Consider the following 115,343-nt stretch of genomic DNA (forward strand, 5'->3'; position numbering starts at 1 on the left):
CAATAAAGGTACCGTTGACCGTATGAGAACTGTAGTAGGCAACAATTGCTTGATAATGGCTTACTCTCATATCGCTCACGATTGTATTGTGGGGGACAACTGTATTTTCTCTAATGGTACTACTCTTGCAGGACACGTAACTGTAGGTGATTGTGCTGTGATGGCAGGAATGACTGCTGTTTATCAGTTTTGTTCTATTGGGAGTTATGCTTTTGTAACAGGAGGTTCGCTCGTAGGTAAAGATGTTCCTCCTTATGTAAAGGCCGCACGCAATCCACTTTCTTATGTAGGAGTGAATTCTATAGGGTTACATCGTCGTGGATTTACTACTGAGAAAATACGTGAGATACAAGATATTTACCGTGTACTTTTCCAAAAGAAACTCAGTACTTCTCACGCTTTGGACTATATAGAAGCTGAAATGGAAGCCACTGTAGAACGCGATGAGATATTGCAATTCGTGCGTCGCTCACAGCACGGTATTATGAAAGGCTATCACGGTGAATTAATAAAAGAGTAAGAACTTAAAACTAAAAACAAATAATTAAAATAGAATAAATGGCAACAACCGCAGACATTAAAAAAGGATTGTGCATTCGCTTCAATCACGATATCTACAAAATTATTGAATTTCTACACGTAAAACCAGGGAAAGGTCCTGCTTTTGTACGTACTAAACTCAAAAGTGTTACCACAGGTAAAATACTCGACAATACTTTCTCTGCTGGTCACAAAATTGAAGATGTACGTGTCGAAACTCGTTCTTTCCAATATTTGTATGCCGAAGGCGATGAGTTCGTATTTATGAACAATGACGACTTCAACCAAGTACACATCCGTAAAGATATGCTCGATTACCCCGATTTACTTAAAGAAGGTGAAACCGTGATGGTAATCTTCAATGCCGAAGACGAAACACCGCTTTCAGTTGAAATGCCTGCTAACGTTATCCTTACTGTTACACACGTAGAACCAGGAGTAAAAGGTAATACAGCTACTAATGCTACTAAACCTGCTACTGTAGAAACAGGAGCTATTGTGAATGTACCTCTTTTCATCAACGAAGGTGACCGCATTAAGGTAGAAACTGAAAAAGGTACTTATGTCGAAAGAATGAAAGACTAATTATGCGTTTCTCACAGCCTTATACCCTTAAACAAATAGCTACTATCATCAATGCGAAATACGTAGGTGCAGAAGGTTTTCCAGTACTTGGAATGAACGAAATTCACGTCGTACAAGCTGGTGATATAGTTTTTGTAGATCATCCTAAGTATTACGAAAAAGCATTACATTCTAAGGCTACTATTGTACTGATTAATAAAGAAGTCGAGTGCCCTGAAGGGAAAGCCCTTTTAATATCCGAAGACCCCTTTCGCGATTTCAATAAACTTACTGACTTTTTTAAACCTTTTCAAAAAGCAACTGCACTTATAGCCCCTTCAGCTCGTATAGGTGAAAATACAGTAGTGCAACCAGGTACTTTTTTGGGTAACAATGTAGTAATAGGTAACAACTGCCGGATTCATTCTAATGTGAGTATCTACGACGATTGTGTGATAGGTGATAACGTAACTATTCACGCCGGCACAGTGCTCGGAGCAGATGCTTTTTATTACAAAAAACGTCCCGGAGTTTTTGATAAACTCAAGTCAGGCGGTCGTGTAGTAATTGAGGATAATGTGGATTTGGGTGCCCTTTGTACCATTGATAGAGGAGTAACAGGTGATACCACTATCAAAAAAGGAACTAAGATAGACAATCAAGTGCATATAGGTCACGATACAGTAGTGGGAGAGAAGTGCCTCATTGCTTCACAAACAGGAATTGCTGGTTGTGTGGTAATAGAAAATGAAGTAACTATTTGGGGACAAGTAGGAATAACCAGCGGTATCACCATAGGTGAAAAAGCAGTGATTTTAGCTCAAAGTGGTATTTCTAAATCGTTGGAGGGCGGACAAACTTATTTTGGTTATCCTGCTGGGGAAGCCCGTGAGAAATATAAAGAAATGAGTGCACTCAAACAGCTTATCAATTGTAAATAAGTAATTTTATAGTTATACAATTAAGGAACTGCCTTTTTAGGTAGTTCCTTTCGTTTTTTATCACTTTACCTTCGCTCAGGCCTCTTTTTTCTCTTAGTTCTTAACTACTAATTTTCAACTTTTTATATAGCTATTGTATACCAATCGTCCAAGATTCGTTCAAGCTTCCTATAAGCTTTGTATAAGCTAACTATATTCCTCCAGAAGCTATTTTTTAATTTTGGACTAAAAAACATCTTCCGAATCTTTTTGTTTCCTTCCGAATTCTCAGCTCTCTTCATTAGTTAATTGAAGAATTTGCTAATTTGTTAATTACTCACTACCTTTGCCCCCAATTATGATAGTACGCAGATTCATCTCTTTCCTATATTCTACCAGGCTGATGGCAATTCTCTTCATTGCTTTTGCTATAGCTATGGCAATAGGAACTCTTGTAGAAAACGACTGCGATACCGATACCGCCTGTATTTGGGTGTATAACACTTGGTGGTTTGAGGCGATAATGGTACTTTTTGTTGTGAATTTTATAGGGAATATCTCCCGCTACCGATTACTCAAAAAAGAGAATTGGGCAGTGCTTGTACTGCACCTTTCGTGGGTGTTTATCATCATAGGGGCTGGGGTTACGCGCTACTTTGGTAATGAGGGTATGATTTCTCTACGCGAAGGAGAAACTACAAATACTTACCTCTCCGACCGCACTTATATCACCGCAATGGTAGATGGCAACTATCAAGGAGCTCCCTTGCGCAAAAAGAAACAAAAAGAGGTGCTTTTCTCACCTTATACCTCTAATCATTACAAGTGGTTGTCCGATTTTAAAGGCAAACCTTTTAGTATTACCTATAAATCGTTTAAACGTATAGGTGAGGGAATGAATGCCTTGGTATTGGAAGTTGTTTCAGGTAATCAGCGCAAAGAAGTAACAGTAATGGGCAAACGCGGTGTGCAACACCCTCCTACCACTATAGATTTGAACGGCTTGCAGTTTCACCTAAGCTATGGAGCACGCGAAGAAAAATTGCCTTTTAGTCTTACCCTCAACGATTTTATAGCCGAAAAATACCCTGGTACCGAGAATAGTTATGCTTCCTTTAAAAGTAAAGTAACCGTGAGTGAGGGAGGAAAGACTTTTCCTTATGATATTGAGATGAACCATATTCTCAATTATCAAGGTTATCGTTTATTCCAATCTTCTTTTCACCCCGATGAACAAGGTACTATACTATCGGTAAACTACGACTTTTGGGGTACCCTCATCACTTACATAGGTTATATACTGCTCTTCGGTAGTATGTTGGCATTTATGTTTGTAGGCAAATCCCGATTTAGGAAACTCAATCAGCAACTTAAAGACCTCCAAGCCAAAAGGGTTGCAATAGTTTTAGCATTATGTTTTGGCTCTTTGGCTACTGCCCAAACTCCTATGGTAGTACCCAACAAAGCGCACGCTGAAAAATTTGGTGCTATGCTCATTCAAGATGATGGGCGCTTTAAACCTGTGAATACCTTCTCTTCAGAACTCTTGCGCAAACTTAGTAAACACGATACTTATAAAGGGCTCACTTCCGATCAAGTCTTGCTTTCTATGCTCCTCAGTCCACAAGCGTGGTATGAGTCGGACATTATCTATTTGAAGAAAGCTAATGACAGTTTACATCGTTTTTTGGGAGTCCCCAAAGGAACCAAATGGGTAAAACCCAAAGTTTTTTTTGATGCAAATGGACAGTATAAGCTCGCCCCTTTATTGAAAGATATTTACAACACAAATACTCCTAACCAATTTCAAAAAGATTTTAAGGAAGTAGACCAACGTATTGGCTTGCTCAACAGAGCGCTACAAGGTGATATTTTTAAGGTCTTCCCTGTGCCTAATGACCCTAATCATAAGTGGATTTCGCACTTAGATTACGTAAACGACACCCTCCAAATCACCGACCCACTGTATAAACAATTTGTAAAAAACGCACTGCCTGCTTACCTTATTTTGCTACAACAAGCCACTGAAACAGGCGATTATAGCAAAGCCGACAAGGTGCTCAACAATATCAAGCTACAACAAGAATTTTACTCGGCTGAGGTATTGCCCTCACCTGCCAAAGTACAAACTGAATTGTGGTACAACCGCATCAATATTTTTGAACAACTCTTTCAAGCGTATTTGTATCTTGGTACAGTGCTATTTATAGTGCTATTATGGCATATTTTTATACCAAAACAAATTTTTAGAAGACTTACCCAAATAGGTATAGCCTTGCTGTGGCTCTGTTTTATCCTGCATACTGTAGGACTTGTTGTACGTTGGTATCTTTCAGGTCACGCACCTTTTAGCGATGCTTATGAGAGTATGATATATGTAGGATGGTCGGCTATTGGGGTAGGACTTTTCTTTTCGCGACGTTCCCCCCTCACGGTTGCTGCCACCGCTTTTGTAACCGCTATGATACTGATGATCGCTCACTGGAATTGGATGGATCCTGCTATTGGTACCCTCCAACCCGTGCTCAATAGCTATTGGCTGATGCTACACGTTGCCGTGATTGTAGGTAGTTATGGACCTTTTGCCTTAGGAATGCTCTTAGGTGTAATCAACCTCCTACTGATGATAGTTACTACTCGCAAGAACGCTTATAAAATCAATCTCATACAACAAGAACTCACTATTGTAAACGAATTAGCTCTTACAGTGGGGCTCGTAATGCTCACCATAGGCAACTTTTTGGGTGGTATGTGGGCAAACGAAAGCTGGGGACGTTATTGGGGATGGGATCCTAAAGAAACTTGGGCATTGATTAGCATTATGGTTTACGCCTTGGTGATACACCTGCGCTTGATACCCCATTGGCGCGGACGATGGGCGTTCAACTTTATGAGCATTGTTGCCTTTGGCAGTATCCTAATGACTTATTTTGGTGTGAATTTCTACCTTACAGGTATGCACAGCTATGCCACAGGCGATAAAATTATCACCCCTGCTTTTGTGTATTATGCTGTGGGTATAGTACTGTTGTTAGGACTGGTATCGTATTTGAGAGTGAAAAATACATCACAAGTTTTACCAAAGTCTAATACTAATTCCTAATATCTAACTCCTAAATCGTTATTATTAATTGTTAATTGTTAATTGAATGAAGTCTTATATCAACGGAATAGCCTGCATATCGGTTCAACCTACTTTCTTAACACCTTATTTCCTCGATGAAGCCCTAAAGGTTACTCCAGAGGAAGTGTGTTACGCTCAAGAACCTTCTTATAAAGAATATATTGCCCCTAATGCCAGTCGTCGTATGGCTAAAGGCGTAAAAATGGGTATAGCGACTGCTACCGAAGCCTTAAAAGAAGCGCATATCACTACCCCTGATGCTATTTTGGTGGGTACGGGTATGGGGTGCCTGCAAGATTCTGAAAAATTCCTTACAGCGCTTATCAATGATAACGAGGAGCACCTCACTCCCACGGCTTTTATACAATCTACCCACAATACTGTTGCAGGGCAGATAGCTCTTTTGTTGCAGTGCAAAGGAGAAAACTTTACCTATGTAAATGGGGCTGTATCATTTGAATCGGCTTTGTTAGATGCTAAAATGCAAATGGAGCAAGACGCTATCAATACTGCTTTGGTAGGAGGTGTAGATGAACACAGTCCGCACACTTTGTATTTATATGATTTAGTAGGACTTGATCAAAAAGGGGAAGGAGCGAGTTTTTTTGCTTTATCATCAGAGGCTACCCCCAATACCTATGGAGAACTTGTAGATGTGGCTTTGTACAATGAACTCACCCCCGAGCAACAACAAACAGCCCTAAACGACTTTCTTTCTCGCCACCATCTTACCCTCTCTAATATAGATTTGATACTTACTGGAGAAGCAGAAAATCGTTCTTGGCGACTCCCTACCTTGCACTACAAAAACCTGAGTAGTGAGTATTACACAGCCTCAGCTTTTGGATTTTGGTTGGCTTGCCAAGTACTACAAAAGCAAACCCTTCCCGCCATTTGTAAACTTACTCTTTCCACTCCCATACAACATATTTTATTAGTAAATTCATATAGAGGCAAAGATTTTAGTTTTGTACTCTTGAAGAAATAAAAAAGCGACTTTTTGGGTCGCTTTTACTTAACTAAAGTTTTGAAATTTGTTAAAATATCTCACAATCAACTAATTGTGTTTTTTTTCTGTGGATTTTTCTAGCTTATATGAGTTAATTTATTTGCTTTATTTTGTTTTGATTTCACTAAGTCTTCAAAGAATTTTAGGATATTTTCAAAAGTCATAGTAAAAAAATCTTCGGATAGTCTAACAATATGTGTATTACCTTTTTCATCTTTATGTAAAGTGATTTTTGAGGTAGATGCTATTCTTCTTATATTTTTGTAATTATTCATATTATTAGCAATACTATTATGATGAACTATACAGTTTCTTAAGTCTTTTACAATGTTTAAGAAGTACCAATAAGGAGTATTGAATGTTAATTCTTCTTTTTTAAGATAGTCTTTCATATAATCAATATTTTTTAGTTCTTCTACTTTTGCACCCAAATTTATACACAAAGTTTTTAGATAGAATTCAAAAATACTATATACTAATATAAGAGTAGCTTTGCTACTATATTGTTCAAACATTGCAGTAAAATTACTCTCAGAAAACTCATAATAGTTGTTGTATATATGTGTAGTAATTTCAGTTTCAGAATAACCATTTTCTAAGTGTTCTAACTCACAAGTTAAACAGTCAATTTGAAAGTTAATTTCAAAGTCAAAGTTATTAATTAGGTCGTTTTCTTTAAAATATTGATCTAAAAGTTTCTTTTTTTCTTTTATTTCCTTTTGTTGTTCGCTATTAGGTTGATAGCCCTCAGCCTCCTTTTTAGCATGTACTATTTCTTTAGCAACACTTTTCCTAGCTAATTGATTAAAGCGTTTTTCTTCTTCTTTAATAAATTCTCTTTGTGATTTTATATAGTTTCTAAATATCTCTATGTGCTTCTTTAAGCTGTCTAAAAATAGTTCTAAATTCATAAGTGTTTTTTTATTTGGTGCAAAAATAAAAAGTATAGGCATACTTGCTTTTCTATGCCTATACTTTGTTTTTACTATTAGTTCTAAGGTTTTGCTTTTATATTGTTTCCGAATTCACCTGAATTACTCCAAAAACTTCTTTTGTAACTATCAAGAGATTCAGCAGGAACAAAAAGTGTTTTATTAGTGGGAGTGTTTTTAAATACCGATTTGGAACTAGAGCCTCCATAATTTCCTATCGTATTTATCATAGGAGGATTTATAGCCTCACATATAACTATTGTCAAATTTGTACACTCAGCAAAAGATTCTCTAGCAAAAGATCCTACATTTTTTGATATAGTTAAAGAAGTCAAACGTTTACAGCTATAGAAAGTTTTTTCTTCAACGAAAGTCAACTTTTCAGGTAGGGTAATAGAAGTTAAGCCACTTTTTTCAAAAGCATATTTTTCTAAAGTTGTTATATTATTTGGAAGAGAAATAGTTTTTAATGATTCACAACTATCAAAAGCCATCCAACCAATACTTGTAATACTATTAGGTAGATACACTTTATATAAAGATTCACACCCTTCAAAAGTACAAGTTTGAATACTCGTTACTCCTTCAGGAATGCGAATAGAATGTAAAGTTTTACAATTTTTAAAAGCATATTCCCCTATATTTGTTATTGTAATAGGAAGAGTAATAGAAGTTAAAGAGGTACAACCATAAAAAGCATCTTCTCCAATAGTTTTTACTTTATTTCCTAAAATGACTGAAACGATTTTTTCTTTTAGTGAAAAAGCGCCCTTTCCTATGTGTTCTATCTCTCTTAAATCTTCATTGTTATTCATGTCAATATGAGTGATAATTTTGCTATTCCAGCTTACAAGAGTTTTTTTATCAGGACTTAATGTATAGTCGTCTTTCTCAATAGGTATGGAAGGTGCAGTGCTACTACTTCCTCCTAATTCTACATAGTTATTGCTCCAACCAGTATCGGTTTTAGGTCCATAAAGACGTTTGCTAAGAGTGTCAATATACCAATCACCTGCTTTACCTACACTGTTAGCAGGTGCTGTAGTGCCTGCATATATTTTAGAACCGTCTTGACCAACAACACCTTTTTCCCCTCGATCGCCTTTGTCTCCTTTTTGACCAGTAGCACCAGTATCACCCTTTTCACCTTTCTCACCTTTTTGTCCAGTAGTTCCAGTATCACCTTTATCTCCTTTTTCACCTTTGTCTCCTTGTATGCCTTTTAGGTTAATAGGGCTTCCCCACCCTTGTATGGTTTTTGCTCCATAAAGATTAGTGTTGGAAAGGTCGAGGTAATAATCTCCTACATTTCCAAGAGTTTCAGCTGGAGCGCCTATTCCTGAAAGAATTTGATTGCCTTTTTGCACCTCAACTCTTTCAATAATTTTTTCTGTTTCCTTTCTACAACTGCTTACAGTTAGTACTACTAGCACTATTACTGTCATTAAAATTACTTTTCTCATTTGTTAAATAAAAAATTTAGTTTATTATTCCTACTCTTTTACAGGCTTTTCGGGTTCCGCCTTTATCGTTCACATAAGTACATAAAAAAAACGCGGGCACATTCCTTACTACTTTCCTTATAGAGCCCGACCAAAGGCTTTGTACTAAAGTAAAAGGAATGCCCACGCTTATAACGCAGGCATTTCCACTTCACTTTTCCTAGTACTAAAAAATGGTCGTTTTCTATAAGGAGGAAAATTGTAAAGCGAAACGCTAATTTATGTCTTTATGTAATTGTTTTTTCTAGTTTCTTTTAAAAAGTGTTTAAACAATTTTTAAATTCGCGACAAATGTACAACTTATTTTCAAACGAAGAAAATTTTGCATCAAAAAAAGCAAGAATAATTCTCTTAGTAAAAACTGAATTCCTACGCTTAGAGAAAAAAGTAATTGAAATATTTGTAAGGAAGAAAAATGTATGTTACTTTTGCCGTACTAAAACAACTTTTATTGTAGAAAAACTAAAGTATTTGCCGTTAGATGAAAATTTGTAAAATAATATAATACAAAAAGTTTTTTTAGTCTTAATTTCGTGTAAATCCGTGAAATCCGTGTGAGGTTTTCCTTAACAAAGTATCAACTCTATATCATTTAAACATTGAACAAATATCTTTTTACAATCGCAATATTTATCAGCGCTCTTGTAACAGCATTTATACAAAATGCCCCTTGGTGGGTATATGTGTTATTAATAGTGCTGTTTTTAGGCATTACCTCTTGGGGCGTATTCGATATTCGCCTCTCTTATTTTGTTAAAACACAATACTTCTTAAAGGGGCGTCCAGCAAAAACAGTAGCACTAACTTTTGATGATGGTCCCTCAGAACTTACACCACAATTTTTAGACCTTTTACAGAAATACAACGCAAAAGCAGTCTTTTTTTGTGTAGGCAAACAAATAAAAAAGTATCCAGAGGTCATCAAACGTATGCAAGCTGAAGGTCATTTAGTGGCAAATCATACCTTTACTCATCAACCTAAAAATATTCTGCACGCAAAAGCACTTGCTGATGAAATCCGCCATACCGATGAAGTCTTAGCTCGTTTGGGAATTATAACCCCATATTTCCGACCACCTTATGGCATTACTAGTCCGCAAGTAGCCAAAGCCATTCGTACCACAAGTAAGAAAGCCATAGGTTGGGATGTACGCTCATTAGACACCGTAATACACAACGAAGACAAGCTCTTTCACCGTATCGTACGCAAGCTCACCAATGGCAATATCATACTGATGCACGACCGCCTGCCTCATACCCTCACCGTTTTGGAACGCTTATTGCAGTACCTCAAAGAAAATAATTATACGATTACAAACAATTTAGAATGAAAAAGCTCTTAATATTCCTTATTTGTGTTGCACCTTTAACAATTAGTGCCCAAGCTCTTACTGAAGCCCAAATACGCGACTTCAAAACACAAACTATAGCTAAAAACAAGGCAATTCAAACAATGCAAGCCGATTTTACTCAGAAAAAACATTTGGATTTTATGAGTAAGGATATTGAGACATTAGGTAAAATGGCATTTGCTAAACCCGATAAACTGAATTGGCAATACACAAAACCTTATCAGTATCGCATTATTTTTCAGAAAGATAAAATTACGGTGAACGATGCAGGTAATGTCTCACAGATGAAAGCCGATAATAAAGTCTTCAAAAAAATAAATAACCTCATTGTGAGTTCTATCAGTGGTGATATGTTCAATGAGAAAGAATTCGCTATGACCTTTACCAAATCGGGCAAAAGTACATTGGTAAAACTATTGCCTAAGGATAAGACTCTCTTAAAATATGTGAGTGAAATTCATCTGTATTTTGATGTTGATAGTGTCGTGGAACGTGTAAAACTCATTGAGCCTTCTAAAGACTACACCGAAATCTTATTTAGCAATAAAAAACTAAATACAAAAATTGATGAAGCAAATTTTAAAATGTAGTTTGTTTGCTATATTGCTTAGCCTTAGCAGCTGCTCACCTTCTTATAAACTCCCTACCAAATACCAATCAGTGGCTACAACGCCAACAACGATGGTCAATCCTCACGTAAGAGTAGGGGAGGAGTATCTATATCGAGCTACTATTACTGCTTATGGTCACACTTTCAACGGACTCTTAGTAGCTAAAATTACCGCAGATAATACGTGGCGAGTAGCCCTTACTACCGACTTTGGTAATACGCTTTTTGATTTTGAAAACCAAAACGGAAAGATAAAGACCAACTATATAACCCCCGACCTCAATAAGAAAATAATCATCCGCACCCTCACCTCCGACTTTAAGCACCTTCTTAAAACCCATTGGCAGGTTACTCAAAAATACGCCAATGGCGCTATCGAAGTGCAACAGAGCAAAGATGGGAATGATGCTGTTTATTTGTTTACTTCAGGAACCAACCTCTTCAAACAGCTCAATATGCAAGGTAAGAAGCTATACACTACTTTTACCTATAATACCAACAACATAACCATAGAACATCACACTTTTACTATTAAAATAGTTTTAGAACCCTTAATTATAAATCATTAATTGCTTATTCTCAAAGATGTTAAAAGAATTTTATACCCTCAATAGCTTAGAAAAGCAAGACGCAGAAAACTATCTCTGCACTCTTACCCTCAACCCTCAACACGCTATCTTCAAAGGGCATTTTCCTGGTAATCCTATTACACCAGGGGTGTGTATGATGCAAATAATCAAGAATCTTATCGAGGAAATTACAGGGCATAAACTCTTTTTAGCCAAAACTACCAATGTGAAGTTTATGGCGCTTATCAACCCCATTACTCACCCTATTTTGCAACTTACACTTGCCATTCAGCATAAAGATGCCGATATACAAGTAAAAAATACCACTTCCTTTGATGAAACGGTAGCACTAAAACTTACGAATTTGTATAAAATAGTATCTTAAAAAGTTCGTTTCTTTATTCATTATCTGAAATGAAAAAAAATAGCTCAAAAATTACGCTATGTAAAATAAAATAGTTACTTTTGCAGACATTTTGAAAAAATCATTAAAAGCAAATAGAACTAAAACATCAATATTTTATAGTGGAAAAGGAACTAAAAAACTTTACAGAGAAGAGTTACGAGAAGTTGAAAAATGCAATTCAAGAAATTGCAAATGAAGAGGATAAAAAAGAAGTCTACGTACTGTCTTTTTGTTGTACGTGTGACGATGATGACTTGCGATTTCCTAAAATTACACTGGGCTATAATACCCTTTCAAATGTAAAAGAAGAGAGTTACAACGCCACTTCGAAAGAAGATGCCAAGTGGAATTTTGATTATTGGTTACAAACAGAAGTAGAAACCGTAGGAGGTAAAAAAGACAAATTGCTCAAGCAGTGGTTCGCCAAAACTCCTTATTTCTATTCTGATGAGGAAAACGACCGCGCCATAGAAGAAGACGAAGACCTTTACGACAAGCTCCTCAAAAAAGGTGATAAGTTTGGTAAAGACTTTATCAAAGAGGTGATAGTCCTCGCCAAACGATTGTTGGACGACGGAGAGGTGGAAAAGGTATTTGGGCGTAATATTCCTATCATTATTCACCAGCGAGATTTTGAAGATACGCCTATTTCTTGGACAAAGAAAGCCAATCCCGCCAAGCTCATAAAGGAGTTTCTGGAATACTGGGATGGAGAAGAAGAAGATTAAAATTAGTTTATAAATTATTATAATAAAAATATAAGGGCTGTTCAATGTACATTGAACAGCCCTTTGTTATTTATGAATTACAAAAAACTTTAAGAAGTATATTGGTGTCTGTTGGCTATCAGTTGTAAGCTGATACGGTTGAACCTATACAAGAGGCAGACAGTAGCGACGGTGAGACCGGTAAGCAAGCCAATCCAGATGCCCATAGTACCTAAATTGGTATAAACGCCTAACACATAAAGAATAGGGAAGGCAATTAGCCAATAGGCTACAAAAGTGATGTACATAGGCACTTTAGCATCTTGTACTCCACGTAAGGCACCAAGAGCTGTTACTTGCATTCCATCGGATATTTGGAAAATAGCTGCAATGAGCAAGAGATTGGCAGCTTCGCCTATTACTAGAGTATTATTAGCTAATTTTTCTATGTTATCCATCTCTAAGTACAATGACGGTAACCAAGTGCGAAATACCGCTAAAAGAAGGGCAAAAAATATTTGTGTGCAGAGTACTAACAGAAATACCGAAATAGCTACTCTACGCAAATTAGCATAGTTTCTCGCTCCTAATTGATTCCCTACACGTATCATAGCGGTAATTCCTAAGCCATTAGCGACCATAAAAGTCATACTCGATAAGTTGAGCGCAATTTGGTTTGCTGATAAATGATTTTCGCCCAGCATACCGCTTATCCAAATAGCTGCGGTAAATATACCTGTTTCAAAAATCATTTGCATAGCGGTAGGGAGTCCGAGAGCCGTTATCTTTTTGTACATTGCTTGTTGCATATTCTTAAAACTGATACTCATAACGTATTCACGCGACTTCTCTAAGTTTTTCAACATAAAGAAAAGCATTATAGGCATTACAATTCGTGATACTAAGGTACCAATACCAGCACCTAACACTCCTAATTTTGGGCAACCCCAATTACCATAAATAAAAAGATAGTTTAGAAAAACGTTTAGCAAGTTTGCTAAGATAGTAACATACATAGCATATTTGGTCATTGATAAGCCATCGGCAAACTGCTTGAAGGTAGTGAAGACACCCAACGGAATAAGCGAAAAAGCTACCAAATGGGTGTAGGGTACTGCTAACTCTATTACTTTTTCGCTTTGTCCTGTATAGCGCATCACAGGTTCTACAAAAAACAATAAAAGGAAGAGTACTACTCCTAATATTACATTGAGTACCATTCCGTGATTGAGAATAGACTGAGCAGTAGGTTTATCACCTGCTTCGTCAGCCATTGCTACTAAGGAAGTACTAGCAACAGAAAAACCAATGGCAAACGACATTGCAATGAATATAGCGGTATTACCCAGAGCAGCTGCTCCGAGTTCGGTAATACCTACTTTACCTACCATTACATTATCTACGAACCCAACAAGGGTGTGCCCGAGCATTCCTAATATGATGGGGTAAGCAATTTTAAAGTTGTATTTGAATTCTTTTGTATAACTTGATAGGCTCATTCTATTTTAGGAGTTAGGAATTAGCTTATATGCTAACTCCTAACTCTTTTTTCTACTGTACTGTTTCTATTTCATTTATAATATTCTTGGCTCCGGCATAAATATCGATTACCCAGAGGACGTAGCGAATATCTACGTTGATAGTGCGTTGTAGTTGTTTGTCGAAGATTACATCGCCTGCCATTGCTTCGATATTGCCGTCGAAAGCAAGCCCTATGAGTTCTCCTTTACCATTCATTACAGGCGAACCTGAGTTACCACCTGTGATATCGTTATTAGTAAGGAAGTTTACGTGCATAGAACCGTCTTTGTCTATATACCTTCCAAATTCTTTCTTCTTATAAAGGTCGAGCATACGCTGTGGCATATCAAATTCGGCATCGCCTTTTTTGTACTTTGCCATTAGGGTATTAAAGGTAGTATAGTAGTTCTTTTTTACATCGGGGTTGCGTTTATCGGCAGCCAATGGAATGACCGTACCATAGGTAAGGCGCAGAGTAGAATTGGCATCGGGATACAAAATAGTACTGATTTTAGAATCGCGCATACCTTTTACGAACTTGCGGAAGGCTTTGGCATAGCTGTCTTCTAAGTTTATAAGTTCTTGAGAAGGGTTGCGGTAACTGTTGAAAAGCACTTCGGAGAGTTGCAAAATAGGGTCTTGTGCTAATTGTATGATATCTTGTTGAGTACCTGTTTTCGCTGTTTCTTTGCTTCGGTAAATGCTATTAGCCAAAAGTTCCTCTACATATTTATGGAAGTTACCATTATATTTTGTTTTGATATCTTTCAACTGAGAAGGAACTTCGTTACCTTTGTTAGCATAGAGCTGTAACATATCGGCAAGGATAGCCTTTTCGACTTCTAAATTCACTTTGTCATAATCGGCTAACAAGTCATCAACTCTTTTTTGCAATTCTTCAGCGGGCATACCTCCGCGTTTAGCCCCATCTACAATACTGATGTAACGTACAGGCATCTTTATAAAGAAAGAAGCACGCCATAGCATACCCAAATAATTCTCATCGGCTGATTTAGCATTGGTTTTTTCAAAGAAATTAGATAAAGTGTTCAGTACGTCGCCATATTCAGCCTTATTTTCAGCTTTATTAGCCCATTTGGCGAAAATAGCTTCGGTTTTGCGCTTAGTAGCTGCTGTTTTATGAGCCGTAAGTGCATCAATCATACCTTGGCGGTTTTTCCAATAATTGGCAATGCTTGAATATTGTGAAGCATATTGCAAGCGTACGGCATCGTCTTTATCCATAAAGTGTTTCATAGCATCCATAGCTGTTTTAGAGGCTTCTACCCACGCAGGATAGGCATATTTTACGTTTTGGTCTACCCAATAAGAGCTTTCCCAACGGTTGGTACGCCCTGGGTATCCCATAATCATTGCAAAATCTTTATCTTGCACTCCTTTAAGGCTCACTTTAAGATAGCGTTTTGCTTTAAGAGGTACGTTATTAGGTGAATAGTCGGCGGCATTACCGTCTTTATCAGTGTATACGCGGAAAAGCGAGAAGTCGCCTGTTTGGCGAGGCCATTCCCAATTATCAGTATCACCACCGAATTTTCCAATGCTTTCAGGAGGCGTACCCACAAGTCGTACATCTTTAAAATCTTGGTATACGAAGTAATAATATTCATTACCTTGGAAGAATGGACGTACTGAAACTACATATTTACCCCCTTCACTGTTCTCTTTTTGTATTTTAGCCATTTCTTGGTTGAGAGCAGCTTCGCGTTCTTTTTCGTTCATTGAAGGTTTTACCACTGATAGCATACGGTCGGTTACATTGTCCATACGCACAAAGAAACGCACGAACGATTGCTTAGGTGAAAGTTCTTCGGCGTGAGAGCGTGCCCAGAATCCATTTTTTAGATGGTTGTTTTCAGGTGTGGAGAGCTGAGCGATATTGCCATAGCCACAATGGTGGTTAGTGAGCACTAAGCCATCTTTGGAGATGATACTCGCAGTACAACCTCCATTAAATTGTACGATAGCATCTTTGAGACTGTTATTATTGATGCTATAAATTTCTTGAGCAGTGAGTTGTAAGCCTAACTTCTGCATATCTCTTTGGTTGAGACGTTCGATGAACATCAAAAACCACATTCCTTCGTCGGCTTTTGCTATGGGAGTGAGCAATAAAAAAGCCAACAGTATAAGACTGATTTTCTTCATAAAAAATGATATAATGATTTATTAGGGTGCAAAGATAGGGAATAATTGGCAAATTAGCAAATGTGCGAGCCGTGTACGCAGATTAATTAGAAAATGAGAGAATTAGTAAAAAGGACAAACAAAAGACGAACAATGAACGAACAATGAACGAACAAAAGACGAACAAAAGACGAACAAAAGACGAACAAAAGACGAAGAAAGGACGAAGAAAAGACAAACCAAGAACGACGATAAGGTGGAACTAAAGAGGGGATAAGATGAAGGTAAGGCAGATGTAGCACAAATTTGCAATATGATTTTTTTTTGTACTTTTGCACCCTAAATGAATTTATTATGACCGAACACGAGCTACTAAAAGCCCGTTGGGAAGAGGTGGTACAACGTCTTTCCAATACTTTTACCGAAGGAGAGACATTGGGGGTAGATGGGATTATCTACCTCATTGGGGTACAAGAATTGGGACAATTGGGACGCACTTACGTCAAAGATGAGAAAGTAGACTTGATGCATATTGGCATTTGTAAGCTCTTAGAACCCTTTGGCTATTACCAATACGAATTTACAGACCCTGACGGCTGGCCTCATTACCGTTTGCTACAAAACCTCCCTGATCTAAAACCTGGAGAACAAACTATACTGATGAAAAAAGCCATTGTACAATATTTTTTAGAGAGAGAATTTTTTAACAATTAACAATTGACAATTGATAATTGACAATTAATAATGAAGAAAGTAGCATTTTATACTTTGGGTTGCAAACTGAACTTCTCGGAGACTTCAACCATTGCGCGGAGTTTTGAAGAAGAAGGCTACCAGCGCGTAGATTTTGACGACCCTGCTGATATATATGTCATCAACACTTGTTCAGTAACTGAAAATGCTGACAAGCAATTCAAACAAATCGTACGTAAAGCACTGAAAACAAACCCTAAGGCATTCTTGGCGGCAGTGGGTTGTTATGCCCAGCTGAAACCCGAAGAACTCGCTTCGGTAGATGGGGTAGATTTGGTGTTGGGAGCAAAAGAAAAGTTCAACATTACCCAATATATCGACGACCTTACCAAAAATAATGAGGGTGTGGTACACTCCTGCGAGATTTCGGAAACTGATTTCTATGTGGGGAGCTACTCTATTGGAGACCGTACGAGGGCTTTCCTAAAAGTGCAGGACGGTTGCGACTACAAGTGCACTTACTGTACCATACCGATGGCACGTGGTATTTCGCGCAGTGATACTATTGAGAATATCATTGCTAATGCTAAGAAAATCTCGGATAAAGGTATCAAAGAAATTGTGCTTACGGGCGTGAATATAGGTGATTACGGCAAGGGAGAATTTGGCAACAAAAAGCACGAGCATACCTTTTTGGAACTTGTGCAAGCCCTTGATAAGGTTGAAGGCATAGAACGCCTGCGCATCTCATCGATTGAGCCGAATCTCATTAAGGACGAAACAATCGACTTTATAGCGCAATCTAACAGCTTTGTGCCTCACTTTCACATTCCGTTACAAAGTGGAAGTAATGAAATTCTCAAAAAGATGAAACGCCGGTACCTGCGTGAGCTTTATGTGAGTAGAGTAGCCAAAATACGCGAAGTGATGCTCGATGCTTGCATAGGGGTAGATGTGATTGTAGGCTTTCCGGGGGAGACTGATGAGCACTTCTTGGAAACGTATTACTTCCTGAATGATTTGGACATCTCGTATCTGCACGTATTTACTTATTCCGAGCGCGACAATACTGAGGCGGTGCTAATGGACGGGGTAGTGCCCGATACTGTACGCGCTAAACGCAGTAAGATGTTACGTGGACTCTCGGCAAAGAAACGCAATGCCTTTTATACGAGTCAGCTGGGGAAAGAGAAGACGGTGCTTTTTGAGAGCGACAACAAACAGGGTTACATTCACGGATTTACTGAAAACTATGTAAAGGTAAAAGCCCCGTGGGATCCTTCCTTAGTGAATACATTGCACAAAGTAAAGCTCACTAAGATAGATACAGACGGAATGGTACGTTTTGAATTTGTTTAAGGTAAAAGGTGAGATATAAAATGAAATTTCTTTTAACAATACCCCTTTCACTACTGGTTTTAGCTTGTGACAACCCTGTTATTAGCTTTAAAAAGAGCTGTAATGCCGAGACCGCTAAACAAACGGTTGCTGAATTAGCAGAAGTAAAAGGGAAAATACAACAGATAGAAAGTCTTGCGGGTAGTAATCGCACCTATTGGGTGCAAGATAGCCTGCAACAAGATAGTAAAGCGTATTACCGTTATCAGTTAATGAGCCAATTGCCTTATACCGATATACATTTGTACACCTTTTGTGTAGCTAAAGATGATTGCAAACAGGTATTCTTACAGCAAAAGGACGGTAGCTTATTACCTTATGCCGAAATGGAAAAGCAAACTAAACAGCTGGTAGACCAGCAAAAGCAGTTCCCTACTTTCTTCAAGCAATTCACTACTGATATGGCGTTTAGACAACAGCATTTGGCAGAGCCTTTAATGCGTTTGTTGGTACAGAAAGACGGCAGTGTACTTCTTACCGAAGAAGAGTTACTCACCGATGATATCAACGCCCTGCAAACCTATACTTTTAGTTATTATCCCGATGGGGTATGTTGTAAAAATACGGAAAAAGCTATTGCGTTTGTGTTTGTGCCAGTAGGGGACACTTGGCGACTTTTGGAGATTTGGCATTAATGCTAAGAGAAGTGTGGCAAGTCACAGAAATTAAAATAAAACTTAGAATGGAAGATTTTATCAATGTACTATCGCAGATAGACCAGATTTATCTCTGGGACTTAATAGGAACGGCTGTATTTGGTATTTCGGGCGTGTTAGTGGGGTTAGAACGCCGTATGGACATATTTGGAATGCTCATTTTAGCCTTTGTAACAGGAGTAGGAGGGGGGACGCTTCGCGATATTATGATAGGCAGTGTACCGGTATTCTGGATGAACAATCTTACGTATATATTGATGATAGTCATTAGTGTAGTGATTACCGTTGTTTTCAAAAAGCAATTCTCTGAGCATTGGAGCAAATCGCTGATGGTGTTTGATACTATAGGGCTGGGGGTGTTCACTATCATCGGGATAGAAAAAGCATTGCGTTTTGGCTTGTCGCCTACTATTGCTATTATCTTAGGTACGATGACAGGTAGCTTCGGAGGAGTTATTCGGGATATATTAGCCAACAAACTACCTGCTGTCTTCCACAAAGAGATTTACGCAACAGCTTGCATAGCAGGAGGTACTGTTTATTTCCTTATCGATAATTTTGTAAATCACAACTTAGTAGTATTCATTACCATAATGGTAGTTATAGCTGTGCGATTGCTATCGGTAAAATACCATTGGGAGTTGCCGAAGTTTTAATAGTTGAGTTTCTATTGTTATTTGCTCATTATTTATTACTTTTGCACTCTGATTGAGAATTTAAGCCAATGGCACATCTGAGACATATACGTAAATATTTTTATAAATATAAATACCACTTACTACTTGGGATACTTATTACCATAGTGTCGCGAGTGTTTTCACTCTTTATGCCGCGATATGTAAAAAACTCTATCGCAGCCATTGAGGACTTTGCTAAATCCGCTAACAAAGATGCCTCACAAATGACTTCCTTACTTATAGAATACGCGCTTATTATCATCGGTACAACTATCATATCGGCGGTGCTAATGTTTTTTATGCGTCAGCTTATTATCAATGTATCTCGTTACATCGAATACGATATGAAAAACGAGATATTTAAGAAATACGAACAGTTATCGCTTAGCTTCTACAAACGCAACCGAGTAGGTGACCTGATGAACCGTATCAGCGAGGACGTATCGAAAGTGCGTATGTACGCAGGTCCTGCTATTATGTATAGTGTGCAAACTATTACACTTTTTGCTTGCGTAATTCCGCTAATGTTTATCATCTCTCCCAAACTTACTATCTACACTCTTATCCCATTGCCTATTCTCTCTTTGCTTATCTACAAAATGAGCAAAAAGATTAATATCGAAACGATGAAGGTACAAGCCTACCTATCTGACCTTTCTACTTTCTCGCAAGAAACTTTCTCAGGTATCGGGGTGATAAAATCGTATAATAATGAGGCGGCTACCGATGCGCAATTAGCAGTACTCGCCGAAGATGGTCGTCAGAAAAACATCAAGCTCGCTAAGATACAGGCTTTCTTTATCCCTACAATGATACTGATGATAGGATTGAGCCTTATCTTTGTAATCTTTATTGGGGGAAAGCTCTATTACACCGGTGAAATACAATCTATTGGAGTAATTGTAGAGTTCAGTATTTACGTGATGATGCTCACTTGGCCTGTGGCTACGGTGGGCTGGGTAAGTTCTATTGTACAACAAGCGGAAGCCTCCCAAAAGCGCATCAACGAGTTTCTTTCCGAAGTACCTCAGATACGCAATCAGGTAGGAGAACTTACGCCTATTAAAGGAGATATTACATTTGATAAAGTATCTTTCCGTTATGAAGATACGGGAATAGAAGCTCTTAAAGACGTATCTTTCCACATAGAAGCAGGACAAACAGTAGCCGTTATAGGCAAAACCGGTAGTGGTAAGACTACATTGTTAGACCTCATTGCACGTATGTACGATGCAAATCAGGGTGAAGTACTGATAGGAGGCAACCCCATAAGAGAATTGAATCTACACAGCTTGCGCAGAGCTATTTCGGTAGTGCCACAAGAGAACTTTTTGTTTTCGGACACAATTCGCAACAATCTGCGCTTTGGCAATAAAAATGCTACCGAAGAACAGATAATACAAGCCTGCCAAAAAGCAGTGGTACACAACAATATTACAGAGTTCACCCATCAATACGACTCGGTGCTTGGAGAGCGCGGGGTATCACTCAGTGGCGGGCAACGCCAACGAGTAGCCATTGCAAGAGCCTTGCTCAAAGAAGCCGAAATTTATTTGTTAGACGATTGTTTATCAGCCGTAGATACTGATACCGAAGAGAAGATTTTAACTAATTTGCGCGATACCTTAAAAGGCAAAACCGTAATTATAGTGAGTCATCGTGTGTCTATCACTAAATACGTCGATAAAATACTGATGCTCGACAAAGGAAAATTAGTAGAACAAGGTACCAAAGATGAGCTATTGGTACAAAATGGTGCTTTTAAAGCTTTTTATGATTCACAAACAATATAAGCCGTAGTACGGCAAGCATTTTACTTATATGAAGATTAAAACCAAAGATTATATTTCATTTGAAGAACTTTTAAAACAAGTACAGCACAAATATGCTGAACACTTACCTTTTGTGTGCTACAAGCCCCCTCATCACACTTCAGTAATATTGTTGGAACAAGAAGATGATACACTTCATTTTTTTAACACTGATAAAGAAGAACAAGAGGGATTTGTTTTCGCTCCTTTCGATGCTAATGAACCTGCTGTTATCATCACTCCTAACAAAGTTACCGTAAGCCATTTGCCTACACAATCGATTGTAGAAAATACTAATATTGATATTTTAGAAGATACCGAAGCCGAAAAACAAAAGCACATAGGTTTAGTAACCAAAGCTATTAATGAGATACACAGAGGTCATTTTGAGAAAGTGGTTCTTTCGCGCAAGATAACTATCAAAGAAGTGGTAAATCCGTTTAAGAGCTTTGCCAATATGGTAACACGATACCCTTCAGCATTTTGCTATTTGTTTTATCACCCTAAAGTAGGAACTTGGCTGGCTGCTACGCCCGAAACGCTCTTCCGCAGTAATGGCGAAGATTTTTGCACAATGGCATTGGCAGGTACACAACCTTTTAAAGAAGGTGAGATACATTGGCATACTAAGGAAAAAGAAGAACAGCAAATAGTTACTGATACCATCGTGCAACAGTTACAAGAGTATGTTAATGAACTTGAAGTTTCAGCAGTTCAAACTGTGCAAGCAGGTAGTTTGATGCATTTATGTACTAAAATAAAAGGGAAGATAGCTCCTGATAAAGTATATGAGTTAATAAAACGTCTGCACCCTACACCAGCCGTCTGTGGTTATCCTACTGAGGAAGCTCGCACCTTTATTATAGAAAACGAACTTTATAAAAGGCAATATTACACAGGCTATTGTGGCTGGGTGTCCAACAATAACCAAGCATTCTATGTGAATTTGCGTTGTATGCAAATCACTGATAACGAAGCCTATTTGTATGTAGGTGGAGGTATTACCAAAGACTCCATTCCTGAAAAAGAATACGAAGAAACACAAAATAAAGCAATGACAATGATGACAATCATATAAACTTTGGCAAAATTGTCTCTCTTTTTAATAACTAAAAACTAAACAATAATGAAAAGAATATTAATGGCAGTCTCAGCACTATTAATGATAGTAGCTTGTAAGAAGGACGACAAAAACACAATGATTGTGGAAGGAAATATCGACGGATTGAAAGTAGGTACTATCTACCTACAACAATTCGTAAACGATAAGCTCACCAATATCGATTCGGTAGTAGCCAATGGCAATGGTAAGTTTACCTTCAAGCGACATTTAGAGAGTCCTGAAGTGTTTTTTATTTACCTCGATTTAAAAAAACAAGCAGGTACCGACCTCGGTGACCGCCTAATGTTCTTTGGTGAACCTAAGCTGATTACTATCAACAGTTCTTATGATATGTTTGAAGTGAAAGCCAATATCAGTGGTTCGCAATCGCAAAAGGATTATGGAGAGTATGCCCACACTATGCGACAGTTCGGAATGCGCAATGCTGAACTCCTCGAACAGCAAGTGAACGCTTTTAAGGCGGGGAATACTACCTTAGCCGACTCGCTGAATGCAGCTTCGGAGAAGAATAACTTCCGTCGTCACCTCTTTGTGCTGAACTATGCCCTCACGCACCCCGATTCGTATATCACCCCTTATGTGGTATTGGTTGATGCCCCCAATACTCGCGTAAAATACTTAGATTCTATTTATGGAAAGCTCAATAAAGAGGTTGCCAATTCTAAATACGGCAAAGAGTTCAAAAACTATATAGAAGAAGCTCGCAAGGCAGAAAAAGAAATGGAGAAGTGAAAAGTTAAGAGTTTACCTATTTAAAATCTACCGTAGAGTATTCTTCTTAGCCATTTTACGCGTTGTACCAATCGTTGTATTATATCGCAAGCGATGATGGCTAAAACGGTAAATATAGCTACGTTCAAATAGAAATTATCGCTTATATATTCTTTGATGTAAACTACTAAGAAGCGCATATAATAGTGGGTGACATATATTTCTAAAGAAATACCTCCTAAATACTTTAAACATTGTGTTGCCTTATTTTCAGAACGGCAGCACCATTCCCATAAAACATAAGAAGCAGCGATACCCGTAAGTGCCAAAGCGTACAAACGGAGAGAGTGGAGTATGTAATGGGCTTTATCAACAGGAAAGAGCAATAAGAGTGGAAAGGCAATAAGGCTCACCCAACCCATAGGGCGCAGAACTTTCAGCGCTTGAGGTTTGTACTTGTGTGTGGCATAACCCAATGAAAAATAGATGAAATACCAACACAATTCGGGCAATCCATAAAAGATAGGTTGTGCTCCTGTAACTCGGTGCAAGAAGATGAGAATGCTCCAGAGACCTATCATCACCCATATTTCACGATGTTTATTAATCTTCAAAGCCAGGTAGAGCAAGGCACACTCCCAAAACAGCAACCACAAGAACCACATTCCTTGTGTGGGTTTATAAATAAGCACGCAAAGACGTTCCCATACTTTTTCTATATCGAGAATATAACCGTGATAGGTGGCGGAAATTAAAAACCAGACGAAGAAAGGAATCACCAACACCTGAAAGCGTTTACTGAGGTTCAGTTCGCCACGAATATTGAAGTTTACATAGCCTGAAAGAAACATAAAAAGGGGCATATGGAAAGCGTAAATGGTTACATACAAGGGGTTGGTGCGGTCATCACCCGAAAACCATTGCGAAGCGTGCCCTATCACTACCAAGATGATAGCAAAACCTTTGAGCACATCGATAAGAGGGTTGCGTTCTTTCATAGTTACTTCTTTATGAGGCAAAAATACATTCTTTTTTTGATACTACAAAATAATTGATTCATACCAGAAATGCCAATAATGCCAATGACGCCAGAAATACCTGAGGCAATAAAAAAACTTTAACAAAGTGTGTACTACAAAAGTGGCATATTGGGGCTTTTCGGAAGGAAACGAAGAGTATCGCAGCAGGTGTGAAAGTGCTTTTAAGATGGGATTAGCTTATAGAAAGCTTATAGGAAGCTTATACGAATGTTGGAAGATTGGTATAGAAAAGGTATTTAAGTAGTTGGGAATGAATGATTAAGAGTGTGTGATAGAAAATGTTAAAACGAAAGAAAAAGGAAGGAATGATGAATGACGGGTGACGAATGACAAAGGTAATGTAGTGATGGGAACTTGTACAGAGCAAGAAAAGTATTAGATTTTGAAAAACTAAAAGGTTTATTCTATCAGAAGCTAATAAAAAAATGCACTTCATAAAGGAATTGGCGGGACAATAAAAAAAAAGAAAATAATTTGCTAATTGCTAAATGTTTTATATCTTTGCACCCGATTTCAGTACCTCTGATTAAAAAATACTTTCAATAATATCTCATCTTAACTATATAAAAAGAGGAATTTCACTTATCTTGACTACTGGAAAAAATCACTTACTTTAATAATAACTATTTAAAATGCTTAACATTGTAGAGTTAAAATCTAAAAAGCTAACTGAGTTACAGGAAATAGCAAAACATTTGGATATACCTAAATTTCGGTATGTAAATAAGCCTGAACTCATAGACCTAATTCTAAAAAATCAAAAAAAAGGACTCCCCAACAAGAAAGAAGAAGTTCAAAAAGACAATTCTCCTATTATTACAACTGAGAACACAACTGAACCCAAAAAAAACAGTCGTAAAAAGAAAATAGAAGTACCTCAAAAAGTAGGCAGTTCTAAACAAGAAAAGACTTCAAAAACACCAACCGTTAAAAAGGCTTCTTCGGCAGATGAATCTAAAACGTATCAGAAGAAAAACACTACTTCTGTCGTTTCTAACAATCATCAGAATAATGCTACTCCAACAAAAAACTACAGTTCCCCTGTACAAAATGGCAATGGCAATAATGGTAATTACAATCAAAATGTGAACAATGGTAATACTATTGTTAATAATGAGAATTTTGATAAAGAAAAGAAAAACCGTTATCGCGCCCCCGATTTTGAATTTGACAGCGTGGTAGACTGTGAAGGCGTTTTAGAAATCACTTCTGACGGTTATGGTTTTTTGCGTTCTTCGGACTATAACTATTTGGCTTCACCTGATGATATTTACGTATCTTCTTCACAAATCCGACTTTTTGGCTTGCAAACAGGAGATACTGTATATGGAGAAGTGCGTCCGCCCAAAGATGGCGAAAAGTATTATCCGCTACTAAAAGTTATAAAGATAAACGGACTTGACCCCCAAGTGGTGCGCGACCGAGTACTATTTGAGCACCTTACGCCTCTTTTCCCTGATGTAAAATTTGAGTTGGCAGGCAAAGGCTCTACTGTTTCTACTCGCTTGATAGACCTTTTTGCTCCTATTGGGAAAGGGCAACGCGGTATGATAGTGGCACAACCTAAGACGGGTAAAACAATGCTTTTAAAAGATATTGCGAATGCCATTAGCAAAAATCACCCCGAAGTGTACCTAATGGTACTCTTGATTGATGAGCGCCCTGAGGAGGTAACTGATATGCAACGCAGTGTGCGAGGAGAGATTATCTCTTCGACTTTTGATAAGGAAGCTTCCGAACACGTGAAAATAGCTAATATTGTACTTGAAAAAGCAAAACGATTGGTAGAATGTGGTCACGATGTGGTTATATTGTTGGACTCTATCACCCGTTTGGCTCGCGCTTATAACACAGTGCAACCAGCTTCGGGGAAAGTGCTTACTGGTGGGGTAGATGCTAACGCTTTACATAAACCTAAACGCTTTTTCGGAGCAGCTCGTAATATTGAAAACGGAGGCTCTCTCTCTATCATCGCTACGGCTCTTACCGAGACAGGTTCGAAGATGGACGAAGTAATTTTTGAGGAATTTAAAGGAACGGGTAATATGGAGTTACAATTGGATAGACGTATCTCGAATCGCCGTATTTTCCCAGCTATTGACCTAATAGCTTCGTCTACTCGTAGAGATGATTTGTTGCTTGATGAAAACACGCTTAATCGCACTTGGGTATTGCGCAAGTATTTGGCAGAAATGAATCCGATAGAGGCGATGGAATTTATGGAAAAACAAATTAAGCAAACGCGTAATAACGAAGAGTTTTTGGCAACGATGAACAATTAGTTTTTTACAAAGGCAATAAAGTTCATATCTGTAAAACAATAAATTATAAATAGAAGAGAAAAAATATGTAATTTTTTGCTTTTAAAATTTGCAGATAATAAAAATAGTTGTACCTTTGCACCCGCATAATTGAGAAAACAATTGTGATTGTGCACTTGGAGAGATGGCAGAGCGGTTGAATGCGGCGGTCTTGAAAACCGTTGAGGGTAACACCTCCGGGGGTTCGAATCCCTCTCTCTCCGCCAAAGTCAGAATGTTGATAAAATTATTTTTAAGGCTAAAATAGAACGTTTGTTTCTGTTTTAGCCTTTTCTCATATAAGAAAAAAATAGGTTTTTACCTTAGTAAAACTTGGGTTAGATATAAGAAATAGCTCTTTGTGCTTCACTTATAATCAGTACTTCCGATAGGGGATAGATATTTTTTCGGTTTAAAAACTTTTGTAATCATCAATTTTGTAGTATCTTTGTAAAAAATTATATAGAACATTAAAAAATAATGAATGCAGAAACACTTGCTGTAGATGAAATAGAAACCACTACCACTACTACCTTAAAGAGCAATAAACCAGAGTGGATACGGGTAAAATTACCCACTGGTAAAAAGTATACTGAACTGAGGAGTGTGGTGGACAGATATAACCTTCACACAATTTGTACTTCGGGCAGTTGCCCCAATATGGGAGAATGTTGGGGAGAAGGCACTGCTACTTTTATGATATTGGGGAATATCTGTACGCGCTCGTGTGGCTTTTGTGGCGTAAAAACAGGGCGACCTGAAAGTTTGGATTGGGAAGAACCTGAAAAGGTGGCACGTTCTATCAAGCTGATGAACATTAGGCACGCAGTACTAACCTCGGTAGACCGAGATGATTTAAAGGATATGGGAAGCATTATATGGGCTGAGACGGTGAGAGCCGTGCGCCGAATGAATCCTAATACTACAATGGAGACCTTGATTCCTGATTTTCAAGGAGTAGAACGCAACTTAAACCGTATACTGAAAGCTGCACCTGAAATCATTTCGCACAATATGGAGACGGTACGCCGATTGACTCGTGAAGTGCGCATACAAGCTAAATACGACCGAAGTTTGGGCGTGTTGCGTTACTTAAAGGAAAACGGCGCGAACCGTACTAAATCGGGGATTATGTTAGGACTTGGAGAAACTGAGGAAGAGGTGATAGAAACTTTGCACGACCTTAAAGAGGCAAAAGTGGATATTGTGACTATCGGTCAGTATTTGCAACCTTCGAAACAGCACCTTCCTGTAAAGAATTTTGTCACTCCTGAGCAGTTTGCCAAGTACAAAGAAATAGGCTTATCATTAGGTTTTCGTCACGTGGAAAGTGGAGCGTTAGTACGTTCATCTTACCGCGCTCATAAGCATTTGTTATAAACCGTGTGGATTGTAATTCGTGAAAATATAAAAATAGCTCTTGACAGTATCAGAGGGCAACTATTGCGCACAATTCTCACCGTGCTTATCATCGCTATTGGCATTACGGCATTGGTAGGAATTCTGAGTGTGATTACTGCTTTGCGCAATACGCTTGAAGGCAATTTCTCGAGTATGGGAGCTAATACTTTTTCGATTACAAGGTATCAATACAGTCAGCGAGCTGAGGGGAGTGGTACCACCCAAAAGCCACACCCTTTAATTACCTATCAAGAAGCAGTAGCGTTTAAACAACAGTTAGATAATCCGTTTGCAAAAACGAGTATTTCTATGAATGTTGCCTCCTCAGCTGAGGTGAAGTACGAGAACAAAAAAACTGACCCATTAGCCGTAGTGATAGGCGTAGATGAATACTACATTGGCAATTCGGGGTTAGAAGTGGAAGAGGGACGCAATTTTAGCGATTTTGATATACAGAACAATAGCTATGTGTGCGTGATAGGTCCGGATTTTAAGAAAACACTACTCAAAGATGTAAATCCATTAGGAAAGACTATTTCGGTACGTGGTTATAAGTTCAAAGTCATAGGTATACTTAAAGAACAAAGTTCCTCCTTTGGCAATTACGAAAACTTTCAAGTGTTGATTCCTTTAGGAATTGCACGTAGTATTTTCCCTATAGATAATCCTAATTTTCAACTCAAAATAAGCGCTCAGAGCAAAGACCAGTTGGACGGACTTATAGATGATGCTACCGTAGTGATGCGTAACCTTAGAGGCTTAGCACCTTTACAAGAAAATAATTTCGGGATAGAACGCAGTGACGACTTATTGCAACGCATAGGCAGTATTACGGGTACCCTTTCTGTTGCTGGTTTTGTGATTGGGCTTATTACCATCTTGGGGTCTTCAATCGCCCTATTGAACATTATGCTCGTTTCGGTAACCGAGCGCACTAAGGAGATAGGCATTCGCAAAGCGTTGGGAGCTAAACGCAAATCTATTACTTTACAGTTCTTTACCGAGACCCTTATAATAGCTCAATTGGGAGCACTTACGGGTATTGTATTAGGTATCAGTTTAGGATATTTGATATCTAAAGCCGTTAAGTTTGATTTTACCATTCCGTGGGGTGTTATTATTATTGCTATATGTATAGCTCTTATAGTAGCGGTAATATCAGGATTGTATCCGGCAGTAAAAGCCTCGAAATTAGATCCTGTAGAAGCGTTGAGATATGAATAACTATGCAGTCTTTATTATTCAATAACTTACATATAGAAAACGAACCCGTGAATATCCCGTTGCCTGATGGGATTACTCTTACAATAAAGCGAGAGGACAAAAATCACCCTTTTGTATCAGGGAATAAGCTCAGAAAGCTCAAGTACAACATAGCACAAGCCCAACAGGAAGGCAAGGATACGATTCTCACTTTTGGAGGAGCTTATTCCAATCATATTGCTGCGACAGCAGCTGCGGGACAAATAGTAGGTTTGAAAACCATAGGCGTGATTCGTGGCGATGAGTTAGGTTCTAAAATAGATGTTAATCCTACGTTAAAGTTTGCTAAATCTTGTGGTATGGATTTTTATTTTGTTACAAGAGAGGCTTATCGACAAAAACACACGCCAGAGTTCTTGGAAAATCTTAGGAAACGCTATGGACAAAACATCTATATAGCCCCTGAAGGAGGAACTAACGAGCTGGCAGTGAAGGGGTGTGAAGAAATTCTTACTTCTGAGGACAACGCTTTTGATGTGATATGTAGTGCCGTAGGAACAGGTGGGACGATTTCAGGGCTCATCAATGCAAGTGCTAATCATCAGAAAGTCATTGGTTTTCCAGCTTTGAGAGGAGCCTTTTTAAGTGAGGTAATCAAACAATATACAACCAAAAACAATTGGGAATTAGTGCACGATTATCACTTTGGTGGTTATGCTAAAGTAACTGATGAATTAGTAGATTTTTTAAATGATTTTAACAGTCAGACGAAAATTTTATTAGACCCGATATATGTAGGTAAGATGATTTTTGCTATCTTTGCCCTCACAAAGCAGGGATATTTTGCACCTAATACCCGTATATTAGCCATTCATACTGGTGGTTTGCAAGGGATTAAGGGGTTTAACAACGAACGAATTAAAAAACATAAAAGTATATTGAATTATGATGAAAAGATTTAGTTTGCTATTGCTAATTCTCTTTATAATATCATCGTGCTCTGATCAGCCTTACAGGAAAGGGAGAAATTCTCATTCGGTAATCTATCGAGGACAAAAGCCGACTCCGAGAGTGGAGATGAAAAAGCCTACCCATTCGGAGATAGCCCAAAGAAATAAGGCTTTAGCTGATTCAAAACACAATCGTAGAGATGTCTCAGAAGACAGCTTTCACGAGATAACTCCTGCGGTACAAGTTACGACAGCCGTTACTCAAAAGTATATTCAGGATTATAAGGATATTGCAATGGTAGAGATGCAACGTTACAATATTCCTGCGAGTATTACTTTGGCACAAGGCATTTTAGAAAGTGGCTCGGGGCAAGGACGCTTGGCACGTTATGGCAATAACCACTTTGGAATTAAATGTCACGCTACTTGGGACGGTAAGACTATCACCCACGACGACGATGAGAAGAGCGAATGTTTTCGCAAATATAGATATGCATACGAATCGTTTGAAGACCATTCACAATTTCTTGTAAATCGCAATCGTTATAAAGCACTGTTTGACCTTAGTCCTACAGATTATGAAGGTTGGGCACACGGGCTCAGAAAAGCAGGTTATGCCACTGACCCTACTTATGCAAAGAAATTGATAGCTCTTATCAAAAAGTTTGAATTACATCAGTATGACAATCAAGTAATAGCAGCTAAGGGAGGAGATATAACTTCTTCTAATACCCAAGTAGCAACTGTTTCAACTCCTAAAAAAGAAGTATCTAAACCAGCTACAGCTATTAAATCGGTGTCTAAACCCACTGTAACAAAAACAATCGTTAAACCTACTAATACTATTGATACCACGACTATTGAAAAAGAGGCTATTGCTGAAGTCTATTATCAAGTACAAACAGGTGATACTCTTTATAAAATAGCACGGGAGCAACAAGTACCTGTACAACAATTGATGAAGCTTAATAATTTTGATGATGTGACTAGTAGTAACCTAAAAGTAGGACAACAAATTCGTGTGAACTAATGACTTTTAGTGAGCTAAGAGAGTATATACATCATAAGTTAGAAATACTTTATCCTAAGAATGAAATAAATGCATTTTACTTTATTCTTTTGGAGCATTATGGAAAGTACAGTAAAGCTACAATATTAGCAAATTCTGATACTTTACTTACTGAAGATATAGCACAACCTATTTTGCAAGCGATTAGAGAATTACAGACAGCTAAACCCATACAGTATATTTTGGGTGAAACTGAGTTCTTCTCTAATCGTTTTTTCGTAAATGAAAATGTATTGATACCTCGACCAGAAACAGAAGAGTTAGTGGATTGGGTACTTCAAGAATATCCTGACAAAAGCGAGAAAATCAAAATATTAGATGTAGGGACAGGCAGTGGCTGTATTGCTATTTCACTTGCTAAAGCTCTTCCTAATGCCGTAGTAACAGCTATAGATGTGTCAGAAGGAGCTTTGAAAGTAGCTAAGCGTAATGCTGAATTAAACAGTGTAGTTACTTATTTTTTACAACAAGATATCTTGCGAATAGAAACTCTTCCTAATAAGTATGATATTATTATCTCTAATCCGCCCTACGTACGTGAGTTAGAAAAAAAAGAGATACGCCATAATGTTTTAGAATATGAGCCTCATTTAGCACTCTTTGTCCCTGATAATAATCCGTTATTATTTTACGATAAAATAGCTACTCTTGCTCAGCAGAGTCTAAACCCTAATGGGAGTCTTTTCTTTGAAATTAATCAGTATTTAGGGCAAGAAATGCAAACATTATTGGAACAAAAGCATTTTACTGAGATAACTTTACGTCAAGACCTTTTTGGAAATGATCGTATGATAAAAGCTAAGTAGCTATAAAAGTAATATAGAAGAAAAGGCTATCTAAATAATGATCATTAGAAAGCCTTTATTTATTTTCTAAAGCTGATATATAAAAGAAATGTTGTAATAAGCTATAGTTTCTCTTTAACTAAAATATTAGAATTGAATAACTTTCGGGAGTTGTTTATAAAGATATTCATACTATCCTTAACGCTCTCAGTAAGGTCTTTGTAGTGAGTAGTTTCGTATTCTTTGCAAGGTAGTATTTCAAAAAGATATTTCTTATTAGTTTTTGGAGTGCGATTTACCCAAACCAAATAATATCCTTTATCAAGGATACGAGTGCCATAAGCATCTTTGAAGAGGGTCAGCTCTACCATCGCACCTCCGTCTGTTGAGCTTTTGCGTTGGTTAGATACAAAATTACCCAGTGAATAAACTACCATCTGTTCCTTATGAAGTCCTGTTTGCGGATAGTAATACATAGGTTGTAAGACGTGTGGGTGACCTCCTATAATAATGTCTACTCCGTTGTCAAAAAGAAATTGTGCTACTTCTTCCTGTTTTTTGTTTTGCTTTTGCTGGTATTCTATCCCCCAGTGTATCACTACTATCAGTTTATCAAGATTTACTTTTTTAGCTTTCTCAATATCCAGCTTCATTAGGTTGAGATTTATTTTATTTACGATGGTAGGTTCAGGAACGGGTAAACCATTAGTACCATAAGTATAGTTGAGTATTCCCACTGAAATCCCATTTTTGGAAAGCACCAATAAATTATGTTTCTCAAATTCTGCTTTGTTGCGAAAGGTTCCTGTATGAGCTATTTTTAAAGAGTCGAGTACGTCCAAAGTACGAATAATTCCCTTTTTGCCTCTATCGCAAGTGTGATTATTGGCAGTTACCAATACATCTATTCCGCTATCTCTACAAGCAACTGCTAAAGCATCGGGCGACGAAAACTGGGGGTAACCTGTATAAGGTTCCCCTGCCAAAGTTACTTCCAAATTAGCAATAGCAAAATCTACCTGCGCAAACTTATGCTTGATTTTGTCAAATACAGGCATATAATTGTATTGCTTCGTTTCAATATCGTAAGCTCCTTCTATTTGTGGCACGTGCCCCATTATATCCCCCATAAAAAGCAAAGACATTCGGTTACCTGTTTCTTGGGCAAAAGTTATCGAGAAGAAGAGAAAAGTCAGAAATACACGTATCATTTATTTGAAACCTATTTTAGTTTGCTTGTCTTGTTCTTTGAGTTCTTTTATGTCTATATTGGTGAGTTCTGCTAATGAGTAAGGCTTATCTACTCTAAAATCTCTATCGGTAGATTGCAAATACTTATTGCATTTCTCAACAGTTAGCTCTTTAAACTTATACTCGGCTATCAATCTGCCTTTGCGCAATAATGCCGAGTCTATCTTAGAAATATCGGAGTTAAACGTGCATATCAGCTGGCATTCTAATACATCAGAAAGCATACCGTCAGCTATATTGAGGATAGACGATACTACATCGGTATTACTGTTGAAGGCGGTGCGTTCAGCTATATAGTTCTCACAATCTTCGAGTACCAATACAGAGTTCTTATTGCCTATGAGCAGACTAATAAAAGCAGGATCGGTGAGCGACCCTATCATTGTAGTAGGTACAAAGATAAATTTTTTATTCGGGATTTGACTCGTAAGCCATTTGATGTAGTTTGTCTTCCCCGAACCAGCAATTCCGTGAAATAGTACCACGCCCTTGTTGTCATTCGTTAACGCATTTTTCACTCGAGTATGTACTTCAAAAAAATCATTGTTGTACATCGTTTCAAAATCTATGCGGTAAGGCTTGATGCTATGGGTTTTGATTTCTAATCCTATTTGCGTTTTTAGTAGTATAGAAACCTTAGATTCTTTAGAGATATACTTTTCTATATATTCTGAAAACAAGGTGTTGAGGTGTTCCTTAGCCTTCGGATTGTCGTTTTGGTAGTAAACAGAGTTTACTTTGTATAATCCGTCTTCAAAAATCTGGTTATCGTACTCGTTGGAGAGATTTTTGTCTATTACCAAAAAGATTTCGAGCTCTGGGTGAAAATAGCACTCTTCCGATTCGTATAGCTCATTTTGTTTGGAGGCGTATTCTATGGTGTAATAGTCAGTACATTTCACAAAGTGTTTCAGTTTGTCTCGTTGGATAACCAAATCCTCTCCTCCTATATAAATTCTTGCCATCAAGTCGTCTAACAAACAACGGTACGGGTTGCTGAAAGTCAAAAGTTTGTATTTATCGTACACCTCTACGTGGTCATCGGAGTCTATCTGCAAGAGGTTTACAGGGTGATAATATTTAGATTCTTTTATTTTCATCGATACCATTTATAAGCTAATAACGTATTTTTCAAAAGCATTGCTATGGTCATAGGACCTACGCCCCCTGGTACAGGGGTAATGTAACCCGCTTTTTCTTTTACTTCATCGAAAGCTACATCGCCGACAATGCGATAACCTTTATGGGTGCTATCGTCTTTTAGACGTGTAATTCCTACGTCTATCACGGTTACGCCTTCTTTTACCATATCGCCTTTTAGAAATTCTGGAATACCTAATGCCATTACCACAATATCTGCCTGACGTGTAAGCTCAGCAAGGTTAGGGGTATGACTGTGAGTAAGTGTAACGGTAGCGTTGCCTTGTGCTCCCTTTTGGCTGAGCAATATGCTGATAGGGCGACCTACGATGTGTGAGCGTCCTACTACTACCACGTGTTTGCCTTTGGTAGGCACTTTGTAGCGTTTCAGCAACTCCATAATACCGAAAGGTGTAGCAGGAATAAAAGCCTCCATATCCAGTGCCATTCTACCGAAGTTAGCAGGGTGAAAGCCGTCTACATCTTTTGTAGGGTCTATCGCTAAAAGTATTTTCTGCTCGTCGATGTGTTTAGGTAGTGGTAATTGTACTATATAGCCGTCAATTTCAGGATTAGCGTTTAACTTTTCAATTTCTCGCAGTAACGCCTCTTCACTGATGTTAGCAGGAAGTTTTACTAAAGTAGACTCAAAGCCTACTTGTTCGCAAGCTTTCACCTTACTCCCCACGTAGGTAAGACTTGCCCCATCGTCGCCTACCAATACGGCAGCCAAATGTGGTACTTTCCTTCCCTCAGCTTTTAGTTGCTTTACTTCCTCAGCAATTTCTTGTTTGAGGGCTTCTGAAGTCTTTTTTCCGTCTAAGATAGTCATTACTGATTGTGTTTTTAGTGGTTAAAGAGCTTTTTCATCGGTGATGTCAAGCTCTATTTGGTTCAAAAGTTGTTTTACTTGGGCTAATGATTCAAACGAGTCACTAAAAGTAACCGCTGTTTTCGTTCTGTCAATTTCTTTTATTAATGCTTTTATCAAATCAACAGGCACGAGTTCTTCTCCTCCTGATAGGTCAGCGTTGAACCCAATACCCACTGCCATTGTTTCTACTTGCATTCCAAAGCAAATCTCGATAAACTCTTCTAAGGTAGCCGATTTTACAATTCCCTTAGCCCATTCGTCCGCTTTACAAGCTACTGCTTTCTCTTCGTCTTCCCAAAAGAGGGCTACAGGAATAGCTTCTTTGGTTTCCTCAATGTAGAAGGCTTGCGAACCACACATAGCAAACGATTCGTTTACTTCTAAGTAAAACACCTCTTTGTTCTTTACTACTGTTTCAATGAATTCTTGTAACATATTTGTATTTTTCACCTTTTACCTTTTATCTAACCTCTCATTCCCTGCATCATCTGCATCATCTTTCTGCCACCACCACCTTGCATCATTTTCATCATCTTGCTCATTTGCTCGAACTGTTTCATTAGTTGGTTCACCTCTTGAATATCGCGACCGCTACCTTTGGCAATTCGTTTTTTACGGTTTAAATCTATGATAGCAGGCGTATTGCGCTCTTTTGGAGTCATCGAATGGATAATAGCTTCGATGTGCTTGAAAGCGTCGTCTTTGATATCGAGGTCTTTCACTGCTTTGCCTACACCGGGAAGCATACCAAGGAGGTCTTTCATACTACCCATACGCTTAATTTGCTGTATTTGTTCAAGAAAGTCGTCAAATCCAAATTGGTTTTTTGCAATTTTCTTTTGCAATTTGCGCGCTTGCTCTTCGTCAAACTGCTCTTGAGCGCGTTCTACTAATGATACCACGTCGCCCATACCGAGGATACGGTCAGCCATACGGTCGGGATAGAACACATCAATAGCGTCCATTTTCTCGCCGGTACCTACGAATTTGATAGGTTTATTCACTACCGATTTAATAGTGATAGCCGCCCCACCGCGGGTGTCCCCGTCGAGTTTGGTAAGGATAACCCCATCGAAGTTGAGCACATCGTTGAAGGCTTTAGCCGTGTTTACAGCATCTTGCCCCGTCATCGCATCTACTACAAAAAGGGTTTCTTGTGGGTTCAGTGCTTTGTGGATATTCGATATTTCGGTCATCATTTGTTCGTCTACTGCCAACCGACCTGCGGTATCCACAATCACCACGTTCAAGTGGTTTTCTTTGGCGTATTGCACCCCTTTTTTGGCAATATCCACAGGGTTATTATTGCCTTTATCCGAAAAAACAGGTACCCCCACCTGTTCTCCTACAATATGTAATTGGTCTATCGCAGCAGGACGATACACGTCGCACGCTACGAGCAATGGTTTTTTATTTCTTTTATTTTTAAGGTAGTTAGCCAATTTCCCTGAGAAGGTAGTCTTACCAGAACCTTGTAACCCCGACATTAATATAACAGTAGGATTCCCCGATAGGTTCACTCCAGCAGCATCACCTCCCATTAGCTGGGTGAGCTCATCTTTTACAATCTTCACCATTAACTGCCCTGGTTGTAGGGTAGTGAGTACTTGTTGTCCTAAGGCTTTTTCTTTTACGTTGTTGGTGAAATCTTTGGCTATCTTATAATTCACGTCGGCATCAAGCAAAGCGCGACGCACTTCTTTCAGTGTTTCAGCTACGTTTATTTCGGTAATCTTACCGTGCCCCTTTAAGTTATGTAGGGCTTTCTCTAATTTATCACTTAAATTATCAAACATTTTTGTCTATTTTAAAAAGTCGTGCAAAGGTACTGAAAAAAAGTGGAAACTAAAAACTAAACAGCTAAAAAAGTGTATTGATACGCTTAATAAGCTGTTTTTCTATAATATAACTCCTTATTTTATAGAAGTTTAAAAGGCTGTTCTATAATAATCGTACAAGATTCCGTATAAGATTCCTATAAGCTAAGCATATTTTGCCTCCGAGTTTTTTAGAGTTCCTCCATATTTCTCTAATACCTCACCTTACCTTTTCTTTCGCCTCGTAACCTCGTTTTTAACATTTTTTGCGTTGTTGTATTGTATTATTAATCAATCACTTATATACCCTTTCTATACCAATCGTCCAAGATTCGTATAAGCTTCCTATAAGCTTCCTATAAGCTAAGTATACCCTCCTAAGAGCCTTTTCTCTTCAAAATTACTCTCAGTGTGCTTCTGATATTTTTCGTTTCCTTCCGAAAGCTCCACCTCCCTCCGACCAATCAAATAACTATTTTAATCTCTCCCCATCATTTCCTAATTTCCAAATTTGCTAATTCCCTAATTATCCTTATCTTTGCACCCAAAATATGTTTTTAATATGATTCATATTGATTTAAAGATAAAAATTGCAGTTTTAATAGCTATTTTTATCACCTTACAAAGCTGTAGAAAAACTACTCCCACTACTTCTCACCCCAATTCTTCATTAAATGAGGCTGGTAAAGAGGTTTATACTGAGGCTCTTACTATTGCAGTAGATACCTCTGTAACTTCATTCGAAAATCTTACAGTTCTTGATGCTACTTATAAAAAAGGAATACAGTCCGAAACCCATAGTTATTATACAGAAAATGGAGGAAAAACTCGTTGGCTCTTCGAAGATATCCCTTCTCACATCTTTTCGCAATATATAGAAGCTTTAAAATGTATTGAAGAAGATGGTCTAAACCCCGAAACTTATAGGCGTTCTGCTTTGAAAAAAGTGGTAGATAGTGCCTATAAATATAAACTCCCTAATGATTATAAGGCTTATTTAGATAAACAAATTACCGCCTCTTTTTTGCTTTTTGCCAAGCACCTTACCTCTGGTCGCTTTTCTAAAAGAGCCTATGGAAAACATACGTGGATAAAACCAAAATATAAATATCGGAATATTGATATGCTCTTACATTTGGGAGATAACGATGATTTAGAAGCAAAATTAGCAAGTCTTTATCCCAAAGGAGAACAGTATAGACGAATGAAATATAAGTATATACAACTCAAAAATCAGCCTCTTGACACTATCCGTATCATTAAATTTTCAGACCCTAAAAACTTTGTTTACGGATATACCGATCCTGAGGTTGAGAGCTTGCGCAATGCCTTAGCTAAAAAAGGCTTTGGGTCAGTTCCCAAAATCGACCCTCAGGAAGTAGATAGTACCCTTATATGGGCATTGAAAAGATTTCAGCGCAGTAATGGGCTTATTCCCGATGGTTCCTTAGGTATCCAAACACTCAATCGTCTGAATATGAATAAAGCACGCCAGCGCGATTTACTTAGGCTCAATATGGAGCGTATGCGTGTTTTCAATAATGATTTAGGTGATGATTATATAATTGTGAATATCCCTGATTATAAACTTTTTTTATATCATAAAGACTCGTTAATATATCAAACCAAAGTAGTGGTGGGGCGAGCTCAAAGCTCAACTCCCATTTTCACCGATTCTATCCGTTCAATAGAATTTCGCCCTACGTGGTCTGTGCCTCAGAGTATTATTAGAAAAGAAATGATTCCTCAAATGCTATTGCAAGAAGACCCCGAAAGATACAAAAATAGAGGTTATACTATGTATGAAAATGGCAAGGTGATAGACCCCTTAGAAGTAGATTGGACGAATCCATTAGTGCATAAACGTGCTTTTTATTTTGTAGAAGCTCCCTCCGAGCGCAACTCATTGGGCTTAGTGAAGTTCCTGCTCAATAATAATATGAGTATATATTTGCACGATACACCATCGAAGTATTTGTTCGAACGTGAGCAACGTGCACTTAGTCACGGCTGTGTACGCGTGCAAAATCCTTCGCAATTAGCCTATTATCTACTGAAGAATGAAGGTGATGGAAAGTCTTGGACAGAAGAGAAGGTCAAAGACTTTATGAACAATAATAAGCGCAATCAGTATCGTGTAAAACTCAATACAAAATATATGATTAATATTCTGTACTACACCATATCGGTAGATAAGAAAGGCGAAGCAACTATAAAGAATGATATCTACGATCTTGATAACGAACAGTTGAAAGATATAAAGCGGTTTGAAAGCTAACTTTCAAACCGCTTTTTTTATTTGTCACTTATTTTATAATGCCCTTTATTTTAAAGCTTTTCTTATTTCTTCTTTTAAACTATCCGAAGCCTCTACCAAAGGCAAACGCACATAGGGCTCACATAAGCCTTGAGCAGCCAAAATAGCTTTAATTCCTGTGGGGTTCCCTTCTTTAAAGGCTAAAGCCATCATAGGTAACAATTCGTATTGCAAAGCATTGGCTTTAGAAGTATTACCATTTAACCCTAACCGTACCATCTCAGAAAATTCTTTAGGGAAAGCAATCCCAATCACCGAAATTGCTCCACTACCACCCATATATACTGAAGGAAGGGTTGTAGTATCATCTCCTGATAAGAAAGTGAAATGTTTAGGCATATCTTTTAAGATATTCATATCTAACACTAAATTGCCAGAAGCTTCTTTTACAGCTATAATATTCTTAAAGTCATTAGCCAATCGTAATATGGTTTCAGCGGTCATACATACCCCTGTGCGCCCAGGTACATTATATAAAATAATAGGTAAAGGACTCTCTTTGGCTATCGCTGCAAAGTGTGCATATAAACCATTTTGCGAAGGTTTATTGTAATAAGGCGTTACAGATAGAATCGCATCAAAAGAGGTTAAATCCGTACTCTTGATTTCCTCAATAACACTTTGGGTATTATTGCCCCCAATACCTAATACTAAGGGTAAATGCTTTTTATTAGCCTTGATAATAGTCTCTCGTACAAGAGCCTTTTCTTCCTTACTGAGAGTAGGAGCTTCGCTGGTAGTTCCCAAAACTACAATGAAATCTACTCCACCATCAGTTACATATTCTACTATACGGGTAAGAGCCTTAGTATCCACCCGCTTCTCAGCTGTGAAGGGTGTGATAAGAGCCACACCAGTTCCTCTTAGTTGTTTTGTCATAATTTTTTTTATTTGCGAATAATGGTTTCTAATATTTTTTTTAATTCATTAGCAAAAACCTTTTCATCAGCAGGAGAACAAGCTATCACAATATCGTTGTACTGTAGTCCTATTCCTTCAAAACCAGCTCTTAATTTAGCTTTGATAGACGAAGACAATAGTAACAATGGCAATTTAGGCTCACTAAAATAATTAATGAGCAAGTCATACTCTTGTTCAGCTAATCTATCGGCGTGGTAATTCCTAATCTTTCCTTGCCAATTAATTTCCTTATCAATCAGAAAAGGAGTTCCATTAGCGTGAGTTTCTTCTGATTCACGCTTATATCCTAAGACAATATAGTTCTCAGGGCGAATGGAATAGTATTTTATAAGCTCCAATAAGGGGTCTACATTCTTCACTACATCCATATCCACAATACAACCAACTTTTGCTAAGTTGTTGTCTAACATTTTGTTATAACTTTCTAAGGCTTTAAAATTCTTCCGAATTTTATTTTTTATGTTATAATTTTTTACGATGTCCAAAATATATTGTAATTTTGCGTGTGATTGCAAAGGTAAAAATAATTTTTAAAATAGAAATATATTTATGAAAAAGTTTGATGTAATGAAGCATTATTTTTTTGTATTGCTTGTAACAATAGGATTTTTAGCCTCTTGCTCTTCGTCTAAAACGCAGCTTACAAGAGTAAAAGCTATAAACATTCCTATTACCGATACTATTTCACAAAAAGCTGAAATAGAAAACTTTATCACACCATATCGCGAACACATATCCTCTGAGATGTCTACCGTCTTAGCTCAAAACCCAGCCGATTTGGTGAAAGATAGAAAAGAAAAAGCATTAAATACCGCTATTGGTAATTTTATGGCTGATGCTACCTTCGAAATTGTAAATCCTCTTTACAAAAAACGTACAGGTAAGGATATCGACTTTGTAATGCTCAATTGGGGAGGTATTCGTTCCGATTTGCCCAAAGGTGATGTTACAGTAGGTTCAGTTTATGATATAATGCCTTTTGAGAATAAAGTAGTAGTACTTACAATGTCAGGAGAGAAAGTACAAGAGCTTCTTAACTATTTGATTAAAGAGCGAAAACCTCACCCTCTGTCAAAGCAAATAGATTTGCAAATCACCAAAGATGGTAAGGTGGTTCACTTCAATATCAATGGGAAACCTTTCGATTCTAAAGCTACTTATATAGTTGCTACTTCCGATTATTTAATGAATGGGGGAGATGCGATGTACTTCTTCGAAAATTCTTTAAAAGTAGATGAAACAGATTATAAACTTCGCAATGTACTGATTGACTATTTCAAAAAAATAGATGTATTAGACGCTAAAAAAGATAACCGATTTGAATATAAACTATAATACGATTATGAAAAGACGTACTTTTATTAAAAACATAGGAGCTTCATCTTTGCTAATGGGGGTAGGAGGTCTATCGCTATCAATGAAGCCAAGCAATGCAAAACAAATTACTATTTTGCATACGAACGACGTACACAGTCACATCGACCCTTTCCCTATTACTGACCCTCATAACCCTAATAAAGGAGGAATAGCACGTAGGGCATATCTCATCGACCAAGTACGTAAAGAAAATCCTCATACCTTGCTTTTCGATGCAGGAGATATTTTTCAAGGCACTCCTTATTTTAATTTCTATGGAGGTGAGTTAGAGTTTAAGCTAATGTCAATGCTTAAATACGACGCTGCTACCTTAGGGAATCACGATTTTGACAATGGGGTAGAGGGGCTTTTTGCACAGCTTCCTCACGCCAAGTTTGATTTTATCATTTCTAATTACGATGTAAGTAAAACGCTCCTCAATGGGTATACAAAACCCTATAAAATTTATATGGTAGATGGTATTAAAATAGGAGTTTTTGGTCTGGGCGTTGAATTGGAAGGTTTGGTAAATAAAAAACAATACGGCGAAACAGTTTATCTGAACCCTATAGAGATAGCACAAGATATGGAACGCAAACTTCATAATGAAGAACATTGTGACTTAATTCTCTGTCTGTCTCACTTAGGATATGATTACAAAAATAGCCCTAAGGTCTCCGATTTAAAAGTAGCTGCTCAAACCTCTTATATTGATTTAATTATAGGAGGTCATACACATACTTTTTTACCTCATCCTACTTTGGTTACAAATAAAAGAGGAAAAACTACTTTGGTAAATCAAGTAGGTTGTTATGGTATTAATTTGGGAAGAATAGACTTCTTTTTTGAGGAAGGTAGCCTTGTTAAAAACAAAGCAGTGACTATTGAAGTATAGGTTGTTATAAATTATTTTGTAAAAAAGTACTCGTTTTTTTTGTATATTTAAAAAACTTATGTACTTTTGCAACCGAATTAAAAAGGAGCCTGAGTGGCGGAATTGGTAGACGCGCACGACTCAAACTCGTGTTCTTCGGAGTGAGGGTTCGATTCCCTCCTCAGGTACAATAAAAGGAGCTACATTATTGTAGCTCCTTTTTGTTTTTTAATATAAAGTAGTTTTGAGAACTATTTATTTTTTAGGTTTTACTTCGGTTCTCACTTCTTCTGTTAGGTACCTCTTTTGTCTTTTTACCTTCCTTAGCGAGGTAAGTAGGGAGGTTAAGCCTGTCATATTGAAGAGGTCGTTAAGAGAGGGGTACAGTCTTCATCATTCCTTATACAAAATTGGCAGTAGAGATCTTGCCGTCTTCGCCTTTGCGAGAATTCCATACCGTAATTTAGTCAATTCTGATGTTCTTAACAGCTTTCACTTCTATTATTTTAACCAATTCAAGCAACTTCTCGGTGAGGAGTAATTGGAACGTTTTGGTAGGGGCACTACCGGTAGCCTCCATCACATCTTTGTAACCTTCCGCATAGGCATAATCCTAAATCACAAACCATACAAAGACACCGTCACCGTAGATATATTTGGCAGAAGAACCACCGGTTTTACCGTAGATTAAGAGGATCTTATCAGACGGACAATGTTTGTAGCGCGCCACCAGCGATGAGATAGTAACGAAGAGCAGAACCACTAAAATGACGATGAGACCAATAGGTGAAGTAAATGTTCCCTTTATTTATAAATTAGTAATTGATGATTAGCAATTGAAAATTAACCCCGAACTTTCTAAGGAAACAAGCTACAAAAGCGTTGTATATTACAAGCACAAAAATAGTAAATAAGTTAGGATTTACCAAATTTTCTGAAAGCTTGTATTGTTTGATAGATACCATAGGCAACAAAAATACGACCAATAAAAAGAAATACATATTGCCAGTTAGTAGGTTTTTCGCCAAATAACTCTATATATCTCCAATCGGTTATGTTGAGTATATCAACCAAACCTCTTAAAAAGTTTCCTACTCCTTCTGATGTTAAAGAAAGTTCTAAACTACATGAAATAGGTAGTAAAATAAGAAAATAAGTAATTAGTGCTACAAATATAGTAAAATTAACACCAGCGACCCAATTTCCTCCAAATTCATTTGAGTTCTTATTAAACCATAATAGAAGTCTTTCTCTTCTAATAAATAAGACTATTAAAAATATAGCTATAAAAGGTGAAAGATAGAGTATAATATATTCATAATCATTCCTTAACAGTGAACTTACCTTTTCTATAAATATACAAATATAATCACTACTTGTATTCTTTTTAGGCACAACATTATATATTGGCACAAATAATAAAAGCATTGACGCAAAAAGTACAATAAGAGAAATATAATTATTTTGCTTAATAGTATTCTTAATATCCTTCTTTTTTGGATAAAGTAGTAATGCAACATAAAGAAATGCTTCTAAAAAAAGAATCCAAAAGTATGTATGAGACTGACAATAAACAAATAGTAGATATATTATAAAGTTACTTACAATAATTGGGACATCATATTTCCTACCGTATTTTTCCCTTATACTTGATAATTTAGCAATAGGATAGAAGATTATTTTTTCAATAGGTATAATTTTATTTATAGGCTTTTTATCCTCTGTGCGTTTCTCTTCCAAGTAAATACTCATTTCTTTTTCATAAAACCTAAGTTCTTCAACTATATTGTTTTGTTTATAAAAATTATTCTTAATAATGCGATAAGTCTCACGAAGTTGTTTATAAACAGAAGGAGTTGCTTCTTTTTTATGCTTAGCAAAATCATCTATGTACTTTGTAGACTTAGAAATGCTTTCATCTTGTATGTATATATTCCAAAAATTGAGATTACAATTAAAGTTAGCACGTGAAATATCCAAACCTTTTTCAAATTTAGCACTTTCAAAGTTGATATAGCTATTTTTATCTACTTTATTGTAAATAAATTGCGTTTCTCCTTTAAAAGTAGTGTTTGAAAAAATAGCTCTGTCTAAAAAATCAGTAGTATGAAACTGTTGGTCATCTTCAAATTTTACTAAATAGAAATCTGCTAACCCTTTAAATGATGTATTAAAGAAATCTACATTATTATTAAATACTGTCTCGTGAAATCTTACATTTTTTTGAAAATCTGTGTTGTTAAATGTAACAGCATCAAACACAACTCTTGAAAAATCAATCTCTTTTTTTTGCTTCTCTTCTATATTATCTTTTTGACTATTTTTAAATTTCACATTAGAAAAATTAATCTTTCCCTTTAGAATAGCTTCTTTAAAATAGACATTTTCTTCAAATATTGTATCTGAAAAACTTATATTTGACCTTACATTAATATTCTCACAAAAAACATCTCCATAAAAATGACTCTGCCAAAAATTATTATCAACACCTTCAAATCTTGATTCAGAAAAAACTGCTGTTGAGTAAAAAAATGTTCCCCAAAAATTAGTATTATTTTTGAAAATACAATTAATAAAACCAATACTTTTTTTTAAGATACTTTTCCCAAAAATTACTCCTTCTCTAAAAGTACAATTAATAAAACTCACATCATCTTCAAAAGAATAAAACTTAAAAGCCACCTCTTTATTAAAAGTTATACTATTGAATATTATATGAGAATTCCAATTACCTCCATTATTATATGACAAATAATCATCTACAATAATTTTGTGGTTTTTAGAATTAAAATGACTGATAATCTTAGATATTACATCTATTGGATCAATAGGAAGGTTTGAAAAATTTCCTATCAAAATCTCTGTTTTATTTGTATTAGGGTCATATTTTTGTTTCTTTATATATTGTTTAAGCTCCTCTTTCATAATTCCATAGGTTTTATCGTTGCTTTTTCAATTCTTTAGCACGTTGTTTTAAGTCTTTTTCAGTAAAGTAGTAAACAGTAACTTTATTGCTAAAATATTCCTCTCTTAGGTAGTAATAGGTATTAGTTTTAAGGTCTTTTACAAGGTAATGAGTACTATGGTTATCAGGGAAGCCTTTGAGGATTTCATAAGTAGTGAGATGGAATAGTTTGCGTACGAATTTACCAATGCGCTCATCTTTAGGAATATCACTTTTCAGTTGGAAAGAAGGATTAGGCGATTTACCTCGTTTATCATAAATTTTGATAAAGCGCAGTAAAGTGGCTACGTCATTTAGTTTCTGTTTGTCGGTAGCAAAATTACCAGTACTTTTAATGAGGTAGTATTCATCGTTGGAGATTTTGTGGAGATAATAACTACCGAGATTAAGATTGAGCTCTATAGGAATACTATCACATTCCACTCCTCGTTTTTCCATTCTTTCTACCTGAATAGATAAATACTTGCCTACCGTTTGATAAGTCCCTATGGTAGGAGAAGAGCAGGTATTACCACATTCGGCTACTAACCAAGAGGAGAAAGTACCATCTGAATTGAAGAGAATACGGTCGCCAAAAGTATATTTACTCTCAGGCGTTTTTAGGAAATAGACATCGGTCACGTCAGGGAACTCCCCTAAAAAATTATCAATGCGCCATTCTTTGCCTATAAAATCTTGAGCGTGAATAACACTGATTAGCAGTAGTCCAATAGTAGTAAAAAGTGTTTTCATTTTTTAAATTGTACAAAAATACCTCCCGCAAGCCATAAAAGCAATAAAATACACCCTACAAGACTTAATCTACTACCTGTTTTTACTACTTCGGGTTCAAAAGCAAAGCGTATCTCGTGTTTTCCTGCGGGTACAGACATTCCTCGTAAAGTGTAATCTACACGATAGATAGGCGCCTCTTTGCCATCGATAGTCGCTTTCCATCCGTGAGGGTAGTACATCTCCGAGAAAACCGCAAAGCCCTCGTGAGAATTGTTACTTTCATAAGTTAATTCATCAGGGCGCATATGTTTTAGTGCAATCGTAGCCGTGCTATCCACAGTGTATTGTGGTGGAAGGTTTGTTTTCAAATCTTTGAGCGTTGCTAAAGCCTCTTCGGAAGGGTGAAACTCTTTTAAAGCTTTCATCACCTCATCATCACTGTTTTTTAAGCTAAGTTGCTTTACAAACCACGCATTACCTAAGGCATCTTCGTTGTGCATTGGTTGTATTTCTCCTTCTTGGTTGCGCAAAAGTATATATTTCACATTCAGCATATTGAGCACTTCCATATTTCCTTTGGCTATTTGGTAATCGAAGAGCTCCTGCAAGCGCTTGGGTTTCGCTGCGTGGTAGCCTCCAATCGAATGGTGAAAAAACGAAGTACGTGCACCATTGATACCCACTTGAGGTTCGTATACGCGATAATAGCTCTTGTCTTGAAGAATCGCCATATCAGCAGGAGTTGCCTCAAAAGGATTTTCTATTAGGTATTTATCTACAAAATTATCTTTGTTTACATAGCGTTTGGCTACTCCTCCCAAATCAAAGAAAAGCAATGCTAAGAGTGCTATTTGCATTCCCCTAAGAGGAATTTTGTTGTACTGATAAAGTACCAAAGCCAAAGCCGTGAGCAGTATAAGTACGGTGCTTCTTAGCAAATCAGCAGTGTAAATACTTTTGCGGTCTTCCACTATCATTTGCACAATCTCTCTGTTGCCGTAATACACATCGTTTGCGCTTTGGAAATCAAAGAATCCTTTTCCTAAGAAAAGCAATAACATTACCCCCAAACAAATATAAAGACTGTAAAGTAAGTATTTTTTGCGCTCCTCTTCAGGTGTTTTTAAGAACTGTTGTAACCCTACTATCGCCAATATAGGCACGCAGAGTTCTAAAATTACTTGTATAGATGATACCGCTCTAAATTTATTGTATAACGGAAAGTAGTCTATCATAAAATCAGTAAGCAGTCCGAAGTTCTTGCCCCACGAAAGTACGAGTGCCATTACTGAGCCCGTTAAAAGCCACCATTTAATTCTTCCTTTTACTACAAAAAGTGCTAAGACAAATAGGAAGAACACCACAGCTCCTATATAGGCAGGAGCAGCCACAATAGGCTGGTCGCCCCAGTAAGTGGGTAAACGTTGTGTTTCTTGTAATGCCTGCATAGGGGGTACCCCCAGTTGTACCAAATACTGATACGTCTTAGAGTTTTCTCCTAAGTTTTCGTGGTTAGAACCTCCAAAAAGACGAGGCACGATAAGGTTTAGTGATTCACTGATGCCATAACTGTATTCGGTGATATATTCTTTTGGTAGACCGCTGTTCTGCTCTTTCGGAGTCCCATCAGGAGCAATAGTAAGTGTCGATTTACTACGGGTGCTCCAATCGGCGTATTCGCGAGTCGTGAGCAGTAAAGTAGCATTTGCCAGTACACTCACCACTAAAGCCCCAAGTAGTACCGCCATAGCTTTTGCAAAATCTTTGAGTTGTTTCTCTTTGATAGCTTTATAAAGGAAGCCTACGCCTAAGAGCAACACCAATAAAAGCAGGTAATACGTCATTTGGAAGTGATTAGCGCAGATTTCTAACGCCAGTGCTACTGCTGTGAGTAATCCTCCCCAAAGGTATTTCCGCTGAAATACCAATAAGATACCCGCTAATAAAGGAGCAAAATAAGCAATGGCGTGCGCTTTGGCATTATGCCCTGCCCCTAAAATAATAATCAAGTAAGTAGAAAGACCAAAGGCAATAGCCCCCAAGAAAGCATTCTTGTAATCCACTTTTAACACCAAAAGTAGGACGTAAAAGCCTATAAAGTACAAGAAGAGATAATCGGCAGGACGAGGTAAAAAGCGCAACGTTCTGTCTAGCTGCTTTACAAAATCATTAGGATATTGTGCCCCTAACTGATAGGTAGGCATACCACCAAAAGCGCTGTTTGTCCAATATGTCTCTTTGTTTTCTGTTTGACGGTAATCATTCCGCTCCTTCGCCATACCGGTATACTGAACAATATCGCTTTGGAAGATACCTTTTCCCTGTAATACAGGATAAAAGAAAGCAAGTGCTATTACAGCAAATAGCGCTATTACTACAACGTGAGGGACTATTTTTTTCATTTGGTTATTTTTTACCTTTTATCTCTTACTTAAATCAAACTTCCTCATAATCTATGTATTCACCCACTTGCTTAGTAGCTTCAGGGTTTTTAGAATGAGAATTCTTATTTATAATAGTTTGTTTGCCTTCCTTCTCTTCTGAGCGATTTCGCCCATAAGCATTTTGTTGGTACTGATTTTGGGTACGCTCGAATTCTTTTTGCATTCTTTCACTTACCTTGTTTATGAAAAAACGCATCATATAAGGAGCTAATATTCTCAGGAGGATTCTCAGTCCCCAAAACACTAATATGATAATAAGGATAGTCTGTATAAATGCTGAAAAAGAAGCTTCTGACATCATTTTATTTTTAGTTTTGGTGCAAAGGTATAAAATAATTATGAACTAACAAATTTGTAAAATTTACTAATCTACTCCACTTTTACCTTATTTTTGTCTTTACCTTTGCATTGCTAAGCTCCCTCTCCTTAGGAGAGTTTCTCAACAACTACCGAGTAAGTGCGTGTTAAGAGGATTTTATCTTTCTCTTACTTTCGCCTCGTAACCCTGTTTTTAACATTTTTGGCATTGTTGTATTATAGTATGAATCAACTACTTATATACCCTTTCTATACCAATCGTCCAAGATTCGTATAAGCTTCCTATAAGCTTCCTATAAGCTAACCATACCCAATTTACCTCTTATCTTATACTCTTCACCTAATTTTCTCCTTTCGAATCCTTCTGATATATTTCGAAAAAAAGATGGAGTTATTTTTGATGAAAAAACAAAGCACAATGAAAATTTATATAAATTCTTACCTCTAACCTAACTTATTTTTGAAAATCAATAGGTCCACTTCAATCCTACCAGATAAGTTCTCCCCGGAGAAATACTGGAATAGAAACTCGTGGTTTTAGTTACATAATCGAAAAGATTGTCAATACCTGCTGTGAAGGTGAGGTGGTAGGGAAGTTTAGAGAATAGTTGCAAATGCCATATACTATAAGGTTCATAATAGGTATAGAGCTCATTGTTATTACTATCGGTATCGTGAATGCGGGTAGCACTTACGTATTTGCCACTCAACACAACGTTAGGAATATAGAGGGCATCACGCTTAGGAATGTATTCAGCTTTTACAGTAAAGGTATGTGGGCGGTTTTCACCTGTGCTATTGCTAATGTAGTAGTACGCATACGAACCTTTAAAGCGGAAAGCTTTTGTAGGGTGATAAGTCGCCGATATCTCAGAGCTTACAATCTCAGTATTGCCATTAAAATTTACATAACGAATAGTATCGCTGGCAGCCGTCCAGCGGAAGGCTATTTTATCTCTTACCGACGAGAGTTGCGTCATCGCAGTAATATTCACCTTCTTGCTGTCGAAATCTACTGAAAGGTTAAGGTTATTACTGGTTTCGGGTTTAAGGTCTTTGTTACCCATTATTTGGAAGCCACCCCCCCAAGGGTGAAACCAATTAGTGTAGAGTTCTTTCAAGGTAGGCGACCGGAAACCTGTGGAAAAACCTCCTCTAAAAGTAAACTGCTCTACCTTAAACATCCCTGACAAGCGATAGGTAAAGTGTTCTTTAAAAAGTGAATGATAATCTATACGTGCCCCAGTTACCAAGGTGAAGGCAGAAGAAAGTGTCCATTCTTGTTGGGTGAAAGCGGTGTAGTTTTGTGCGTTTTCTTTGGCTTCAGTACCCGTATTATCAAAACGAAAACTGAGTAGTTCATCTGAAAATATTTCTGCTCCTGCTACTAACGAATGTTTTTCCCATAGCGATTGGTTGTATTGCATTCCTGCACGCCATATGGTGTTTTCATAGTTCTTTTCTTTTTCTTTTAATAACGGAAAGTAGTTAAACTTGTCGTAACGGTCAAAAGCTCCTGATAGACTTAATTTTTTGCTCTCAGTGAGTGCAATGTTAGATTTAGCCGATAAAGTGTAGTTATAGTATCTATCACGTAGTTTCCTTGAAGATTCTGTCCCTTGATTGCGTTCGCTGAAGTAGTAGTTAGGCGTAAGGGCAAGGTCTATTTTAGGTGATAAGTTGAAAGTAAGTTTAGGGGTAACCCCATAAGTAGTAAACCCCGCAATATTGAGTTCTCCTTTTTCAGAGGTAACAGCTGTACCATTCTTATAAACTGTTAATGGTTCGCTGTCTTCCAAAACATAAGGTTCGCGGAAATTGTAAAAAGATGTCAGGCGGATACTACCCCATTTCTGCTTGCTCCCCACGCCTACATTCGCTTTATGACTTTTGATGCTCTCGTACTGATAACTCGCGTTACCTTCAAAAGGTTTCTTAGCATTTTTGGTAATAATATTAATTACCCCTCCTAGCGCATTCGAGCCATAAAGAGAAGAAGAAGCCCCTTTGATGATTTCAATACGTTCAATATTATCCAAGTCAATGCGATTATAGTCAATATTGTCAAAAGTTTCTCCTGCCATACGCTCTCCGTCCATTAAAAAGAGCACATATTTACCTCCAAATCCCATCATATTAATATTGGGCATACCTCCATCGTAAGTAAAGTTGATACCTGCAAATTCCGTTTCTAAAAACGATTGAAAGTCGGTAGCTTGCGATTTGCGAATATCTTCGGCGGTAACTACTTGCACAGTGATAGGTACGTTTTTTAAGTTCTTTTGAGCGCGTGTAGCTGTTACAATTATTTCATTGAGTTTTATAGGTTCATCTTCCTTTTTGTCGTTTTGAGCAAGAGTAGATAGCGAGTAGAATAATGAAATAAAAGCAGTGATAAAAATCTTTCGCATATTGATAATTTAATTTATAAGAAAGAGGCTGCTCGCTTATAGCTGAACAACCTCTTGAAGCTATTTTAAATATTATTAAAAATTACTATCCTCACTTAACTGATATTGAAAAGTAAGGTATACAGCTTTTGCTTTGTCATTATAACAATCGGTTAGTTGGAATTTTACAAATTTACCATTGGCTCTTTTGAGAATATATACCCATTTAGTAGGGCGGTATACGCTAGGGTATTTATCAGCCCCCATATTTTCAGGAGCAATGTGTATAATTCCTTCGGTAACTCCAAAACCTCCTGTCATAGGTTTAGAAAGAGAGCAGGTAACTGTTTGTGTATTTGGATACCCTAATAATACTTGCGTAACATTATCAGCATAGTATCCTTCTACAGGAGCTTTACTGATAGAAAAGAAATCCTGACTATGAGTATTTAAAGCTGCAGCTTGTCCACTTCCTGATTCGCCTCCATTAAGTTTTACCAAAAAACTATTAAAAGCTATATCCCAGTCTAAACTAGTAGTGGTAGGGGTAGCTGTAGTAGCTGTAGCTACCCCTGTTTCAAAAGAAAATGTAACCCATTTATTATTTACATCTAAGTTAGTTACTTTTTTTACATTAGGAGGTAATTGAGGTGAGTTATCATTGTCCTTACTGCAAGAAGCAAAAGTAAGGGCTATAGCCAAAACTGATAGTAATAATCTAACTTTCATAATCTTTATTATTTACTTTGAGTGTCACTCAACTGATATTTAAGTTTAGGGTAATTAGGTGCTTTTTTGCTGTTTACTTCCTTATAAAAATCAGTTACTTGCACTTTAGCGTATTTACCATCAGCTGTTTTGATAATGTATACCCATTCATTAGGAGCGTAAACATCTCCCCATTTGTTTATATTGCTAGGACTGATGTTTATAGTACCTGTAGTAGAGCCAAAACCTCCTGTAAGTACTGGTGAAACGTTTACTTTAGTAGAGCTGTTTCTACCAGTAAAAGTTACTTCTTTGTCTTTTTCAAAACCTACCACTACAGTTTCTTTTACAGCATCAAAATCTTTTGATTCTGTTTTAAGAGCTTCTCCTTTTCCTTTACCATTCACACCACCATTGAGCTTTACATAATAACCTTTGAAAGCTATATCCCAATTAGTGTCATTTTCAGGGGTAGTGGTGCTTACTACAGCTCCTGTTGCCAATGAAAAGTATTGCCAATCGGCAGTAGCATCTAATTGTACTTCTGCAACTGCTTTGGTAAAAGTAAGGCTTACTTTTTCTATAGGAGCTTGTGAGGTAAGAGTATCATATTTAAAAGTAAGATAACCTGATTCACCCTTGGCGTTAGTATACTCAGTAATTTGCAATTTTACATACTGCCCTTTTACTGTTTTTACTACATATACATATTTGGTAAGTGTAATATGAGGAGTATTGCTTCCTGGTGTAGGAGGATTATAGTTATAGAAACCTTTAGGGTCAGGGCTTTGTACTGTACCTGTAATGGCAGGATTAACTGAGATAGTTGTAGTAGTAGGAGTTGTTTGTCCTGGTTGTGGACGCCCATAAGAAGTTACTAATATGTCTTTCTCATATCCTATGCCAGGGTATTGAGTAACAGTAGCAAAATCTTTACTTCCTGTATTTGCTACTTCCACGCCTCCAATACCTGAAGTACCACCATTAGTTTTTACGTTATAACGATTGAAAGCGATATCCCAATTATCACTTGTGCGAGGATTGGTTACCTCTACTTGTTTCCCTTCTGAAAAAGAAAAATACACCCACTCTGTTTGTGAAGAAACATTTAATTCTTTAACTTCTTTAGCAGTAGAAGGTATAGGGGTCGGATTGTCGTCTTTACTACAAGAAGTAGTAAGCACCGTCATTCCTGCGATAAGCGCAGGAGCTAAAAATTTTAATCTCATAATATTGTTTGTATTTTGATTTGACGGCGCAAAGATACTACTTATTTAGAATTATACAAAACAATATGGTATTTTATTTTGAAAAATTCAATATAAGCAAACTTTTCTTCAATAAAAACTTATCAATATTCTCTTTTTGTGAGTGTGTAATTTGCGGAAGGAGTGATAGTATAATCTAAAAAAACATCAGTAGCATTTCTCAAAGCATAAAAGTTATTTTCAGGAGGGAAGTAGGAGAGTCCTATTTTGAGTGTATCCCCTCTGCATTCACTCAAAAAACGGTCGTAATAGCCACCACCATAGCCTATCCGATTGCCATATTTATCATAGGAAAGAAGAGGAACGAATACTACATCTATGGTTTTGGGAGTTATAATAACACCTTGTTTAGGTTCGGGAATACCCCAAGCGTTATTAATGAGCTGAGTATCTTTGGTGAGAAGAATAGAGGACAGCGTGCGAGTATTGTTATCCATTTTAGGGACTACTATTTGCTTATTCTTATCGCGTAGTATGTTCAATATATAATTTGTGTTTATTTCGGCTAATCGTTCTATGGGGAGGAATATATGGTAAGTGTGATACTCCCATAAAGAATTAGGAAAAAGAAGTAACCTTTCAGCTATTTGTTGGCTGAGGAGGTCTCGCTCCTCAGCTGATAGGGCATTGCGTTTTTGCTTATAGAGTGTCCTGAGTTCTTTTTTGTCATACTACAATAAGAGTTTGTTCAGTTCGCTACTATCACCATTGAAAATATTAAAATCTATTTTGACTTTTGCTCCCGCAGTAATACCATTTTCAGTGAATTGCCATAACTGCCAAGAAAAAACAGAGGTAGGGACTGACACATTATTATAATTGGCTATCCATAATGGGTATTGCTTGAATGTGGGATACAAATAATCTTCGTAAAAACTGATGTAAGTATAGATAATGGGTTTGCGTTTGTAGTGTTTTTCAACAATATCTAACCACGTTTGTACATCTTTAATAAACTGTTCTTTGGATTTCTTTTTAGGTAATTGTTCTATATCTAAAATAGGTAAGAAATCTCCTTTTTCCAACCGAGCATTCTTCAGATAGGAGTTTGCTTGTAGCTTAGGGTCTTCTTCTGGGCGATAGTAATGGTAAGCTCCTCTGATAAGTTGGTGTTTTTTAGCTTCTGAAAAAAAGTGTGCAAAGTTTTTATCGGTTCCATCGTTCCCCATTGTTGCTCTAAAAATGGCAAATTGAATAGGGTATTTTGCAATTTTATTTCGGATGTAAAGGCTATCCCATTCTATTTCTTCGCGTTCTTGATAGTGCGAAAGGTCGATACCGAAGACTTTATCGTAGTAGAGGCTTACGATATGTTCAATACGATTGCTTTCGTAGGTAGAGTTTATTTTACGGGCTGTAATTTTGTTTAGTATTTTTTGGTAAATGGCAGGATAATAGGTTCTGATATAGAAAACGCTACCTACTCCCAACAACAAAATGCATAGGAGGCTTATAGTAAAAAAGTTCCCAAATAGAGATTTCTTTTTTGCAGATATACGAGACTTACTTCTTTGTAGCTTTTTCTTTTTCATTTTGCAAATATACATTAAAAATCTGAATTACGTATAAATCTTTAAAAATATTAATTAGCGAATTAGCCGATTAGCAGATGTGAAAATTAGCAAATGATGGGGAGAGATTAAAATAGTTATTTGATTGGTCGGAGGGAGATGGCGTTTTCGGAAGAAAACAAAAAATATCAGAAGCGTAATGAGAGTAATTTTTAAGAAAAAAGGCTATTAGGTGAGTGTGCTTAGCTTATAGAAAGCCTTGTTTAATGATTAATGATTAATGGTTAATGGTTAATGGTTAATGGTTAATGGTTAATGGTTAATGGTTAATGGTTAATGGTTAATTAGGTGGGGGCTTATACAGAACTTATAGGAAGCTTATAAGATAAACGAATAATGAGTGGGTCTACAGTGGGTCTACAGTGGGTCTACAGTGGCTCTACAGTGGGTCTACAACGAACGAAAGACGAAGGAAAGACGAAGAATGAACGAACAAAAGACGAAGAATGAACGAAGAAATAGTGCTCTCAAAGTGAAGGTAAAGTGAAGCTAAAGAAATGCTGTTTTGAGCGTTTTGCCTAATAAAAGTGAGGCTTAGGGGAAGAATGGGTCGATAGTTTTGGTAACTAAACTATTTTCTATTAGGAATTGGTTTTCAGGTGAAGCCAATTCTTTGTTTTTGATATCACATATCAAATCGTCGGATTGGGCGATGAGGGCGTATAGATAATCGGTGATAGAATGAACTAAGCAGGTGATAGGCAGTTGGGCAAGAGCGCGCAAGCTACGGAGCATTGCAATGATTTCAAAACCATTGTGAGCACTATCCACTAAAATACGCAGTTTGTCGTTAGGAGTAAGAATGTGGATAAAAGTTTCTCTAATGGTGTTTTCTAAAAGAAGAGATGCAGGGATATAGAGGTATTGAGCTTCTTTTACCGATAAGGCTTGGGGCAAAGTATCAATAGCAGTTATTACCAATGATTTGCAAGATGCTTTGCTTTGTGTAAAATTCTTGATGTTCTGATAGAGTATTTCAGTGGGTTCGCTACGCGAAATGCTTTCTTCTTCCATAGCCACGATGCGCAAAGAGGGCATTCCTTCTAAATACCCCATTGCGCGATACCCGCGTTCATAAGGCGGCAAACCAGCCATAGTTTCATTGTTTTTGCTCATACATTTCTTGTTTTACTCTTTTTTCAAAGGGTTCCCAGAGGCGTTTGGGTGTTAATGAGTCGGCGGTGTGATTTTTGGTAAAAGGATAGAAATCCCATTCTTTACGTGGATAAACTTCAACGGTACTATTTTCAGGAAAGAAAGTAGTACACTGTGTATTAAAAAACTGTTGTTCTTGCGATGCCTTAGCCTTTATTTGTTTTTGCAGGCTGTGGCTTTTTAGCATAACCGACAAACCTCCTTGTTTATGAACTTGCTGGTATAGTACAAGAGCTTTCTTGTACATTTCGTAGCTGATAGCCTCAATTGCATACATTCCGTTGAGCCGTGTTGCGTTGCGTGTAGCAGTGAGTTGCTGAATGGTGGCTACATTTGCTTTTTCGGTATTTACGCTGTTCTTCTTAAAGAAAAGGGAATTTTTAGGCAATAAATAATCAGCACCTCCTAATACAGCAGCCTCGTAAGCTAACTGTACATAGTTTTGGTTATGTGACGATTTCAGAAGAGATAAGCCTCTATGAGATACTTCGGCTATTAAATGAAAGGGTAGGGTAGGGTAGAGCTCGCTAAATAAGCGACGAAAAGCACGCAGTTTAGCAATCTCTAACAGAAAGCTACCTCCAACAGCTATTTTTACAAAAGCAGTGGTTACTTTTGAAGTAGTCAGTATTTCCTGCATTTGGGCTACTCCGAAAGCGATTTGTTGCACCATTGAAGCTCCTGTGTTTTGGTAGGTTGAGGTATCTACAGTGAGGGCATTGGTGAACAAGTAGTCTAAATCAGTAGGTAACCATTGTTGTACTTCGTCTTGAATAAGCTCAGTGTGCAGGTTGAGCAAAAAAAAGTGAACTGATTGGCTTTGCCAAAAAGCAATGCGTTTGAGGGTCTGTTCTTTATCTGATACAAAAAGAGGAACAGCTACTTGTGTTTGGATATCAACTGCATAAGGGCTTTTTACGTTTTCGGAAGTGTAAAAAGGTAAGATAGGAACGTCCTCTGCTGAAGTGTATATAAGCGACTCGTAGTCTCTTCCTTTCAGCAGGTATTGCAGTTGTTGTTTCCATTGTTTAGCAGTGTTCTCCATTCTTTGCTTTTTAGTGAAAGAAGTCTCCGTTACGGGAGAGAAATTGAATAAAAATTCTTTAAAAATTAAAACAAAATTATGTTTTTGTAATTATGTAGGTTCAACTTTGCCAATGTTCCAAACATTGGCAAAGTATAGAGGAAAGCCAGATTTTATCCTTTAGCTTTTTCGGTAGGTCGTAATACCATACGATACGACTGGTCTTTGCTGATGTAATAACCTACCCAATTGTACAAAGCTCTCATTTTGTTACGGAAGTTTACCAGCGACATTATGTGTATAAACGCCCAAATAGCCCACGCTACGAAACCTTTGAGGAAAATGTGTTTAGGCAAATCGGCGACGGCTTGGTTACGACCAATAATTGCCATTGAACCTTTATCGATATAACTAAAAGGAGTAGGGTTTACGAAATCTTTATTGAAGTTCTTTCCTAAGTTACTGGCTTGTTGTAAGGCTACTTGCGCAAGCTGAGGGTGCCCTTGGGGAAAGTGAGGGTCGGCGGTCATAATAGACGAATCGCCGATTGCATAGATGTTCTCGAAGCCTTCCATTTTGTTATAAGCATCGGTTTTCATACGTCGTCCACGACCTAAGTATTGCTTGTCGTCAATACCTTTGAAGGTTTTAGCCGAAATCCCCGCTGCCCATATGAGGTTACGAGCATCGAGCACTGTACCGTCCGAAAGATATACTTCGTCATTCAGAAAATCGGTTACCTGTACTCCTAATTTGAGTTTTACACCTTTTTTAAGCAAGATTTTTTCGGTATATGCTTGGGCTTTTTTACTCATAGGAGCAAGTACGGTGTTTTGTCCGTCGATGAGATAAATATCACCTAAATCATCATAAGTAAGCTCAGGGTAATCCTTGCGCATAATGTTCTGTTTCATTTCAGCAAAAATACCCGATAACTCTACCCCAGTAGGACCTGCTCCTGCAATAGCAAAAGAGAGTAACTTACGGCGCAATTCTTTATCCTCAGTACGGGTAGCGCGCTCCAAACGGGTGTATACTAAGTTGCGAAGCATAAGGGCGTCGCCTACGGTTTTCATAGGCATTGCTTTTTCTTCTACATCTTTGTTACCAAAGAAGTTTGATTCAGCTCCCGTAGCCATTACCAATACGTCATAATGCAGTTCACCATTGCTTAAGATGAGTTTGTTTTCCGATGGAACGACTTCTCGCAAGGTAGCCATTCTGAAACGTGCATTTTTATACTTGCGAAATAGACGGCGGAATGGGTAGGAGATAGATGAAGGCTCCATAAAGCCCGCAGCCAACTGATATAGCAGAGGTGGAAAGAAATTGTAGTTATTCATATCCACCAAGGTAATTTTATATTTACCAGAGCGGTTCAACACTTTTACTAGCTCTAAGCCAGCAAAGCCACCGCCCACAATTACGATATGTTTTTTGTTTTCCATAATGATTATTTTAATTAGCCAATTAACAAATTTGTCAATCAGCTGATAACAATGTGTAATTATAATGTTTTATTTTCTTTTTCAGTGTTTTCTTCTTCCTCGTCCTTAGGGAATATCTCAATCTTAGGTTCTTTGATAGTTTCTTTGTTGGACAGACTGCGTTCTAAGAAAAGCAACAGACTAGGCAAGAGTAGTAAGTTCGTCATCATTGCAAAAAGCAAAGTAGCTGATATGAGTCCGCCGAGTGCTTTGGTACCTCCGAAGCTGGAGAGCAAGAATACCGAGAAACCACAGAGTAGTACGATAGAAGTATAGAACATACTTACTCCTGTTTCGCGTAAAGCTGCATATACCGATTTGCTTATCTTCCAATTACGCGCTACTAACTCTAAGCGATATTTAGCCAAGAAGTGAATGGTATCGTCTACCGAAATACCAAAGGCAATACTAAACACAAGGATAGTAGAAGGCTTGAGCGGAATGCCAAAATAGCCCATCAGTCCTGCGGTGATGAGTAGCGGTAAGAGGTTAGGAATGAGTGAGACTACTATCATCTTGAACGAACGGAACATATACGCCATAATGAGCGCAATGAGCAAAATAGCTAAGGCTAATGACCAAATGAGGTTGGTAGCTAAATAATTAGTACCTTTGGTAAACAAATAGGCTTTACCGGTAATCTTCACTTCATACCTATTACTTGGGAAAAGCTTTTGAGCTTTGGTGTAAATATTGTCCTCGATTTGTTGCATCTTCTCAGTACCAATATCCTTCATAAAAGTAGTGATGCGTGCCGTTTGCCCCAATGAATCTACATAAGCGGAGAGCATATTAGCATTACCTTTAGAGTTTTTGACGTATGAAAGGATAAAGTTTTGCTCTTGGGTAGTGGGCAGGCTATAATATTTAGGGTTGCCGTTGTAATAGGCTTGTTTGGCGTATTTTACCAAGTTTACCAACGAAAGCGGTTTGGATATTTCGGGGATTTCCTCGATATGAGTGCAGAGTTCGTCAATACGTTTGAGATTCACTAACCGAGTAACACCGTTCTTCTGCTTCGTATTAATAGTGATTTCCAAAGGCATAATTCCGCCATAATTCTTCTCGAAGAAAGTAATATCGTCAAAAAAATCAGCTGACTTAGGCATATCTTCGATGAGACTACCTGAAATCTTTATTTTGTAAATGCCAATAATACTGAGGATAAGCAGAGCGATAGCCGTAGTGAATACTGCAATACGGTGATGCTTTACTGTATTCTCAATGAACTTGATAAGTCCCCCTATCCAGTTGCGATGCAAATGCCTTAGGTGTTTTTCCTGAGGTATGTGCATATAACTGTAAATAATTGGGATTAGCAATAAAGAAATGAAGAAGATAGATACTACATTGATAGAAGCAATGACCCCAAACTGTTTGAGCAAAGAACTTTCGGTAAAGATAAAGGTAGCAAAACCGATAGCTGTAGTGAGGTTGGTGAGCAGGGTTACATTGCCTACATTGCGGATTACCCTAATAAGCGACTTGGCTTGGTTGCCGTGCTTACTGATTTCTTGTTGGTATTTATTGATGAGGAATACGCAGTTCGGGATACCAATTACAATGACCAAAGGCGGAATAAGTCCTGTGAGAATGGTGATTTCGTAGCCGAAAAGCCCTAGAAAACCAAATACCCACATTACAGCAATCGATACCACGCCCATAGAGATAAACATCGCCCTAAATGAACGGAAAAAGAAAAAGAAGATGGCTGAAGTAGAGAGTAGGGCAGCCAAGATGAATAAACCTATCTCGTCCATTATGTTTTGAGCGCTGAGGGTACGAATATAAGGCATACCCGAAGTGTGCACTTTGAGTCCGGTTTGCGCTTCGAACTTCTCGACTATGGGAATAAAATCGTTGAGGATAAAATCCTTGCGGGCTTGTGTATTGACAATCTTTTTGTTCATATACACGGCTGTTTGCAAGGTATTCGTTTTCTTGTTGTAGATGAGACCTTCGTAGAAAGGCAGTTTCTCGGAAAGTACTTTTTTGAGACTATCAGCTTCAGTTTGGTTTTTTACTTTTCCTTCGATAAACTTATGGGTAACAAAGCGCTGCTGTGCAGTGTCTTTCACTAAGATAGGCAAATTGTCGATAGAGATAACAGCGTCTATCTGTTTGAACTTTTTTAGTTCGTTACTAAGGGCAATCCATTTGTTGAGTACCTCAGGTGTATAGATTTTTTTATCGTCTAACGCCATTAATATCAAGTTACCTTCTTCGCCGAACTTATCGAGGAAGTGCTTGTACTCCATATTCACAGGGTGATCGTCGGGGAGCATATTTGCTTCGGTAAAGGTAAAGTGAACGTTCTTCCACTGTGTAGCTAAGCCCCCAGTGATAGCAGCTATGAGTAGTAAAAAAGCAATTCGGTTGCGCAATATTAAGCCCGCAATGGTACTCCAAAAGCTGGCTTTTATCCATCTAAACATCTTGATATCTCTTTATTTTCTGAGGGCGCAAAAGTACAAAATAATATACAATTACAAAAATAAATATCAATGATTAATGGTTAATGGTTAGTGGTTAATGGTTAATGATTAATGGTTAATGATTAATGGTTAATGATTAATGGTTAATGATTAATGGTTAATGATTAATGGTTAATGGTTAATAATGATTTTATGAATTGACAGTGAGTTTGACGTAAGAGATAGATAGTGTAACTTAATTAGAAAATGTGGAAATTAGCAAATGAGAAAATGAGAAAATGAGAAAATGAGAAAATGAGAAAATGAGAAAATGAGAAAATGAGGAAATGAGGAAATGAGGAAATGAGGAAATGAGGAAATGTGGGAATTAGTTGGAGAGTTTTGGAGGGGCTTGGACTTCGGAGGAAAACGAAAAATATCAGAAGTAGACTGAGAGGGATTTTAGAGAAAAAAGGCTATTAGGAGGGTGGGGTTAGCTTATAGAGAGCTTATAGGAAGCTTATACGAATCTTGGACGATTGGTATAGAAAGGGTATATAAGTAATTGACTAATAGTATAATACAACAGTGTAAAAAATGTTAAAAAAGAGGTTTCGAGGCGAAAGAAAAGGGAAGAGGTGATAGCCCTTAGGTCATAGGCACTAGAAGGGAGTATGACGGAAAATTAAAAGAAACCTCCCCCTTACACATACCCAGCTTTCGCTGGCTTCCTCGGAGAGGGGGAATGTGGAGACGGAAAAAGGAAGAAATGACGAGTGACAAATGAGGAGAATGACAAGGGTAATGGGATAAATATTCTTAGAATATTAGCTCATTTCAATAAATTGTTGTACTTTTGCACCCTAAAAACAACAACTTAAAGAGAATTCTGCAAATAAATATGAAAAATAAAATCTTTACTTTTGTATTTTCTTTATTAATCATCACGACAACTCTCACTGCCCAAGAACTGCTACCGCTTCCTTTGCGTCAGAAAGAGGAGCTGAAAGCGCGTTCGTGGGTGCGCGAAACGCCTTTTGAGCAAGTAACAGTAAAAGAGATAGGCAATCGCATCAGTGCGCTGAGTGTAAACCCTAAAAATAGCAATGAGTTTATAGTTGCTCCAGAAAACGGAGGCGTATGGCTTACCCAAAATGGCGGGGAAACCTACCAAGTACTATGCTCAACCCTCCCTACACAAAGTATCACAGCACTGGCAGTAGATTGGCAATCGGGGACTTTGGCGGTTGCGACCCCTTATGGTGTTTTTATCTCTACCGATAAAGGCAAAACAACTGACTTTAAGGGATTGGGAGGAATGCAACGCATTAGTAGTTTGTACATCAACCCTACTAACCCCCAAGAACTTGTGGCGGGAGTATTGGGTAACCCTTATAAAGCTGATGAAAAACGCGGTATCTTCAAAACTACCGATGGCGGAAAAACGTGGCAACAAAAACTATTTGTAAGCACGCGTGCGGGGATTACGCAAATTACTGCTTCGCCCGATGGGGCAATGCTTTTGGCTGTATCGTGGGAAGTGAATAACAGTCAGTGGGACAGTGCTCCTTATGGCAGTAATAGTGCTATTTACAAGAGCGCTGATAAAGGCAATACGTGGACGAAAATCACGGTGAACAACGGCTTTCTCAAAGGGAATAACATTGGCAAGATAGGGGTGAGTTGCTTTAACAGTCAGACTTATTATGCAGTAGTAGATAATCGCAATGCCAAAAAGAAAGAGAGCATTAATACTGTACAGAAAGTAGTGCGCATTCATCTCTCCGCTCAAGATTTTGATGTGATGAGCAAAGCCGATTTCCTCGCATTAGATAACAACCGTTTAAATGTGTTTTTGCACAATATAGGTCAGGACGAGAAATATACAGCTCAGAATCTCAAAGATATGATAGCTGCAGAGGTAACCTCTCCTGCTAAACTACTGAGTTATTTAGATGTAAGTACCCAAGAGGTTGTAGGTGCGGAAGTGTACGTAACCGAAGATGGAGGTAATTCTTGGCAAAAGGCGAATGCTCAGCCTCTGAATGATGTGTATTACCAAAACGGAGAGCGTTTTGGGGGCATCGGCGTAGACCTTAGTAATAAAAAACACTTATTTATAGGAGGGTATCCCTTATTAGAATCTACCGATGGAGGCAGGACGTGGAAAAGTAAACAACCGATTTCGTTGGACAACAGCTATGAACAACTTTACTTACAACAGGGTACCCTATTTTGTACAACTCGCAGTGGATTACAGGTATCTTACGACAATGGAAAAAGTTTTGCTTTTAAGAATGTGCCGCAAGCAATGGCTTTTACCCAGCTGAGTTACGACAAAGCTAACAAAACACCTTACTATGTGAGTGACCAGGTGGTATTGGCACAAAATAACAGTCATTGGAATACGTTCAGAAAAGCTATTCATTTGCTATCGTTTGGCAATGATAGCTATGCCGCAGAACCTTATGGCAAGTTCTTTACTTTTTTGCCTGATAGAGACCAGCTTTTTCCGTTAGGAAGTGCTTACTACGGTGAAAACAAGGAACCGTTGCGTTTTGGTAAGAATGCACCGCTACTTATTTCGCCACAAAACAAAGATATTATTTACATAGGAAGCAACAAATTGCACATTTCTATGGACAAAGGTCGGAATTGGCGCACTATTTCGGACGATGTAACCAATGGTAATAAGCAGGGCAATAAGGCATATGGTACAATTTCGGCTATAGCTGAATCGCCTTTTATGTTTGGTTTGCTTTATACAGGTAGTGACGATGGTATGATTTACACCAGCGACAACGGAGGGGTATCGTGGAAACAGATATACAACGCCTTTCCGCGTCCGCTAAAAGTGAACAACCTCATTGCCTCTAAACACCAGCGTAATCGAGTATTGGCAACCCTTATTAGTACTGATGATTCCAATATCGACCCTATTATTTTTATGAGTAATGACAATGGCAAGAGTTGGACAGATATCCATTCTAACCTGCCCGATAGTAAAGTAAATGTACTCAAAGAAGACCCTAAAAACAGTCAGATTCTTTATGCAGGAACTGATAATGGGGTGTATATTTCGTTTAACTTAGGTGAAAGTTGGCAACCATTCAGCAAAGGATTGCCCGAAACAGGTGTTTACGATATTTATATAGACGAAACAAATGGCGAAATGACAGTTGCAACATTGGGACGAGGTATTTTTCGCACCTCGGTGAAGATGATGCAAGAGCTAAGAGTGGCGATTACCTCGCAAGATTTTTATCCACTTGAAACGCCTATTACGCTTCCTTATTCTGCGAATTGGGGAAATGCCAATAACGAATGGGAAGAACCTGTGAAGCCTAATGTGTATTTCTATGCTTTTGCTTCAAAGGAAAATTTATCAATACCTATAAAAGTGATGAAAGGACGTGTTACCTTGCAAACATTTACTTATAAGACAAATGTTGGGTTTAATTATATACCTTATGACTTGACGATGTCTTATGCGGGTAAGACAGCCTATGAGAAGAGTCTTCAAAAGATATTTTTACCTATTGCTACTGATGGTAAAGTATATCTACCCAAAGGACGCTACACTATTATATTTACGCTTCCTGACGGCTTTGAAGAAGAAAGAACACTTGATATATATTAGAAGGAAAGAATTTTATAAGGGGTTTAACAAAAAAGCACAGACGACTTGAGTTTATCAAGAAGTCTGTGCTTTGCTTATATAAGAATATGCCATTAAAAAGCTTCTATTCTGTAACTATAGCTATAAGGCTGATACAGATACAGTAAGTATTGTTCCATTGGTAAGTTGCCCCAGCTGTTATCACCTCCTAAACCTAATTGTTGCAAGTCGATGTCTAAGTGAGTATACTTATCAGGAGTGAGCTCACCTGCGTGTGTTTGTCCTTTTTCTATACCAGGGAATAACTGTGCAGGACTATAAGGCAGGGCATTTATATTTAGTAAAGAACCTGTGCTATAAATGCCAATGTTTACTCCTTTTTTCTTACTGAGCTTTGCCCAACGCACATCAGTTTTATTACCATTCTCTTGCGGACGCACATAAGGGTAATACTGGTTAGCAATAGCACCTTCGTACAAGCCTACCATAGCCGATGTTTTCCTATCCCAATAACTTTCCCAAGGACCTCTACCATACCACTGAATGCGCTGAAAAGGCAGTAGTGTAAGATGATTGCCTATCTTAAAAGTAAGCGTTTTGTCGTTCTTTAGCGGTTTGAAGTGATTGCTCACCGTTACGGAAGGCTTGCCATCAAAAAGCAACTCTTGAGTATAATCAATTGTACCTTCTACCAATCGCTTGCGTAGGGTTATCTTCACTTGACCGGAGTTGAGTTTTTCTACCGATATACGGACACTATCAGCTTTTTTATCTGCCTCTTGAAGCTGTTGCAGTTTTTTAGGTAAACCTGCCCCAAAATCATTATCAGTGCCAGCCCGCCATAAATTTACCTCTAAGCCTTCGGGAGCAAAGAGTTCTTCATTCTTCACTTGAAACGATACCCATTTGCCTGTTTGTTTATCTATTTTAGCTGTATAATGCTTATTATGCAATAGAATATGACTGGCTGTTTCTTCTACCTGTAAAGGTGTTGTATCAGCAATAGCTTTTTGAGGAGTGTAGGAGGTGAGAGGAAACTCGGCAAAAGCGAGTTCTGTACCTTTCTTCAAAAGGCCTTCGTCTTGTTTGAGACGGGCGGTACATTGCAAGATATATTCTGCTTTATCGTCTGTTTTAAGAGGAGGTAGTAAAAAAGTAGCCTCGCTTTGTGGTAATATTATTAAGTTGGTAATATTACCACTTTGAACAGGTACACCTTCTTTGAGCAGTAGCCAATGTATTTCGTAGTTTGATAAATCTTTAAAGAAATGCTTGTTGCGCAATATCAGTTGGTTATTTTGATATTGGAAGCCTATTTCTTGTTGCACTTTGCGTACTTCATAGGCGTGAGGATGCCAACTTCTGTCGGAAGCTATTACTCCATTGATAAGAAAATTATTATCGCTGGGAGTATTTTTATCACCGTAATCACCCCCGTAGGTTACTATTTTCTTGCCATTAGGTAAGGTCTTATAAAGCCCTTGATCGATGAAATCCCAAATAAAACCACCTTGTAGTTTAGGATAATGCTCATACACGTCCCAATATTCTTGAAAGTTACCTACACTGTTACCCATTGCGTGAGCGTATTCACATTGCAAGAAGGGTTTAGTATGATTGCTGAGCGCATAGTCGATAAGGAAAGGAATACGACGGTACATACGCGACTCAATATCTGTATTCCAATCGTAGTGAGCTAATTCATAGTGAATAGGGCGTGAGGGGTCTAAGCCTTTTATGTGTTGATAACCTTTGTAGAAGTTCCAACCGTTACCTGACTCGTTGCCCATACTCCAAAACAATACCGAGGGGTGGTTTTTATCACGCTTTACCATACGTTCCATACGTAGCAAATGAGCATATTCCCACACGGGGTCATTGCCGATAGTCTTATCCATTTCATAATGCATACCGTGGCTTTCTATATTAGCCTCGTCCATTACATAAAGCCCATATTTATCACAAAGGTCATAGAAATAAGGGTCGTTAGGGTAATGAGAGGTGCGTACAGCATTAAAGTTGAGGGCTTTCATCTGCTTTACATCGTTCTCCATCTGCTCTTGACTCACTACTTGTCCCGTATGCGGGTCGGTTTCGTGGCGGTTTACCCCTTTGAAGAGTACGCGTTTGCCGTTTACCAAAATGTTAGCCCCTTCTATCTCAATCGTTCTAAAGCCTATGGGACGACTTACTACTTCTTTCACCTTTCCCTCAGCATCGTACAGCACCATTTGTAAACGATACAGATAAGGCGTTTCGGCACTCCACGCTCTCACTTGTGGCAATTGTGCTTCGAATTCCAATTCGGTTTTACCAAAGGTTTTTTTGAGTCCAATAGTTGCTTTTTGCTCTTGGTAGAGCAATTGCTCTTTGTCGAACAGACTTACTTCCACTTGGTATTTAGAGGCATCGCTTGGAGTTTCGTTCCATACTTCTACCGAAGAGACAAGTTTGCCATTGGTGTAGTTTTTATCTAAACTAGCGCTGATGCTAAGGTCGTATAAATGCACTTTTGGTCGCATATAGAGGTAGCAATCACGAGAAATCCCGGAAAAGCGCCACATATCTTGGCATTCGAGGTAGCTTGCGTCCGTCCATCGACGCACTTCCATTGCAATGAGGTTTTTGCCCTTAGTGATATAAGGTGTAATATCAAATTCAGAAGCCAACTTGCTGTCTTTACCCATACCCACAAACTTACCGTTTATATACAGTTTAAATGCCGATTTCACTGCTCCTAAATGTAGGTATACCTTTTCTCCTTGCCAAGAAGTGGGCAAATCAAAAGTTTTGCGATACAGACCAGCATTTTGTTGGAGACTATCAGGAATATTGGGAGGAGTAGGGTTCTTTTGATTGAATTCGTAAGAAGCGTTCACGTAAATTGGAACGCCATATCCCTGTACTTCCCAATTAGAAGGTACAGGAATTTTCTTCCACTGACTTTCATTAAAATTGGTTTTGTAGAAGTCTTTTGGCAACTGACGATAGTCTTCCTTCCAGAGAAATGACCACAAGCCATTGAGATTTAGGAAACGTGCTGATTGCTCTATCATACCATTTTTTGCTTTAGCTATATTCTCAAACGGAAAGTAGGAGGCACGCATTGACATTCGATTGATTTCTTGCAGTGCTGGATTTTCAAAAATGGAATCCAAGTGTTGGGCATAAGAGACTATAGTTAGAAAAAATGATATAATAATGTATAGGTAGTTCTTCATACAAATAATATGTTACAAATTTTGGCAAAGTTGAATCGTTATAAAATTCATTTCACAGGAAACTCTTTATTGAAAAATACCTCCTCAGCCAAATCGTCTTGCTTGTCTCGAATTTCTTTTAAAAGTAAAGCTTCTAACTGTTTAGTAATTTTCAGATATTCTTTTTTGCCATAGACGTTGTTGAGTTCTTTAGGATCGGTTTTGAGGTCAAATAGCTCCCAAGTATTTACGCGTTTGTAGTAACGAATGAGTTTATAACGATCAGTGCGAACACCAAAATGAGGTGATACTGCGTGTTCCCCGTTTTCGTAGTAGTGATAGAATATCTGATTGCGAATAGGTTTGGCTTTTTTAGCAAACAGCGGTAAGAACGATTTGCCTTGTATGTCAGCAGGGATAGGCAAGCCGGCCAATTCTAAGAAAGTAGGAGCCAAGTCGATGTTTAGCACAAAATCATCGTTGGTTGTGCCTTTTGGAAAGAGCTTAGGGTAAGAGACAATCATTGGGGTACGGAAAGATTCTTCGTACATCCAACGTTTGTCGAACCAACCGTGCTCGCCCATATAAAAACCTTGGTCGGACATATATATAATCACAGTATTGTCTTTCAAATTGTGTTTTTCTAAGTAATCGAGCATACGCTGAATGTTCTTATCCATCGATCTTACGGTAGATAGATAATCACGCATATAGCGTTGGAACTTCCATTGCGCTAATTCTTTACCACTGAGGTTTGCGCTGAAATACTGTTGACGTATAGGGTTGTAGAAATCGTTGTAATGTGCTAATTGAATAGCAGTCATACGAGAGAAGTTAGCATCTTGCACTTCTTCTTTTTCATCTTTGAACATCTTCAAATCGTAACCCATCATCATATCCTTACCAATGGACATTTCTTGCAAACTTGCGGGCTTGCGAGTTGCATAATCGTCAAAGAAAGTATCGGGCAATGGGAAGTTTACCTGTTCATAAGCTCCTAATTCAGGTAAATCGGGCATCCAAGTACGATGCACCGCTTTATGCCCCACTACCAAACAGAAGGGTTTATTAGGGTCACGACGATCGAGCCATTTTTCGGCTTCATCTTCAATGATATTGCTTACATAACCTTGCTCGTTTACACGTTTTTTACCTTCAATGATAAAGTCGGGGTTAAAATAACGACCTTGGTCTACTAAAATTTTGAAGAAGTCAAAGCCCTTGGGGTCGTCGCCTAAGTGGTATTTTCCCACCCAAGCAGTTTGGTAGCCTCCTTGTTGTAAGAGATTCACGAACTGTTGTTGTGAAGAATTATAGTGTGATGTCTCATTGTCCATAAAGCCATTCTTATGGCTATACTTACCCGTGAGGATACAAGCCCTACTGGGGCCACAAATAGAGTTGGTTACAAAAGCTTTGTTGAACCTTACACCCTCATTAGCAAGTTTATCAATTGCAGGAGTTGCATTAGTAGCCCCATTGTTATAAGCCCCAATCGTTTGATACGAATGGTCGTCTGAAACAATAAGTATAATGTTAGGTTTGCTTTGTGCAAAAACTGTTGTGGCATATAAAAGCCCAAAGAAGAATACGAATTTTTTCATAAATGAATTGGTGTTAAAATGAACCACAAAAGTACAGCAACTTTTTTTAAGTACCAAATTAATTAAGAAAAAATATTTAATTATGACTATTTTATAAAAAGAAGTTAGCAATAGCATTCTAAATATAAAAAAAGCTCCCTAATTTCTTAGAGAGCCTTTTTCACAATGCATATAAATACTACTACTAACTCCAAAAATGAAGAAAATTTTTCAGTTTTAGAATCTCTATTACTGTTCTAAGTAATAAAGTTTTTTACATAAGATTTTGTTTTAAGTTTGATAGTTTTAATGAAAATGTTTTTTCTAATTCTTGTTTTAACAATGTTTCTTTTAGCAATCTTCTGTTTACTACATTGAAAACTCTGTGCCAAAAAAACATTTCTTTATATTACATTTTGTAAATTACTGATTATAAGGAAGTATATTTTGATAATGAAAAAGTAATTACTTTTTGCAACCTTCTTTTTATTTGTGTAATTACACGTTTTTGATGTCTATTTACACACTTTATAGCGCTACACTTTTACCTTAGTTAAAAACTCTTGTGTATTAGGTCCTTCGTGGAAAAGCAAATCTAAAATAGATAAGTTAGGAATAAAACCATATTTATCTGAGAATATTTGGTGGTAAGGGGGCATTGTTACAGGGTATTTTTTTTTAGCACTACTCAAAAAACGATAGTCTTTCACTCCTTGTGGCTCGGCTTCATACGTTTTTGTCTTGTCAAAGTTAATATGTACTAACAAACAGGCTAAAACGGTTTCAATTGTGTCGATATTTACATCGAGTAGGTAAGTATATTGTTTTTCAAAAATACGCACCAAATCGTCTTCATAATACTCAAAATAAGGAGATGTGCGATAGGCTGTCTCTAAACTTTTCCAGTGCAGGCGTTGCCATAGGAAATTATTCTCTACTTTCACATCTTTGAACAACTGTCGTCCGGTATCACCTCCTACGTGCTTAATAGGTAAGTTTAGGGATTGCTTGCCATTGGCACCGTAAATATATGTGCGATTGCGCAAGGTTTGTTTCTGATAGTTGTCAGAGACTTCTAAAACGCAAGGTGTGTTCAACATCAAATGAAATTGAGCAATAGAAGGAAAATAAGTAGGGTGTAATAATACTTGTTCTACCATATTATTCTTTTACTTTTTTCTTTTTAACCAAACTATATACCAGCCACAAACCAAGTAACCCAAATACAATATATCGGTAGGACACAGGTTCACCTTCACCATTTACGGTAGTGAACAAACGCTGCCAACGTATTTTCTTAAATCCTGAGGCATTCTTGTCTAAACTCATCCAGATGAGTACGGGTTTACCAAGTACGTGATCTTCAGGTACAAAACCCCAAAAACGACTGTCTTCTGAATTGTGACGATTATCTCCCATCATCCAGTAGTAATCTTGTTGGAAGGTATAAGAGGAAGCTTTCTGCCCATTAATGTAAATATCATCACCTTTTGTTTCTAATTTATTGTGTTCATACTCACTAATAATGCGTTTATACAAAGGCAAATTCTTTTTAGTAAGTGTTACGTTTTTTCCTTTGGCAGGAATGGTAATAGGTCCGTAATTATCCTCATTCCAAGCAAAAGTAGGGCTGTGAGGGAAGATTGCAGGATTGTAGACCCCAGCCTTATTTACATTGCGAGTAACTGACACAATACTTGTATTAGCTTCCAAAGCCTTAGCTACGTCATCTGTAAGGGAAGTAAAGATATAAGTGTCGTTGTTGATGGGATAAGCGGGATCGGTAACACCGTACTGTTGGTACATCACTACTCTAAACTCATCGGGATGACTGAATAAATTGGGCTGTGTAACTACTATATAAGAAGTTTGTAACTTGGCACGTACAGGATAGATTTCCTTTTTACCATTTATCCATACATCGCCGTTTTTGATTTGTAATACATCGTTAGGGATAGCTACTGTGCGTTTTACATAATTAGACTTCTTATCTATGGGCTTATCTACGTGAATGCCCGAATTGTCTCGGAAGTACCTTACCGTATCGGTAGGCCAGTTGAATACCGTAATATCATTGCGCTGTACTTTCTGCAAAGCAGGTAAACGCAAATAAGGTAACTGAGGCGTTTTGATATACGATTTTGTACCTATTACGGGAATTGAATCGTGTACCATAGGTAATGATAGTGGAGTCATAGGCACACGCACTCCATAGTGAAACTTACTTACAAAAAGAAAATCGCCTACCAAGAGGGTTTTTTCTAAAGAAGAAGTAGGTATCATATAAGGCTGTATAAAGTAGGTGTGAATAGCCGAAGCTGCTACTACCGCAAAGATAGTAGCACTCACCCAAGAGGAAACATTCTTTTTGATGGCTTCTACATCTTTACCTACATAGTGTGTAGAAGGTAAATAGGTTATGTAGGCAGCAAAAAGTCCCAAAGTAATTATTGATAGCAGAGTGTAACGCTTCTTGCGATAGTTAAATACGTGTAACCATTCGTAAGTCATCACAATTACCATAATATTACCTATTACAGGCAAATACAGCAGGAATACCCACCACCAAGGGCGAGAGATGATACGTAAAAAAATAACGGTATTGTAGAAGGGAACAAAGGCTTGCCACGCTTTGTAACCTGCTTTTTCATATCCTTTCCAAAAAAATAGCCCATTGATGAGCTGTGCAATGATTAAAATATATAAATATATCATAATGATGAATGATTAACGTTTAAAGGTTCATTACTTTTTGTTCTCTTAACTGTTTTAAGAATGTTGCCACACCGTCTTTGGAGTGGTGAAGTGTTATGTGTTTGGCTACTGCTTTTACTTCGTCGCGAGCATTAGCAACTGCTACCCCATAACCTACGCCTTTGAGCATCTCCAAATCGTTATAGTTATCGCCAAAAGCTATTGCTTCGCTCAAAGGCAAGTGATAAATCTCGTCTGATACTATTTTCACTCCTGTGAGTTTAGAAACACTGATATCTGATAGTTCTATATAAGTTTCTCTCCCGCGATAGATTTGCATTACCTCTGTATATCTCTCGTTTAGTAGCTTGAACATTCGCTCTATAAGAGTTTCTTCTCCCATTAACATTAGCTTGTGAGCGCCGTGTCCTGCTTGTTTCCACTCAGTGAGTACTTCGCGATTGGGTCGCACGGTAGGAGTTACTTTGGTAATTGTTTCTTCACGTTGTGCCCATTCATCGTTGGCGGGTACATACCACTCGTCGTTATAGTAAAAACTGATGTGTATCTGAGCATTGAATTCTTGTTCGTTGAGGGCGACTACTTCTTCGAGAATAGGGCAGGGGATAGTAGTAGAGTGTAGCACCTTTTCGCCATTGAGCACTAATCCGCCATTATAAGCGATAAGTGGTAAGCCTGCGATGCCTAAGTCTTTTTGTATGTGATACATTTGCTGAGGCATACGTGAAGATACTAAAATGAAAGGTATTTTGTCTTTCAGTTGTTTTACTTCGTGAATGGTGTTCTGCGTAAGGGTTCGCGAACCACTTAATAGAGTGCCATCGATATCAGAAAAGATAATTTTATACATTCTTTTGGTTAAGAGTCCTATGTTAAAAATTAGGAGTTATTAGAGTGCAAAGATAATACCTTTTTTTAAGATAAGTAGTTTTTTGATTAAAAAATACGCTTAATGAAGGTTGAGTACATCGTTCATCGTAAATACTCCTTGCTTACCTATAATCCATTCGGCTGCCATAACAGCACCGAGAGCAAAGCCTTTGCGATTGTGAGCGGTATGCTTGATTTCTATGGTGTCTACCTCACTGGTATAGGTGATGATATGAGTGCCTGGGACGCTATCTATGCGCTTGGCTACGATAGGGATTTCGTTCTCGGTAGCTGTGTTTAAATGCCAACCTGTTTTATCAGTTTCAGCAATAATACTTTCTGCCAAAGTAATCGCCGTACCGCTGGGGGCATCGAGCTTTTGAGTGTGGTGAACTTCTTCGATAGCTACCTCATAGTCTTTGAGTTTAGCCATCAGTTTGGCTAAGGTTTTGTTCAGTGCGAAAAATACATTTACCCCTATACTGAAATTAGAGGCGTAGAGAAAAGCGGTTTGGTGCTTTTGGCACAAAGCTACTGCCTCATTGTATTGGGCTAACCAACCGGTAGTACCTGCAATCACGGGTACTTTGTGTGTGAGACAGTTGCTAATATTAGCAAAGGCACTGCTGGGGGTGCTGAATTCTATAGCCACATCGGCTATTGTAATGTCGTAAGAAGTTTCGGCATTATCTATTTTTAACACGATTTCGTGTCCGTGAGCGATGGCTATTTGTTCAATGGTTTTACCCATTTTGCCATATCCGAGTAAAGCTATTTTCATAATTGACTATTATAAATTAAATATTTTATTTCTTCTTTTCTTTTAAAGTGCAAAGTCGTAGCACGACAGGCATATAATGAAAAGACGAACAAAAGACGAACAAAAGACGAACAAAAGACGAACAAAAGACGAACAAAAGACGAACAAAAGACGAACAAAAGACGAACAAAAGACGAACAAAAGACGAACAAAAGACGAACAAAAGACGGTGCGAGCCGCACGGGCAGATAAAGAAAAGATGAACAAAAGACGGTGCGAGCCACACGAGCAGATGAACGATAAACGAGACTAAGATGTAGGAATCTTGAATTTATACTACTTTTCAGTCGTTGGGATTCTTCGTAAGAGTCGTAGTTGGTGAGTGTAATTGCGCAGTTCACTATTAAAAATACCGATATGATCTAAACGGTCGATGCGCACTTTGCCAAAAGAGTGAATAATCCTGTTGTCGCCTAAGAGAATGCCCACGTGAATGATATTGCCTTCTTCGTCGTCAAAAAAAGCTAAATCACCTGCTTGACTTTCTTCTATAAAACTAAGAGAAACACCACAAGTAGCCTGTTTTTTAACCGTACGAGGCAGGTGTATGCCGTTGAGTTTGAAAACCATTTGTACTAGTCCGGCGGCATCTATCCCAAAGGGAGTTTTGCCTCCTGTTAAGAAAGGCACGTTTAAATATTCCAAAGCAGTGGGAATAATGCCTTGATGAGGTATTCTTTGGGTAGATTGTGAAGTTTGTAATAGATGATTGTGAGAAAAGGTAGCCCCTTTGGGTATGTGCAGAAAGAGGTTGTCTCCGGTTTTCAAACGGAGCTTTGTAAGCCATCGGTGAGCATATTTTTCTTTCTTTTTTAGAGATTTTTTGTAGTCTTTATCCGAAATTTCCGTAAACTGACTGTTAGCTACCCAGCCTTCAATATTGTCGAACAGCAAGCGCACATAGCTCCAATGCTCTTCTTTATCAATTACTTGCAACAACTCTCCGAAGAGTAATTGCGTAATCATCTCAGCCCCCTCAAAGGGCTCTAAACGTACGGGAACAACGCTCAAATGGCATATTCCATAAGGTGTTTCTAATATCTTCATATTCATCACGCCCGCAAAGATAACAAATAATTAACTATTAGCAAGAAACTATTCATATTTTTTGTTTTTAAATGCTATTTTGTCTACTTTTGCACTCATAACAATCATATTATTATGGCAACTTACAAACACCCTATCACTTTGGAAGCCGTGCTAAAAGAAGTAACCGAAGAGCGCTTCTGCAAAGGGCATCATTATAAAGACGTCGCTCTTACCGATGCGATGGTAGAGCAGATAGTACAAGTAAAATCCTTAGTAAATATGGGTTTTATCAATACGGATATTACTGATGAAGCCCTCAAATACTTGGCTACTTTGCCTAAACTAAAACTCCTTTTCTTAGAAGACAATAAGCAACTCACAGGCGAAGGCTTCAAATACTTTACCTCGAAACCTGTTGACCACATTTCGTTGGACGGTTGCCCCGTAACCGATGGAAACTTGAAAATCGTCTTGCAAGTACCTCGCTTGAAGTCTATTTCATTGCGCCGTACCCGCATCACTTTCGAGGGGTTAATGGCTGTGGCGCATTATAGCAAAATAAAGTTTTATCTCGATAAGTTTTTCACCGAGGAACAAATAAAAACCTTTGAACAAGCCCAACGCACGGCGGGAAAGAAGAAACCTACTACTGCTAATGCTGATGATTTGCAAGAAGTTAAACAATTGCTCTTAAACTTTTTCTCAGCGATGACCCAGTGGGAAGAATTCGCTACAAAAAATGATGAAACAGAAGAGGGTGACCTTTTGGTAGAAGAAAAATGTAAAGCGATTTTTAAAAAGTATTGCACCGACAAACGTCGCATAGGCTATCGCCCTGAGGGGATTAGCTTTTCTATGACAAAAGGCGGTACCTATGGCAATCATCAAATTGTAGATAGTGAAACCCTTACCAAGAATAGGATATATATTTACACCCAAGACGAGTTAAACTTTCAGTATCGCTTCCTGATTATCCGAAAAGACGGTATTTGGAAGATTGACGAGTGCCAATGGCGTGACGGAGGCTGGAAAAAATACGGATTATAAAACTCATTTAAATAATTAAGTATGATGACAGATATATCTCAAAAGCTAAAATCTGATATAAAAGTAGAAGATTTAAAACAAGAAAATGGTATTTTGTGCTGTATGAATGACTATTTCATTAGTGGAGATAACCAAAAGTATATGAAAATGTACGATTGGATGTCTCTTTTCTATGATTTTGGAGAGAAATGGATAGGAAGACTCAAGTATGGACACGCTATTGACTATCTACGTACCGAGTTGATGAGCCGTTTGGAATGGAAAAACAATATTTCGGTACTTTATGTTTCCATAGGTACAGGAGCTGACTTGCATTACCTGCCACAAGGGATTGATTTAAAAACGATAGACCTTGTAGGAGCAGATATCTCAATGGGAATGCTCAAAAAGTGCAAAAAGGAGTGGCAAAAGAAAACAAACCTTACACTCGTGCAGTGCCCCGCCGAGGAATTACCCTTTGCCAATAATACTTTTGATATTGTTTTTCACAACGGAGGTATCAATTTTTTCAATGATAAAGCGCTTGCCATAAAGGAAATGCTTAGAGTTGCCAAAACAGGAAGCAAATTGCTTATTGCTGATGAAACAGCCGACTTTGTGGAGACCCAATACAAGAAAAGTGTCTTCTCCAAATCTTATTTTGAAGGCAAAACAGTTGATTTGAATGCTATAGAACAATGTATTCCTCTTTCTGTAGCTGAAAAGAAAACAGAATTGTTTTGGGATAATAAATTTTATGGTATTACTTTTAGAAAAAGTAACTAAATGAATGCTATAAGAAAAAGAGAGTTTACTAAACTGCAATAAAGAAGCCATAACAAACAATTGTTTGTTATGGCTTCTTTGTAGAAAGTTTATTTGTTAAAAGTTATTTCTTAGTGGCAGCTTTTTCAGCTTTTGCAGCATCTTGTGCGGCTTTCATTGCAGCACGTGATACTCTCACTTGGCAAACTACAGTGTTATCTGGGTGCATAATCTTGTATTTATCTTGTGCTAATTTAGTAACATATAGCTTATTACCCATTTCTAAGCCTGAAATATCTACAGGAACAAAATCAGGTAAATTGTCAGGAAGAGCTTTTACTTTTAGTTTGCGGTTCACAATACGCAAAGTACCCCCAGCCATAATACCTGGTGAAGTCCCCTCAATTTGAATTGGTACTTCAATAGTGATTTCTTTGTCTTTGTGAAGCTGATAAAAATCGATGTGGATAATTTTATCAGATACAGGGTCAAACTGAATGTCTTGCAGAATGGCGTTATAGGTTTTACCATTCAATTCAATCGCAGCGGTGTATACGTTAGGAGTGTACACGATGTTTTTGAATGCTAATTCAGGTGCTGAAAAATGCAGAACATTGTCTCCCCCGTATAGTACGCAAGGAACCTGTCCAGCATTACGTAAGGCTTTGCTTGCAGCTTTGCCCACGCTTTCTCTTTGAGATCCTTTGATTGTAATTGATTTCATTTATTTATAAATAATTATTAAGTTACTTGTTCTTAGGCGTTAGGTTTTGTTAGATATTAAACATCAATTCTTACCTTTTACTTTTAACCTTTCACCTTGCTACATTATAAATTTAGAACTGATAGGCTCGTTGTGGTGTACGCGATGCATTACATCAGCAAAAAGATCAGCACAACTCAGTACTTTTATTTTGCTAGAAGGCTGCTTTAGTGGAATCGAATCAGTCACGATAAGCTCTTCTAAAGCCGAATTCTCTATGCGCTCATATGCGTTCCCGCTCAGTATAGGGTGAGTAGCCACCGCTCTTACACTTACAGCTCCTCTGTCCTTCATCAGTTGGGCAGCTTTCACCAAAGTACCTGCCGTGTCTACCATATCGTCTACCAATACTACGTTTTTACCCTCTACTTCACCTATGAGCTCCATTGTTTCAATCACATTGGCTTGTTTGCGCTGTTTATAGCAAATCACCACATCACATTTCAAGAACTTAGAATAAGCATAAGCCCTTTTAGAGCCTCCCATATCGGGCGAAGCAATACACAAATTGTCTAAGTGCAACCCCTGTAAATAAGGCAAGAAAATGCTCGAAGCAAAAAGATGGTCTACAGGGCGCTCAAAGAATCCTTGAATTTGGTCGGCGTGCAAGTCCATCGTCATAATACGAGTAGCACCTGCCGCTTGCAAAAGGTTAGCCACCAATTTTGCCCCTATTGGCACTCTGGGTTTATCTTTCCTATCTTGGCGAGCCCACCCAAAGTAAGGCATTACTGCTGTGATGTGCCTTGCCGAAGCGCGTTTGGCAGCGTCTATCATTAGTAAAAGCTCCATCAAGTTATCCGAATTAGGGAAAGTAGAGCATATTAAGAAAACGCGTGCCCCTCTAATCGATTCTTCATAAGAGGGCTGAAATTCACCATCACTATAATAAGAAAGTTTAACTTCACCGAGCTGAGTACCGTATTTTTGCGCAATTTTCTCAGCCAGCTCTATGCTTTTAGAGCAAGCAAAGATTTTTGAATTAGGGGTGGTTTCACTAAACATTTTTATCAGTAAATGTATTAAGGTATAAAAACTTCTAACTTTTCAGGGCGCAAAGGTACAAATATTAATCGTAATTGCAAGTATCCTGATCTGATTTTTTTATTTTATGTACCAAAATATACTTCGCATTACCTTTTTGTTTATCTCTTTGTTGCACCAATTACACTCTCCCACTACTTTTGTCATTTCTCATTTGTCACTCGTCATCTCTTCCTTTTTCCGTCATACTCCCTCCTAGTGCCTATGGTCTAAGGTCTATCAATTATTTCTCTTTCTTTCGCCTCGAAACCTCTTTTTTAACATTTTTAGCGTTGTTGTATTACAGTATGAATCAATTACTTATATACCCTTTCTATACCAATCGTCCAAGATTCGTATAAGCTTCCTATAAGCTCTCTATAAGCTAACCCCACCCTCCTAATATCCTTTTTCCTTCAAAATCCCTCTCAGTCCACTTCTGATATTTTTCGTTTTCCTCCGAAGTCTAAACCCCTTCTTTGAGTCTCTCCGAAATTCTCCAACTAATTCCCACATTTCCTAATTTCCTAATTTCCACATTTTCTAATTTCCTAATTAATAACCCACTGCTCGCATAGTACTTCCCCTTATATCAAGCTCAGAAAGTAAGCCCTAAACTAAATTGATGAAAAGTATTCACTTTTTGACTCGTAAATACTCCTATTTCACTGTTAAACCCTACAAAATAGCTTAATGAAGGCGAAAGTTTGTGATGGTATTGCAAACTCACCTCATAACGCTGTCTATCCGAAGCAAGAAAGCGGGCATTGTGCAAAAGCATTGTGCTGAGCTCAGCTTCATTGCGGTCATTGCGCAATAGATAATTCTCGTGTAATACTTTCCGATACCGATACTGCACGCCTGTTACCCCTATACTCTTCTCCCCTAAGGGTGCTACAACACTTATCGTCATTCCAACATTCATATAATCAAAATACTGAAAACTCCTCGCCAAAGTATAATCCTCACGATAAGTTTCATAACTCACATAAGGCATTATACGATACTGCACAGCATTGTCGAACCCAAAAAACGCACCTAACTGATATTGCTCGCATTTAAGGGTATAGTTTTTGTTCTTCGCAATAACCTCCGTCCAATTGTTATTGCGCCCCGAGAGGATAGGCTCTACGCCTTTTTTACTTTGCTGATAATACCCTAATTTAAATCCGTAGTGATAGTGAGCACGACGGAACAATTTGGTAAGTTCTGTATTGAGTACCCTATTGGTTAGGGTTACTGCAACAATCCCATTGTCATCAGTCATATACTTCTCAATCGTCAGTTGATGGTAATCCCCTGTGAGGAAAAAGTCGTCCGCCCTGCTGATAGCCATTCCTCCACCATAACCATAACCTTCGTAAAAAGCCCTCAGTTTATTGCCTTTCAGCAAATGGTTGTAATACCCCAAGCCATTGAGGTGATACACCGTAGCCCTCCCTAATTCGTTAAAGAACCTCAGTTCGTTTGATTGGGTATATTTCACAAAAGTGCTATAAACACCCATCTTCCACTGCATTACCTTCCACATAAAACCCGATTGCAATTGCAATTGCGAAGTAATATCCTTAGGACGCGGGTCTTTATCCCTACTTGCTAATTCAGCTTGGTAATTCAAAGAGATACCCCAATGCAGGCGTTGCCATTGTTTGGCAAAACCACCCGTAAAGGCGTATTGTTCGCTGTGCAAATCTCCCCCTATGGCATCAGCAGTGAAGTAAGGATACAGCAACTCACCATCTAACGACTCGTTCCAGCGAATGTGCTTTAGGGTTCGATTTATATACGACGCATCACCCCAAAGCGTACGCGTGCTGTCATAAGGAAAATAAGAGCTCGCTTTTACTGAGAAAGCAGTATGACCTTCAGGATACTGCTGGGCATACGCCTGCTTATCGCTTCCCTCGTAAGTTGTTTGCACCGACGAAAAGCGATATTTTCCCCAATCTGTCATTGTTGCCGGATTCTGAAAGTAAGCTCTATAAATGCGTTGAATACTTTGTTGCTCTTTCAGTTTCAGCAGAAGGGTATCGATGGTATCTTGCCCCCAAGCAATCATCTCGCAGAGAAAAAATAAAAATAATATGTTGAGTGGACGATGTGTCAATTCTAATTCATTGATTTGTCAATAAAAAACGCTATAAACTTTGCCAAAATTTAACTTTGGCAAAGTTAAATCTGCAAAAGCAATATTTCACTCTTCACTTTTCACTTTTTAAGTGTAGGTGTAGTGAGGATTTCGAAATCTTCAGTAGAGTTGTTAGTATCTTTAAAGATAGGCTTACCATTGTTTTCAGAAAGAACCTTACGGCGTACAGATTTGCCATAACGAGTTTTGTCTTCCTCATCTTTAGTCACATAAGTATAGCCTGAATCCAAAGAAGTATCGGTCACCAACCATTCGAAACCTTTTTCAGTACTTAGATTTACGGCATCTACTATCCACTCATTAGGAATTTTCAACGTACTTCCTGTCTTTTTAACTATTTTGCCTTTAACATTAACTTCATATTCATAGTCATATCTAAGAGTAGAAGTAGCAGTACCTTCTGGAAAACGGGCTATCACATAGCTTCTATTACCTCGATTATTGAATATGAGAATACCATACAAATTGATGTTATTGGTAACAGTAGGGCTATCTATATCTTTTACTCTTGGAGGATAATAATTCTCAAAGTTAGCTTTGCTCAAATCTAAAGAATTAGGATTGTTTTCTTTATGGTTAATTCCTTGTTCAGCAATAACAATAGAAGCACCTGGTTGCACGGGATATTGAGTGCCTGTACCAGGTATTTGCACCATACCTTCTACTGCAAAGGCTTCTTTCATTATATTGGGAGTGTAATCTCTTTTGGTTACCGTTAAAAACTTAGAATCTGCTAATACCAAACCATCGGCGTAAAGCACCTTATCGGTATTGTTATAAAGTTTGATATACTGGTCACCAAAGTATTGTTTTCCTTCAGGAGTTAAAGTGCCAACAAAAAAGATTTCTTCTATAATAAAGTCATTACCTTTAGCTTTGATAGATAAAGGTACTTTAAAAGAGCTATCGCTAAGCACATCTATTTTGCTAACGAAAGCACTGAGTTCACCTGCTACGGTCTTGCCATCAAGGGTATAAGTAGCAGTGGTGGCAATGCGCAGTTCATAGCTCCCCATCAAAAGAGGAAGGGTTAATTCATTTTGAGAAAGATTGGTAAAAATACGTTCTACTTTCTCATTCTTGTTGAGTTCTGTAAGAGTAAGGGTGAGCGTACCATACCGAACATTGGTTACCTTATCAGGATTTTGTAGCTGAAGGGTAAGATTGCGTGTAGTAACAAAGGTGTTGATATTATCATCATCCTTCTTACAAGCGTTTAAGAGCACTAAAGTAAGTGCTAAAGCTAAAAATTGTTTTAAATGTCTCATAATATGTTAATTTATTAATTTGCTAATTTACTCTTCCCTAAAGAAATGTTCATCTCCATTCCAAAATAGGGGTTGATAAGTCCGCGACGGTTGATGTATTGTCTGTTCACACGGTAGTCCTCGTAAAAGTTGAACAGATTGTTTACATATATCGAAAGGGTAAAGTATTTATAGAATTCTTTTGATATTTTTAGATGTATGTTCATTGATAATGGGGTTCTATCACTGAGACTTATAGTTGTAGGGCGTATGAGCCATTGCAATACGGGGTCACTCGCTTCTGTCGCTGTATATGGGTGACGCACACCATCTTCACTGATGTAGTGAGTGGGCACACGACTAAGAGATGGACTGCTGTTGATAACATACCAAGTGAGGTCGCAACGTACAGAGGTGATGAGATGCAGTTCAGGAAGGTAAGTGTCGGCTACGAGACTGGTTTGTAACTGTTCACAGTCGTACTTCTCCATTTCAGGATATACTCCCAGATTGTAATATTTGCGGTTGTTGATGACATCTTTATCGGCAGGACGATATACAGGCAATGAGTTGTAATACAAGCTGTGAAACCACGCACCACTAAGGGTAAAGCGAGTGTTGAGCAATTGTAGGCGCTTGCTACTGTACTGAAATTCCACCCCTTGTTTATCAATAGCCGAACCATTGCTCTCCATATCTGAGAGTATCAGGGCGTCTTGCACAGTATAGGGCAGGTTTTCTACCAAAGGAGGGGCAGTAATCGCATTGTGATTGAGTCCTGTAGCATCGTATTTTTTATAGAATACTTTATGATAATTGCTCATTTTGCGGAAACCCGATTGCATACGCTCGTCGAAATAGTTGATAAACAGCGAATGGTGGTCGTATTCCAAGCCAAGGCGCACTTCGGCTTTGCTGTTCACGGCGGGCATAATGCTGTAGTTCACTTGCGGGAAAATATACGTTTTATAGTGCAATTGGCGGTATGCCCTTTGACTGTGATAGTAATTTAGCTGGACAAAGTCTTCGTATTTTTCTTGAGGGTAGAGCATCTCTTGAGTAGGAAGTTTGCTGTGTTTTCCCCAGCCTGCTGTAAGACTGATACTGAGAGTTTTTTGGTTAGCAAACTCAATTTTAGGGAAAGTAACTTTCATATTCACACGTGGGTCGAAACACACCTTGTTATGCAATGCGTAGCGTGAATCGAGTCCTAAAAGGGTGTTGGCACGCAAACCAGCACGCAAGAAAAAATCGGTATGCCAAAAGGTTTTTTCTAACTGTTCTTCAACATAAAAAGACATATCCTGCATCGCGGGAATACTCTTAAAAGCACGCGGACGTGTAGTCATTTCGGGTGAAGGTGGGTGCGCCAAATCGTATACCTGACCCAGACCGTTGTTTTTGTTGTAGTTGTAAGTAAGCCCTATAAGAAACTCGTTAAGGAATCCTGCAAAACGTTTATAACCTCCTGTTGCAAAGTCGGTATAAAGGTGTAGCGGTTTGCCATCTACGAGCAAGTGCGACACATAGTTAGGGTCGGAAAATGCGCCATAAAATTCACCTGCTTCTCTGTTTGTGAAGACAGGGCGCGCATTGGTGATTTGCACCCATTTGTCTTGTTCAATACGGTCGAAACTCTGCGAGTAACTAGTCTTAAGTAGCAATGTTTTGAAGAATGTTTTGTGGAGTTCCCAACTCAGCCCATTGGCGATACGGATATTATTGTAAGTAGATTGATAAGCATCATAGCGATCGAAGCCTACATCGGGATCTCGTTTTTCCTTGTCGATAGTGCCCGTATAGTCGATACTAAAATTCCACGTAAGCGGATTTTCGGTATCGAAGTGTTTTTCGGCACGAGCCGAAGCAGTGTAACGTTTGTAGTTTTCAAAGCTGTTACGCGGGTCGGGTTGGGAATCTAAATAATCCAAACTGAAGTTAAGTTTGAGGCGATTTTCAGTAAGTTCAAAGCCTTTGCCTATATAGAAAAGTTTGCTAAAACCGTCGGCTTTGGCACGCGCCCTAAGGGGAGTATAGCCTTTTTTGCGGTGAATTGTTACTACTCCACTGCTGATGTCACCAAATTTCACCGATGGAATACCACGTATAATCTCCACTGTTTCAATATCATCGGTAGCAATGGTGCGCATATCCACCCCCGAGCGGGTAGTGTTGCGCTTCTTATCAACGTAATTCGATTGAGGGGTGATAATCATTCCGGTACCTACTGTAGATTGCATATTGTTATTCACATCTAAGGGAACACCATCAATATTGAAGCCTACGCCTAAAGAGGAAATACTATAGCCGTCCATAGGCGTTCCTGTCTGCCTGAGAGTGAGTGTATTGGCATAGTTCAGTGAGGGAGTCGTAACTTGCCGACCAGGGAGCAAACTCACCAAATCGGCAAAGCTGGACGGCTGGAGGTGTCGCATAGCCTTGCGGTCGATAAGCGAAGTAGAGGTAGGTGCAGGAAGTTCTTTAGCAGTTACTACCACTTCTTCTAACTGAATAGGCTGTGTAGTATCAGAAATAGTAGTAGGAGAAACAGTGGTGAGAGTTGCAGTTTGAGCGTAAAGAGCCGAGCAAAAAATAGGAAAAACAATGAGTGCCAAAGAGATGAACCTTTGGTATCGTAATGATTGTGCATATTTCTTTTCACTTTTCATTCTTCACTAAATCGGACTGCAAAGGTAGTACTTTTTTTGAATTATATAAAACAAATCTAAATAATATTAATATCAAACTTATAAAAATGCTTAATTTAACATCTGTTAAATATAACAGAATACTATTTTTTCAATCGCTTTTGCATCACTATATTACCTCATATTACCTCTCGTCGAATACATTTAACCTTTGCACCTCCTACTATCCCCTTCCTTCCATTTCTTTCAAAGTCTTCCCGAAACCTCTAATAAGTCACTTTTGCATTTGTTAAATCCCAAATTTCCTAACTTTCAAATTGACTAATTCTTTAATTTACCCTTCCTTTTCTTTCGTCTCGAAACCCTGTTTTTGGCATTTTTAGTGCTGTTGTATGATATTATGAATCAACTATTTATATACCCTTTCTATACCAATCTTCCAAGATTCGTATAAGCTTCCTATAAGCTTTCTATAAGCTAAGCATACCCATTTTACCTCTTATCTTTTATCTTTTACCTGAATCACCTCTTCCGTTCCTCTTCGTTATCTTTCTGCTTCCTCATCTCTTTTCTAAGACAATCCTAGAACTCCGATTATATCTTTTTGTATAACAAAGAAAATAAAAATATTTCAGTTTTTCTTTGGTAGTTAGAAAAATATTCTTACCTTTGCCCCGATTAATAGAATAGTACTGTATGAAACTGTATGCTTTTCAAATAATGATGATGTGTTGTACCTTCCCTGTAAGCGGTGCAAGGCTCGTTATTTCTTGAAAGTATCAGTATATATATTTTAGTAAACGAAATAACAACACCCCACTGCTAATAGGTAGTGGGGCTATTTTTTTATAATAATGACAAAAGTAAATTGTACCGAGAGTTTCATTATCGAACTCTATCAAGAAAGTAAAAATATCAAACATCACGTAAGCAAACAGCGTATTAACGCCTTTGTAGAAGAACTCTTTCAGTTCTTATTTCTCATAGATGAGCGTACTTGTCTCTCTAAAGTGAATATAGAAGCACGCTATGAGGAATTGCGTTATGATTTTATCAGTATTGTAGATGATTTTCTGCAAAACAAACCTCAAAAAGAGCAACTAACTGATTATTACGATTGTATTTTGCCCACTATTTATGCTCAATTAAAACAAGATGCTCAGTATTTTATCGATAGTGACCCAGCAGCTACCTCTCTCAGAGAAGTACAAGTTACCTATCCTGGTTTCTTTGCTATTATGGTATATCGTATCGCTCACGAACTATGGACGCGCGAAGTACCACTCTTGCCCCGTATACTCACCGAATACGCCCATAGCAAAACAGGTATCGACATTCACCCAGGAGCAACCATTGGCGTCCCTTTTATGATAGACCACGGTACGGCTATCGTTATTGGTGAAACTACGGTTATAGGTAACCACGTAAAAGTATACCAAGGGGTTACCTTAGGGGCACTCTCAGTATCGGTAGATAAGGCTCATACCAAGCGTCATCCTACTATTCAAGACAATGTGGTAATTTACTCAGGTGCCACAATCTTAGGGGGTGAAACCGTAATAGGTCACGATAGCGTTATTGGCGGGAACGTATGGCTTACCCATAGCATAGAACCTTTTACTAAAGTTTTCCACAAGAGTCAAATCATAGTAAAAGACAACGAAGTGTATGAAGAACCTATTAATTTTGTAATTTAGTCTTTAAACATTAGTTCCTAATACCAATTCACTAATCATTAACCACTAACCATTAACAAACACGTAACTAATAAATAATTATATAATGGCGTACAAAAATGTTTTAGAACTTATCGGGCGTACTCCCGAAGTGAAAATTAATCGATTGTTTGGTAAAGATGCCAACGTATTTATCAAGTTAGAACGCTTGAACCCAGGCGGTAGTATTAAAGACCGTATCGCACTCGCAATGATTGAAGATGCTGAAAACAAAGGTGTCCTCAATAAAAATACTGTGATTGTGGAGCCTACCTCAGGTAATACAGGGGTTGGGCTTGCCTTAGTAGCTGCCGTAAAAGGTTATAAGCTCATTGTGGTAATGCCCGAATCTATGAGTATAGAGCGCCGTAAACTGGTATCGGCTTATGGGGCTGAGGTTGTATTAACTCCAAAAGAAAAAGGAACAGGAGGTGCCATTGCCAAAGCCCTCGAAATAGCCGAAGGTAAACCTAACTATTGGGTGCCTCAACAGTTCGAGAACCCTGCTAACCCTGAGGTACACGAGCGCACTACTGCTCAAGAAATCTTGCAATCCTTCCCCGATGGCTTTGATTATTTTGTAACAGGAGTCGGTACTGGTGGACATATTTCTGGGGTATCCAAAGTGCTTAAACAACACTTCCCTCATCTTAAAACCATAGCCGTAGAACCTGAACTATCACCCGTGCTCAGTGGAGGAGTAGCAGGTCCTCACCCTCTGCAAGGAATAGGTGCTGGTTTTGTACCAAAGAATTACGATACTAAGCTAATAGATGATATTCTGTTAATAAGTAAAGATGAGGCTTTTGAATATGCCCGCAAGTTAGCGAAAGAAGAAGGTATTTTAGCTGGTATTTCTACGGGAGCTTCTTTGGCAGCCGTAGCCAAAGTACTCAAAAAAGACCCTAAGGCACGTGTCCTTACTGTAAACTATGATACAGGCGAACGCTATTGGTCAGTAGAAGGACTCTTCTAATATATAGAAAAAAGAGGCTACCCGATTAGGATAGCCTCTTTTTAGTTTTATAATGTTTCTTTTAGCCATTTGAAAAACGTTCTCTGCCATAAGAGTCCGTTTTGAGGTTGTAATACCCAGTGATTCTCATCAGGAAAATAAAGTAACTCACTCTTGATGCCTCTCAGTTGAGCTGCTGTAAAAGCTTGGAATCCCTGTTCTTCGGGTACTCGGTAGTCTTTCCCTCCGTGAATGATGAGAATAGGGGTGTCCCATTCTGTAATCTTTTCTATAGGATTAAACTCTTTATACGATTTTTGCGCTACAGCGTTCTTTTTATCCCAATAAGCACCTCCTATTTCGTTATTGTTGAAGAAGAGCTCTTCGGTAGTGCCATACATACTTTGTAAGTTGAATACTCCGCAATGGGCAATAAACGTCTTAAAGCGTTTTTGGTGAATACCTGCTAAGTAGTAGATTGAATATCCTCCGTAGCTGGCACCTATAGCTCCCAATCGTTCCTTGTCTACATAAGGTTCCTTAGCAATATCATCAATAGCCGATAGGTAATCGCGCATAGGCTGTCCACCCCAATCTCCACTGATTTCTGCATTCCATTCTACTCCAAAGCCTGGTAATCCTCTGCGGTTAGGAGCTATCACTATATAACCTTGCGAAGCCATTACTTGGAAGTTCCAACGGAAACTGTAAAATTGGCTCACAACAGATTGTGGTCCTCCTTGGCAGTAGAGTAGGGTAGGGTACTTCTTGTTAGGGTCAAAGTTCGGTGGGTAAATTACCCAAGCGTGCATTCTCTTGCCGTCAGTAGTTTTAATGATACGCTCCTTAATAGGACATTCAGCAATCCCTTTGTATAGTTCATCGTTAAAATGTGAAAGCTGTGATAGTGTTATGCGCCCTTTTTTCTCTTTTAAATTGATAGTATACAGTTCAGCTGCGTGGTTCATATCCGTGCGCATCACAACCAATTGGTCTCCTGCTTGTCCTACTATACTATTCACATCAAATACACCTTGTGTGAGTTGTCTTGGAGAAGTATCTTTACTAAAAGGAGCTACTACAAACACTTGCTCTGTTCCTTGTGTAGCCGCAATTAGGTATATTTGCTTCCCATCGTTGCTCCATCGGTAACTGAAAATAGTATTATCCCAGTTAGCTGTAAGGTTAATGCGCTTGCCGTCCTTCAATATATAAAGGTCGTTTTTATCAGCTTCATTACCGTCGTGTGCCATACTGAGCCACGCAAGTACCCCCTCTTTGCTATACTGAGGGTTAGTGTCATACCCCATCATTCCTTCGGTGAGGTTTGTTGTTTTTTTCGAGCTGAGGTCGTACTCGTAGATATCAGTATTAGTGCTTAGTACATAATCAGTGCCTACTTTGGCTTTGGTAACATAAAGTACCTTTTTGCCGTCGAGACTCCATATATAATCCTCATCACCTCCAAAAGGTAACTGCGGACAGTAATAGGGCAGTCCTTCCATTATATCGGTTTGTTTACCATTACTATCTTCTATCATCACGTGATTGTAACTGCCTTCATTCCACGTATCCCAATGGCGGTGGTCTAAGCTACTGTATAGTTTCCCCGATGATTTTTCTAAGTCGTTATAAAAGTCTTTCCCTAAAACCGACTTTAATTTTACTTCCTTATGAGTGAGTTTTAGGCTTTTATCGGTATTGTATTTAGCTGTGAGTTTTTCTACCTCTTCTTTGCTTATAGGAATGGGAACACCTCCTTTTACGGCAAGTTTATAGTATTCTTTGTTAAAAGTATTTTCCTTTATATTTGGAGTACTCACACTCACCAATACGTATTGTTGGTCGGGGGTAATACCTATACCATTCACACGATGTAGTTCCCATAGTTTTTCGGGGGTGAGAGGTTGTTGTGCTTGTATGCTATTAAATGCCATAACCGAAGCTAAAATAATAAGATGTTTTTTCATTCCTTAACAAATAAGGCAACAAGCCTTCCTAATAGTTTTACAATAAATTGGTAACTCTCTACCAAAAACGCTCTGATTTCTTTTAGTACAAAGCCAATACCCGATTTGATAACAGGTTTTACCCGGTTGTAAATAAACGATAACCATACGCATACGGCTATAAAGGCAGGTGCTCCTAATACCACTTGATAAGGTTTCAACTGTCCTCCGAAGTGCTGTATAAGCCCGTGTGAGGTAATACTACCGTATATGATAAAGCAGTGTATAACGTAAATCGATAGGGTGTTTTGCCCAATAGTTTTAATCAGTTGTGAAGTAATCACATTGCGCATTAGGGCAAAGAAACCAAATACAAGCAATACATTCCCCAAACGTAAATAAGCAAAATCCTGCATTAATCGCTCAAAAAATGACGAATGATTAATATAGAACAGTTGTTCTATCATAAAGTGAAAACCCCACAACAAGAATGCTCCTACGCTTAGAAATAGCAGAATAGCATTACGGTATAGGTGAGGGTGATTTTTATATCGCTGAAATAGATATCCCATAAAACCTCCAAACGACACATAGCCAAACCAAGGAAAAATAGGAAAGAAACTACCGTGTGCACGAGTCAAGTAATTAGCAATCGGCAAGGGTAGTGAATCAAAGCGCAAATCCTTGTAAAAAGGCTCAAAAGTGAACGCCAATAGGGTAGTGGTGAGCAATATCGTAGGCATTACCCACGACTTGCGGTTATATGAAAGTAAGTAAGTAGCGATGAGCAACAAGAGCGAAAGCCCAATACAGTGGAGTACATCTACACTTTGGAAACTCATACGCAAGAAGTAAGCAATACCGATGAGCATCAGTCCACGCCTAATACCTTTCATCACACGAGGGTTATTCCAGCCTACTTTTGTAGCATCACTTTCTTTTACCAATAAAAAAGTGAAGATAAACCCCGAAACAGTGAAGAACACAGGAGCGGTAATACCAGTGCAGTAGTGCCATAGCCAGTATATAAAGTTATTTTCGTCGCGGTAGCGGTCAGCAAGTAGCCCATTTATAAAGTGCCCTTGTAGCATCATACAGATAGCAAAGGCGCGAATCACATCTATGAAGTCAAGTCTGAATTTCTTTATTTTTTCCATAATCTTAATATCATAAAGAGGGTGCAAAGGTACAAAATAAATAACAATTAGCAAGTAATAGTTAAGAACTAACTAAGGAAAACGCACGAAATTCAATGAGTAAAGAAGTGTGGCTTACGTCATTATGAATTAAACAAAAATTGAGATTTTCCCTTGTGTAAAAGGTTTTAGCAAAGTATTTTAGGTAGCTTACTACCGATTTTTTTAAAATTTTGAAACTAATTTATTTCAATTTCTGTTTCTTCTTTTTAAAAGGAAATTTTATGTGTTTGACTTAATAGTATCAACAAGCAACGAGCAATATTAGCTCTTTTATAATAAAAGAACTTTGCCAAAGTTTCAATAGCTTGTTGCGCTACAATCTTTGACAAAGTTTTATTACTGATAATCAGTTGTTTTTATCTATTGAGAGGTATCAACCATTAAAGAGGCATTGGGCGTTCTTTCTTCTTCACAGCTCCTACTATAGCCGAGATAATAACCCCTCCAATGGCAGAGCCCAATATCGATGAAAAGAATGTCCATACCACAGAAGGCTTGCTTTGAAGTGTTTTTTCGCGAAGCTCTTCCATTTGCTCTTCACTGAAATTAGAGGTAAAGGCACTCATTTTTTCCATTGTAACCTCTACTACTTTTTCATAATAGTTAGGGTCAATAACAGTAGTGTAGATTACACTGTAAATAGCAGCGATTACCCCTCCCACGAGAGCGGTTACTATCCCCACTTTAATAGCTTCACCTACAGTTAAGAAACCGTCGTTAGCCGTTTTGTACTGCTGAACAGCCATCACGATAAAAACTACACAGATAGCTAAATTCAATAGCCAAGTGATAGCACCTATCAAAAAACTTCCAGTGTACAAAAGGTTTGTTACGTACAGCAATACGCTTAAAACTACACAAGCAACCCCCAATAAAATACCGTTTCTAAGTGCAATACTTAGGAAATTTACATTTTTTGTTTCCATAAACATTGAATATTTAAGTTAATGCCACAAAAGTAGAAAAAATATTAATACATACAATAAAAAAAATAATTTTTTCTTCTTTTTTTCTCACCTCGGAAATCCCCTTGTATAAATCATTTCTTATAAACACCAGTTCTACAACAAATTATCTTCTGCTCTCAATCTTATCTTCGCTTTAGTGTTATAGACTTTGCCAAGATTTAACTTTGGCAGAGTAGAAGTCCTCTCAATAACCTTCTTTTTATCTCTGTTTTAACGTTAACTTTTCTTCGCCTTTCCTTCGTTGATTGTTCGTCTTTCCTTCGTCTTTCCTTCGTCTTTTGTTCGTTCTTTGTTCGTTCTTTGTTCGTTCATTCTTTATCTGCCCGTGCGGCTCGCACCGTCTTTTATTCATTGTAGACCCATTGTAGACCCATTGTAGACCCATTGTAGACCCACTGTAGACCCACTGTAGACCCACTGTAGACCCACTGTAGACCCACTGTAGACCCACTGTAGACCCACTGTAGACCCACTGTAGACCCACTGTAGACCCACTGTAGACCCACTGTAGACCCACTGTAGACCCACTGTAGACCCACTGTAGACCCACTGTAGACCCACTGTAGAGCCACTGTAGATCCTCTCATTGTTCAATTATCCTATAAGCTTTATATAATTTTCTCCCAATTTCACCATTAACCATTAATCATTAACCATTAATCATTAACCATTAATCATTAACCATTAATCATTAATCATTAATCATTAATCATTAATCATTAATCATTAATCATTAATCATTAATCATTAACCATTTTTTTGTCTTTTACTTCTTAAAAACATAGATTTTTCTTATTATAGTTGTACATTAAAAAAAAAGTCGTACTTTTGTCGGTTAATAAATGTCTTTTTTACGCACTAAAATACTCAAAATGAAGTCAAACAAAGTAACTCTTAAAGTTATTGTGAGCTATGTATTGCTCATCTGCGTGTCTATTGTAGCTGGATATGTAGTCTATAAAGAAATACAAAAACTCTCACACCAAGAAGAAATTAACCAGCAAGATAGAAATAAAATTATCCAAATTAGCAAGATACTCACCCTGATGAACGATACCGAAAGCGCAGGAAGGGTCGCTATACGTACCGATGATAGAGAAGCGCTTCAAGTTTTCTTAGAAAAGAATGTTACTTTACAGAATGAGGTACTAAAATTTCGCCGTGATATTACTTCCGAAAGACAGCTCTTAACCCTCGATACTATTACTTCTTTGCTAAATCTTAAAAGTGAAAACTTGCAGGAGTTAAAAGCTTTTCAAGAAAGCGACAGTACTTCTATCATTATTCGCAGTGCCATCAGTAAGCTCTCAAGTTTGGAACCTTATTTAGGTTATGAAGTATATAATAAAACCTATTCCCGACGTAAAAATAAAGAATATACCCCTGTTCCTGCTACTGATATTGCTTCTATCTTAAAGAAGTATAAGAACATCAAGATTCCAAAGACGTTCAAAAATACCAAATTCGATAAGGTAGTAATGGAAACGCTTACCTTGCTCAATAAGGTAAATGAAGATACCCAAGAGTCTAAAAGCCAAATTAATGAACGAATGCAAAGCCTTTGGCAAAACGATGTGCGTTTATCTCAAAAACTTGACGACCTACTACATAATTTTGAAGAAGAGGTATTGGCTAATTCACAAAAACTAAGTCAAGAGCGTCGAGCTATTTTTGAGAATAGTAAAAACCTATTGATGTTAGCCTTTTTGGTAGCTTTGGGCATTATAGCCATTTCTTCTATTGTGATTATCAATGATTTTGTTACCTCTCAACGTTATCGTCGCAAACTCGAAACCGCTAACCGGAAATCGTATAATCTACTGAAAAACCGTGAGCAACTCATTTCTATGGTAAGCCACGATTTGCGTACTCCATTGAGTTCTATTGTGGGATATTCCGAATTGCTTAGCAAACAGAAAATCTCCGATAAGGGTAAGAATTATCTTTCACATATCAAGTATTCATCAGAATATATTTCTAAATTAGTAGATGAACTATTAGATTATACTCGTATCGAGGCAGGAAAAATATCTGTTGAAAAAGTTCCTTTCAATACCGCCGAAATTATTGATGAGGTAGCCAATAATGTGAAGTCAGCTTATAAAACTAAGGAAATAAACCTTACCTTTACTTTTTCCGAAACGGTAAATAATCTAAACTTTTCAAGCGATGCTTATCGTGTGAAACAGATATTGTATAACCTCATTTCTAATGCCTTTAAGTTTACCGAACGCGGGAACGTACACATACAAGCCGATGCACGTCCGTTAAGCAACGATGTGTATGAAATAGGTATTGCCGTTACCGATACAGGTATTGGTATAAAGAAAGAACAGCAACAACACATCTTTGATGAGTTTACTCAAGCCAACGATGAGATTTCTAAGCGTTATGGAGGTTCTGGTTTAGGCTTGCATATCTCTCAAAAATTAGCGCATCTGCTCAGAGGTAAGATATATTTAGAGAGTAATGAAGGCAAGGGCAGTACCTTTACCTTACGCTTCTTAGCCGAAAAAGTAGTAGAGCGTACCAAAGCACCTCAAATTATAACCTCAAACAAGCCTGCCAATAAGATTTCAATTATAGTAATTGATGACGATTTCTCTATCCTTAGTCTCATTGAAGAACTCTTGAAGCAGAAGGGCATTAACGCTATTACATTTAACAATGGTAAAGATGCGTTTACTCAAATGACTAACTATAATTTCGACTTGGTAATTACCGATATACAATTGCCCGAAATGAATGGCTTCCACTTTGTAACGCTCTTCAATGAACAGTATAAGAACAACCCGCTTCCTGTATTAGCCATTACAGGCAGACGCGACGTCCCCGAAAGTTTTTATATGAAGAGTGGCTTCTCTGGTATCCTTCCTAAACCGTTTACTCCTGAGCAGTTTTATGAGAAACTAAAAGTCTTTTTCCCTAAGCTTGACACCAAAGTAGAACAAAAGACAATTATCTTAACCGATAATGCTACCACAGGAGGATATACTCCTGAGGTATTGGAGAACTTTATGGGAGATGATATAGAAGGTATTGTTAATATTTATCAACATTTCTTAGCCGAAACAGATACTAATTTGGAAAACTTAAAAATCTATGTTGATAATAAGGATTACAAAGGCATTAAGGCAATAGCTCATAAAATGACCAGTATGTTTGCACAGATAAATGCCAAGCGTGAATCCGAAATACTTATCTATTTAAATAAGGTAACTAATGAAAGCATTTCAGACTTACATTCTCAAATTCATAAGTTAGAACAGCTGTTTAACAATGAATGTAAACCAGCTATTGAAAGTTATTTAAAGAAAATAATGCAATAAGTCAAATATAAATAAGTAATAATATTTTAGAATTAAAACCCACCATACTATGATTAAAGAATCTGAACTTATCTTGAATCCCGATGGTAGTATTTACCACATCAATTTGCGACCTGAACAAGTAGCCGATACCATTATTTTGGTAGGCGACCCTAACCGTGTGCCTCGTGTGAGTGCTTATTTTGACAATATAGAATTTAGCACCCAAAAACGCGAATTCTGCACTCATACAGGTTCTTATAAAGGCAAACGCCTTACTGTGATTTCCACTGGTATAGGTCCTGATAATATCGACATTGTTATCAACGAACTCGATGCCCTTGCCAATATTGATTTGAACACCCGTAAGCCCAAAGAACAGCTCACCTCGCTCAATATAGTGCGTTTCGGTACCTCTGGCTCTCTACAAGCCGATATACCCGTAGATAGTTTTGTGCTATCTTCCCACGGATTAGGTATGGACAATATGTTCCATTCGTATAAAGATAGTCCTAAGGTACGTGAACTCGCTATGGAAGAGGCTTTTATTGCTCATACAAATTGGAATCCTCTCAAAGGTCGCCCTTATATCATCGCTTGCGGACAAGAACTCAAAAAACGCCTCCTCACCGATAAGGTATTTGAAGGAATTACTGGTACTGCTCCAGGCTTCTATGGTCCTCAAGGACGCGTATTGCGCTTGCCTGTGCAAGACCCTGACCTCAACGACAAGCTCCACAGCTTCAATCACAATGGTCATCGTATGACGAACCTCGAAATGGAAACCTCTGCTATCTATGGGCTTTCTAAACTCTTAGGACACCAAGCCGTTTCACTCAATGCTATCATTGCCAATCGCCCTACAGGTACTTTCACCAAGGATACTAAAAAAGTAGTAGAAAACTTGATAGTGTATGGCTTAGAACAATTGGCAAAATAGTCGCTATATAAAAAGTGAATATGACACCCCTCACAGGTCAAGAACTCCACAATTTAGCAATGAACATTGTAGGCTCTGCTTTGCAAGACGAACTACAATGGGAATTTCTATTAGTGAATAGTGAACTCAAACGCGACCCTCAATTTGTGTGTGTGGATAAAAAGAACCAAAAGTACTTTATCATTGTGCGGGCAGTGCCTTATGGCGACGACCCTACCAAATATGATATCGTATTTATGGAAGTGGTGCGCAAACACGCCGAAAAACACAACGCTCGTACTTTCTACGCTGGTGTAGGGCTTAGCAATATAACAGATGAAACTCTCCCTTTATATAAAGATGAGCCTTATAAACTCAACTTTCAAGGACTCATAGAAATTTGCTAATTGACAAATTATTCGTATTTTTGCCACTCAAAATAAACTAAGTAACTAATGAAAATAGATGAATCATTGAACGTACATAGTAGCTTACTACAACTCATTGGTAATACGCCCCTTTTGGAATTGCATAAAATTACCAAAGGTCTCAAAGGGCGTTATTTTGCAAAGCTTGAGGCTTTCAATGTGGGTCATTCTGCTAAGGATAGGGTGGCTAAGTACATTGTAGAAGATGCCGAACGCAAGGGATTACTTAAACCAGGTAGTACCATCGTAGAAACTAGCTCTGGCAACACGGGCTACAGTTTAGCAATGATAAGTGCCCTAAGAGGCTACCGCTGTATCATTGCTATTAGCGATAAATCGTCTCACGACAAAGTGGAAATGCTTCAAGCCTTAGGAGCAGAGGTACATTTGTGTCCTGCAAATGTCGCTCCCGATGACCCTCGCTCTTACTACGAAGTAGCAAAACGTATCCACAACGAAACTCCTAATTCTATCTATGTCAATCAGTATTTCAATCCGCTCAACCCTGAAGCTCATTACCAGACAGGTCGTGAGATATGGGAACAAACGCAAGGCGAGATTACTCACGTAGTGGTATGTAGTGGAACAGGCGGTACCATTTCAGGTATTGCCCACTACCTAAAAGAGCAAAACCCAAGAGTGCAAGTACTGGGGGTAGATGCCTATGGCTCAGCTATCAAAAAATATCACGAAACCCGAGAGTTTGACCCTGCTGAAGTATATCCATACAAAATAGAAGGAATGGGTAAAAACTTGATTCCTACTGCTACTGATTTTGATGTTATTGATGAGTTTATCAAAGTAACCGATAAAGATGCTGCACTTATGGCTCGCAAATTAGCACGTACCGAAGGACTCTTTATGGGCTACACAAGCGGGGCTGCAATGCAAGCCATAAAACAATATGCCGAAGCAGGTAAATTCGACGAAAATAGCATCATAGTAGTCCTCTTCGCCGACCACGGTTCGCGCTATATGAACAAAATCTACAGCGACGACTGGATGAAAAAACAAGGATTTATTGACTAACAATTATCAATTAACAAAATAAGATAAAGAACGAATGAAAGATTTATTTGAGCATATTTATGCAAATAAAGGAAGTATAGGGCGCTGGTCAGAACACGCCGAGGGGTATTATGTATTCCCTAAATTGGAAGGCGAATTAGGTCCTCATATGAAATTTCAAGGAAAAGAAACCCTCAACTGGAGTATCAACGACTATTTAGGACTTGCTAACCACCCCGAGGTGCGCAAAGTAGATGCCGAAGCAGCTGCTGAGTATGGTGCGGCTTACCCTATGGGGGCTCGTATGATGAGTGGGCATACTACTATGCACGAAGAACTCGAAAAACGTTTAGCTAAATTTGTACACAAAGAAGCTGCTTATTTGCTCAACTTCGGCTACCAAGGAATGGTATCTATCATTGATGCTTTGGTAACTAAGAATGATGTTATCGTGTACGATGTCGATTCACACGCTTGTATTATTGATGGGGTACGCTTGCACTTTGGCAAACGCTATACCTACCAACATAACGATATGGAGAGCTTCGAGAAAAACTTAGAACGTGCTGCCAAATTAGCCGAAACTACAGGAGGCGGTATCTTGGTGATTTCTGAAGGAGTTTTTGGTATGCGTGGCGAACAAGGTAAACTTAAAGAAATTGTAGCTCTTAAAAAGAAATACAATTTCCGCCTTTTAGTAGACGATGCTCACGGTTTTGGTACTTTAGGGCCTCGTGGTGAGGGAACAGGTGTTCACCAAGGCATACAAGATGAAATTGATGTTTATTTCTCTACTTTTGCCAAATCAATGGCAGGTATTGGGGCTTTCGTAGCTGGAAATGCCAAAGTAGTAGATTATCTTAAATACAATCTCCGCTCTCAAATGTTTGCTAAATCACTTCCGATGATTTATGTAAAAGGTGCTTTGAAACGTTTGGAAATGATGGAAACAATGCCTGAACTACAACAAAAGTTATGGGATAATGTAAATCGTTTGCAAAACGGACTTAAAGAGCGTGGTTTCAATATTGGTAATACCAATACTTGCGTAACGCCTGTATTCTTGCACGGTAGTATTCCAGAAGCAATGGCTATGGTAAACGACCTACGCGAGCACTATGGTATCTTCTTGTCAATAGTAGTTTATCCTGTGATTCCAAAAGGAATGATACTCTTGCGCATTATTCCTACCGCTTCACATAGTAAAGAAGATATCGACCGCACTTTGGAAGCGTTTTCAGCTATTCGTGAGAAACTCGAAACAGGTGTATACCGCGCTATGAATGCTGAACTTACTAAAGAAATGGGAGATATGTAATTAATTATTAATTAAAAAAAATACTTTGCCAAAGTGAGATAGCTTACTGTGCTACGACCAACTTTGGCAAAGTTTTTGTGTATACCCACCTTGTTAAATTATTAATTGTCCATTGTTAATTGTCATTCCTACATACAACGAAATTGAAAATATAGAAGCTATCATAAAGGCTGTATTTGCCCAAAGTGATAAGTTTCACATTCTTATTGTAGACGACAATTCTCCTGATGATACTGCCGATAAGGTACGTGAATTACAAAATATTTATCCTAACCAACTTTTTTTAGAGGTACGCACAGAGAAAAAAGGCTTAGGAACAGCTTATATTCACGGCTTTCAGTGGGCATTAGCACGTGACTATGAATATATTTTCGAGATGGATGCCGATTTTTCTCATAATCCTACTGACCTCTTGCGACTTTATGAGGCTTGTCAGCAAGGTGCTGATGTAGCAATTGGGTCGCGTTATATAAAAGGGGTGAATGTAGTGAATTGGCCTTTGCAACGCATCTTGTTGTCCTATGGGGCTTCTATCTATGTGAGGGTGATTACGGGAATGAAAATTAAAGACCCTACTGCTGGCTTTGTGTGTTACCACCGAAGGGTATTAGAGAGCATCGACCTGAATACTATCCGATTTGTAGGCTATGCCTTTCAAATAGAGATGAAGTATCGTGCTTATCTTAAAAAGTTTAAAATTACAGAAGTACCTATCATCTTTACCGATAGAACTAAAGGAAAATCAAAAATGAATAAAAGCATTATCCGTGAAGCTATCTTTGGCGTTATCGGAATGCGATTTAAGAAATAAATCAGCATAAAGAATTATGGAATTTATAAGAAAAAGACTCAAAAGCTTACAATATGTATTTCAAGGTTTGTTTTATTTAATAAAGAATGAACCTCCAGTGATGGTACATATTGCCATCTCTTTAGTATGGGTGATTTTAGGCTTTTGTTTCGGCATTACTACCAATGAATGGATTATACAGCTTTTGTGTATAGGGTTAGTTCTTTCGGTTGAAGGACTCAATACAGCCGTTGAAAAGCTATGTGACTTCATTCACCCCGATCATCATAAAACTATTGGGATTATCAAAGATGTTGCTGCCGGAAGTGTAGGCTTTGCTGTGATACCTGTAAGCATTGTGCTCTGTATCATCTATTATCCCTATGTAATGGGACTCTTTTAATTTTACTATGAAAGATATAGTAAAAGGGTATTTAGCAGCTTTTATTTCAGCGGTTACTTATGGTATGATTCCGCTGTTTATGATTCCTATCAAGCAGCAAGGTTTTTCAGTAGATGCAGCACTTTTCTATCGTTTCATTACTACAAGTCTCTTTATTATGGGGTATCTTTTCTACCGAAAAGAGACACTGCGCATTACCCCGCGCGAAGTATTTATCTTTCTTGTTTTAGGATTGCTGTACGCCCTTTCAGCTGAATTTCTCTTTCTTGCCTACGATTTGCTCTCCCCAGGAATTGCTTCTACTATATTTTTTATGTATCCGCTTATAGTAGCACTTGCTTTGGGTGTTTTCTTCAAAGAACGTATTACTTTTCCTACGATTTTAGCACTTTTGATTGTATTAGTAGGCGTTTTCTTGCTTAGTGTAAAAGATGTTACAAACTTTTCTATCAACTATATAGGGGCAGGAGTATCATTGCTTGGGGCACTCTCTTATGCGCTATATATGCTCATTGTCAATAAGTCTAAAATATCAGCTTCAGGAATAAAAGTATCGTTTTATTCTACTTTATTTTCTTCAGTTTATTTTCTTGTAAAACTATGGGTTATAGGTACACCTCTTCCTATCCCCGAAGTAAAGATGTGTTTACTACTCACAAGTTTCGGTATAGTAACTACTTTGTTTTCTATCATCACCCTTATTTATGCTATCAGAATGATAGGTTCTACTCCTACGGCTATTATTGGGGTAATGGAACCCATTGTAGCAGTGGCTATTAGTATTTGGATATTTCAACAAGAAAGCCTTACTACAAACCTAATTATAGGAGTGCTACTCATTATCATTGCGGTAATGATAGATATTTTAAAAAGAAAAAAGTAGAGATACAATGTAACTCTACTTTTATAATATTCTTACTTTACTTCAGTACCATTAGTAATTCCATCGGCATCAGGATTGATGAAGGTGTATTTGCCTTCGGAATTTTCTACCATTAGTATCATTCCTTGGCTTTCTACACCGCGTAGTTTGCGCGGAGCAAGGTTTACCAATACAGTTACCTTTTTACCTATAATCTCTTCAGGGGCAAAACTTTGGGCTATACCGGAAACGATAGTACGTTTATCAATACCTGTATCTACTTTTAAAATGAGAAGTTTATCTGCCTTAGGCATCTTTTCAGCTTCCAAGATAGTACCAATACGAATATCCATCTTTGCAAAATCATCGTAACTGATGAGTTCTTTTTGTGGAGCTACTTCAGTTTCAGCATTGGCTTGGGCTTCTTGCTTATTAGCTAATTTAGTATTCTCTAAACGCTGTAATTGCTTTTCGATAGCGGCATCTTCAATCTTTTCAAAAAGAAGTTCCGCAACGCCTATGCGATGTCCTGCTTTTAGCAATTCGGTGGCGTTTGTTTTTAGACTTTCCCAAGTAATTGTCCCCAATTGCAACATACGTTTGAGTTTCTCGGAAGTGAAAGGCAAGAAAGGTTCGCTAGCAACTGCCAAAGCCGTTGCGATTTGTAAAGCTATGTACATTACAGTTTTTACACGCTCTGGGTCAGTTTTGATGAGTTTCCAGGGTTCTTCATCAGCTAAATATTTATTGCCTAAGCGTGCCATATTCATCAACTCTTGTTGGGCTTCGCGAAAACGGTAACGTTCTAATGATTGTTCTATCTTCTCGGTAAATTCTGTGATTTTACGAAGAGTTTCAGTATCTACGTTATTATAAGTATCTGCTTGTGGTACAACTCCTTCATAATATTTCTGCGTTAGCACCACCACTCTGTTGATGAAATTCCCAAAGATAGCCACAAGTTCATTGTTGTTACGCGCTTGGAAGTCTTTCCAAGTAAAGTCGTTGTCTTTGGTTTCGGGAGCGTTGGCAGTAAGAACATAACGCAATACATCTTGCTGATTAGGAAAATCTTGCAAATACTCGTGTAACCACACAGCCCAGTTTTTGGAGGTAGAGAGTTTGTTGCCTTCTAAGTTTAGGAACTCATTTGCAGGCACATTTGCAGGCAGTATAAAGCTACCTTCAGCCTTGAGCATTGCTGGGAAGATAATGCAATGGAATACGATATTGTCTTTCCCAATGAAATGCACCAATTGGGTATCACTGTCTTGCCAATAAGGACGCCAGTCTTTGCCTTCGCGTTCAGCCCACTCTTTAGTAGAAGAAATATAACCGATAGGCGCATCGAACCACACATAGAGCACTTTGCCTTCAGCGCCTTCTACGGGTACGGGAATTCCCCAATCGAGGTCGCGGGTTACAGCACGCGGTTTGAGTTCGTCGTCTAACCAACTTTTTACTTGCCCATATACATTGGGTTTCCAATCGGATTTGTGACCTTCTAATATCCATTTTTCCAAAAACTCTTGGTAGCGATTGAGGGGCAAAAACCAGTGTTTGGTAGCTTTTAGCGTAGGTTTGCTTCCTGTGATTGATGATTTAGGGTCGATGAGATCGGTAGCGTTGAGCGAGCTACCACAACGCTCACATTGGTCGCCATAAGCTTCTGGGTTACCACATTTCGGGCAAGTACCAATCACAAAGCGGTCGGCAAGGAATTGGTGAGCTTCTTCATCATAGAGTTGTTCTGATATTTCTTCGATAAAATCACCTTGTTCATACAGTTTTTTGAAGAAATCGGAAGCTGTTTGGTGATGGATAGGGGCAGAAGTACGCGAATAATTATCGAATGAAATGCCAAAATCAGCAAATGATTGCTTGATAATCGCGTGGTATTTATCGATAATAGCCTGAGGGGTAGTACCTTCTTTTTTGGCTTTGATAGAGATGGCTACTCCGTGTTCATCGCTTCCGCAAATAAAGGCTACATCGTTGTTTTTTAAGCGTTGATAACGTGCAAAAATATCAGCTGGCACATATACTCCCGCCAAATGACCGATGTGAATAGGTCCATTGGTATAGGGTAGGGCTGCCGTAATGGTATAACGTTTAGACATTTTTTGAGTTTTGAATTATATATTTTTGGGTGGCAAAGGTACGAATAAAAGTGAAAAGTGAAAAGTGAAAAGTGAAAAAGTATATTCTACGAGTGCGAGCCACACGGGCAGGTGCGAGCCGCACGGGCAGATAATGAACAAATGACGAAGGAAAGACGAACAAAAGACGAACAAAAGACGAACAATGAACGAAGAAAGGATAGGGATAAAGTGAATCTAACGCAAAGATAAGTTGGAGCAAATTTAATGTACTTGGTTCAGAAAAGTATTAAAAATTTGCTCAAATAAAAAAATAAACCATATCTTTGCCTAATGAATATTTAGAGGCAAGTCGATTTTTAATAACCTTGAACAGAACTGATGAAAAAACTCAAATTCCCTACCCCTTACACCGTACTGATGCTGGTGATAGTGTTGGCTGCGAGCCTTACTTTTTTGTTGCCGTCGGGGTCGTATAGCACTTTGCAATATGATAAGCAACAAGACTCTTTTGTGATACACACTGTAAATAATTCTTATACTGTACCTGCTACTCAAGAACAACTCGACGACTTGGGTATTCATATTCAGTTGAGCAAGTTTAAAGATGAAAAGATTAAGAAGCCTATTTCGATACCTAATACTTATGTGCAGAGCGTACCTCACCCGCAAGGAGCTAAATCTGTTCTTTTTGCACCTATACGAGGAATCTACGACAGTATAGAGGTGATTCTTTTCGTACTCATATTAGGAGGCTTTATAGGGGTGTTCAACAGTTCGGGAGCACTAAATATGGGCGTAGGCTATTTGGCACACCGACTCAAAGGGCGCGAGGGTATCCTTATCGTTCTGCTCACTACTCTGTTGGCGCTGGGAGGCACTTCCTTTGGATTAGCCGAAGAGACGCTTGCTTTCTACCCTATGTTAGTGCCTATTTTTTTAGCAGCGGGCTACGACCTAATGGTACCCTTAGCAGTGATTTACATAGGTTCAAATGTAGGCTCTATGGCATCGACTACGAATCCGTTTGCGGTGATTATTGCCTCAGATGCCGCCGGAGTAGATTGGACGTCGGGGCTTAGCATACGTGTGATTGCCTTAGCGGTATGTGTACTGATAAGCATTATTTATATTATTCGTTATGCCGAAAAAGTACGCAAACACCCGGAAAAGTCAATTGTGTATGGAGTAGTCCTCCCTGAAATCTACAGTGCTAATACCCCAGAAAAGACCACTTCCTTAGAGCTTTCTACTAAAATAGAGCTCTTAGTATTTGCGCTCTCGTTTATAGTGATGATTGTAGGTGTGTCGCAATGGGAATGGTGGTTTCAAGAGATGACAGCTCTCTTCTTGGTAGCTGCTGTTGTGATTGCTATCTTACAACGTAGTAGTGAACAACAGTTTATTAGTCAGTTTATGGCAGGAGCACGCGATTTGCTGAGCGTAGCCTTTATCATAGGGATAGCCAGAGGAGTATCGTTTATACTGAACGACGGACAAATATCGGGTACGATTTTGCATTACGCCACTGACCTTGTGCAAGGAATGTCGCCAATGGTCTTTTTGCCAATGCTGATGTTAGTATTTGGTGTACTGAGTTTATTTATAGCTTCTTCCTCAGGAATGGCGGTACTCACGATGCCTATTATAGGGTCACTGGCTTCGGTTGTGGGAGTAGAAGAGCACAGTGTGGTGAGTGCTTATCTTTTTGGAATGGGGATTATGGGGCTTATCACCCCTACGGGACTTATCTTACCTTCACTGGCAATGGTGAATATTAACTACAAACAATGGTTGCAGTTTTGTATGCCATTGGTGATTATCTTTGCAGTAGTACTTACTATCTTATTGTGGATTTAAAATATAAAACTTATGAATATCACTTTTATTATCATTCTTCTTGCGACTATAGCAATGAGTTATTATGGATTTAACAATCCTACTTTTTTCAACTGTTATAAGTTTAATGTAGGAGCAGTGCAAAAGGGCGATTATGTGCGATTGGTATCCTCAGGCTTTTTGCACGCCAACTGGGAACACCTCATTTTTAATATGATTTCACTCTACTTCTTTCAAGATGTGATTATCAGTTCTATGGGGAACCTAATGTTCTTGCTTATCTATTTTGGTTCAATGTTACTGGGGAGTGTGTTCAGTTTGTACATTTACAAAAAACAGCCCTATTACTCCGCCATAGGGGCTTCGGGAGCTGTATCGGGGATTATCTTTGCAGCTATTGCTCTATATCCTACAGCGTTAAGTGTAAACTTCTTACCGGGTTGGCTCTTTGGAGCATTATACTTTGGGTATTCGGTATTTATGATGTTCAACCCACAACAAGGAGACAATTTAGGGCACGCAGCTCATTTAGGTGGGGCACTCTTTAGCTTGGCAGTAGTAATAGTCTACGCTCCTGAGGTAGTGATACGCCACGCTTTCTATTTGGGAGTAATGGCATTGCCTTTGGGCTATATGGGAGTGCGGTTGCTGAAGAAATGAGGGAATTAAAAGATTAGCAAATCATTATGAGTTATCTACAAGAAGTTATTACCGATGTTTTAGAAAACTATTCTGATAAGGTAGACCGCCTTGTATTTGTTACTACGGGAAAACGCCCTGCGCTATTCCTCAAAAAACACTTTGCGGAGCAGGTAAAGCAGGCTACTATTGCTCCTGAGTTCATAGGTATAGCCGACCTATTTACGCGTATTTCAGGGGTACAGTCTATCAGCAATTTGCCTTTGCTTTTTGAGTTTTACGATTGCTACTCAAAAACTTGTAAAGACACCCCCGATAGCTTTGAAGAGTTCCTCAGCTGGGGACAAACGGCTCTCAAAGATTTTAGCGAAATCGACCAGTATTTAGTAAACCCCGATAAGATATTTCCTTATATTCACGCCCTCAAAGAAGTAGAACATTGGTCGGGTATGGACGAGCTTAGCGAGATGCAGAAGAAACACTTAGCATTTTGGAACAGTCTCGGCGATTACTATTTTGCTCTCAACAGTAAACTCACCAAAATGGGTAAAGGTTATGGCGGTTTCATCGCTAAAAAAGCTGTAGAAGAACTCTCAAAATACCTGCAAACACACAGCAATAGCATTCATATATTCGTCGGTTTCAACGCCCTTTCCAAAGCCGAACAGCACGTTATACAATCAATACTAATGGACTTAGGCGGTGAAATTTATTGGGACGGCGATACTTATTTTTTAAATAATCCAGCTCACGATGCGGGGTTCTTCTTGCGTAAATATATAAACAGTTGGCGTTATTACCAAACCCATAAACCTAAGTTTATACAAAGCAACTACGAAAAAGAAAAAGAACTCTATCTTACGGGGGTACCCAAAAGCATCAATCAGGCGCATAGTGTAGCCGAACTACTCAAAAACACGCCTGCCAAAGCATTGGAAAAAACCGCCCTCATTATCGCTGATGAGAATTTGCTCATACCTGTATTACAAGCCGTGCAACCCAAAACAAGTGTGAACATCACTATGGGTTACCCCTTACAACAAACCCCTCTCAACGACCTTTTTGTCGCCTATTTCCGCTTGCATCTTTCCAAGAGTTTTTACTATAAAGATATACTGAACCTGCTCTCTCAACCTTTCTTGCACACCTTGCTAAAAGAAGAAGTGGTGCTCCATATTTCGCAGTATATCAAAACGCACAACCTCACTTATATCACCCGTAAAAAGCTATTCGAGTCGGTAGATGATACTGAACACGAGATGCTCACTTTGCTATTCCCGGAAAGCAAGGGCAAAGCACTCATCACTACCCTTATCGACAATGCTATTACACTTATCTATCGCCTAAAAGCACAAATCGACCCTGAGAGCAATACTCACCTACTCATTCAAGAGTATGCTTATTGCTTCTTTCAGTTATTCAATCAGTTAAAGCAGTTACAAGAGCAGTACGGCTATATCGATTCGGTGAAAACGCTTTATCATTTTTACTTAGATGTATTACAGAAGAGTTCGCTCAATTTCCGCGGTGAGCCTTTGGAAGGCTTGCAAGTGATGGGGGTACTGGAAAGCCGTAGTTTAGATTTTGAGCGCGTGATTATCACTTCGGTAAACGAAGGCGTATTACCCTTAGGCAAAAGCGACAACTCTCTGATTCCTTACGATGTGAAGTACGAACTGGAATTGCCCACCTACAAAGAACGCGATGCTGTGTATAGCTATAACTTCTACCGCATTTTACAGCGTGCCAAGCAAGTACACTTGTTTTACGACACCGAGATGGACAGCCTGAAAAGCAAAGAAAAAAGTAGGTTTATCCTCCAATTGTTGGCAGAGAAAATTCCCACTCACAAGGTAGTGCACCAAATTAAGGCACCTGAGGTATATCCTGCTGTGTTGCGACCTCTTAATATCAAAAAAACGATCTCTGTAATCGATGCGCTAAAAACCCTTGCCGAGAAAGGCATTTCACCTTCAGCACTAACTACCTACATTCGCAATCCGCTTACTTTCTACGAGCAACAAGTGCTACAAGTATACGAGGAAAAAGAGGTAGAAGAAACTGTTGAGGCACGCACTTTTGGAAATATCGTACACGGCACTTTAGAAGATTTGTACACACCTTTCTTAAACGAAATACTCACCGAAGAGCACATCAAAAAAATGCAACCTTTGGTACTCCCTACTATCGAAAAACGTTTTGAAGAAGAGTACCGAAGTACTGATTTTAGGACGGGTAAAAACTGGCTTATTTTCAATGTAATAGAGAAGTATGTACGTAGTTTTTTAACTTTAGAACTCAACGAAATAAAAAGTGGTACCGAAATCATTCCTCTGTATTTAGAACAGAAGATAAAAATACCTTTTCAAGCTTCTCACTTGCCTTTTCTTGTTAATTTCAAAGGGATTATCGACCGGGTGGATAGACGTGACGGAGTGTTGCACATCATCGACTACAAAACGGGTATTGTAGAAGAAACCGATGTGCGTATCAAAGATTGGGAGAGTCTTATTACCGACATCAAGTATGGCAAAGCCTTCCAGCTTCTCACTTATGCTTATATGATTACCCAGCATTTCAAGATTGATGAACCGATGATAGTTGCCAACCTATCATTCAAGCGTTTGCAAAAAGGATTTTTGCGTTTTCACACCTATATCGACAAGGTAAAAGACTATGATGTAACCGCTCAAACTCTCGCTTTGTACAGTCAGTATACCGAGCAACTATTGCAAGAAATCTTTGATATAGAGAGACCTTTTTACGAGAAACTATAGTATTTATATCTTAAATTCCTTTTATACGTTTATCAGCTTAACATTTTCTGAGCTTTTTTTACAGCTTCTACAAATGTATCTATTTCTTCAAAGGTATTGTAAACAGCAAAGCTGGCACGAACTGTACCTGGTATACAGTAGAAGTCCATAATAGGTTGGGCACAATGATGCCCCGTGCGTACAGCAATTCCCAATTGGTCGAGAATTACACCTACATCATAAGGGTGAATGTTTTGTAAGTTAAATGATATAACAGCGGTACGCTTACTCAAATCATCATTACCGTAAAGAGTAATGCCTTCTATATTTTGTAATTTAGCAATAGCATATTCTAATAGTTTGTGTTCGTGTGTAGCAATAGTTTCCATTCCCAATTGCTGTATATAGTCAATTGTAGTTCCAAACGCAATACCTCCACAAATATTAGGAGTACCTGCTTCAAACTTATAAGGGAGGTCGGCATAAGTACTCTCTTCAAAATGCACTTCTTTTATCATTTCTCCCCCTCCTTGATAAGGAGGTAATTGTAATAGTAATTCTTCTTTACCATACAACGCTCCTATCCCCGTAGGTCCGTACATTTTATGAGCTGAAACAGCATAGAAATCAACATCGAGAGTTTGCATATCGGGTTGCAAATGTGGGGCTGCTTGTGCTCCATCTACTAATACAACAGCTCCTACGCGGTGTGCTTTTTCTATAATTTCTTCTATAGGGTGAATATTTCCTAAGGCGTTCGATACGTGCTGTACACACACTATCTTCGTACGTTTATTTAGCAGTTGGTTATACACCTCTAAGTCCAAAATTCCTTTCTCATTCATTGGGATTACTTTTAGAGTAGCCCCACTCCGTTGACAAGCCAATTGCCAAGGTACTATATTGCTGTGGTGTTCTGAAGCCGAAATAATTACTTCGTCTCCCTCTTGCATCAGTACGCCATAACCATTAGCCACTAAATTAATACCGTGTGTAGTTCCCGCAGTAAAAAGAATTTCAGAGCTTTTACGGGCATTGAAGTGGCGCTGTAGTTTCTTCCTCGCTTCTTCATAAGCATCAGTAGCTTCTTGGCTGAGAGTGTGTACTCCACGGTGTATATTAGCGTTTTGGTAACTGTAATAATGCACTATTGCCTCTATCACTTGTGTAGGAGTTTGCGAAGTTGCTCCATTATCAAAATAGATAAGAGGTTTGTTATGAATAGTGCGTGAGAGTATAGGGAAGTCTGTTCTTATTTCAAGAATACTTTTCATTGTTCGTTATTTTGGGTGCAAAGATACAACATTTTTATTGTATTACCACAAACCTAAAATCAAACGGATTAAAGTCTTTTATCAACTCAGGAATGAGTTCTTCTCCTTTCATCAAATAGAAATCTGTGAAGTTAGCAAAACGCTCCTGTAAGGCTCCATTAGGAAAGAGTTCATTTTGTAAAAAAATAGTCTGTTCCAATTCCTCTGCAAACTTCCTTTTCTGGGCCTTTAAGAGGCGTTTTTCCAGTTTGTCTAACCCTTTCAGCTGTTTTACTTCTTGTGCTTTTACAGCGTTTTCAAAAGTAACATCAGTGTGTTTAGCTAACTCATATAAATGCTCGAACTGCTTGTGTAGTAACTCTTTTTCAGGAGTAAAATCTATAGGAAATTCGCTTAACTGTCTTACTTTCTTGTTTTTTAAATCTTCTGTTTTTAGAAATAAGTCTTCTGCTGAAAGTTGTAGTTTTTGTAGTTTTTCGGCTTGTCTTTGCGAAATAATCATTGCTGAATTGCGCAGCATTAGTATCGGGAAGGGTACTTTCTCCTTATTGAAAAAGCCTTCTAATTCCAGCCAATAGGCTATTTCACTACCTCCACCAATATATGCCAAATTGGGTAATATTACCTCTTGATATAAAGGTCGTAAGATTACATTGGGCGAAAATCGTTCTGGATAGGTGCGTAGTTCCTCTAAAATCCCCTCCTCAGAAAAACGAATATCCGTACCGTGTACCTCAAAGCCGTCTGCAGTGCGCACAAGACGATGTCGTCCTCCTTCTGTAAGATAAAACATATTCACCTCACGAGGGTTCACTTGCACGGGATAAGAGCTATTAACAGTCTGTAAAGCCTTAATACTTTTAGTAACCTCAGTATGTGCCACACTGTGCAGTAAATCATCGCTTATGTAAGGGATAAATAGCCTTTTTAGGGCTTTATCGTTGCCATCTATTACTACAACTCCGTATGTTTCGAAGAGAGCATTTACTAAGTAACGAGTGGCAGAGGCTAAATCTTTATTTTTTAGATAACTATCGTGGAAGAGTGTGCGCAATGTATTAGCATTTTTGCCTAGACCTATGGCTTTGTCAAAAGTCTGAAACACCGCTTCAAGTGTGTCAGTAGCAAAGTTGCCTGTGGCTCCTGTTTGGTCGCTATTCCAGCAAATCGTGCGATTGTTGAAGTGAAAGTGGTTAATTTCCTCAAAATCGTGGTCTTCTGTAGCCATCCAATATACAGGTACAAAGTGCTTATCAGGGTACTTTTCGGCGAGCTGTTTAGCAGTATTAATTACCGAAATTATCTTGAAAATGAAGTAAAGATGTCCTGTAAAAAGACTTAATTGATGTCCCGTAGTGATGGTAAAAGTATTACTTTTGGATAAAAGTTCGATGTTTTTAAGTACTTTCGGAGTAGTTTTTACCTCAGCGTATTGTTCTTTTAAACTACTGACCAAAATATGGCGTTTCTCCTCAGTAAAATCAAGAGCTTTTTCTTCTATTTGCTTTTTAAACTCTAACAATGAAGGGAAATTATGATAAAAAGGACGTAATTTTTTATTCTCACCTACATAATCAGTGATGAGTTTAGAGAAAAAACGAATATTTTGATAAGGAATATAAGCGGTAATCATACGCTTTTTAGTGTTTTATTATTCGTCGTCTAATGAAGAGTCATCAGGTATATCTAAATTGCTTACACTCATATCATCTTCTTCGTTATTCATAAAGTCATCATCTTCGTCGAAGTTTTCCATAGTGTCAGCTAAGCGGGTACTTACTTTCACTAAATATATAGTGTCATCAGTACGGACTTCCAAGGCATCAACTGTTTCATTTTTAGCATTCTTAAAACGAATCACATCTGCATCTGTATACCCTTCGGGGTATTTCTCTACCAACATTGAGAGAATCTCATTAGTTAGTTTGTTGTAGTCTACTATTACACGTTTCATATTAATATTACTTTTCACGGGGCGAAAGTAAGTCAATTTTTATAATTACAAAATAAAAAATCTACTTTTTTTTATTTTGTTGTATCTTTGTCCCGCAATAAAGCCCATTTTTTCTAAGAAAATAAAATTATGAGTATGCAATTATTTTTCCACTCCAACCTTCATTCAAGTAGCACAAATTGTTTTTTTGATAAGGAAGAAAGCCAACATATAGTAAAAGTACTGCGCAAAAAAGCAGGCGATATACTCCATATTACCAATGGTAAAGGACTTCTTTTTGAAGCAAAATTAGATTTCGTTACACCTAAACAATGTGAGGTGTCTATACTGAAATGTACTCCTCAGCTTCCCCGTCCTTACTACTTACATTTGGTAGTAGCACCTACCAAGATGAATGAACGTTATGAGTGGTTTTTGGAGAAAGCCACCGAAATAGGTGTTGATGAAATTACTCCTATTATCTGTGAACATTCTGAGCGTACCACTATTAAAGTAGAACGTTTTGAAAAGATACTCCTTTCAGCAATGAAACAATCGTTGCAATGCTATTTGCCTAAACTGAATGCGCCTATTGCATCAGCTCAGTTTTTTAAAACGATGCTGACAGATAGTTCAGCTAAATATATAGCTCACTGTCAAGAAAATGAAAAGCGCTTGCTCTCTCGCGCACTCAAGCCCTTTCCTGAGCGTATTACTGTGCTTATAGGTCCTGAAGGCGATTTCTCTACTAATGAGATAAACACCGCTTTGCAACAAGCATTTGTGCCTATTTCATTAGGAGATACTCGCTTACGCACCGAGACAGCAGCCATAGTAGCGTGTCATACTGTTGCGGTAATAAATGAACTGACTAACATTAGTTCAACTTAATATCCTCTTAGGTCTGTCATTCCTTCGTCTTTTGTTCGTCATTCGTTCGTCATTCGTTCGTCATTCGTTCGTCATTCGTTCGTCATTCGTTCGTCATTCCTTCGTCATTCGTTCGTCATTCGTTCGTCATTCGTTCGTCATTCGTTCGTCATTCCTTCGTCATTCGTTCGTCATTCGTTCGTCATTCCTTCGTCTTTTGTTCGTCATTCCTTCGTCTTTTGTTCGTCATTCCTTCGTCTTTTGTTCGTCATTCCTTCGTCTTTTGTTCGTCATTCCTTCGTCTTTTGTTCGTCATTCCTTCGTTCGTCTTTTTCCTATCTGCCTATCGTGCTACGACCTCGCACCGTCTAAGAGATAAGTAAAAAATAAGATAAATTATGGTTATACTTCGTGTTCGCCTTTGATGTCTCTGTGCTCGTAATCGGCAATCATCAGTTTTTCGTAATCAGTCTTAGTACCTTTACCGAAACGTCTGCCAATATTGTCAAAAATAAGGTATACCAAAGGCACTACAATAAGTGTTAAGAACAATGAGGAAATAAGTCCACCTATAATTACAATCGCCAAACCATTGTTCACTTCGGCACCTGCTCCATTGGCAATAGCAAGCGGAATCATACCTGCTACCATTGCGATAGTCGTCATCAAGATAGGGCGTAAACGCGCGTGGTTTGCTTGTATTAATGCAGTTACAGTATCTTCTCCTTCTTGCTTGCGGTGGTTGGCAAAGTCTACTAACATAATCGCGTTCTTAGCAACCAACCCGATAAGCATAATGATACCTAAAAGAGTAAAGATATTGAGTGACATATTGGCTAATGCCAAAGCTACTAAAGCTCCAATGAACGAAAGCGGTATAGAGAACAATACCACAAAAGGTCGTGAAAAGCTGTCGTATAATACTACCATTACCATATAAACTAAGAGAATAGCTGCAAAGAGCGATATGAACAAGGTGCCAAATCCTTCGTCTTGCATCTCTTGGTCACCTGTAAACACAAAGTGTACGTTTGCAGGTTTTTCTAATTGGTCTATCTTAGTTTTCCATTCTGAAACTATAGTACCTGTAGGACGACCTACCGATTGAGCTTGTACTGTTACCGAAGGAGATTTGTCATAACGTTCCAGCTGTGTAGGTCCTGAAGCGTAGGCTATAGTCGCAAATTGTGATAGTTTTACCTGTTGTCCCACCGAGTTGATAAACATCATATTTTCTATATCGTCTATAGACTGACGGCTACCTTCTTCAAACACTATATTAATATTGTATTCTGAATCTCCTGTACGGAACTTACTGTCGTCATTACCATTAAAAGCGGTTCGCATCGTTCCCCCTACAGTAGCAATATTAAGTCCTAACATTGCCATCTTATCGCGGTCTATCTGCACATTTATTTCGGGATTACCAGATTCTGAGGAAAGCTTAATTTCAGTAGCACCTTCAACAGTTTTAAGAAGCTCAGCTGTTTTTTCAGCGTACTGTTGGGCTACTTCCACATTGTCAGAAGTAACTACCAAAGCAATTGGGGATTGTTCAGCTCCCATCATTCCTACCGGTACAGTCTTCACTTTAGCTTCTACTAAATACTGACTCAGTTTGCGTTTCAGCTTTGCCGCAATTACGTTAGTCGATTCATTACGTTCTTTTTTATCGATAATAGTAAGTTGTATTTCCGATTTGTAAGGGGTTGCTTGTGAAGCTCCCATACCACTGGTAGACTGTCCTACAGTAGTAATCATACTCTCTACCAAAGGTTTATTGGTACCCTCTACTTTTAAGCTACGAAGATAATTTTCAGCTTTTTGGGTCATAAAGTTAGTCTGCTCTAAGGAAGCATCTTTATTCAATTCAAACTGTACTAAAAACTTTCCTCTATCCATATTAGGCATAAACTCAGATCCGATAAATCCAGTAGGAATCAATGAACAAGAACCTGCAAAAAGGAGAAATACCAAAATAATAGTTTTCCATTTATTGGCAAATACCCATACCAATAAGTCAGAGAAGAACTGTGTAAAGCGTTTGAGGTATCCTTCAAAGCCTATGGTTAGTTTTCCTAAAAATGAATTGGGATTTGCGTGCTCTAATTTTCCAAACCTAGAGTACAACCAAGGGACTACTGTAAAAGACATCAATAATGAAAGCATTGTAGCAATAGCTACAGTCAAACAAAACTCACGCAATACTTTTACTACAATAGCATTACCTAATGAAATAGGAACGAACACTACCACAATTACTAAGGTAATTGCCATTACAGTAAGCACAATTTCCTTAGAGCCATCAAAAGCAGCACGCACTTTATTCTTACCCATCTCCATATGGCGGTGAATGTTTTCCAATACTACAATAGCATCGTCCACCAAGATACCTACCACCATCGAGAGGGCAACAAGGCTCATCAAGTTCAGCGTAAAGCCAAAGAAATACATACCTATAAAAGTAGCGATGAGTGAAGTAGGTATAGATACCATTACAATAATAGCATTACGTAGGCTGTGGAGGAAGAAGAACATCACTACTGCTACCAATACAATTGCCAATATCAAATCGGACATTACAGAGTTGGCTGCTTCCAAGGTAAACTCACTAGTATCTTCAGCCAATAGCATCTTTACTCCATCATTTTTATAAGTCTGCTCTACTTGTTCCATCTTCTTGCGTACCAACTCACTCACCGATACAGCATTAGCATCAGTTTGTTTCAATACTTGTAACAAGAGAGTATTTTCTTGGTCTATACGCGCTATTTTGGTAGCTTCTTCTTCGGTGTCTTGCACATCAGCTACATCCGAAAGTCGTATCTCTACTCCATTCTGTGAAGTAAGTATAAGGTTGCGCAATTGTTCTACATCTTGTAATTTACCAAGCAAACGTATAGAGGTACTATTCTCACGAGTTTTAATTTTACCCGCAGGAATTTCCATATTCGAAGCTGCAATCAATTGTTGTACTTGAGCTATAGAAAGACCGTAACCTTCTAACTTCTTAGCATCAATGCTCACGCGTATTTCGCGTTTGCGACCACCTATTATATTCACTTGTGCTACTCCTGGAACACGTGATAACTCTGGCTGTATTTTTTTATCTACCAAGTCGTACAATTCTTGTGCCGATAGGTTAGAGGTAACCCCTATGGACACAATAGGCAAATCGGAAAGAGAGAATTTACTCAATGATGGCTCTTTAGCATCATCGGGCAAATCAGCTCTTATTGCATTAATTTTGCGCTGTGCCTCATTAAGGGTATTATCTACATTCGCATCGTTAGTAAGTTGTACTACTACCACCGAAAGACTTTCATACGAATATGATTGTATCTTTTTGATATTTTCCAAAGCCGAAACAGCATCCTCGATTTTCTTTGTCACGGTGCTCTCAATCTCCGAAGGAGAGGCTCCCGCATACACAGTAGAGATCGTAACTACATTCACTTCAAACTTAGGAATGAGCTCGTAGTTCAATAACTTATACGAATAAAAGCCACCAAGTAGCAACAACAAGAGCATCACAATAAGTACACTGGGACGCTTAATAGAAAGTTTAATTAAATCCATCTTTTGTTTGTTCTAAATCGGGGGCAAAGGTACGATAAAAAACTTAATAAACAAAAAAAGTTTCCATATTTTAGGAAACTTTTATTATGAGTAAGTACTTGAATAATTTGTGAGACTTACTGTTTTGGGGGATATTTTTCTAATATTTTATTTACGAAGTTATTAATAGCTTCTTCTTTGCGTTCCGTTGTTTGAGGTAGGTTACCTATACCTTTACCTTGCCAAATGAGTTCACGTTTATGAGCGTCTATAATTTCAATATAAAGAGAACCTTCTGTACTTCGAGCTACATTATAGGTTGCTCCTCCCCAAAAAGGTCCCCAACCCATTCCCCAGCCCCAATAGTATG

89 protein-coding genes, 2 tRNA genes and 2 pseudogenes (2 of these 93 running past the window's edge) are annotated in these 115,343 nt (G+C 38.2%); 46 read left to right on the forward strand and 47 right to left on the reverse strand.

The genetic code is table 11. The features are described 5' to 3' along the window. The 5 genes from lpxA to HW279_RS08310 all read left to right on the forward strand — a co-directional run. On the forward strand, positions 1-520 hold the 3' portion of the coding sequence (lpxA, locus tag HW279_RS08290) for an acyl-ACP--UDP-N-acetylglucosamine O-acyltransferase (protein ID WP_009419333.1). Its footprint begins 275 nt before the window's first position; the window shows 520 of its 795 coding nt (coding positions 276-795); its start codon lies beyond the left edge, outside the window; its stop codon occupies positions 518-520. A gap of 38 nt (positions 521-558) precedes the next feature. After that, positions 559-1,125 carry an elongation factor P gene (gene efp / locus HW279_RS08295; RefSeq protein WP_002671577.1) on the forward strand — a complete coding sequence of 189 codons (567 nt, stop codon included), beginning with the start codon at positions 559-561 and terminating at the stop codon, positions 1,123-1,125. A gap of 2 nt (positions 1,126-1,127) precedes the next feature. Continuing rightward, complete coding sequence (locus HW279_RS08300; RefSeq protein WP_178958624.1) at positions 1,128-2,045, forward strand: UDP-3-O-(3-hydroxymyristoyl)glucosamine N-acyltransferase; 918 nt, start codon at positions 1,128-1,130, stop codon at positions 2,043-2,045. A 337-nt stretch (positions 2,046-2,382) separates the two neighbouring features. Beyond that, the gene (gene ccsA, locus HW279_RS08305; protein WP_178958625.1) at positions 2,383-5,127 is read left to right on the forward strand and encodes a cytochrome c biogenesis protein CcsA; all 2,745 of its coding nucleotides are present in this window, start codon (positions 2,383-2,385) and stop codon (positions 5,125-5,127) included. 46 nt (positions 5,128-5,173) lie between these two features. Continuing rightward, on the forward strand, positions 5,174-6,136 hold the full coding sequence (locus HW279_RS08310) for a beta-ketoacyl synthase chain length factor (protein WP_178958626.1): 963 nt from the start codon (positions 5,174-5,176) through the stop codon (positions 6,134-6,136). A 98-nt stretch (positions 6,137-6,234) separates the two neighbouring features. Here HW279_RS08310 and HW279_RS08315 read toward each other — a convergent pair whose 3' ends face one another. Both HW279_RS08315 and HW279_RS11220 read right to left on the reverse strand, forming a co-directional pair. Beyond that, positions 6,235-7,068, reverse strand: a complete 834-nt coding sequence (locus HW279_RS08315; RefSeq protein WP_255495806.1) for a hypothetical protein — start codon at positions 7,066-7,068, stop codon at positions 6,235-6,237. Positions 7,069-7,151: 83 nt separating this feature from the next. Further along, positions 7,152-8,552 carry a collagen-like protein gene (locus HW279_RS11220; RefSeq protein ID WP_178958628.1) on the reverse strand — a complete coding sequence of 467 codons (1,401 nt, stop codon included), beginning with the start codon at positions 8,550-8,552 and terminating at the stop codon, positions 7,152-7,154. A gap of 638 nt (positions 8,553-9,190) precedes the next feature. Here HW279_RS11220 and HW279_RS08325 point away from each other — a divergent pair. The 5 genes from HW279_RS08325 (at position 9,191) to HW279_RS08345 (ending at position 12,256) form a co-directional block, all read left to right on the forward strand. Continuing rightward, entirely contained in the window at positions 9,191-9,922 is a 732-nt protein-coding gene (locus HW279_RS08325; RefSeq protein WP_178958629.1) for a polysaccharide deacetylase family protein, read from the forward strand. Continuing rightward, on the forward strand, positions 9,919-10,533 hold the full coding sequence (locus HW279_RS08330) for a LolA family protein (RefSeq protein WP_178958630.1): 615 nt from the start codon (positions 9,919-9,921) through the stop codon (positions 10,531-10,533). The genes HW279_RS08325 and HW279_RS08330 overlap by 4 nt, the downstream gene beginning before the upstream one ends. Further along, positions 10,511-11,122 carry a DUF3261 domain-containing protein gene (locus HW279_RS08335; protein WP_178958631.1) on the forward strand — a complete coding sequence of 204 codons (612 nt, stop codon included), beginning with the start codon at positions 10,511-10,513 and terminating at the stop codon, positions 11,120-11,122. Before HW279_RS08330 ends, HW279_RS08335 begins: the two co-directional genes overlap by 23 nt. 16 nt (positions 11,123-11,138) lie before the next feature. Then, positions 11,139-11,507, forward strand: coding sequence for a 3-hydroxyacyl-ACP dehydratase (locus HW279_RS08340; RefSeq protein ID WP_178958632.1), 369 nt, complete (start codon positions 11,139-11,141; stop codon positions 11,505-11,507). Between the two features lie 140 nt (positions 11,508-11,647). Next, the gene (locus tag HW279_RS08345; protein WP_009421116.1) at positions 11,648-12,256 is read left to right on the forward strand and encodes a hypothetical protein; all 609 of its coding nucleotides are present in this window, start codon (positions 11,648-11,650) and stop codon (positions 12,254-12,256) included. Positions 12,257-12,345: 89 nt separating this feature from the next. Here HW279_RS08345 and HW279_RS08350 read toward each other — a convergent pair whose 3' ends face one another. Beyond that, complete coding sequence (locus HW279_RS08350) at positions 12,346-13,734, reverse strand: MATE family efflux transporter (RefSeq protein WP_178958633.1); 1,389 nt, start codon at positions 13,732-13,734, stop codon at positions 12,346-12,348. Positions 13,735-13,786: 52 nt separating this feature from the next. Next, complete coding sequence (locus HW279_RS08355) at positions 13,787-15,922, reverse strand: S46 family peptidase (protein ID WP_178958634.1); 2,136 nt, start codon at positions 15,920-15,922, stop codon at positions 13,787-13,789. Between the two features lie 333 nt (positions 15,923-16,255). Here HW279_RS08355 and HW279_RS08360 point away from each other — a divergent pair, with 333 nt between their 5' ends. From HW279_RS08360 to HW279_RS08390, 7 genes are all read left to right on the forward strand, one after another. Continuing rightward, positions 16,256-16,615 carry a hypothetical protein gene (locus HW279_RS08360; RefSeq protein WP_178958635.1) on the forward strand — a complete coding sequence of 120 codons (360 nt, stop codon included), beginning with the start codon at positions 16,256-16,258 and terminating at the stop codon, positions 16,613-16,615. Between the two features lie 30 nt (positions 16,616-16,645). Continuing rightward, a complete protein-coding gene (gene mtaB, locus HW279_RS08365; RefSeq protein WP_178958636.1) occupies positions 16,646-17,953 on the forward strand; it encodes a tRNA (N(6)-L-threonylcarbamoyladenosine(37)-C(2))-methylthiotransferase MtaB in 1,308 nt (435 codons plus the stop codon). 20 nt (positions 17,954-17,973) lie between these two features. Then, positions 17,974-18,627, forward strand: coding sequence for a hypothetical protein (locus tag HW279_RS08370; protein ID WP_178958637.1), 654 nt, complete (start codon positions 17,974-17,976; stop codon positions 18,625-18,627). Between the two features lie 47 nt (positions 18,628-18,674). Further along, positions 18,675-19,304 (forward strand): trimeric intracellular cation channel family protein, encoded by a 630-nt coding sequence (locus HW279_RS08375; protein WP_002675733.1) that lies wholly within the window; start codon positions 18,675-18,677, stop codon positions 19,302-19,304. A gap of 68 nt (positions 19,305-19,372) precedes the next feature. Beyond that, positions 19,373-21,118 carry an ABC transporter ATP-binding protein gene (locus HW279_RS08380; protein ID WP_178958638.1) on the forward strand — a complete coding sequence of 582 codons (1,746 nt, stop codon included), beginning with the start codon at positions 19,373-19,375 and terminating at the stop codon, positions 21,116-21,118. Between the two features lie 28 nt (positions 21,119-21,146). Continuing rightward, complete coding sequence (locus HW279_RS08385) at positions 21,147-22,214, forward strand: isochorismate synthase (protein WP_178958639.1); 1,068 nt, start codon at positions 21,147-21,149, stop codon at positions 22,212-22,214. Positions 22,215-22,262: 48 nt separating this feature from the next. Beyond that, complete coding sequence (locus HW279_RS08390) at positions 22,263-22,991, forward strand: DUF4369 domain-containing protein (protein WP_009419351.1); 729 nt, start codon at positions 22,263-22,265, stop codon at positions 22,989-22,991. Between the two features lie 20 nt (positions 22,992-23,011). Here HW279_RS08390 and HW279_RS08395 read toward each other — a convergent pair whose 3' ends face one another. Continuing rightward, positions 23,012-23,968, reverse strand: coding sequence for an acyltransferase family protein (locus HW279_RS08395; protein ID WP_178958640.1), 957 nt, complete (start codon positions 23,966-23,968; stop codon positions 23,012-23,014). Positions 23,969-24,642: 674 nt separating this feature from the next. Between HW279_RS08395 and rho the strand changes: the two genes are divergently transcribed. The 7 genes from rho (at position 24,643) to prmC (ending at position 31,739) form a co-directional block, all read left to right on the forward strand. Then, positions 24,643-26,292: a transcription termination factor Rho gene (rho, locus tag HW279_RS08400; RefSeq protein WP_178958641.1), complete on the forward strand. Its 1,650-nt coding sequence runs from the start codon at positions 24,643-24,645 to the stop codon at positions 26,290-26,292. A gap of 157 nt (positions 26,293-26,449) precedes the next feature. Continuing rightward, positions 26,450-26,537: transfer RNA gene (locus HW279_RS08405), tRNA-Ser, on the forward strand. 253 nt (positions 26,538-26,790) lie between these two features. Then, complete coding sequence (lipA, locus tag HW279_RS08410) at positions 26,791-27,690, forward strand: lipoyl synthase (RefSeq protein WP_002671622.1); 900 nt, start codon at positions 26,791-26,793, stop codon at positions 27,688-27,690. A 3-nt stretch (positions 27,691-27,693) separates the two neighbouring features. After that, positions 27,694-28,935 carry an ABC transporter permease gene (locus tag HW279_RS08415; RefSeq protein WP_178958642.1) on the forward strand — a complete coding sequence of 414 codons (1,242 nt, stop codon included), beginning with the start codon at positions 27,694-27,696 and terminating at the stop codon, positions 28,933-28,935. 2 nt (positions 28,936-28,937) lie between these two features. Continuing rightward, positions 28,938-29,876: a 1-aminocyclopropane-1-carboxylate deaminase/D-cysteine desulfhydrase gene (locus tag HW279_RS08420; RefSeq protein WP_178958643.1), complete on the forward strand. Its 939-nt coding sequence runs from the start codon at positions 28,938-28,940 to the stop codon at positions 29,874-29,876. Further along, positions 29,860-30,894: a glucosaminidase domain-containing protein gene (locus HW279_RS08425; RefSeq protein ID WP_016478745.1), complete on the forward strand. Its 1,035-nt coding sequence runs from the start codon at positions 29,860-29,862 to the stop codon at positions 30,892-30,894. Before HW279_RS08420 ends, HW279_RS08425 begins: the two co-directional genes overlap by 17 nt. Then, positions 30,894-31,739: a peptide chain release factor N(5)-glutamine methyltransferase gene (gene prmC / locus HW279_RS08430; RefSeq protein WP_178958644.1), complete on the forward strand. Its 846-nt coding sequence runs from the start codon at positions 30,894-30,896 to the stop codon at positions 31,737-31,739. Before HW279_RS08425 ends, prmC begins: the two co-directional genes overlap by 1 nt. A gap of 101 nt (positions 31,740-31,840) precedes the next feature. Here prmC and HW279_RS08435 read toward each other — a convergent pair whose 3' ends face one another. The 5 genes from HW279_RS08435 to ffh are packed head-to-tail and all read right to left on the reverse strand — an operon-like array spanning position 31,841 to position 36,779. Then, a complete protein-coding gene (locus HW279_RS08435) occupies positions 31,841-32,929 on the reverse strand; it encodes a CapA family protein (RefSeq protein ID WP_178958645.1) in 1,089 nt (362 codons plus the stop codon). After that, positions 32,930-34,069 (reverse strand): AAA family ATPase, encoded by a 1,140-nt coding sequence (locus HW279_RS08440; protein WP_009418397.1) that lies wholly within the window; start codon positions 34,067-34,069, stop codon positions 32,930-32,932. Then, positions 34,066-34,941: a bifunctional methylenetetrahydrofolate dehydrogenase/methenyltetrahydrofolate cyclohydrolase FolD gene (gene folD / locus HW279_RS08445; RefSeq protein ID WP_178958646.1), complete on the reverse strand. Its 876-nt coding sequence runs from the start codon at positions 34,939-34,941 to the stop codon at positions 34,066-34,068. The genes HW279_RS08440 and folD overlap by 4 nt, the downstream gene beginning before the upstream one ends. Before the next feature lie 21 nt (positions 34,942-34,962). Then, positions 34,963-35,418, reverse strand: coding sequence for a DUF2750 domain-containing protein (locus HW279_RS08450; protein WP_178958647.1), 456 nt, complete (start codon positions 35,416-35,418; stop codon positions 34,963-34,965). Positions 35,419-35,447: 29 nt separating this feature from the next. After that, positions 35,448-36,779, reverse strand: coding sequence for a signal recognition particle protein (gene ffh, locus HW279_RS08455; RefSeq protein ID WP_009411396.1), 1,332 nt, complete (start codon positions 36,777-36,779; stop codon positions 35,448-35,450). Positions 36,780-37,362: 583 nt separating this feature from the next. Here ffh and HW279_RS08460 point away from each other — a divergent pair. Continuing rightward, the gene (locus HW279_RS08460) at positions 37,363-39,078 is read left to right on the forward strand and encodes a murein L,D-transpeptidase (protein ID WP_178958648.1); all 1,716 of its coding nucleotides are present in this window, start codon (positions 37,363-37,365) and stop codon (positions 39,076-39,078) included. A 45-nt stretch (positions 39,079-39,123) separates the two neighbouring features. Here the strand turns inward: HW279_RS08460 and dapA are convergent, their stop codons facing one another. Beyond that, positions 39,124-39,996, reverse strand: coding sequence for a 4-hydroxy-tetrahydrodipicolinate synthase (dapA, locus tag HW279_RS08465; protein ID WP_178958649.1), 873 nt, complete (start codon positions 39,994-39,996; stop codon positions 39,124-39,126). A gap of 8 nt (positions 39,997-40,004) precedes the next feature. Beyond that, positions 40,005-40,523: a DUF6913 domain-containing protein gene (locus HW279_RS08470; protein WP_410493744.1), complete on the reverse strand. Its 519-nt coding sequence runs from the start codon at positions 40,521-40,523 to the stop codon at positions 40,005-40,007. Positions 40,524-40,587: 64 nt separating this feature from the next. Between HW279_RS08470 and HW279_RS08475 the strand changes: the two genes are divergently transcribed. The 3 genes from HW279_RS08475 (at position 40,588) to HW279_RS08485 (ending at position 42,456) form a co-directional block, all read left to right on the forward strand. Then, the gene (locus tag HW279_RS08475) at positions 40,588-41,373 is read left to right on the forward strand and encodes a 5'-nucleotidase C-terminal domain-containing protein (RefSeq protein WP_009419908.1); all 786 of its coding nucleotides are present in this window, start codon (positions 40,588-40,590) and stop codon (positions 41,371-41,373) included. Positions 41,374-41,380: 7 nt separating this feature from the next. Continuing rightward, the gene (locus HW279_RS08480; protein ID WP_178958651.1) at positions 41,381-42,289 is read left to right on the forward strand and encodes a bifunctional metallophosphatase/5'-nucleotidase; all 909 of its coding nucleotides are present in this window, start codon (positions 41,381-41,383) and stop codon (positions 42,287-42,289) included. Between the two features lie 87 nt (positions 42,290-42,376). Beyond that, positions 42,377-42,456 (forward strand) — tRNA-Leu (locus HW279_RS08485). Between the two features lie 74 nt (positions 42,457-42,530). Here HW279_RS08485 and HW279_RS11290 read toward each other — a convergent pair. The 14 genes and pseudogenes from HW279_RS11290 to HW279_RS08550 form a co-directional block, all read right to left on the reverse strand. Continuing rightward, positions 42,531-42,869: pseudogene (locus HW279_RS11290) on the reverse strand (flotillin family protein); the annotation flags it as partial. Between the two features lie 314 nt (positions 42,870-43,183). Next, positions 43,184-45,193, reverse strand: a complete 2,010-nt coding sequence (locus tag HW279_RS08490) for a pentapeptide repeat-containing protein (RefSeq protein WP_178958652.1) — start codon at positions 45,191-45,193, stop codon at positions 43,184-43,186. A 13-nt stretch (positions 45,194-45,206) separates the two neighbouring features. Beyond that, entirely contained in the window at positions 45,207-45,965 is a 759-nt protein-coding gene (locus HW279_RS08495; RefSeq protein WP_178958653.1) for a hypothetical protein, read from the reverse strand. Next, positions 45,962-48,349 carry a YfhO family protein gene (locus HW279_RS08500; protein WP_178958654.1) on the reverse strand — a complete coding sequence of 796 codons (2,388 nt, stop codon included), beginning with the start codon at positions 48,347-48,349 and terminating at the stop codon, positions 45,962-45,964. The genes HW279_RS08495 and HW279_RS08500 overlap by 4 nt, the downstream gene beginning before the upstream one ends. A gap of 34 nt (positions 48,350-48,383) precedes the next feature. Further along, on the reverse strand, positions 48,384-48,692 hold the full coding sequence (locus tag HW279_RS08505) for a DUF4834 family protein (RefSeq protein ID WP_178958655.1): 309 nt from the start codon (positions 48,690-48,692) through the stop codon (positions 48,384-48,386). 484 nt (positions 48,693-49,176) lie between these two features. Continuing rightward, on the reverse strand, positions 49,177-51,120 hold the full coding sequence (locus tag HW279_RS08510) for a TonB-dependent receptor plug domain-containing protein (protein ID WP_015782839.1): 1,944 nt from the start codon (positions 51,118-51,120) through the stop codon (positions 49,177-49,179). Between the two features lie 75 nt (positions 51,121-51,195). Beyond that, complete coding sequence (locus HW279_RS08515) at positions 51,196-51,828, reverse strand: HmuY family protein (RefSeq protein ID WP_178958656.1); 633 nt, start codon at positions 51,826-51,828, stop codon at positions 51,196-51,198. Positions 51,829-51,836: 8 nt separating this feature from the next. Further along, positions 51,837-53,036, reverse strand: coding sequence for an HmuY family protein (locus HW279_RS08520; RefSeq protein ID WP_178958657.1), 1,200 nt, complete (start codon positions 53,034-53,036; stop codon positions 51,837-51,839). A gap of 122 nt (positions 53,037-53,158) precedes the next feature. Continuing rightward, a pseudogene (locus tag HW279_RS08525) lies at positions 53,159-53,740 on the reverse strand (5-formyltetrahydrofolate cyclo-ligase); the annotation flags it as partial. Positions 53,741-53,746: 6 nt separating this feature from the next. Continuing rightward, entirely contained in the window at positions 53,747-54,607 is an 861-nt protein-coding gene (locus HW279_RS08530) for a glycoside hydrolase family 25 protein (protein ID WP_178958658.1), read from the reverse strand. Positions 54,608-55,180: 573 nt separating this feature from the next. After that, positions 55,181-55,762 (reverse strand): hypothetical protein, encoded by a 582-nt coding sequence (locus HW279_RS08535; RefSeq protein ID WP_178958659.1) that lies wholly within the window; start codon positions 55,760-55,762, stop codon positions 55,181-55,183. Further along, a complete protein-coding gene (locus HW279_RS08540) occupies positions 55,746-56,846 on the reverse strand; it encodes a methylmalonyl-CoA mutase family protein (RefSeq protein WP_178958660.1) in 1,101 nt (366 codons plus the stop codon). Before HW279_RS08540 ends, HW279_RS08535 begins: the two co-directional genes overlap by 17 nt. 152 nt (positions 56,847-56,998) lie before the next feature. Beyond that, positions 56,999-58,273 (reverse strand): NAD(P)/FAD-dependent oxidoreductase, encoded by a 1,275-nt coding sequence (locus HW279_RS08545; protein ID WP_178958661.1) that lies wholly within the window; start codon positions 58,271-58,273, stop codon positions 56,999-57,001. A gap of 59 nt (positions 58,274-58,332) precedes the next feature. After that, entirely contained in the window at positions 58,333-60,747 is a 2,415-nt protein-coding gene (locus HW279_RS08550) for an efflux RND transporter permease subunit (protein WP_178958662.1), read from the reverse strand. An 880-nt stretch (positions 60,748-61,627) separates the two neighbouring features. Between HW279_RS08550 and HW279_RS08555 the strand changes: the two genes are divergently transcribed. Next, a complete protein-coding gene (locus HW279_RS08555) occupies positions 61,628-64,366 on the forward strand; it encodes a sialidase family protein (RefSeq protein WP_178958663.1) in 2,739 nt (912 codons plus the stop codon). Positions 64,367-64,458: 92 nt separating this feature from the next. On the opposite strand, the gene HW279_RS08560 is transcribed toward HW279_RS08555, so the two are convergent. The 6 genes from HW279_RS08560 to dapB form a co-directional block, all read right to left on the reverse strand. Next, positions 64,459-67,566: a glycoside hydrolase family 2 TIM barrel-domain containing protein gene (locus HW279_RS08560; protein ID WP_178958664.1), complete on the reverse strand. Its 3,108-nt coding sequence runs from the start codon at positions 67,564-67,566 to the stop codon at positions 64,459-64,461. A gap of 47 nt (positions 67,567-67,613) precedes the next feature. Continuing rightward, on the reverse strand, positions 67,614-69,149 hold the full coding sequence (locus tag HW279_RS08565) for a sulfatase (RefSeq protein WP_178958665.1): 1,536 nt from the start codon (positions 69,147-69,149) through the stop codon (positions 67,614-67,616). Positions 69,150-69,664: 515 nt separating this feature from the next. Beyond that, positions 69,665-70,288 (reverse strand): WbqC family protein, encoded by a 624-nt coding sequence (locus HW279_RS08570; protein WP_178958666.1) that lies wholly within the window; start codon positions 70,286-70,288, stop codon positions 69,665-69,667. Between the two features lies 1 nt (position 70,289). Next, on the reverse strand, positions 70,290-71,843 hold the full coding sequence (lepB, locus tag HW279_RS08575) for a signal peptidase I (RefSeq protein WP_178958667.1): 1,554 nt from the start codon (positions 71,841-71,843) through the stop codon (positions 70,290-70,292). A gap of 19 nt (positions 71,844-71,862) precedes the next feature. Further along, positions 71,863-72,693, reverse strand: coding sequence for an HAD family hydrolase (locus tag HW279_RS08580; RefSeq protein WP_178958668.1), 831 nt, complete (start codon positions 72,691-72,693; stop codon positions 71,863-71,865). 99 nt (positions 72,694-72,792) lie between these two features. Further along, positions 72,793-73,494: a 4-hydroxy-tetrahydrodipicolinate reductase gene (dapB, locus tag HW279_RS08585; protein ID WP_178958669.1), complete on the reverse strand. Its 702-nt coding sequence runs from the start codon at positions 73,492-73,494 to the stop codon at positions 72,793-72,795. Between the two features lie 76 nt (positions 73,495-73,570). On the opposite strand from dapB, the gene HW279_RS08590 reads away from it, so the two are divergent. After that, positions 73,571-73,786, forward strand: a complete 216-nt coding sequence (locus tag HW279_RS08590) for a hypothetical protein (RefSeq protein ID WP_178958670.1) — start codon at positions 73,571-73,573, stop codon at positions 73,784-73,786. Between the two features lie 23 nt (positions 73,787-73,809). On the opposite strand, the gene HW279_RS08595 is transcribed toward HW279_RS08590, so the two are convergent. Next, a complete protein-coding gene (locus tag HW279_RS08595; protein ID WP_178958671.1) occupies positions 73,810-74,586 on the reverse strand; it encodes a C40 family peptidase in 777 nt (258 codons plus the stop codon). A 108-nt stretch (positions 74,587-74,694) separates the two neighbouring features. On the opposite strand from HW279_RS08595, the gene HW279_RS08600 reads away from it, so the two are divergent. Next, positions 74,695-75,609, forward strand: a complete 915-nt coding sequence (locus HW279_RS08600; protein ID WP_178958672.1) for an NTF2 fold immunity protein — start codon at positions 74,695-74,697, stop codon at positions 75,607-75,609. A gap of 21 nt (positions 75,610-75,630) precedes the next feature. After that, the gene (locus tag HW279_RS08605; protein ID WP_178958673.1) at positions 75,631-76,374 is read left to right on the forward strand and encodes a class I SAM-dependent methyltransferase; all 744 of its coding nucleotides are present in this window, start codon (positions 75,631-75,633) and stop codon (positions 76,372-76,374) included. Positions 76,375-76,477: 103 nt separating this feature from the next. Here HW279_RS08605 and HW279_RS08610 read toward each other — a convergent pair whose 3' ends face one another. From HW279_RS08610 to HW279_RS08630, 5 genes are all read right to left on the reverse strand, one after another. Continuing rightward, a complete protein-coding gene (locus HW279_RS08610; protein WP_009418740.1) occupies positions 76,478-77,077 on the reverse strand; it encodes a 50S ribosomal protein L25/general stress protein Ctc in 600 nt (199 codons plus the stop codon). Positions 77,078-77,176: 99 nt separating this feature from the next. After that, positions 77,177-78,121, reverse strand: coding sequence for a ribose-phosphate pyrophosphokinase (locus tag HW279_RS08615; protein ID WP_009418739.1), 945 nt, complete (start codon positions 78,119-78,121; stop codon positions 77,177-77,179). A 616-nt stretch (positions 78,122-78,737) separates the two neighbouring features. Beyond that, positions 78,738-80,246, reverse strand: a complete 1,509-nt coding sequence (locus tag HW279_RS08620; RefSeq protein WP_255495808.1) for a DUF6850 family outer membrane beta-barrel protein — start codon at positions 80,244-80,246, stop codon at positions 78,738-78,740. Between the two features lie 101 nt (positions 80,247-80,347). Continuing rightward, positions 80,348-81,556 carry a DUF4876 domain-containing protein gene (locus HW279_RS08625; RefSeq protein ID WP_178958674.1) on the reverse strand — a complete coding sequence of 403 codons (1,209 nt, stop codon included), beginning with the start codon at positions 81,554-81,556 and terminating at the stop codon, positions 80,348-80,350. 14 nt (positions 81,557-81,570) lie between these two features. Then, positions 81,571-84,204, reverse strand: a complete 2,634-nt coding sequence (locus HW279_RS08630; protein WP_178958675.1) for a TonB-dependent receptor plug domain-containing protein — start codon at positions 84,202-84,204, stop codon at positions 81,571-81,573. 833 nt (positions 84,205-85,037) lie between these two features. Here HW279_RS08630 and HW279_RS08635 point away from each other — a divergent pair. Further along, a complete protein-coding gene (locus tag HW279_RS08635) occupies positions 85,038-85,880 on the forward strand; it encodes a serine O-acetyltransferase (protein ID WP_178958676.1) in 843 nt (280 codons plus the stop codon). Between the two features lie 85 nt (positions 85,881-85,965). After that, positions 85,966-86,874, forward strand: coding sequence for a cysteine synthase A (cysK, locus tag HW279_RS08640; protein WP_178958677.1), 909 nt, complete (start codon positions 85,966-85,968; stop codon positions 86,872-86,874). Between the two features lie 47 nt (positions 86,875-86,921). On the opposite strand, the gene HW279_RS08645 is transcribed toward cysK, so the two are convergent. From HW279_RS08645 to HW279_RS08655, 3 genes are all read right to left on the reverse strand, one after another. Further along, a complete protein-coding gene (locus tag HW279_RS08645; RefSeq protein WP_178958678.1) occupies positions 86,922-88,823 on the reverse strand; it encodes a S9 family peptidase in 1,902 nt (633 codons plus the stop codon). Then, a complete protein-coding gene (locus HW279_RS08650) occupies positions 88,820-89,959 on the reverse strand; it encodes a heparan-alpha-glucosaminide N-acetyltransferase domain-containing protein (RefSeq protein ID WP_178958679.1) in 1,140 nt (379 codons plus the stop codon). The genes HW279_RS08645 and HW279_RS08650 overlap by 4 nt, the downstream gene beginning before the upstream one ends. A 422-nt stretch (positions 89,960-90,381) precedes the next feature. Then, on the reverse strand, positions 90,382-90,933 hold the full coding sequence (locus HW279_RS08655) for a DUF4199 domain-containing protein (protein ID WP_002671731.1): 552 nt from the start codon (positions 90,931-90,933) through the stop codon (positions 90,382-90,384). Between the two features lie 908 nt (positions 90,934-91,841). Between HW279_RS08655 and HW279_RS08660 the strand changes: the two genes are divergently transcribed. The 8 genes from HW279_RS08660 (at position 91,842) to HW279_RS08695 (ending at position 100,026) form a co-directional block, all read left to right on the forward strand. After that, on the forward strand, positions 91,842-94,298 hold the full coding sequence (locus HW279_RS08660) for a hybrid sensor histidine kinase/response regulator (RefSeq protein ID WP_255495809.1): 2,457 nt from the start codon (positions 91,842-91,844) through the stop codon (positions 94,296-94,298). Between the two features lie 49 nt (positions 94,299-94,347). After that, complete coding sequence (locus HW279_RS08665; protein WP_178958681.1) at positions 94,348-95,217, forward strand: nucleoside phosphorylase; 870 nt, start codon at positions 94,348-94,350, stop codon at positions 95,215-95,217. A gap of 20 nt (positions 95,218-95,237) precedes the next feature. Further along, the gene (locus tag HW279_RS08670; RefSeq protein WP_178959045.1) at positions 95,238-95,603 is read left to right on the forward strand and encodes a Na(+)-translocating NADH-quinone reductase subunit F; all 366 of its coding nucleotides are present in this window, start codon (positions 95,238-95,240) and stop codon (positions 95,601-95,603) included. A 48-nt stretch (positions 95,604-95,651) separates the two neighbouring features. Further along, positions 95,652-96,653: a PLP-dependent cysteine synthase family protein gene (locus tag HW279_RS08675; protein WP_178958682.1), complete on the forward strand. Its 1,002-nt coding sequence runs from the start codon at positions 95,652-95,654 to the stop codon at positions 96,651-96,653. Positions 96,654-96,687: 34 nt separating this feature from the next. Then, the gene (locus HW279_RS08680) at positions 96,688-97,950 is read left to right on the forward strand and encodes an aminotransferase class I/II-fold pyridoxal phosphate-dependent enzyme (RefSeq protein WP_178958683.1); all 1,263 of its coding nucleotides are present in this window, start codon (positions 96,688-96,690) and stop codon (positions 97,948-97,950) included. Between the two features lie 112 nt (positions 97,951-98,062). Continuing rightward, the gene (locus tag HW279_RS08685) at positions 98,063-98,761 is read left to right on the forward strand and encodes a polyprenol monophosphomannose synthase (protein ID WP_178958684.1); all 699 of its coding nucleotides are present in this window, start codon (positions 98,063-98,065) and stop codon (positions 98,759-98,761) included. A gap of 16 nt (positions 98,762-98,777) precedes the next feature. After that, a complete protein-coding gene (locus HW279_RS08690; protein WP_178958685.1) occupies positions 98,778-99,143 on the forward strand; it encodes a diacylglycerol kinase family protein in 366 nt (121 codons plus the stop codon). A 7-nt stretch (positions 99,144-99,150) separates the two neighbouring features. Further along, the gene (locus HW279_RS08695) at positions 99,151-100,026 is read left to right on the forward strand and encodes a DMT family transporter (protein ID WP_178958686.1); all 876 of its coding nucleotides are present in this window, start codon (positions 99,151-99,153) and stop codon (positions 100,024-100,026) included. A 32-nt stretch (positions 100,027-100,058) separates the two neighbouring features. Here the strand turns inward: HW279_RS08695 and metG are convergent, their stop codons facing one another. Then, a complete protein-coding gene (metG, locus tag HW279_RS08700; protein ID WP_178958687.1) occupies positions 100,059-102,125 on the reverse strand; it encodes a methionine--tRNA ligase in 2,067 nt (688 codons plus the stop codon). Positions 102,126-102,485: 360 nt separating this feature from the next. Between metG and HW279_RS08705 the strand changes: the two genes are divergently transcribed. Genes HW279_RS08705 through HW279_RS08715 form a run of 3 tightly spaced genes read left to right on the forward strand, consistent with a single transcriptional unit; the run spans position 102,486 to position 107,359 of the window. Further along, on the forward strand, positions 102,486-103,964 hold the full coding sequence (locus HW279_RS08705) for a YfcC family protein (protein ID WP_178958688.1): 1,479 nt from the start codon (positions 102,486-102,488) through the stop codon (positions 103,962-103,964). A gap of 12 nt (positions 103,965-103,976) precedes the next feature. Further along, positions 103,977-104,603, forward strand: coding sequence for a rhomboid family intramembrane serine protease (locus HW279_RS08710; RefSeq protein WP_178958689.1), 627 nt, complete (start codon positions 103,977-103,979; stop codon positions 104,601-104,603). A gap of 26 nt (positions 104,604-104,629) precedes the next feature. Next, positions 104,630-107,359 carry a PD-(D/E)XK nuclease family protein gene (locus HW279_RS08715; protein WP_178958690.1) on the forward strand — a complete coding sequence of 910 codons (2,730 nt, stop codon included), beginning with the start codon at positions 104,630-104,632 and terminating at the stop codon, positions 107,357-107,359. Between the two features lie 32 nt (positions 107,360-107,391). Here the strand turns inward: HW279_RS08715 and HW279_RS08720 are convergent, their stop codons facing one another. Genes HW279_RS08720 through HW279_RS08730 form a run of 3 tightly spaced genes read right to left on the reverse strand, consistent with a single transcriptional unit; the run spans position 107,392 to position 110,566 of the window. Next, positions 107,392-108,612 (reverse strand): aminotransferase class V-fold PLP-dependent enzyme, encoded by a 1,221-nt coding sequence (locus tag HW279_RS08720; protein WP_178958691.1) that lies wholly within the window; start codon positions 108,610-108,612, stop codon positions 107,392-107,394. A 34-nt stretch (positions 108,613-108,646) separates the two neighbouring features. Then, the gene (gene bshC, locus HW279_RS08725) at positions 108,647-110,245 is read right to left on the reverse strand and encodes a bacillithiol biosynthesis cysteine-adding enzyme BshC (RefSeq protein ID WP_178958692.1); all 1,599 of its coding nucleotides are present in this window, start codon (positions 110,243-110,245) and stop codon (positions 108,647-108,649) included. 18 nt (positions 110,246-110,263) lie between these two features. Beyond that, positions 110,264-110,566: a hypothetical protein gene (locus tag HW279_RS08730; RefSeq protein WP_002671767.1), complete on the reverse strand. Its 303-nt coding sequence runs from the start codon at positions 110,564-110,566 to the stop codon at positions 110,264-110,266. A 129-nt stretch (positions 110,567-110,695) separates the two neighbouring features. Between HW279_RS08730 and HW279_RS08735 the strand changes: the two genes are divergently transcribed. Continuing rightward, on the forward strand, positions 110,696-111,436 hold the full coding sequence (locus HW279_RS08735) for a 16S rRNA (uracil(1498)-N(3))-methyltransferase (protein ID WP_178958693.1): 741 nt from the start codon (positions 110,696-110,698) through the stop codon (positions 111,434-111,436). Between the two features lie 381 nt (positions 111,437-111,817). On the opposite strand, the gene HW279_RS08740 is transcribed toward HW279_RS08735, so the two are convergent. Together HW279_RS08740 and HW279_RS08745 are read right to left on the reverse strand one after the other, a co-directional pair. Then, a complete protein-coding gene (locus tag HW279_RS08740) occupies positions 111,818-114,994 on the reverse strand; it encodes an efflux RND transporter permease subunit (protein ID WP_178958694.1) in 3,177 nt (1,058 codons plus the stop codon). A gap of 116 nt (positions 114,995-115,110) precedes the next feature. Next, a protein-coding gene (locus HW279_RS08745; protein ID WP_009411802.1) for a DUF4136 domain-containing protein crosses the window boundary here: on the reverse strand, positions 115,111-115,343 show its final stretch. It continues 298 nt past the right edge of the window; only the last 233 of its 531 coding nucleotides appear in the window; the start codon falls outside the window, past its right edge; its stop codon occupies positions 115,111-115,113.

The organism is Capnocytophaga sp. oral taxon 903, assembly GCF_013394785.1.
GTDB classification, from domain to species: domain Bacteria; phylum Bacteroidota; class Bacteroidia; order Flavobacteriales; family Flavobacteriaceae; genus Capnocytophaga; species Capnocytophaga ochracea.

Coding starts and splice junctions, on each gene's coding strand:
- efp (WP_002671577.1), top strand. CDS start 559: ATGGCAACAACCGCAGACATTAAAAAAGGATTGTGCATTCGCTTCAAT.
- HW279_RS08300 (WP_178958624.1), top strand. CDS start 1,128: ATGCGTTTCTCACAGCCTTATACCCTTAAACAAATAGCTACTATCATC.
- ccsA (WP_178958625.1), top strand. CDS start 2,383: ATGATAGTACGCAGATTCATCTCTTTCCTATATTCTACCAGGCTGATG.
- HW279_RS08310 (WP_178958626.1), top strand. CDS start 5,174: ATGAAGTCTTATATCAACGGAATAGCCTGCATATCGGTTCAACCTACT.
- HW279_RS08315 (WP_255495806.1), bottom strand. CDS start 7,068: ATGAATTTAGAACTATTTTTAGACAGCTTAAAGAAGCACATAGAGATA.
- HW279_RS11220 (WP_178958628.1), bottom strand. CDS start 8,552: ATGAGAAAAGTAATTTTAATGACAGTAATAGTGCTAGTAGTACTAACT.
- HW279_RS08330 (WP_178958630.1), top strand. CDS start 9,919: ATGAAAAAGCTCTTAATATTCCTTATTTGTGTTGCACCTTTAACAATT.
- HW279_RS08335 (WP_178958631.1), top strand. CDS start 10,511: ATGAAGCAAATTTTAAAATGTAGTTTGTTTGCTATATTGCTTAGCCTT.
- HW279_RS08340 (WP_178958632.1), top strand. CDS start 11,139: ATGTTAAAAGAATTTTATACCCTCAATAGCTTAGAAAAGCAAGACGCA.
- HW279_RS08350 (WP_178958633.1), bottom strand. CDS start 13,734: ATGAGCCTATCAAGTTATACAAAAGAATTCAAATACAACTTTAAAATT.
- HW279_RS08355 (WP_178958634.1), bottom strand. CDS start 15,922: ATGAAGAAAATCAGTCTTATACTGTTGGCTTTTTTATTGCTCACTCCC.
- HW279_RS08360 (WP_178958635.1), top strand. CDS start 16,256: ATGACCGAACACGAGCTACTAAAAGCCCGTTGGGAAGAGGTGGTACAA.
- mtaB (WP_178958636.1), top strand. CDS start 16,646: ATGAAGAAAGTAGCATTTTATACTTTGGGTTGCAAACTGAACTTCTCG.
- HW279_RS08370 (WP_178958637.1), top strand. CDS start 17,974: ATGAAATTTCTTTTAACAATACCCCTTTCACTACTGGTTTTAGCTTGT.
- HW279_RS08375 (WP_002675733.1), top strand. CDS start 18,675: ATGGAAGATTTTATCAATGTACTATCGCAGATAGACCAGATTTATCTC.
- HW279_RS08380 (WP_178958638.1), top strand. CDS start 19,373: ATGGCACATCTGAGACATATACGTAAATATTTTTATAAATATAAATAC.
- HW279_RS08385 (WP_178958639.1), top strand. CDS start 21,147: ATGAAGATTAAAACCAAAGATTATATTTCATTTGAAGAACTTTTAAAA.
- HW279_RS08390 (WP_009419351.1), top strand. CDS start 22,263: ATGAAAAGAATATTAATGGCAGTCTCAGCACTATTAATGATAGTAGCT.
- HW279_RS08395 (WP_178958640.1), bottom strand. CDS start 23,968: ATGAAAGAACGCAACCCTCTTATCGATGTGCTCAAAGGTTTTGCTATC.
- rho (WP_178958641.1), top strand. CDS start 24,643: ATGCTTAACATTGTAGAGTTAAAATCTAAAAAGCTAACTGAGTTACAG.
- lipA (WP_002671622.1), top strand. CDS start 26,791: ATGAATGCAGAAACACTTGCTGTAGATGAAATAGAAACCACTACCACT.
- HW279_RS08420 (WP_178958643.1), top strand. CDS start 28,938: ATGCAGTCTTTATTATTCAATAACTTACATATAGAAAACGAACCCGTG.
- HW279_RS08425 (WP_016478745.1), top strand. CDS start 29,860: ATGATGAAAAGATTTAGTTTGCTATTGCTAATTCTCTTTATAATATCA.
- prmC (WP_178958644.1), top strand. CDS start 30,894: ATGACTTTTAGTGAGCTAAGAGAGTATATACATCATAAGTTAGAAATA.
- HW279_RS08435 (WP_178958645.1), bottom strand. CDS start 32,929: ATGATACGTGTATTTCTGACTTTTCTCTTCTTCTCGATAACTTTTGCC.
- HW279_RS08440 (WP_009418397.1), bottom strand. CDS start 34,069: ATGAAAATAAAAGAATCTAAATATTATCACCCTGTAAACCTCTTGCAG.
- folD (WP_178958646.1), bottom strand. CDS start 34,941: ATGACTATCTTAGACGGAAAAAAGACTTCAGAAGCCCTCAAACAAGAA.
- HW279_RS08450 (WP_178958647.1), bottom strand. CDS start 35,418: ATGTTACAAGAATTCATTGAAACAGTAGTAAAGAACAAAGAGGTGTTT.
- ffh (WP_009411396.1), bottom strand. CDS start 36,779: ATGTTTGATAATTTAAGTGATAAATTAGAGAAAGCCCTACATAACTTA.
- HW279_RS08460 (WP_178958648.1), top strand. CDS start 37,363: ATGATTCATATTGATTTAAAGATAAAAATTGCAGTTTTAATAGCTATT.
- dapA (WP_178958649.1), bottom strand. CDS start 39,996: ATGACAAAACAACTAAGAGGAACTGGTGTGGCTCTTATCACACCCTTC.
- HW279_RS08475 (WP_009419908.1), top strand. CDS start 40,588: ATGAAAAAGTTTGATGTAATGAAGCATTATTTTTTTGTATTGCTTGTA.
- HW279_RS08480 (WP_178958651.1), top strand. CDS start 41,381: ATGAAAAGACGTACTTTTATTAAAAACATAGGAGCTTCATCTTTGCTA.
- HW279_RS08490 (WP_178958652.1), bottom strand. CDS start 45,193: ATGAAAGAGGAGCTTAAACAATATATAAAGAAACAAAAATATGACCCT.
- HW279_RS08495 (WP_178958653.1), bottom strand. CDS start 45,965: ATGAAAACACTTTTTACTACTATTGGACTACTGCTAATCAGTGTTATT.
- HW279_RS08500 (WP_178958654.1), bottom strand. CDS start 48,349: ATGAAAAAAATAGTCCCTCACGTTGTAGTAATAGCGCTATTTGCTGTA.
- HW279_RS08505 (WP_178958655.1), bottom strand. CDS start 48,692: ATGATGTCAGAAGCTTCTTTTTCAGCATTTATACAGACTATCCTTATT.
- HW279_RS08510 (WP_015782839.1), bottom strand. CDS start 51,120: ATGCGAAAGATTTTTATCACTGCTTTTATTTCATTATTCTACTCGCTA.
- HW279_RS08515 (WP_178958656.1), bottom strand. CDS start 51,828: ATGAAAGTTAGATTATTACTATCAGTTTTGGCTATAGCCCTTACTTTT.
- HW279_RS08520 (WP_178958657.1), bottom strand. CDS start 53,036: ATGAGATTAAAATTTTTAGCTCCTGCGCTTATCGCAGGAATGACGGTG.
- HW279_RS08530 (WP_178958658.1), bottom strand. CDS start 54,607: ATGAAAAAGAAAAAGCTACAAAGAAGTAAGTCTCGTATATCTGCAAAA.
- HW279_RS08535 (WP_178958659.1), bottom strand. CDS start 55,762: ATGAGCAAAAACAATGAAACTATGGCTGGTTTGCCGCCTTATGAACGC.
- HW279_RS08540 (WP_178958660.1), bottom strand. CDS start 56,846: ATGGAGAACACTGCTAAACAATGGAAACAACAACTGCAATACCTGCTG.
- HW279_RS08545 (WP_178958661.1), bottom strand. CDS start 58,273: ATGGAAAACAAAAAACATATCGTAATTGTGGGCGGTGGCTTTGCTGGC.
- HW279_RS08550 (WP_178958662.1), bottom strand. CDS start 60,747: ATGTTTAGATGGATAAAAGCCAGCTTTTGGAGTACCATTGCGGGCTTA.
- HW279_RS08555 (WP_178958663.1), top strand. CDS start 61,628: ATGAAAAATAAAATCTTTACTTTTGTATTTTCTTTATTAATCATCACG.
- HW279_RS08560 (WP_178958664.1), bottom strand. CDS start 67,566: ATGAAGAACTACCTATACATTATTATATCATTTTTTCTAACTATAGTC.
- HW279_RS08565 (WP_178958665.1), bottom strand. CDS start 69,149: ATGAAAAAATTCGTATTCTTCTTTGGGCTTTTATATGCCACAACAGTT.
- HW279_RS08570 (WP_178958666.1), bottom strand. CDS start 70,288: ATGGTAGAACAAGTATTATTACACCCTACTTATTTTCCTTCTATTGCT.
- lepB (WP_178958667.1), bottom strand. CDS start 71,843: ATGATATATTTATATATTTTAATCATTGCACAGCTCATCAATGGGCTA.
- HW279_RS08580 (WP_178958668.1), bottom strand. CDS start 72,693: ATGTATAAAATTATCTTTTCTGATATCGATGGCACTCTATTAAGTGGT.
- dapB (WP_178958669.1), bottom strand. CDS start 73,494: ATGAAAATAGCTTTACTCGGATATGGCAAAATGGGTAAAACCATTGAA.
- HW279_RS08590 (WP_178958670.1), top strand. CDS start 73,571: ATGAAAAGACGAACAAAAGACGAACAAAAGACGAACAAAAGACGAACA.
- HW279_RS08595 (WP_178958671.1), bottom strand. CDS start 74,586: ATGAATATGAAGATATTAGAAACACCTTATGGAATATGCCATTTGAGC.
- HW279_RS08600 (WP_178958672.1), top strand. CDS start 74,695: ATGGCAACTTACAAACACCCTATCACTTTGGAAGCCGTGCTAAAAGAA.
- HW279_RS08605 (WP_178958673.1), top strand. CDS start 75,631: ATGATGACAGATATATCTCAAAAGCTAAAATCTGATATAAAAGTAGAA.
- HW279_RS08610 (WP_009418740.1), bottom strand. CDS start 77,077: ATGAAATCAATTACAATCAAAGGATCTCAAAGAGAAAGCGTGGGCAAA.
- HW279_RS08615 (WP_009418739.1), bottom strand. CDS start 78,121: ATGTTTAGTGAAACCACCCCTAATTCAAAAATCTTTGCTTGCTCTAAA.
- HW279_RS08625 (WP_178958674.1), bottom strand. CDS start 81,556: ATGAGACATTTAAAACAATTTTTAGCTTTAGCACTTACTTTAGTGCTC.
- HW279_RS08630 (WP_178958675.1), bottom strand. CDS start 84,204: ATGAAAAGTGAAAAGAAATATGCACAATCATTACGATACCAAAGGTTC.
- HW279_RS08635 (WP_178958676.1), top strand. CDS start 85,038: ATGACAAAAGTAAATTGTACCGAGAGTTTCATTATCGAACTCTATCAA.
- cysK (WP_178958677.1), top strand. CDS start 85,966: ATGGCGTACAAAAATGTTTTAGAACTTATCGGGCGTACTCCCGAAGTG.
- HW279_RS08645 (WP_178958678.1), bottom strand. CDS start 88,823: ATGAAAAAACATCTTATTATTTTAGCTTCGGTTATGGCATTTAATAGC.
- HW279_RS08650 (WP_178958679.1), bottom strand. CDS start 89,959: ATGGAAAAAATAAAGAAATTCAGACTTGACTTCATAGATGTGATTCGC.
- HW279_RS08655 (WP_002671731.1), bottom strand. CDS start 90,933: ATGTTTATGGAAACAAAAAATGTAAATTTCCTAAGTATTGCACTTAGA.
- HW279_RS08660 (WP_255495809.1), top strand. CDS start 91,842: ATGAAGTCAAACAAAGTAACTCTTAAAGTTATTGTGAGCTATGTATTG.
- HW279_RS08665 (WP_178958681.1), top strand. CDS start 94,348: ATGATTAAAGAATCTGAACTTATCTTGAATCCCGATGGTAGTATTTAC.
- HW279_RS08670 (WP_178959045.1), top strand. CDS start 95,238: ATGACACCCCTCACAGGTCAAGAACTCCACAATTTAGCAATGAACATT.
- HW279_RS08675 (WP_178958682.1), top strand. CDS start 95,652: ATGAAAATAGATGAATCATTGAACGTACATAGTAGCTTACTACAACTC.
- HW279_RS08680 (WP_178958683.1), top strand. CDS start 96,688: ATGAAAGATTTATTTGAGCATATTTATGCAAATAAAGGAAGTATAGGG.
- HW279_RS08690 (WP_178958685.1), top strand. CDS start 98,778: ATGGAATTTATAAGAAAAAGACTCAAAAGCTTACAATATGTATTTCAA.
- HW279_RS08695 (WP_178958686.1), top strand. CDS start 99,151: ATGAAAGATATAGTAAAAGGGTATTTAGCAGCTTTTATTTCAGCGGTT.
- metG (WP_178958687.1), bottom strand. CDS start 102,125: ATGTCTAAACGTTATACCATTACGGCAGCCCTACCCTATACCAATGGA.
- HW279_RS08705 (WP_178958688.1), top strand. CDS start 102,486: ATGAAAAAACTCAAATTCCCTACCCCTTACACCGTACTGATGCTGGTG.
- HW279_RS08710 (WP_178958689.1), top strand. CDS start 103,977: ATGAATATCACTTTTATTATCATTCTTCTTGCGACTATAGCAATGAGT.
- HW279_RS08715 (WP_178958690.1), top strand. CDS start 104,630: ATGAGTTATCTACAAGAAGTTATTACCGATGTTTTAGAAAACTATTCT.
- HW279_RS08720 (WP_178958691.1), bottom strand. CDS start 108,612: ATGAAAAGTATTCTTGAAATAAGAACAGACTTCCCTATACTCTCACGC.
- bshC (WP_178958692.1), bottom strand. CDS start 110,245: ATGATTACCGCTTATATTCCTTATCAAAATATTCGTTTTTTCTCTAAA.
- HW279_RS08730 (WP_002671767.1), bottom strand. CDS start 110,566: ATGAAACGTGTAATAGTAGACTACAACAAACTAACTAATGAGATTCTC.
- HW279_RS08735 (WP_178958693.1), top strand. CDS start 110,696: ATGAGTATGCAATTATTTTTCCACTCCAACCTTCATTCAAGTAGCACA.
- HW279_RS08740 (WP_178958694.1), bottom strand. CDS start 114,994: ATGGATTTAATTAAACTTTCTATTAAGCGTCCCAGTGTACTTATTGTG.